The sequence below is a fragment of the Kineococcus xinjiangensis genome, from assembly GCF_002934625.1.
Classification (GTDB): Bacteria; Actinomycetota; Actinomycetes; order Actinomycetales; family Kineococcaceae; genus Kineococcus_A; species Kineococcus_A xinjiangensis.
Map to the genome: position 1 here is coordinate 57,672 of NZ_PTJD01000014.1, position 81,979 is coordinate 139,650.

General features: G+C 73.1%; 74 protein-coding genes (1 of these 74 running past the window's edge). 38 read left to right on the forward strand and 36 right to left on the reverse strand.

The annotated features are described in order from the left end of the window. From CLV92_RS16950 to CLV92_RS16980, 7 genes are all read right to left on the reverse strand, one after another. Window positions 1–2,147, reverse strand: the 5' portion of a protein-coding gene (locus CLV92_RS16950) for a glycoside hydrolase family 2 protein (RefSeq protein WP_104434679.1). The gene continues 475 nt to the left of window position 1, outside the view; the window shows 2,147 of its 2,622 coding nt (coding positions 1–2,147); the start codon lies at window positions 2,145–2,147; the stop codon falls past the left edge of the window. Between the two features lie 27 nt (window positions 2,148–2,174). Then, the gene (locus tag CLV92_RS16955; protein WP_211291218.1) at window positions 2,175–3,104 is read right to left on the reverse strand and encodes a carbohydrate ABC transporter permease; all 930 of its coding nucleotides are present in this window, start codon (window positions 3,102–3,104) and stop codon (window positions 2,175–2,177) included. Next, complete coding sequence (locus tag CLV92_RS16960; RefSeq protein WP_104434681.1) at window positions 3,101–4,042, reverse strand: carbohydrate ABC transporter permease; 942 nt, start codon at window positions 4,040–4,042, stop codon at window positions 3,101–3,103. The genes CLV92_RS16955 and CLV92_RS16960 overlap by 4 nt, the downstream gene beginning before the upstream one ends. Before the next feature lie 67 nt (window positions 4,043–4,109). Further along, the gene (locus CLV92_RS16965) at window positions 4,110–5,417 is read right to left on the reverse strand and encodes an ABC transporter substrate-binding protein (protein ID WP_104434804.1); all 1,308 of its coding nucleotides are present in this window, start codon (window positions 5,415–5,417) and stop codon (window positions 4,110–4,112) included. Window positions 5,418–5,659: 242 nt separating this feature from the next. Further along, window positions 5,660–6,883 (reverse strand): AGE family epimerase/isomerase, encoded by a 1,224-nt coding sequence (locus CLV92_RS16970; protein ID WP_104434683.1) that lies wholly within the window; start codon window positions 6,881–6,883, stop codon window positions 5,660–5,662. A gap of 154 nt (window positions 6,884–7,037) precedes the next feature. Next, window positions 7,038–7,220 (reverse strand): hypothetical protein, encoded by a 183-nt coding sequence (locus CLV92_RS16975; RefSeq protein WP_104434685.1) that lies wholly within the window; start codon window positions 7,218–7,220, stop codon window positions 7,038–7,040. A gap of 506 nt (window positions 7,221–7,726) precedes the next feature. Next, window positions 7,727–9,292 (reverse strand): pectate lyase family protein, encoded by a 1,566-nt coding sequence (locus tag CLV92_RS16980; protein WP_104434687.1) that lies wholly within the window; start codon window positions 9,290–9,292, stop codon window positions 7,727–7,729. A gap of 695 nt (window positions 9,293–9,987) precedes the next feature. Here CLV92_RS16980 and CLV92_RS21590 point away from each other — a divergent pair. Further along, complete coding sequence (locus CLV92_RS21590; RefSeq protein WP_158257297.1) at window positions 9,988–10,134, forward strand: hypothetical protein; 147 nt, start codon at window positions 9,988–9,990, stop codon at window positions 10,132–10,134. Window positions 10,135–10,345: 211 nt separating this feature from the next. On the opposite strand, the gene CLV92_RS16990 is transcribed toward CLV92_RS21590, so the two are convergent. Continuing rightward, a complete protein-coding gene (locus tag CLV92_RS16990; protein ID WP_146099612.1) occupies window positions 10,346–10,954 on the reverse strand; it encodes a hypothetical protein in 609 nt (202 codons plus the stop codon). A 420-nt stretch (window positions 10,955–11,374) separates the two neighbouring features. Next, window positions 11,375–12,535, reverse strand: a complete 1,161-nt coding sequence (locus tag CLV92_RS16995; RefSeq protein ID WP_104434693.1) for an MFS transporter — start codon at window positions 12,533–12,535, stop codon at window positions 11,375–11,377. Window positions 12,536–12,602: 67 nt separating this feature from the next. Between CLV92_RS16995 and CLV92_RS17000 the strand changes: the two genes are divergently transcribed. Continuing rightward, window positions 12,603–13,691 carry a LacI family DNA-binding transcriptional regulator gene (locus CLV92_RS17000; protein ID WP_211291220.1) on the forward strand — a complete coding sequence of 363 codons (1,089 nt, stop codon included), beginning with the start codon at window positions 12,603–12,605 and terminating at the stop codon, window positions 13,689–13,691. 132 nt (window positions 13,692–13,823) lie between these two features. Here the strand turns inward: CLV92_RS17000 and CLV92_RS17005 are convergent, their stop codons facing one another. Beyond that, the gene (locus tag CLV92_RS17005) at window positions 13,824–14,660 is read right to left on the reverse strand and encodes an aminoglycoside phosphotransferase/kinase family protein (protein ID WP_104434695.1); all 837 of its coding nucleotides are present in this window, start codon (window positions 14,658–14,660) and stop codon (window positions 13,824–13,826) included. A gap of 126 nt (window positions 14,661–14,786) precedes the next feature. Continuing rightward, window positions 14,787–16,157 (reverse strand): cytochrome P450, encoded by a 1,371-nt coding sequence (locus CLV92_RS17010; protein ID WP_170112777.1) that lies wholly within the window; start codon window positions 16,155–16,157, stop codon window positions 14,787–14,789. Between the two features lie 206 nt (window positions 16,158–16,363). On the opposite strand from CLV92_RS17010, the gene CLV92_RS17015 reads away from it, so the two are divergent. After that, a complete protein-coding gene (locus tag CLV92_RS17015; RefSeq protein WP_104434697.1) occupies window positions 16,364–16,585 on the forward strand; it encodes a hypothetical protein in 222 nt (73 codons plus the stop codon). 48 nt (window positions 16,586–16,633) lie between these two features. On the opposite strand, the gene CLV92_RS17020 is transcribed toward CLV92_RS17015, so the two are convergent. Together CLV92_RS17020 and CLV92_RS17025 are read right to left on the reverse strand one after the other, a co-directional pair. Then, complete coding sequence (locus CLV92_RS17020) at window positions 16,634–17,701, reverse strand: sigma-70 family RNA polymerase sigma factor (RefSeq protein ID WP_281256955.1); 1,068 nt, start codon at window positions 17,699–17,701, stop codon at window positions 16,634–16,636. A gap of 116 nt (window positions 17,702–17,817) precedes the next feature. After that, a complete protein-coding gene (locus tag CLV92_RS17025; protein WP_245886923.1) occupies window positions 17,818–18,228 on the reverse strand; it encodes a VOC family protein in 411 nt (136 codons plus the stop codon). Window positions 18,229–18,545: 317 nt separating this feature from the next. On the opposite strand from CLV92_RS17025, the gene CLV92_RS17030 reads away from it, so the two are divergent. Beyond that, complete coding sequence (locus tag CLV92_RS17030; protein ID WP_104434701.1) at window positions 18,546–18,773, forward strand: hypothetical protein; 228 nt, start codon at window positions 18,546–18,548, stop codon at window positions 18,771–18,773. A 38-nt stretch (window positions 18,774–18,811) separates the two neighbouring features. Here CLV92_RS17030 and CLV92_RS17035 read toward each other — a convergent pair whose 3' ends face one another. From CLV92_RS17035 to CLV92_RS17045, 3 genes are read right to left on the reverse strand one after another with little or no spacing between them, the layout of a single operon-like run. Then, window positions 18,812–20,146: an MFS transporter gene (locus CLV92_RS17035; RefSeq protein WP_104434702.1), complete on the reverse strand. Its 1,335-nt coding sequence runs from the start codon at window positions 20,144–20,146 to the stop codon at window positions 18,812–18,814. Between the two features lie 44 nt (window positions 20,147–20,190). After that, on the reverse strand, window positions 20,191–21,336 hold the full coding sequence (locus CLV92_RS17040) for a serine hydrolase domain-containing protein (RefSeq protein ID WP_211291223.1): 1,146 nt from the start codon (window positions 21,334–21,336) through the stop codon (window positions 20,191–20,193). Next, window positions 21,333–21,773, reverse strand: a complete 441-nt coding sequence (locus CLV92_RS17045) for a DoxX family protein (protein ID WP_104434704.1) — start codon at window positions 21,771–21,773, stop codon at window positions 21,333–21,335. Before CLV92_RS17045 ends, CLV92_RS17040 begins: the two co-directional genes overlap by 4 nt. A gap of 196 nt (window positions 21,774–21,969) precedes the next feature. Here CLV92_RS17045 and CLV92_RS21595 point away from each other — a divergent pair, with 196 nt between their 5' ends. Further along, a complete protein-coding gene (locus CLV92_RS21595; RefSeq protein WP_158257298.1) occupies window positions 21,970–22,149 on the forward strand; it encodes a hypothetical protein in 180 nt (59 codons plus the stop codon). Between the two features lie 65 nt (window positions 22,150–22,214). On the opposite strand, the gene CLV92_RS17050 is transcribed toward CLV92_RS21595, so the two are convergent. The 7 genes from CLV92_RS17050 to CLV92_RS17080 form a co-directional block, all read right to left on the reverse strand. Further along, entirely contained in the window at window positions 22,215–25,181 is a 2,967-nt protein-coding gene (locus tag CLV92_RS17050) for an Ig-like domain-containing protein (RefSeq protein ID WP_104434706.1), read from the reverse strand. 93 nt (window positions 25,182–25,274) lie between these two features. After that, complete coding sequence (locus tag CLV92_RS17055; protein WP_104434708.1) at window positions 25,275–25,982, reverse strand: DUF624 domain-containing protein; 708 nt, start codon at window positions 25,980–25,982, stop codon at window positions 25,275–25,277. A 5-nt stretch (window positions 25,983–25,987) separates the two neighbouring features. Then, entirely contained in the window at window positions 25,988–26,905 is a 918-nt protein-coding gene (locus tag CLV92_RS17060) for a carbohydrate ABC transporter permease (protein ID WP_104434710.1), read from the reverse strand. Next, window positions 26,905–27,825, reverse strand: coding sequence for a carbohydrate ABC transporter permease (locus CLV92_RS17065; RefSeq protein WP_104434712.1), 921 nt, complete (start codon window positions 27,823–27,825; stop codon window positions 26,905–26,907). The genes CLV92_RS17060 and CLV92_RS17065 overlap by 1 nt, the downstream gene beginning before the upstream one ends. A gap of 72 nt (window positions 27,826–27,897) precedes the next feature. After that, window positions 27,898–29,166: an ABC transporter substrate-binding protein gene (locus CLV92_RS17070; protein ID WP_104434714.1), complete on the reverse strand. Its 1,269-nt coding sequence runs from the start codon at window positions 29,164–29,166 to the stop codon at window positions 27,898–27,900. Next, window positions 29,163–31,226 (reverse strand): DUF2264 domain-containing protein, encoded by a 2,064-nt coding sequence (locus tag CLV92_RS17075; protein ID WP_104434716.1) that lies wholly within the window; start codon window positions 31,224–31,226, stop codon window positions 29,163–29,165. Before CLV92_RS17075 ends, CLV92_RS17070 begins: the two co-directional genes overlap by 4 nt. After that, window positions 31,223–32,242 (reverse strand): hydroxyacid dehydrogenase, encoded by a 1,020-nt coding sequence (locus tag CLV92_RS17080; RefSeq protein WP_211291224.1) that lies wholly within the window; start codon window positions 32,240–32,242, stop codon window positions 31,223–31,225. Before CLV92_RS17080 ends, CLV92_RS17075 begins: the two co-directional genes overlap by 4 nt. Before the next feature lie 159 nt (window positions 32,243–32,401). Between CLV92_RS17080 and CLV92_RS17085 the strand changes: the two genes are divergently transcribed. Beyond that, window positions 32,402–33,598 carry a substrate-binding domain-containing protein gene (locus tag CLV92_RS17085; RefSeq protein WP_211291225.1) on the forward strand — a complete coding sequence of 399 codons (1,197 nt, stop codon included), beginning with the start codon at window positions 32,402–32,404 and terminating at the stop codon, window positions 33,596–33,598. After that, window positions 33,595–34,278, forward strand: a complete 684-nt coding sequence (locus CLV92_RS17090; RefSeq protein WP_104434718.1) for a ThuA domain-containing protein — start codon at window positions 33,595–33,597, stop codon at window positions 34,276–34,278. The genes CLV92_RS17085 and CLV92_RS17090 overlap by 4 nt, the downstream gene beginning before the upstream one ends. Before the next feature lie 4 nt (window positions 34,279–34,282). On the opposite strand, the gene CLV92_RS17095 is transcribed toward CLV92_RS17090, so the two are convergent. Beyond that, window positions 34,283–34,780 (reverse strand): DnaJ family domain-containing protein, encoded by a 498-nt coding sequence (locus tag CLV92_RS17095; RefSeq protein ID WP_104434720.1) that lies wholly within the window; start codon window positions 34,778–34,780, stop codon window positions 34,283–34,285. A 169-nt stretch (window positions 34,781–34,949) separates the two neighbouring features. Between CLV92_RS17095 and CLV92_RS17100 the strand changes: the two genes are divergently transcribed. Next, the gene (locus CLV92_RS17100; RefSeq protein ID WP_211291226.1) at window positions 34,950–35,888 is read left to right on the forward strand and encodes an endo alpha-1,4 polygalactosaminidase; all 939 of its coding nucleotides are present in this window, start codon (window positions 34,950–34,952) and stop codon (window positions 35,886–35,888) included. Window positions 35,889–35,961: 73 nt separating this feature from the next. Here the strand turns inward: CLV92_RS17100 and CLV92_RS22955 are convergent, their stop codons facing one another. Beyond that, entirely contained in the window at window positions 35,962–38,685 is a 2,724-nt protein-coding gene (locus tag CLV92_RS22955; RefSeq protein WP_104434722.1) for a fibronectin type III domain-containing protein, read from the reverse strand. Between the two features lie 362 nt (window positions 38,686–39,047). On the opposite strand from CLV92_RS22955, the gene CLV92_RS17110 reads away from it, so the two are divergent. The 7 genes from CLV92_RS17110 to CLV92_RS17140 all read left to right on the forward strand — a co-directional run bounded on the left by CLV92_RS17110 (window position 39,048) and on the right by CLV92_RS17140 (window position 49,528). Continuing rightward, window positions 39,048–39,479: a hypothetical protein gene (locus tag CLV92_RS17110; RefSeq protein ID WP_104434724.1), complete on the forward strand. Its 432-nt coding sequence runs from the start codon at window positions 39,048–39,050 to the stop codon at window positions 39,477–39,479. Next, window positions 39,476–41,248: a hypothetical protein gene (locus tag CLV92_RS17115; RefSeq protein ID WP_104434726.1), complete on the forward strand. Its 1,773-nt coding sequence runs from the start codon at window positions 39,476–39,478 to the stop codon at window positions 41,246–41,248. Before CLV92_RS17110 ends, CLV92_RS17115 begins: the two co-directional genes overlap by 4 nt. Next, window positions 41,245–42,858, forward strand: a complete 1,614-nt coding sequence (gene pelF / locus CLV92_RS17120) for a GT4 family glycosyltransferase PelF (protein ID WP_104434728.1) — start codon at window positions 41,245–41,247, stop codon at window positions 42,856–42,858. The genes CLV92_RS17115 and pelF overlap by 4 nt, the downstream gene beginning before the upstream one ends. Continuing rightward, on the forward strand, window positions 42,855–44,159 hold the full coding sequence (locus CLV92_RS22960; protein ID WP_104434730.1) for a hypothetical protein: 1,305 nt from the start codon (window positions 42,855–42,857) through the stop codon (window positions 44,157–44,159). The genes pelF and CLV92_RS22960 overlap by 4 nt, the downstream gene beginning before the upstream one ends. Before the next feature lie 40 nt (window positions 44,160–44,199). Next, on the forward strand, window positions 44,200–45,528 hold the full coding sequence (locus CLV92_RS17130) for a family 4 glycosyl hydrolase (RefSeq protein WP_104434732.1): 1,329 nt from the start codon (window positions 44,200–44,202) through the stop codon (window positions 45,526–45,528). A 75-nt stretch (window positions 45,529–45,603) separates the two neighbouring features. After that, the gene (locus CLV92_RS17135; RefSeq protein WP_104434734.1) at window positions 45,604–46,884 is read left to right on the forward strand and encodes a methyl-accepting chemotaxis protein; all 1,281 of its coding nucleotides are present in this window, start codon (window positions 45,604–45,606) and stop codon (window positions 46,882–46,884) included. Between the two features lie 106 nt (window positions 46,885–46,990). After that, on the forward strand, window positions 46,991–49,528 hold the full coding sequence (locus tag CLV92_RS17140) for a putative bifunctional diguanylate cyclase/phosphodiesterase (RefSeq protein ID WP_104434736.1): 2,538 nt from the start codon (window positions 46,991–46,993) through the stop codon (window positions 49,526–49,528). A 21-nt stretch (window positions 49,529–49,549) separates the two neighbouring features. On the opposite strand, the gene CLV92_RS17145 is transcribed toward CLV92_RS17140, so the two are convergent. After that, window positions 49,550–49,972, reverse strand: coding sequence for a MarR family winged helix-turn-helix transcriptional regulator (locus CLV92_RS17145; protein WP_211291227.1), 423 nt, complete (start codon window positions 49,970–49,972; stop codon window positions 49,550–49,552). A 120-nt stretch (window positions 49,973–50,092) separates the two neighbouring features. On the opposite strand from CLV92_RS17145, the gene CLV92_RS17150 reads away from it, so the two are divergent. After that, complete coding sequence (locus tag CLV92_RS17150) at window positions 50,093–51,163, forward strand: ABC transporter substrate-binding protein (RefSeq protein ID WP_104434740.1); 1,071 nt, start codon at window positions 50,093–50,095, stop codon at window positions 51,161–51,163. 43 nt (window positions 51,164–51,206) lie between these two features. On the opposite strand, the gene CLV92_RS17155 is transcribed toward CLV92_RS17150, so the two are convergent. Next, window positions 51,207–52,793 carry a hypothetical protein gene (locus tag CLV92_RS17155; RefSeq protein WP_104434742.1) on the reverse strand — a complete coding sequence of 529 codons (1,587 nt, stop codon included), beginning with the start codon at window positions 52,791–52,793 and terminating at the stop codon, window positions 51,207–51,209. A 131-nt stretch (window positions 52,794–52,924) separates the two neighbouring features. Here CLV92_RS17155 and CLV92_RS17160 point away from each other — a divergent pair, with 131 nt between their 5' ends. Then, the gene (locus CLV92_RS17160; RefSeq protein ID WP_104434744.1) at window positions 52,925–53,965 is read left to right on the forward strand and encodes an LLM class flavin-dependent oxidoreductase; all 1,041 of its coding nucleotides are present in this window, start codon (window positions 52,925–52,927) and stop codon (window positions 53,963–53,965) included. 22 nt (window positions 53,966–53,987) lie between these two features. Here the strand turns inward: CLV92_RS17160 and CLV92_RS17165 are convergent, their stop codons facing one another. Continuing rightward, entirely contained in the window at window positions 53,988–54,323 is a 336-nt protein-coding gene (locus tag CLV92_RS17165; RefSeq protein ID WP_104434746.1) for a hypothetical protein, read from the reverse strand. Between the two features lie 295 nt (window positions 54,324–54,618). On the opposite strand from CLV92_RS17165, the gene CLV92_RS17175 reads away from it, so the two are divergent. The 4 genes from CLV92_RS17175 (at window position 54,619) to CLV92_RS17190 (ending at window position 58,581) form a co-directional block, all read left to right on the forward strand. After that, the gene (locus tag CLV92_RS17175) at window positions 54,619–55,623 is read left to right on the forward strand and encodes an NAD-dependent epimerase/dehydratase family protein (RefSeq protein WP_104434749.1); all 1,005 of its coding nucleotides are present in this window, start codon (window positions 54,619–54,621) and stop codon (window positions 55,621–55,623) included. 188 nt (window positions 55,624–55,811) lie between these two features. Then, complete coding sequence (locus CLV92_RS17180) at window positions 55,812–56,744, forward strand: alpha/beta hydrolase (protein WP_104434820.1); 933 nt, start codon at window positions 55,812–55,814, stop codon at window positions 56,742–56,744. Window positions 56,745–56,908: 164 nt separating this feature from the next. Further along, a complete protein-coding gene (locus tag CLV92_RS17185; RefSeq protein ID WP_104434750.1) occupies window positions 56,909–57,259 on the forward strand; it encodes a YciI family protein in 351 nt (116 codons plus the stop codon). A 5-nt stretch (window positions 57,260–57,264) separates the two neighbouring features. Beyond that, window positions 57,265–58,581, forward strand: a complete 1,317-nt coding sequence (locus CLV92_RS17190; protein ID WP_104434751.1) for an RNA polymerase sigma factor — start codon at window positions 57,265–57,267, stop codon at window positions 58,579–58,581. A gap of 107 nt (window positions 58,582–58,688) precedes the next feature. Here CLV92_RS17190 and CLV92_RS17195 read toward each other — a convergent pair whose 3' ends face one another. Next, window positions 58,689–59,609: a DMT family transporter gene (locus CLV92_RS17195; protein WP_104434752.1), complete on the reverse strand. Its 921-nt coding sequence runs from the start codon at window positions 59,607–59,609 to the stop codon at window positions 58,689–58,691. A gap of 61 nt (window positions 59,610–59,670) precedes the next feature. Here CLV92_RS17195 and CLV92_RS17200 point away from each other — a divergent pair, with 61 nt between their 5' ends. Then, a complete protein-coding gene (locus tag CLV92_RS17200) occupies window positions 59,671–60,642 on the forward strand; it encodes a LysR family transcriptional regulator (protein ID WP_104434753.1) in 972 nt (323 codons plus the stop codon). A gap of 253 nt (window positions 60,643–60,895) precedes the next feature. Then, window positions 60,896–61,776, forward strand: a protein-coding gene (locus tag CLV92_RS17205) for an IS5 family transposase (RefSeq protein ID WP_425433585.1) whose coding sequence is annotated in 2 segments (ribosomal slippage) — window positions 60,896–61,285 and window positions 61,288–61,776 — 879 coding nt in all. Because the reading frame shifts where the segments join, the coding sequence is not laid out codon by codon here. Here CLV92_RS17205 and CLV92_RS17210 read toward each other — a convergent pair. Then, window positions 61,757–62,674, reverse strand: coding sequence for a LysR family transcriptional regulator (locus CLV92_RS17210; protein WP_104434754.1), 918 nt, complete (start codon window positions 62,672–62,674; stop codon window positions 61,757–61,759). The genes CLV92_RS17205 and CLV92_RS17210 overlap by 20 nt on opposite strands. A 73-nt stretch (window positions 62,675–62,747) precedes the next feature. Here CLV92_RS17210 and dapA point away from each other — a divergent pair, with 73 nt between their 5' ends. Further along, window positions 62,748–63,656, forward strand: a complete 909-nt coding sequence (gene dapA, locus CLV92_RS17215) for a 4-hydroxy-tetrahydrodipicolinate synthase (RefSeq protein ID WP_104434822.1) — start codon at window positions 62,748–62,750, stop codon at window positions 63,654–63,656. Window positions 63,657–63,678: 22 nt separating this feature from the next. Here the strand turns inward: dapA and CLV92_RS17220 are convergent, their stop codons facing one another. Further along, the gene (locus CLV92_RS17220) at window positions 63,679–64,023 is read right to left on the reverse strand and encodes a VOC family protein (RefSeq protein WP_104434755.1); all 345 of its coding nucleotides are present in this window, start codon (window positions 64,021–64,023) and stop codon (window positions 63,679–63,681) included. A 329-nt stretch (window positions 64,024–64,352) separates the two neighbouring features. On the opposite strand from CLV92_RS17220, the gene CLV92_RS17225 reads away from it, so the two are divergent. Then, complete coding sequence (locus tag CLV92_RS17225; RefSeq protein ID WP_104434756.1) at window positions 64,353–64,946, forward strand: RICIN domain-containing protein; 594 nt, start codon at window positions 64,353–64,355, stop codon at window positions 64,944–64,946. A gap of 493 nt (window positions 64,947–65,439) precedes the next feature. Here the strand turns inward: CLV92_RS17225 and CLV92_RS17230 are convergent, their stop codons facing one another. After that, complete coding sequence (locus CLV92_RS17230; RefSeq protein ID WP_104434757.1) at window positions 65,440–68,208, reverse strand: beta-L-arabinofuranosidase domain-containing protein; 2,769 nt, start codon at window positions 68,206–68,208, stop codon at window positions 65,440–65,442. Between the two features lie 731 nt (window positions 68,209–68,939). Between CLV92_RS17230 and CLV92_RS17235 the strand changes: the two genes are divergently transcribed. The 3 genes from CLV92_RS17235 to CLV92_RS22055 all read left to right on the forward strand — a co-directional run bounded on the left by CLV92_RS17235 (window position 68,940) and on the right by CLV92_RS22055 (window position 70,509). After that, window positions 68,940–69,638: an SDR family oxidoreductase gene (locus tag CLV92_RS17235; RefSeq protein ID WP_211291229.1), complete on the forward strand. Its 699-nt coding sequence runs from the start codon at window positions 68,940–68,942 to the stop codon at window positions 69,636–69,638. 171 nt (window positions 69,639–69,809) lie between these two features. Next, on the forward strand, window positions 69,810–70,130 hold the full coding sequence (locus tag CLV92_RS17240) for a replication initiator (RefSeq protein ID WP_104434759.1): 321 nt from the start codon (window positions 69,810–69,812) through the stop codon (window positions 70,128–70,130). Window positions 70,131–70,179: 49 nt separating this feature from the next. Continuing rightward, on the forward strand, window positions 70,180–70,509 hold the full coding sequence (locus CLV92_RS22055; RefSeq protein ID WP_342762358.1) for a replication initiator: 330 nt from the start codon (window positions 70,180–70,182) through the stop codon (window positions 70,507–70,509). 104 nt (window positions 70,510–70,613) lie between these two features. Here CLV92_RS22055 and CLV92_RS17250 read toward each other — a convergent pair whose 3' ends face one another. Both CLV92_RS17250 and CLV92_RS17255 read right to left on the reverse strand, forming a co-directional pair. Then, a complete protein-coding gene (locus CLV92_RS17250; protein ID WP_104434760.1) occupies window positions 70,614–70,856 on the reverse strand; it encodes a hypothetical protein in 243 nt (80 codons plus the stop codon). A gap of 82 nt (window positions 70,857–70,938) precedes the next feature. Further along, the gene (locus CLV92_RS17255; protein ID WP_104434761.1) at window positions 70,939–71,121 is read right to left on the reverse strand and encodes a hypothetical protein; all 183 of its coding nucleotides are present in this window, start codon (window positions 71,119–71,121) and stop codon (window positions 70,939–70,941) included. Window positions 71,122–71,454: 333 nt separating this feature from the next. Here CLV92_RS17255 and CLV92_RS17265 point away from each other — a divergent pair, with 333 nt between their 5' ends. The 4 genes from CLV92_RS17265 to CLV92_RS17275 all read left to right on the forward strand — a co-directional run bounded on the left by CLV92_RS17265 (window position 71,455) and on the right by CLV92_RS17275 (window position 75,695). After that, complete coding sequence (locus tag CLV92_RS17265) at window positions 71,455–71,718, forward strand: site-specific integrase (RefSeq protein ID WP_158257299.1); 264 nt, start codon at window positions 71,455–71,457, stop codon at window positions 71,716–71,718. Window positions 71,719–72,576: 858 nt separating this feature from the next. Next, window positions 72,577–73,398 carry a CBS domain-containing protein gene (locus CLV92_RS17270; protein WP_104434763.1) on the forward strand — a complete coding sequence of 274 codons (822 nt, stop codon included), beginning with the start codon at window positions 72,577–72,579 and terminating at the stop codon, window positions 73,396–73,398. Then, window positions 73,395–74,615, forward strand: coding sequence for a DEAD/DEAH box helicase family protein (locus CLV92_RS21110; protein ID WP_146099614.1), 1,221 nt, complete (start codon window positions 73,395–73,397; stop codon window positions 74,613–74,615). The genes CLV92_RS17270 and CLV92_RS21110 overlap by 4 nt, the downstream gene beginning before the upstream one ends. Before the next feature lie 225 nt (window positions 74,616–74,840). After that, window positions 74,841–75,695: an HD domain-containing protein gene (locus CLV92_RS17275; protein ID WP_158257300.1), complete on the forward strand. Its 855-nt coding sequence runs from the start codon at window positions 74,841–74,843 to the stop codon at window positions 75,693–75,695. Here CLV92_RS17275 and CLV92_RS17280 read toward each other — a convergent pair. Both CLV92_RS17280 and CLV92_RS17285 read right to left on the reverse strand, forming a co-directional pair. After that, window positions 75,683–76,153 carry an NUDIX hydrolase gene (locus tag CLV92_RS17280; RefSeq protein WP_104434765.1) on the reverse strand — a complete coding sequence of 157 codons (471 nt, stop codon included), beginning with the start codon at window positions 76,151–76,153 and terminating at the stop codon, window positions 75,683–75,685. The genes CLV92_RS17275 and CLV92_RS17280 overlap by 13 nt on opposite strands. 8 nt (window positions 76,154–76,161) lie before the next feature. Next, window positions 76,162–76,911 carry a DUF5919 domain-containing protein gene (locus tag CLV92_RS17285; protein ID WP_104434766.1) on the reverse strand — a complete coding sequence of 250 codons (750 nt, stop codon included), beginning with the start codon at window positions 76,909–76,911 and terminating at the stop codon, window positions 76,162–76,164. A 179-nt stretch (window positions 76,912–77,090) separates the two neighbouring features. On the opposite strand from CLV92_RS17285, the gene CLV92_RS17290 reads away from it, so the two are divergent. The 6 genes from CLV92_RS17290 to CLV92_RS17315 all read left to right on the forward strand — a co-directional run bounded on the left by CLV92_RS17290 (window position 77,091) and on the right by CLV92_RS17315 (window position 81,944). Next, window positions 77,091–77,522 (forward strand): plasmid replication, integration and excision activator, encoded by a 432-nt coding sequence (locus CLV92_RS17290; protein ID WP_104434767.1) that lies wholly within the window; start codon window positions 77,091–77,093, stop codon window positions 77,520–77,522. Next, the gene (locus CLV92_RS21600; protein WP_104434768.1) at window positions 77,519–77,776 is read left to right on the forward strand and encodes a hypothetical protein; all 258 of its coding nucleotides are present in this window, start codon (window positions 77,519–77,521) and stop codon (window positions 77,774–77,776) included. The genes CLV92_RS17290 and CLV92_RS21600 overlap by 4 nt, the downstream gene beginning before the upstream one ends. Before the next feature lie 56 nt (window positions 77,777–77,832). Continuing rightward, window positions 77,833–79,266 carry an FtsK/SpoIIIE domain-containing protein gene (locus CLV92_RS21605; protein ID WP_158257301.1) on the forward strand — a complete coding sequence of 478 codons (1,434 nt, stop codon included), beginning with the start codon at window positions 77,833–77,835 and terminating at the stop codon, window positions 79,264–79,266. Then, window positions 79,263–80,732 (forward strand): replication initiator, encoded by a 1,470-nt coding sequence (locus tag CLV92_RS17305; RefSeq protein ID WP_211291230.1) that lies wholly within the window; start codon window positions 79,263–79,265, stop codon window positions 80,730–80,732. Before CLV92_RS21605 ends, CLV92_RS17305 begins: the two co-directional genes overlap by 4 nt. Before the next feature lie 226 nt (window positions 80,733–80,958). After that, window positions 80,959–81,141 (forward strand): helix-turn-helix domain-containing protein, encoded by a 183-nt coding sequence (locus CLV92_RS17310; protein WP_104434770.1) that lies wholly within the window; start codon window positions 80,959–80,961, stop codon window positions 81,139–81,141. Next, entirely contained in the window at window positions 81,138–81,944 is an 807-nt protein-coding gene (locus CLV92_RS17315) for a site-specific integrase (RefSeq protein WP_104434772.1), read from the forward strand. The genes CLV92_RS17310 and CLV92_RS17315 overlap by 4 nt, the downstream gene beginning before the upstream one ends. Window positions 81,945–81,979: the final 35 nt, after the last annotated feature.

Below are 81,979 nucleotides of genomic sequence, written 5' to 3' on the forward strand. Positions count from 1 at the left end.
GGGACGTCCGCCGTTCCCACCGCGCGCGGCGGGACGCTCACCGTCAGCGTCCGCCGCGCGAGGACCCCGCCGTCCGTGCGGTGCCGGGCGAGGTCCACGCGCGCCTCCCAGACCGCGTCGGTGTCGTTGACCACCGCCACGACGAGGCCGTCCCCGCGCGGCTGCAGCGTCAGCGTCCGGTCGGCGTACAGCTCCCGCAGGGCGTGGTAGAGCGGCTTGAACCGGCCGTCCCCGTCGATGGCCGACCACGAGGTGACGGGCCAGAGGTCGTTGAGCTGCCACAGCACGGTGCCCGCCGTGTGCGGCCAGGAGGCGCGCCAGTGCCCGACGCCGGTGGCGACGGCCCGCACCTGGTTGAGCTGGGTGAGGTAGTGCCACGCCTCCGTCGTCGCCGGCGGGGGGAAGTGCGGCGCGAGGCCGCGCTCCAGCTTGCCGTTGCCGTCCTCCGCCTTCTGGTGGTGCAGGACGCCCGGCGACGTCGGCAGCATCGGCTCGTCGGTGACCGCGCGGCGCAGGGTCGTCCAGGCCGGTGGCGCCTGCCAGCCGAACTCGGAGACGAACCGGGGGGTGCTGTCGCGGTAGTGCCCGTAGTCCTGCCGGTTCCAGACGTCCCACGAGTGGAAGGTCTGGTGGTCGGGATGGTTCGGCCCGTGCTCCCAGGAACCGGACCAGGGGCTGCCCGCGGTGTAGGGGCGGGACGGGTCCAGCTCCGCCACGATCCGCGGCAGCACGTCCAGGTAGTAGCGCTCCCCCCAGCTGGCATCGCCGCCGGGCATGGCGGTCCAGCCGCTGGGCTCGCGCAGCCACAGGTTCTCGTTGTTGCCGTTCCACAGCACGAGGCTGGGGTGGGAGGCGAGGCGGGTCACGTTGTCCACGGCCTCGGCCACCACCTCCGAGGCGATCGGCTCCTCCTCGGGGTAGCAGGCGCAGGCGAAGAGGAAGTCCTGCCAGACCATCAGGCCCAGCTCGTCGCAGACCTCGTAGAAGTCGCGGCTCTCGTAGAGGCCCCCGCCCCACACCCGGACCAGGTTGACGTTCGCGTCCACCGCCTGCCCGAGCAGGCGGGCGCAGTCCTCGCGCGTGGTCCGGGCCGGGAAGACGTCCTCGGGGATCCAGTTCACGCCCTTGGCGAAGACCTCCCGGCCGTTGACGGAGAGCACGAAGCGCGACCCCGCCGCGTCGGCGGAGGTGTCGAGGACCACCGTGCGGAAGCCCGTGCGCCGCCGCCAGGTGTCGAGCACCCGGCCCGCCCCGTCCAGCAGTTCCACCTCCAGGTCGTAGAGGGGCTGCTTGCCGTAGCCGCGCGGGTACCAGGCCGCGACGGAGTCCACCCGCAGCTCCGCCTGCACGGTGCCGGTGCCGGCCGCGAGGTCCAGCACGCCGACCACGCGCCCGTCGACGCCCACCCGGGCGCGCAGGTCGCGGTCCCGGCCGCTCGCGGCGCGCTCCACGTCGACACCGATGCGCAGGCGCCCCGCCCCGTCGGCGTGCCCGTCGCCCGCGGCGTGCTCGGCCAGGGGCCGCACCGACGCGATCCGGGCAGTGCTCCACCCCTCCAGTCGCACGGGGCGCCAGATGCCGGCGGTCACCAGCGTGGGACCCCAGTCCCAGCCGAAGCTGCACGCCATCTTCCGGACGAAGTTGAACGGCTCGGAGTAGGCGCCCGGGCGCGGCCCCAGGACCGCCCGCCAGTGCTCCGCCTCCGTGTAGGCGGAGGTCAGGTGCACGGCCAGCTCCGCCGCGTCCCCGCCGACCAGCAGTTCCGTGACGTCGAAGCGGTGCGTCCGGTGCATGTTGCGCGTACGCCCCACCACGTTCCCGGCCACCTCGACGCGCGCCACGGTGTCGAGGCCCTCGAACACCAGGTCGAGGCGCTCGTGGCGGGGCCCGTTCCAGCGCACACCTCGGCGGTAGCACCAGTCGGTGCGGCCCACCCAGGCGACGTCGAGCTCGTTGCGGTCGAGGAAGGGGTCGGGCAGCCGGCCGTCGCGCAGCAGGTCGGTGTGCACGGACCCGGGCACGGTCGCCGGGACCGTGGTGCCGGCCAGCGCGCGGGCGGCGGGAGGCAGGCCGGCACCCGCGCCGGTGTCTCCTCCCGGGTCCACGGAGAGGGTCCACGAACCCCCGAGGTCCTCAGCGATCAGCACGTCTGGTCCTTCCGGTCGGGTGGGGCGTCACTTCGTGGCGCCGGAGGTGAGCCCGCTGTAGATGTGCCGCTGCAGCAGGAGGAACGCGACGAGGGTGGGCACGATGACGAGGATGGTCCCGGCCGCGATGACCTCCCAGCGCGCCCCGAACGGCCCGGTGAACCGGAACAGGGACGTCGAGATGACCCCCAGCTCCCGGGCGGGCATGTAGAGGTACGGCAGGTAGAACTCGTTGTAGATGGCGATGCCCTTGATGATCACCACCGTGGCCACCGCGGGCCGCAGCAGGGGGAAGACGATCCGGACGAAGATCGACAGCCGGTCGGCCCCGTCGATCATCGCCGCCTCGTCGAGGGAGCGCGGGATGGACCTCATGAACTGCAGGAAGATGTAGATGGAGACGATGTCGGTCCCCATGAACAGCACGATCGCCGACCAGCGGGTGTTGAACAACCCGAGCCCGGTGACCACCTGGAACGTCGCCACCTGCGTCGTCACCCCGGGCACGAGGGTCGCCACGAGGAACGCGCCCAGGACCAGCGACCGCCCGCGGAAGTCGAAGCGGTCGACGGCGTAGGCGGTCATCGACCCGATGACGATGGTCCCCGCCAGGGCCACGAGCAGGATGACGCCCGTGTTGACGAAGCCCCGGAGCATGCCGCCCTGCTGGAAGGCCGTGACGAAGTTGTCGAGGTGGAGCCAGTCCGCCGGCGGCTGGAGCGGACCGGTGCGGCGGTACTCCGCGTTCGTCTTGAACGCCGCGAAGAGGATCGTCACCAGGGGGGTCAGCGCGCACAGGCAGGCGACGACGAGGGAGGCGTACTTGGCCACGGCGGCGAGCACCGCCCTGGCGCGCAGCCGCCCGTGACCGGGCGCGGCGGGCCGCGGAGCGGCGAGGCCGCCGCGCGGCGCCGTGGACGGCGGCGCCTCGGAGGTCGGGTGCGTCCGGGTGCTCACGACAGGTCGCTCCCCTCGCCGGAGAAGAGGCGGCGCTGCACCCACGTGATCACCATGACGACGACCAGCAGGACCACCGCCATGGCCGAGGCGAGCCCCACCTGGCCGAACGTGAACGCCGCGTCCACGGTCTCGATCACGAACGTCGACGACCCGTTCGCCCCGCCCGTCATGATGTAGGGGATCTCGAAGACCGACAGCGCACCGGAGATCGAGAGGATGAAGGTCAGTCCGATGATCGGGCGGATCCCGGGCGCGATGATGTAGCGGAACTTCTGCCAGGCGCCGGCGCCGTCGAGGCCCGCGGCCTCGTAGAGCTCTTCGGGGATCGACTGGATGGCCCCGAGGAACAGGACGAAGTTCAGGCCCAGGTAGCGCCACACCGACGTCGCGGCCAGGGAGTGGTTGACGAGGCCGGGATCGCCCAGCCAGTGCGGGGGGTCGCCGACGCCGGCCAGCGCCAGCAGGGCGTCCAGGGTCCCCCCGGGGCGGAAGAAGTAGAGGAACACCAGCCCGATGGCCACCCCGTTGACCAGGTACGGGAAGAAGACGATCCCCTTGAAGAGGTTGCGGAACCGGGTGCGGAAGCTCAGGACGGTCGCCAGGTACAGCGCCAGCGCCATCTGCACGAGGGCACCGGCCAGGTAGTGGAGGCTGACGAGGAAGACCCCGAACACCTCGCGGTCGGTGAGGACGGTGGCGTAGTTGTCCAGCCCGACGGGTTCCTTGGTGGCGTCGAGCCCGTCCCAGGAGGTGAAGCTGTACCAGACCATGGTGGTGACCGGGACGTAGGTGAAGGTCACCAGCAGGGCGAGGGGGGCCGCGAGGAAGAGCCACGGCGTTCCCCACCACCCGCGCAGTCCACCGCCCCGAGGGCGGGGCCCCGCCGGGGCGTGCGGCGTCGTCGCGGCTGCGGCGGTGCTCCCGAGAGCGGTCATCGGCGTTGCCTCTCTGCCGGGGTTGCGGGCCGCCCAGGGGGCGTCGGGGGGCCCGCAACCGCTGTTCTCAGCTCGCGGACACCTGCGCGCGGGCGGCGGCCCAGCGGGAGTTCAGGTCCCCGAAGACGAAGGCCTCGTCGCCCTCGGCGGCGCCCCGGGCGACGTCGAGGAACTCCTGGCGGTACTTCTCCCCCGCCAGGTCGATCTCCGCGGTGTTGTAGATGTCGGAGAGGACGCTCTCCTCGCCGGCCGGTGCGGGCGAGAGCTCCACCTGCTCCACGCCGTGGGCCTCGAAGTCCTCCAGGGCCGGGGGCGCCTCCCCGTCGAGGCGGGGGGACAGCCCGCCCTGCTCCGCCGCGAACCCGGAGGAGTCCAGGAACCAGTCGACCCACGCCCGGGCAGCGTCCGCGTTGTCGGAGTGCCTGCTGATGCCGATCTTGTAGTCGCCGCTCACGGTGGAGTGGAAGTCGCCGTCCACCTTCCACGGCATGGGCCAGAAGCCGATGTCGTCGGCCGACCCGCCGGCCGCCTCCGCCGCCTCCTGCATCTGGGGCACGGCCCACGAGCCGAGCACCATCGTCGCGACCTCACCGGAACCGATGAGGTTCTTCGACTCCTCCCAGTTCGTCGTCGTCGGGTCCGGCTCGGACAGCCCGCGCTCGACGATCCGGTAGAGCAGGGAGTCGATGGCGTGCTGCTCCTTCCCCTCGGTCCAGGGCGCGTCGTCGCGGGTGCGCTCCAGGAGCGCGTCGGGCCCTGCGATGGAGCCCTGGTTGGACTGCCACTGCGCCAGCGGCCATCCGTCGGCGTAGTTGGTGTAGTACGGGATCGCGTCGGTCTTCTCGTCGATCGCGGCCAGCGCCTGCAGGAACTCCTCGGGCGTCTCCGGCGGGGCCGTGATCCCGGCCTCCGCCCACACGTCGGTGTTGAGGACGTAGCCCATGGCGGTGCCGAAGGTCGCCAGCCCGTACACCTCCCCCTCGTAGGCCGCCTCGTCGACGAACCGGTAGGTGCGGCCGAGCTCCTCGGTGCTGCCGAGCGGCGCGAAGAACTGCGGGAGCTGGTCCTTGGTGACCTGGTTGGGGATGAGGAGGACGTCGCCGTAGTCGCGGGAGTTCAGGCGGACGGAGACGTCGCCCTCGTAGTCGGTGACGGCCTCGAACTGCACGTCGACGCCGGGGTGGAGGGCCTCGAACTCCTTCGCGTAGCCCGCCAGCGTGGTGTCCACGATGTCCGTGCGGTTCGTCAGGACGGTCACCGTGCCGGTGATCTCGCCGTCCGCGCCGTCGGTGCCGGAGGCACCTCCGGCACCGCAGCCTGCGAGCAGTGCCGCCGCGGCGGCCGTCGTGACCAGAGGGGTGGTCTTCCGGGACATGTCGTGGTCCTCGCTCTCGTCGTCGTCGACAGGGGTGGAGCGGTGCGCGGATGCCGGGCGGCGGTGCATCGCCGGCCCGCGGCGGCCTCGAGACAGGAGTGAAGCGGTTAAGTAAAGCCAAGTCAACCGGTTCAGCAATCTGGGCTTGACCGGTTAAGCCCTGCACGGACGGGGCTCCGGGCTCCCCGACGGCCCGGCCCTCGTCGCGCCCGTCCCGGACGGTCCCCGGCCGCCGAGGACCCCTACCCCACCAGTCCCGCCGCCGCCGCCGCGGCCAGACCCGGGGCCAGCGGCGCCCGCGGCAGCAGCGTGGCCTGCACCGCGTGGTACAGGTCCGGCTTGCCCGGCCACACCGTCGCCGCCGACCGGTTGCCGCTGTCCAGCTCGTGCCGCCACGAACCCCGCTCCACGTCGACGAAGTGCAGGCGCACGTGGTCCCACCACTGCGCGTACAGCTCGGCGTAGGAGTCCGCCCCCGTCCGGGCGTGCAGGGTCGCGGCCGCCCCCACGGCCTCCGCGGCGACCCAGTGCAGGCGCTGCCGCACCACCGGCCGCCCGTCCCAGTCCGTCGTGTAGACGAAACCCGCAGCGCCGTCGGCGTTCCAGCCGTCGCGGACCGCTCGCGAGAACAGGGCCTCGGCGCTCTCCAGCAACCACCCCGGAGCCGTCGCCCCCAGCGCGGCCTCCAGGTGCAGGAGGAGGCGCGACCACTCCAGCGCATGCCCGACCGTCGCACCGAAGGGCTTGAACTGGTCCCCCGGGCACTCGCGGTTGTACTCCGGCTGCGGCCGCCACTCCTCGTCGAAGTGCTCCGGCAGCCGCCACTCGCGCTCCCGCGCCCACCCCACCGCGCGCTCCGCGATGCGCAGCGCGCGGTCGAGGAGCGCCCGCTCCCCGCGGGCGTCGAAGGCGGCCAGCAGCGCCTCGACCCCGTGCATGTTCGCGTTGAGGCCCCGGTAGCCGTCCAGCCGGCCCCACGCGGTGTCCCACAGGTCGGCGAAGAGGCCGTGCTCCTCCTCCCAGAAGCGGGTGAGGAGGACGTCGAGGGCCTCGTCCAGCAGCTCCCGCGCCCCAGGGCGCCGCGCCGTGGTCGCCGAGGCCGCGGCGAGCACCACGAACGCGTGGTCGTAGCAGGCCTTGCCGGGTGCGGCCTCACCGTCGGCCGACACCTGCGGGTGCCACCCGCCGCGCCGGCCGTCCCGCAGCACCCCCGTGAGCCCGGTGAGGGCGGCGTCGGCCAGGGGACCGGCGCCCGGCAGGCCCAGCAGAGCGCCCAGGGAGTACACGTGCGCCATCCGGGCGGTGATCCACGTGTGCACGGGGGCGTCGAGGTCGGGGGTTCCGTCCTCGCCCAGCCAGGCCGCGCCGCCGAGCGGGTGCGGGAAGCGGACGCCGAAGTCCAGCAGGCGCTGGGTCTCCCCGCCCAGCCATCGGAGGTGGGCGGGCTGCCGGAGCCAGGGCTTCACGGGTGCTCCTTCGGAGTGGGGTGCGCGTGCGGCGCTCCGCCGCGTCAGCGACCGGGCGGCACCTGCCGCTCCCGGTGGCCCGCGAACGTAGGAACTGGACGGCACTGATGTCAACGTTGACGCAGCCGGCCCGGCCGCGGGCTCCGCGCAGCGCTCAGGCGCTGCGCACCTCCCAGGTGAAGTCCACGCCCAGCGACCTGTCCTGGGCGGCGTTGTCGTCGCGGACCACGCAGGTGACGCGGCAGTGCCGCACCTGGCGCTCCGCGGAGGTCCCGCCCTCGAACAGGGCCGCACCCGCGCGCCGCCGCCCGGCGCACGGCGCACGGCGTGCCGGCACCCTCGCCGGTCTCCTCGACGACGACGTCGACGTAGGACGCGAGGGAGTCGTCCGGGCCGGCGGCGGTGCTGCGGAAGGCGGCGTGCAGCCGGACCTGCGCGGGGAGGTCGCCGTCGTAGGCGACGTCGATGCAGGAGCTGCGCGGCTGCCCGGGCACCAGGCCGTCGAACGTGAGGAGCGCGGACGTGGTGCCGGGCGTGCTGAGCGCAACCCCGCCCGCGGCGAAGGTGTTGCCCTCGTTGCGCGTCTCGTGGCCGCCCGTGGCGGTGGCCGTCTGCCACATCCACTTCGAACAGTCCTGCATAGCCGGCCCTGAGTTCTGCAGGATTCAGACGCACCGGTGCAGGACCAGCGGTGCGACATCCAGAGCGCTCACGTACCTCGACTGCTGGTTGATCTGGGCCATCCCTTCTGCCGCCACGAACCGCGCCTGGGGAGGGTGGGGCGCCGGGCGCGGCTGTGGGTGGGTCCCCGGGAGGAACCCACCCACAGCCGTTCATGCTGGACTACTTCGCGTATGTCTCGAACTCCGCGATGCGCGGGGTGCCTGAGGCGGAGGTGATCTGGAACGTGATCTTGCTGAGCGACGTCGAGGAGAACGAGACGGTGCCGGGAGCACCGGTGCCCGAGGCCAGAACCGCGCCGCTGCCAGCGTTCAGGACGCGCCACCCGGTGATGGTGCCGCCGCCCGAGGCGGTGCGGATGTTGATCTTCGAGACCGTCTTGGCGGTGCCCCACTTGACCGAGATCGAGCCGGTCGTGCCGCTCGGGGACCAGTAGGTGCTCAGGCTGCCGTCGATCGCGTTGCCGTAGCTCGTGCCGCTGGCCTTGCTCGAGCCGTCGGCGCCCGCGCCGATGCTCAGGTTCGTGCCGGTCGGCGTGGTCGGGGTCGCGCTCGAGGTCGGCGTCGGCGTGCTCGTGGCCGTCGGCGTCGGGGTGGCCGTCGCGGTCGCCGTGGGGCTCGGCGCCGGGGTCTGCGGGGTGCAGGAGCCGTCCGAGACCTTCAGGCCCTTGTTGGCGCCGGCCGTGGCGGCGACGATCGCCGGGACGCAGCTCGCGCCGTCGAGCTTGTACGAGTAGGGGACGCTCGCGGTGCCCGTGGACGCCATGCTCGGACCGGCCGGGTTGTACTCGCTGCCCTTGGGCGACCACGTGACGTTGTCGAGGATGTTGCCCGCGGTCTGCCAGGTGCCGGCCGCGCTCGTGTAGAACGTGCCGAGCACGTCCTTGGAGTCCTCGAAGTAGTTGTTCTCGACCTTGGCCCTCGCGCCGGCGCGCGAGTTGATTCCCGACTCGTTGAGGTTCACGTAGTGGTTGTTGTAGATGTGCGCCAGGCCGCCACGCAGCAGCGGGGTGCGCGAGTCGATGTTCTGGTACAGGTTGTGATGGAACGTGATGTTCGTGTTTCCCGTGTCGGTCTCGCTCGAGCCGATGAGGCCGCCACGGCCCGAGTTGCGCAGGATCGCGTACGAGAGGGTCACGTTCTCGACGTCACCCTTCATGTCGAACAGGCCGTCGTAGCCCTCCGACTCGCCACCCGATGCCTCGAGAGTCACGTGGTCGACCCACACCTTGCGGACGGTCGACTCCATGCCGATCGCGTCGCCGCCGTTGGACGTGGGCGAGCCCGACTTCTTGACGTTCTTCACCGTGACGTTCTGGATGATGATGTTGCTCGAGTCACGGATGTGGATGCCGATCTGGTCGAACGTGGCACCGCTGCCGACACCGACGATCGAGATGTTGCTGATGCCCTTGAGCTCGATCACGCCGGCCGCAGTGGAGCAGCTGCCGGACACCGCGGCGGTGTTCCCGACGGTGATCGTGCCCTGCACCTCGATGGTGAGGGGGGTGCTGGTGCTCGCGCGGCCGCAGATCGCGGCATGGATCTGGGTGCCGGTCGAGGCGGTGACCGTCTGCCCGCCGGCACCGCCGGTGGCGCCAGTCGCGAAGCCGTTCGCGCTGCCTGTCACGCCAGCCTGCGCGCCCATGGCCATGGCCGTCAGGCCCATCGTGGCCGCCAGGGCCACGGCGGCACCGGTCGCGAGGGGACGTCGTGCGACTGCTGTCATCAAAGCTCTCCTTCATCGCGGAACTCAGAGCGTCCCGTACCTGCACCTAGTACACGTCCGCGCCGGCTCATCCCAGCTCTCACCGCGAGCTTCTTGGAGCGCCGCCGCCCACCGCCCAGGGGGCCGTCTTCAGTGGGTTTCGACCCGCGGACGCTCACCGGCACGTCAAATTGCAGAGGAGAACACACCCTTGATCTCGCAAGGGGATTCACGTCGCCCAGACAGCTGCCGCGGGTGGTCGACGCACACTATCGCCGCACCGGAAGCCACGGCAAGCGGTTTCTGAAGATCATTGCGCTCTGCCCGTGGTGGCGTGAGCCGTCGCCACAGACGCGGTGTCGAAGGTGTTGAGTTCCCCCACCCTTCGGGCGGGAGGTGCCCCCAGTAGGGCCTGGCCGGTCACGATGCTGGCGACCCAGCTCAACCGCCGCACCCGTCAGGACCTTGCGTGCTCTTCCATCGCGCCAGCCTCGACGTCTCCCGCGACCTCGCCCAAGCCATCGCACGCTTGCTGTCCGCTCGCCGCATCCACCTCGGCACCCGCCGGGGCCGGCGAACTCTCGGATGCTTTGCCCAGGCGGTCTTGGTGCTGCGGTTCATGCGCCAGCGCGTCGCAGTCGCCGACCTCGCACGCGACAACCAAGTCCCGCTGAAGACCGCCTACGGGGGGCACCTCCCACGAAGTGGGGGACTACGTGAACTCCGCTCGCGCCTTCGTCGGGCACGGCATCGCCCACCTCAAGACCCGCTGGCGAGCTCTCGCCCGCGTCACCCTCTGCCTTTGGCGGATCTCCGCGATCGCCGCCACTGCCCTTGTCCTCAGCAACCTGGAGAACCGCTAGCGACAAAGCCTCACTGACTTCGATCCGCCCTCACCGCGCACTCCCGACGAATCCACGAGATGCAGCGGAAGCCTGATGCGCAGCGAAGTGCAGCCGCCTCGCCGCAAGGCCGTTCCGGCTCGGTCAGCTCGGTGCGCACGTGATCATCGGCGGATCCAGGCTCAGTGTCCAGAGGGGGTGGCCGTCAGCGCCGCGCAGGTCCGATAGGTCTTCAGGAGTTCGCGACCGTGAGGTGCACCGGGGTCAGCCGGGTTCCGGGCCCGGTGATCCTGCGACCCAGGTCGGTGTACTCGGCGCTGTCGGCGTAGGGAATCCGGAGATCGATGCAGATCTTGCCGTGGGTGTAGCGGGCGAAGGCCTGGTCGGCGTACTTCAACTCGAGTCTCGGGTAGCCCTTGAAACCGATCGTCGTCCCGACTTCCAGCTCGTCGATCGGGGTCCAGGACGCTGGCACGCCGATCTTCTCGTGAACGCGACGCAGCTCCTCGTGGCCCGCGATGGCGAAGTGAGCGCTGACGGCACCGGTGACCAGGGTGATCACGTCGATGGTGGCCGGGACGGCCCAGCGGTGACGGGTGGGGATGAGCTTGCTGATCGCCATGACGCTCACGAGGACGCCGGGAAGGTAGAGCAGCGCCGCCCAGAGCCACCCCAGGGGGCCACTGGCGAAGCCACCGAAATGTACGACCAGGGCGACGATCGCGCACCACGCCAGTCCGAAGAGGACCGCTAGGGCCATGATGAGGGGACGGGCTGCGCCGTGGCGAGGGCGCCCGTCATCGCCGGCCATGGAGTGGTCCTGGCCTGCTGAGTCGCTCATGGCAGAAGTCTGGTCTCCCTTCATCGAGCCTGGATCCGCCGATGATGTTGGCGATCCGACGTGATCGAAGTCTGTCGTCGCCTGCGAGGCAGCGTTGATCACACCGAGTCGGCCCTCATCCGGGCTGCACCCACGGGGTGCGGCCCGGATGTGACGTGCCAACGGGGCAGTTCTTGTGGGTCACAGGTAGATCCGGAGGTGATCGGCTTGCCGCGCTCATGATCATCAGTGGATCCAGGCCGACGCCTCGTCGGTAGCGGTCCTCCATGGCACTGAGGACCAGGGCGGCGGCCGTGACGGCGGTGCCCGGTGTCGGAGCCGGCGATGCCGTCGCATCCCTTCGGCGTCGTTCGAACTCGGTGTCCGGCACTGCGCTGGAGGACTGGTGGCGGCGCTCCATCGCTGCTGGGTCTCGCCTGTTCAGCGGGGTGCGCGGATCCTGGCGATGGTGGGCCGCGCGAGGACGGTGAAGAGGGCCGCGATGGCGGCGACCCCGAGCATGGCGCCGCGCAAGCCATGACTGTCGGCGAGCCGGCCGACGATGACCGGGCCGCAGAGGAAGCCGAGGTAGGCGGTGGTGGAGATCAGGGAGGTCACGCGACCCCGGACGGCTTCAACGACGCCGGCGGTGCTGGCGCTGAGGAGGGTGGGGAAGAGCACGGCGGTGCCGGCGGCTGCGCACGCCAGACCGAGCAGCGCCAGGGGGACACTGCGTGAGCCGGCCAGGAGGACCGTGCCCGCTGTGGCCACGGCGCCACCGGTGAGGAGCAGGACGACAGGGCGCAGGTGGCTGAGCGATCCCGCGGCGAGGCGCGTGATCGCGGCGACGGTGGCGAACAGTGCCGGGGCGACGGCCGCCAGGGCGGGTGAGACCGTCAGCACGTCGACGAGGTAGATGGCACCCCAGCTCTGGTGCGCGTTCTCCACCGCGAAGGCCAGAGCGGCCACCACCCCCACCGCTACCAGCAAGGGCGACCGCAGCCAGGGCGGCGGGCTCGCGATCGCATCGCGTCCGGGACCCGTCGCCCCGGCGGGGGTCCGAGGGTTTCCGTGCTCCGCCGGGGTGCCGCGCAGGAGGAACCGCGCCGCGATGCCGGCGATCAGGACGACACCGCTGAACGCCACCCACAGCGGCGCACCGAGGCGCTGCAGCAGACCGGTCAGGAGGCTGGCCGCAACGACGGCTGCGGAGAACGTGGCGTGCGAGAAGGTGATCACCGGACGCCGGCACGTCCGTTCGGCGGCTCCGGCGACTGCGTTGATGGCGACGTCCGCAGATCCTGACGCGGCCCCCAGCAGCAGCAGCGCGACGCTCAAGCTGAACGCCCCCCTGGCGAGGACGGCGACGAGCACCCCCGCCACGCCGAGAGCGACGAGGGCTGCGGCCGGCACCCGAGGTCCCCACCGGTCGCTGGCCCGGCCGGTCAGGAGCATCGCCGGCAGCGCTCCGGCCGCGACGAACAGCAGAGCGGTGCCCAGTTGCCCGTCGTCGACCTCTGCGTGCGCCTTGATCTGGGGCAGGGCAGCGCCCCACACCCCCCACAGGGCACCGAAGGCCGCGAAGGCCCAGTAGGCCGCCACCGACCGGGACCTCGTCCGGGGATGTGTGATCGTCACCGTCTTAACGTTACACAGCTAGGGTGGCGGCATGCCAGGACAGCGTCGGGTGACCATGCCGGACGTCGCCCGGGAGGCAGGGGTCTCGGCCATGACCGTCTCCTACGCCTTCAACCACCCGCAGCGGGTCGCCGAGGCGACGCGCCGACGAGTCCTGGACGCCGCTGAACGCCTCGGCTACAGCGGCCCCCACCCCGGCGCCCGCTCCCTGCGGCGCGGGCGCACCGGCACTCTCGGCGTGGTGCTCGGCGAGCACCTGACGTACGCCTTCGACGACCCCCAGGCAACGCAGTTCCTCGGCGGCGTCTCCAGCGTCTGCGTCGAGCACGAACTCGGCCTCACCCTCCTCCCGGTCACCGGAGGCCCCTCAGACGCCGCGCGGATCCGTGAAGCGGCGGTGGACGCCCTGATCCTGTGGACCAGCGCCGATGACGACCCGGTCCTGGACGCGGTCCTGCAGCGGGGCTTGCCTGCCGTCGTGCACGGCGGGCCGGCCAGGGAGGGGCTCGGCCTCATCGGCATCGACGACCGCGCCGCCGCGCGCGCGGTGGGCGCCGCAGCCTTCACCGGCGCCAGGGCACCCGCCGTGCTGTCCTTCCCGACGGGCCGGGACAGACAGCCCAGGCTCCTGCGCGGTCCCGCCCCGGACGCGGCCCGCTTCAGCGTCACCCGCCACCGACTGCAGGGCTACGCCGACGCAGCCTCAGCCGCCGGCCTGGACTGGGCACGGATCCCCGTGCTCGTCCTCGCCCGCAACGACCGCGCAGAGGCCGAAGCCGCCACCCAACGCCTCCTGCAGGACAGCGAGACCCCCGTCGACGCGATCGCCGCGATGAGCGACGAACTCGCTCTCGGCGCCCTGGCCGCCGCCCACCGGCTCGACCGCAGCATCCCCGCGCAGCTGGCCGTCACCGGCTGGGACGACACCCCGGCCGCCGCGGCCGCCGGCCTGACCACCATCGCCCAGTCGCTGCGCCACCAAGGCGAACTCTGCGCCCGATCCGTCATCGAACCCGGCGCCGCCCCGGCGCAGGCGCAGAACGCGCCGGTCTGGCAGCTCGTCCACCGGGCCAGCACTCACGGATCCCCACCCGCCGACGACGTCTCGAGGGCCCACTGACAGGGGCTCGACGTCCATGCCGACCACGTCACCGCGCCCCTGCTCCTGCAGCTCTTCGACCGGCTGCTTCCGTCGTGCCGGCGCGGGCGGCATCCGGTGGCGCCCGACGACGAGCCGGTGCAGGAGCCGTCGTCAGGGGCGGGTGAAGGTGGCCCGGTCGTCGTGGAGTTCGGTCAGCGCCTGCTCGAGGCGGTCGATGACGCCGGCGTCGACGAGCCTGGCGAACAGGGGATCACCGCAGGCGGCCAGGGCGCGCAGGGTGCGGGCGTGGTCGGAAACCCGCTCCTGCACCGCGTCCAGGACCTCGGCGACGCCGCCGGTCCATCCGTAGGCGTCGAGGAAGAGCCGCAGCCTGCGGGGACGGTCGGCGAAGTCGGTGAAACCCTCGGCGGTCACGACGGCCCGGGCGTGCAGGGGCACCCAGGAGAACGCCACGAAGGCGAGGTCCCACGCCCTGGAGCAGGGCCCGGCGAAGTCCCAGTCCACGAAACCCGCGAACACCCCCACCGGGGCCTGTGGGCCGGCCTCCGAGGACTGGGTCTGCGGGGTGGGCTGCCAGACGGCGTTGTAGGGACCCGCGTCGTTGTGGCCGATGACCTCACCCGGCCGCCAGGGCCGCAGCGACGTGCGCCAGCACGCCCCCTCGGGCGGGACGAAGTCGGCCACGGCCTCGTGGTAGCGGCGCAACCAGCCGCCGACCTGGACGAGGGTCTCATCGGCGTGCGCCCACGCGGGCCAGGGCCGCTGGGTCCCGATGGTGTCTCCGGGCAGGAAGGTCAGCACCTCCCGGCCCTGCTCGTCGATGCCGAGCACCCGAGGCACCCCGTCCAGCCGCTTGGCCTCCAGGTGCCGCAGCAGCGCATGCACGGCCGGTGTCCACGCTCCGGTGTGGCGACGCACGGTGGCCCCGACCGCGACGGCACCCTCGTCGTTGCCGCCGACGAGCCTCTGCTCCTGCACGCCGCCCATGCTCGCAGCGACCACCCCCGGGCCGGCGCAGGGACCTCGGTGCAGCCCCCACCGACGAAGGCTCACCGACCATCCCGCGGAAGCGCCGCCGAGCTCAGCGACCGGTCGGCACCCCGGGTCCGCTGCTCACCGCAGGCGCACGGGCAGGTGCTCCCAGCCGCGCAGCACCCGGGTCGAGGTGCGCCGCGCGCCCGGCTCGGCGCGCATGCCGGGGAAGCGCTCGAACAGCGAGCGCAACCCCACCTCCCCCTCCAGTCGCGCCAGTGCCACCCCGAGGCAGAAGTGGCGCCCCGCGGAGAACGCGAGGTGCTCACGGACGTTCTCCCGGCGCACGTCGAAGCGCGCCGGGTCCTCGAACACGGCCGGGTCGCGGTTCGCCGCGCCGAGGAGCAGGACCACGCGGCTGCCGGCGCGCACCTCCTGCCCGGCGACCGCCGTGTCGCGCAGCGCCTGCCGGCCCACGATCTGCACCGGGGACTCCAGGCGCAGCACCTCCTCGACCGCCTGCGGCCACAGGTCCGGTTCGGCGCGCAGCACCTGGAGCTGGTCCGGGTTCGCCAGGAGCAGGTGCACGGCGGAGCCGAGCAGGTTGACCGTCGTCTCGAAGCCCGCCGCCACGAGGAGTCCGGCGGTGGCGCGCAGCTCCCGCTCGGTGAGGCGCTGCCCCTCCTCGGTCGCGGTGACGAGGCGGCTGAGCAGGTCCTCCCCCGGCGCGCGGCGCAGGTGCTCCAGGTGCCGGCCGACCCAGTCGTCGAAGCCGCGCAGCGCCCCCTCGACGGTGCGGAACTGCCGCCAGGGCGCGACGGCCTCCAGGCTCATCGCCAGCCCGGCCTCGAACTCGCGGACCTCGGAGCGGCCCTCGACGGGCACGCCCAGCAGGTCGCAGATCACCGTCACCGGCAGCCGCCCGGCGAAGGGCCGCACCACGTCCACCACCGGCTCGGGGGCGCGCGCCAGGTCGTCGAGGAGGCCGTCGGCGGTGGCCTGCACCTGCCCCCGCAGCCCCTCCACGGAGCGCGGCGTGAAGACCCTGGAGACCAGCTTGCGGTACCGGGTGTGGTCGGGACCGTCCACGGCGAGCATCGAGGGCGGCTCGATTGGGTGCACGGGTGCGCCGCGCCCGGCCCAGTCCAGCACCCGCCGCACCCGGGGGCTGCTGACGTCGTCGAAGCCGCCCATGCCGAAGTCGGCGCTGCCCAGGACCTCGCGGGCGACGGCGTGGGAGGCGCTGACCCAGGAGAAGCGGCCCCGCACGAGGGGCCCGGCCGCCCGGACGCGCTCGTGGAGGTCGTACGGCTCCCGCCAGACCGCGGGGTCGCTCAGCAGCAGCGACTGCAGGTCCCCGGCGCGCGCGCTGCGGCGCACCGCCACCCGGGGCAGGCCGTGGGCGACGCCCCAGCGCACGGCGCTGCGCAGCGCGGCCGCCCGCACCGGCACGACCCCCGGGCGGTCCGGGGCCTCGACCGGGCTCTGCGTCCGCGTTCCGGGCTGGGTCATCGTCGGGCACCGCTCCTCCGGCCGGGGCGGCGCCGGGGCGCCGCGCGTGCGGCCAGTCTCCTGCACGCCGCGGGGCTCCGACAGCCCCGCACCGGGGGTTGCGGACCGCGGGACCGCGACGGACGAGCCCGCTCGGGTGGCCGCCCGAGGGGGCCGTCCGGGGCGCACTGTCGCCACGGGCACCCCTCAGGGCGCACACTGGACCCATGACGTCCCGTCCGGGCACGACCCGGCGCCGCCTGCCCACCAGTCCCTTCGCCGTGGAGGAGGCCGCGCCCGCTGTCGAGTACGACGTCGACGACCGGGTCACCCACGACCGCTTCGGGATGGGCAGGGTGCAGTCCACCGAGTTCCCCACCTGGGTCACCGCCCGCTTCTCCTGCGGGCTGGTGCGCGTCCTCAACAACTCCAAGCTCAGCAAGATCTGACCTGAGCCGGGCGCCCGGGCCCCGAGGGGCCCGGTGCTGCCCGCAGGCTCAGTCCGCGAGGGCCTCCGGCAGGCCGAAGCGGTCGAAGAGGCCGGGGTCGAAGAAGGCCACCACGTGGCCCACCCGCACCCCGTCCGCCGTTGCGGCCAGGTCGAGCACCTGGAGCTGGAACGCCCGGTGGACGCCGTCGGCGCCGCGCATGTACAGCCCGAAGGCCGGCTGCCCGTTCGCCGAGGTGGGGACCATCCGCATGTCCCCGGCCGCCTGCGCCGGGCAGTTGCCGGCGATGAGGGTGGTGATCGCCTCGCCCCCGCGGTACCAGCCCGTGAAGGGCGGCATCTCCCACACCGCGTCGGCGGTGAAGAGCTCCACCATGCCGCCGACGTCGTAGCGCTCGAACGCGGAGACGTAGCGGTCCAGCAGCGCCCGCAGCTCCGCGGACTCGGGTTCGCGGGTCTCCTCCGGGGTCGCCGCGAGCTGCTCGATCTGCCCGCGGGCCCGCTGCAGGGCGCTGTTGACGGCCGCGACGCTCGTGCCCAGCAGGTCGGCGACCTCCGCGGCCCGCCACGCCAGGACGTCGCGCAGCAGCAGCACCGCCCGCTGGCGCGGGGGCAGGTGCTGCAGCGCGGCCACGAAGGCCAGGCGGACGCTCTCCCGGGCGGCCACCACCCCGGCGGGGTCGCCCGCGCCGGGACCGGCGCCGACCCGGGCGTCGGGCACGGGCTCCAGCCAGGGCACCTCCCCGTCCGTCGTGAGCTCCCCGCGGGGGTCGGCGGGTTCCGCGCCCAGGCCGGACGGCAGCGGCCGCCGCTGCCGGCTCGCCAGCGCCGTGAGGCAGACGTTGGTGGCGATGCGGTGCAGCCAGGTGCGCAGCGAGGAGCGGGCCTCGTAGGTGTGGAACGAGCGCCAGGCCCGCAGGTACGTCTCCTGGACGAGGTCCTCCGCGTCGTGCACGGAGCCCGTCATCCGGTAGCAGTGGGCGAACAGCTCCGCCCGGTAGCGGTCGAGCGCCTCCTCGGGGAACCCGCCCGCGGGCGGGGCGTCACCCCCCGGCGCGACCTGCGCGTCCCCGGCCACGTCCCCGATGGCCTCGCTGCTCACCCGTGTCGTCGGCACGGCGGCGAGCGTACGCACGGGCACCGACACGGCGACAGGTCCTGCGGCAGGTCCGGTGACGGCCACGGTCTCCTCCTCGGGCGGTTCTCGGACGGCTCCCGGCGGTTTCCCGCGGATCAGGCGGGGCACTGCTCCCCGGCGACCACCGCGGGGTCCATCCACATGACCTCCCAGACGTGGCCGTCGAGGTCGGTGAACGCCCGCCCGTACATGAACCCCTGGTCCATCGGCTCGCGGGGTTCCTCCCCGCCCGAGGCGAGCGCCTCGCGCACCAGGGCGTCGACGTCCTCGCGGCTGTCGGCGGACAGGCACACGAGCACCTCGGTCGTGGCGCTCGCGTCGGCGACCGGCCGGGGGGTGAAGGTCGCGAAGAAGTCGCGTGCGATGAGCATCGCGAAGGCCTGATCGTTGACCTTCATGCAGACGGCGTTCTCGTCGCAGAACTGCTCGTCGAAGCCGAAGCCGAGGCCGGTGAAGAAGTCACGGCTCTTCTGCACGTCGGCCACCGGCAGGTTGACGAAGATCATGCGGTTCACGGCGGGCTCCTCGGGTCGCGGGTCTCTCTTCCACCCCTACCGACTCCCCTCCCCGCCGGAACTCATCGCGGGCACCGCTGCTGCGGGAGCTGGGGCTGGGCACCCACCGCGGGATCCTCCTCGCCGTCCTGACCGTCGCCTCGACGAACGACCCGGAGGCGCTGAAGCCCTCGGCGCCGACCGGCAACCACCTCTGAGGGCCCGCGGGCGACCGGGTCCACCTGCGGTTCCGGGAGGCCGGGGCGGGAGTTCGCGGCTACGTTCTCGGATCGACCTGAACACACCCGAGGACCGAGGAGGAACCGATCGTGCAGATCCCCAAGGACCAGATCCTGCAGCTCCTGCAGAGCCGCGGTGAGACCGGCAAGGCGCAGCAGGCCGAGGGCCAGCTCCCCGACCAGGTGGACCCCGAGCAGCACTCCGGGCTGCTGTCCTCCCTGGGCATCGACCCGCAGGAGCTGATCTCGATGGTCAGCGGCCTCGGCGGCAAGGGCGGAGGCGGGCTCGGCGGCATCGCCGGCAAGCTCGGCCTCTGAGCGCACGCCGCCCGGGGAGCAGGCGCTCCCCGGGCGGCTCACGCACCGGCCGCCTCCGGCAGCGGCTCCGGAGCGCACCCGGCGGGCGATGCGGACCCGTCGAGCGGGTGCGCGATCTCGTCGGCCGGGAGGCGCCCCGCCACCACCGCCACCACGGCGAGGGCGAGCGGCACCAGGCCCGCCACGAGGAAGACCGCCGTCATCCCGAACAGGGCCGCCGCCGGCCCCGCGAGCGCCATGGACGCCGGCATGAGCGCGAGGGAGACGAAGAAGTCCAGGCTCGCCACCCGCCCGAGCAGGGCCGGCGGGACCCGCCGCTGCAGCAGCGTCCCCCAGATGACCATCGGCGCGTTGAACAGCGCCCCGGCGACGGCACCGGCCACGACCATGGGCCACAGCGCGGTGGAGAGCCCGAACACGACCATCGGCACGCACCCCACCCCCCACATCAGCGTCATGACGGTGAGGTAGCGGCGCGGCATCCGCAGCGAGGCGACGACCGCGGAGCCCAGGGCCCCGCCGAGGCCGAACGCCGCGAGCACGAGGGCGTGCTCGCGCGGGCCACCGCCGGCGCGGTCGCGGACGGCGAAGGGCGTGAGGACCTCCAGCGGCCCCATCATCGCCAGCACCATGCCCGAGGCGAAGAGCAGCGTCACCAGCAGCCAGCGGGTGCGGACCATGAAGCGGAACCCCTCGGCGAGGTCGCCGAGCACCGCGCGCACGGGCGACGTGGCGGTGCCGGCGCCCGCGGCGAGGTCGCGGCGCAGGGGCGTGACGGGCAGCGCCAGCAGGCACGCGGCCGAGGCGGCGGCGGCCAGCGCGGTCGCGCCCAGCGCCGCCCCGGGGGAGGCCGCGGCCACGAGCACACCGGCGAGCGCGGGCCCGCCCGCCTGCACGAAGATCGGGCGCAGGGCGCCCTCCAGGCCGTTCGCCGCGAGCAGCTCCTCCTCCGGCAGCAGCGCCGGCAGCAGCGCGGAGTAGGCCGGGTAGTAGACGCCCGCGGCGAGCCCGGAGAGCAGGCCCGCGGCGGCGAGGTGCCACAGGGCGAGGACCTGCGCCAGCGACAGGGCGGCGACGACGCCCGTGGAGCCCGCCTGCACCACCGCGACGGCGAGCAGGATGTGCCGCTGCGGCACGCGGTCGGCGAGCACCCCGCCGAGCAGGGTCGTCAGGAGCATGCCGAAGGCGCCGAGGGAGACGACGAGGGAGAGGTCCTGCGGCCCGCCGCCGAGGGCGACGACCTGCCAGACCAGGGCGACGGTCCACAGCCCCGCGCTGAGCAGCGACAGGGCCATCGATGCCGCGAGGAGGCGGTAGTGAGGGTGGCGCAGGGGCCGCAGGGCCCGCGGTGCCACCCGGGACGTCTCAGCCATGGCCCGTTCCTACAGCGGGGCGCCGACGTGGTGGAGGGTTCAACTCACCCTTCCGCCAGGCAGGAGTGCAGGCAGGCCCAGAAGGCGTCGAACCCGCCCTCGGGGCCGCCCATCATCCGCTGGGTGAACAGCACGGCGGCCACCTGCCGCGCAGGGTCGGCGTAGCCGGTGGTGCCGAGGCCGCCGCACCAGCCGAAGCGCCCGGGGGTGCTCCACGGACGGCCCGGCTCGACGGCCACCTCCACGCCGAGGCCCCAGGAGCAGCCGGGTTCCAGCATCGCGGCGGCGCTCGCGCGCTGCCCCGGGCCGAGCCGGTCCGACGTCATCAGCGCCACGGACTCGCGGCTCAGGACACCGCGCCCGCCGTCGAGGAGGGCCGTCAGGAACGTCAGGTGGTCGGCCGCGGTGGAGAGCAGCCCGCAGGAGAGCGACTCGAACGCGGGAGGAGCGGCGAAGACCCCGCCGGGGGCGTCGAACGGCTCCAGTCCGCCCTCGGTCGCGGGCGCGTAGGAGGTCGTGAGCCGCTGCGGCTCGCGGGTCCAGAACCCGGTGGAGGTCATCCCCAGCGGGTGCAGGACCCGCTCGGCGAGCACCTCGCCCAGCGGCCGGCCCGTCGCACGGGCCAGCAGGACGGCCAGCACGTCGTAGCCGGTGTGGTAGAGCCAGCGCTCCCCCGGCTGGTGCGCCAGCGGCAGCGCCCCGAGGCGGGCGAGGAACTCGTCGTGCCCCACCGCGGGCGGCAGCGGGCCGGGCGCGAGGCCCGCCTCCTCCATCGCCCGCCGCAGCGGCGCCGGGTCCTCGAGGTGCCCCAGCCCGAACGTCATCGTCAGCAGGTCGCGGACCACGACGGGGCGCCGGGCCGCGACCGTGGCGTGCAGCGCGCCCGCCGGCTCGGCGAGCACCCGAGGGGCGGCGAGCTCCGGCAGCCAGCGGCCCACCTCGTCGTCCAGGGCGAGGACGCCGTCCTCGACGAGCGCGAGGGTGAGCACCGCGGCGACCGGCTTGGTGAGGGAGGCGATCCGGAACAGCGCGCCCGGCTGCAGCGGCTCGGCGTCACCGAGCGCCGCGCTCCCCCCGGCGCGGACGTGCGCCTCGCCGCGGTGCCGCACCGCCGCCACGTAGCCGGGCATCCGGCCGGCGGCGACCTGCCCGTCCAGCAGGTCCCAGAGCGGCCGCAGACCGGCGCTCACGCCGCCGCCCGCGTGCGGGCGAGGGGCAGCTGGGTGCGGACGGCGGGCTCCCGCAGCCACAGGCCCACCCACATCAGCGTGCCCATGTAGATCGGGAAGAGGGTCGCGGAGAGCAGGGGGTCCTCGACGCGCAGGTGGGCCGTGACGGCGCCGCCGAGGTAGCCGGTGAGCAGGACGGCGCCCAGCACCGTCGTCGGCCGCAGCAGGTGCAGGGCCAGGCAGAGCAGCTGCACGACTCCCATCACGATCGCCGACTCCGGCGGGAAGCCGAGCCGCTCCGTGGCCTCGACGACGGGAGCGGGACGGACGAGGTGCGCGACGCCGTCGACGGCGAGGAAGGCGCTGAACAGGGCGGTGAGCACCCAGCCGGTGCGGACGGCGGCACGGCGGGGACGCCGGGCGGTCGTGGCGGGCGCGAGGACGGTGGTGTCGGGCATCGGGGTCTCCTCGGAGCGGACGGGTGCTCAGCGCGGACGGCGGGTGCCCCCCACGCCCTGTCCGACTCCCCGGGACCCCGGAACTCATCGCCCGCGCGCCGGGCGGATCGTCACACGATCGCAATGTTCGCGCCCGAAGAACCGCAAAGTGCGTTGTCCACTCTGAGCGGACCCACCCGACCCGTGAGGAGCTGTCATGGTCACTTGCCCCTCCTTCCTCGCCGAACTCAAGGCGCAGATGGACCTCGCCCTGCAGCAGGAGCGCGTCGCCGGCGACCTCGGCGACACCTCCGCCGCCGAGGTCGCCAGCGGCCGGCTGGCCGACCTGCGGGAGCTGCTGGAGCGCAACTCCGAGCCGCTCGCCGAGCCCGCCTGAGCACTCCCCCGAGCCACCGCCCCGGCGGGACCCGGCCCAGGCCCCCCGCCGGGACCGCCTCCCCGTCAGGGGGCGGGGGCCAGGGCGATGACCTCGATCTCGCTCATCGTCATGTACGTGCCGGGCCGGGCGGTCATCACGACGCGGACGGCGTCGACCCGACGCGGCGGGAAGGCGACCTCCACGACCGGGGCCGTCGCGCCCCCGGAGGGCACCGCGACCTCCGGCGCGGCGTCCACCCACTCGCCGTCCCCGGTGCGGGTCTGCACGAGCAGCCGCGCGGGGTAGCTCTCCGTCCCGTCGCGGTAGGAGTGGGCGCGCACCTTCGCGACGTGGCGCGGTGCGGGCAGGGCCGTGGTGACGGTGTCGGAGGGGTTCTTCGTCCCCGGCTTCCAGTTGGACCAGGCCTTGTCGGTGGTCCTGCCGTCGTGCAGGGCGGCCGGTGAGTACCCGCGCTCGGTGAAGGTGGCGGTGGCCACGACTCCCGGGGCCAGCGCCGCGTTCTCCTCGACCGGCTCGGTGACCGTGACCCTCGCCGTGGCGTCGAGCCGGCGGCCGTCGCCCGCGTCGGCGGTGCCGGTGACCGTCACGACCCCGACCCGGGAGTAGGCCCCCTCCGGCGGTGCGTGCCACGTGACGGGCCGCTGCACCTCGCGTCCCAGCGATCCGACCGCGGCGACCGTCGCGGGCAGTTCGGGCTCCCCGCCGGCGAACGTCCGCGCCGCGGCGGGCAGCGTGGAGGTGAGGGTGTCCACGACGACCTCGGCGCGGGCCCGGTGGCGCCGCCCGGCCGCGTCGGTCGCGGTGCCCCGCACCTCGACGATCCCCGGCTTCCTCCACAGCGGCTCCGGCGGAGGGTTCCACGTCACCGGCAGGGAGGCCCCGGCACCGTCGGGATGCACGGGCACGACGAGGCCGGGCAGCACCGGGGCGACCCCCGGCACGGTGAACGCCTCGACGGGCCGGATCCCGGTGACCGTCTCGTCGACGAGGGTCCACAGCTGGTTGGCACCCGACGTGGGCCGGTACGTCGTGACGGGCGAGCCGTCCGCCGTGGCCCGGCCGCCGACTTCCAGCAGGCGCCCGGTCGCGACGTTGACGAGCGTGACCGTGCCGTCGCCGGTGGTCGACGCGATCCACTGCGCCGCGGCGTCCGGCTCCCCCTCCGCGGGCACGAGGACCGGCGCGCCGGCGGCGACGGAGAGGCGGCGCCCGTCCGCGACGCTGGTCACGGCGTAGCGCGCCCGGTTCGTGCCCTTCGCCGCCACGGCGTCCAGCCGCCACAGCTGGGCGGCGTCGTCCGCGTCGTCGGTGCGCACGGCGGTCCGCCCGTCGGCGCCGGCCGTCAGCGACCTCCCGCTCTGCACGCCGCGGAGGCGGTAGGTGTGCCGGTCCTGGACGAGGGCCTGCTCGGCCGCCGCGCCGGAGACCCCCTCGACGAGGAAGGTGGTCACCGACTGGGCCGGCACCTCCACGGTGGCGCGTCCGTCGACGACCCGGACGGGAGCGCCCTGCACCAGCGGCCTCCCGGCGGTCGTGACGACGGGGGTCACCTGTGCGTCGCCGGCCACCTTGCGGAACCCGGTCAGGTCGAGGGTCACCGTCCGGGGCGCCGTGCCGTCGTTGACGTGGACGACCGTGGCACCGCGCTTCGTCACCGCCGCGGCGGAGGAGGTGTCGTCCACGGCGACGAGGCGGTCCCCGGGGCGGATGTAGTGGGTGAAGTTCCGCGCGGTGTCGTACTTGGTGTTCGTCACCACCGGGCAGCGGGCGAGGGTGTCGGCCGGGGAGCAGCTGAACGGCACGTGGATGCTGCCCCAGTTGCTGCCGGCCTGCGTCGGCGTGGACCTGGTGAGGTCGTGGTTCTCCACCGGCTGCCAGAACACCCACGCCTCCGGTTCCAGCTCCCGCAGGTCGTCGGCCATCCGCTCGGCGATGCCCAGGCCCGGCACCATGCTCGTGGGGTTCCAGCCGGAGAGGAAGGAGCCCTCGACCTCGCTCATCCACAGCGGCTTGTCCTCGCCCTTGGCGATGTCGCGGACGGCGGTGCGCATCCGCGTCCCGTAGGTGTGGACGTTGAGCTGGGCGACCGCGGCGCGCACGTCGTCGGGGTAGGTGGCCCACTCGGCCGCGAACAGCTGCGGGTCGGTCTCGTCCATCGCGGAGACGACCGCGCCGCTCGGGGAGGCCTGCAGCCGCTCCGCCAGCGCCCGCACGACCTCGTGCTGCACGTCGGTGCTGATGTGGGCACCCTCCTGCTTGGTGGGCAGCGGCCTGCCGTCGGCACCGAGCTTCGTGCTCCAGTAGGTCGTGCCCGGCTCGTTGAACGGGTCGACGGTGGCGACCTCGATGCCGTGGGCCTGCTCCAGGTGCTCGGTGGCGCGCACGAGGTAGGCGGCGAACTCCTCGACGCTCTCCGGCCGCAGCTGGTTCGCGGCCGGGTCGAGGCCGCCGGAGACGTAGCCGCTGACGGTCTGGAAGTACGGGGGTGAGTTGCTGAACGTCTCCCACTTCGTGATGTCGCCCTTGATGCGGTCCACCCACCAGCGCTGGCGGGGGTCGGCGTCGAGGTCCCAGTGGGCCGGGTCGTCGGGGTTCCACCAGTCCTTGTCGGCCAGGCCCACCCCCGCGGGCGCCCGCCACCAGCCGGGCACGGCCGACCCGGGGCGCAGGTAGTCCGGCACGTCGGGGGCGTGACCACCGCCGATGTTGTACCGGGCGATGTTGAGGTTCAGGCCCTCCTCGCTGAAGAGCAGGCGGTACAGCTCCTCGCGGACCTCGTCGGAGTAGCCGCCGGTGGCGTTCGCGAACCAGACGAGGCTGGTTCCCCAGCCCTGGAACTCCGGCCCCTGGTAGGAGGGGTCGGGACGGACGGTGACGGCGTTCGCGGCCTGGGCGGAGGACGCGGCGGTGGCTGCGGCGGTGGGGGCGGCCGCGGTGGGGGCGGCGGCGGTGGGGGCGGCCGCGGTCGTGGCCACCACCGCGACGGCGCCGAGCCCGGCGAGCAGCCGGGCGCTGGTTCGGGAGCTCACGGGAGATCCTCCTGGGTGGGGACGACGGACCCGAGCGACGGGCGCGAGCGGGCGCGAGCGGGGGCGAGCGACGAGCGGCGAGCAGGGGCGGGATCAGGGGCGGCCGTGCTGCGGCAGCACCGCCGCCAGGGAGGCGCAGGCACCGCTCCACACCACGAAGAGCACGGGCGCCGGCAGCAGGGGCAGCACCAGCAGGGGGCTGTGCGCGAGCGCCACGACCAGCACGCCCAGCAGGGCGAGCGCCACGGCACTGGCGGCCCACCGGCGGACCGTGGCGTACACCGCGGCACGCACCAGCGCCCCGGTGCGCACCCCCGGGAACCGCACGAGCGCCGCCAGGGCCGTCAGCGCGCTCAGCAGGACGCCGGCGGCGAGGACGACCAGCAGGGGCACGAGGTGGCCGGCCGCGCCGGTGCCGGCCACCACGGCGACGTCCACGGCGAGGACGCCCAGCACGGCCAGCGCCGCGCCCCAGACCGCCAGCGCCCGGGCCGCCGTGCGCCGGTAGCAGGCGAGGAAGTCCCGCACCGGACGCAGCCCCTCCTCCGAGCGCAGCCGGTCCCAGCACCCGAAGGCCGCGGCGACGGCCGGGCCCACGCACAGGGCCAGCACGAGGAAGAACGGCCACGACCGCAGCGGGTCCACCACGACGGCCAGCCCCAGCAGCAGCGGGGACGTCGCCACCGCGAGCAGCAGGTTCACCACCAGGGCGGCGTGGACGTGCGCGAAGAGCGCCTCGTACGTCGCGCCGGACACGGCCGGCAGGCGCCGGGCCGGGGCGGTCGCCGCAGCGGGGGCCACCGCGCTCAGCCCTTCATCCCGGCGGTCGCGATGCCCTGGATGAAGTACCGCTGCCCCAGGAGGAAGACGAGGAGGATGGGCAGCACCGAGATGACCGAGCCGGTCATGATCATCGCGTACTCGGCGTCGTAGAGGCCCACGAAGGACCGCAGTCCGAGCTGCACCGTCCACAGCTCGTTGCTCGTCAGGTAGATGAACGGCCCCATGTAGTCGTTCCAGGTGTGCACGAACGTCAGCAGCGCCAGGCTCGCCAGCGCCGGCCTGGACAGGGGCAGGACGATGCGGGCCCAGATGCCGTACTCGCTGAGGCCGTCGATCCGCGCCGCCTCGCACAGCTCGTCGGGGATGGTCATGTAGTACTGCCGCATCAGGAACACGCCGAAGGCACCGAACGCCTGCAGCAGGATCAGCGACGTGAACGTGTTCGTCAGCCCCGCCTTCTGCATGAGGATGTACTGCGGGACCATGTACGCCTGCCAGGGCACCGCGATCGTGGCGATGTAGGCGAGGAAGAGGACGTCGCGCCCGGGGAAGCGCACCTTCGCGAAGCCGTACGCCGCGAAGCTGCCGGTGAGGACCTGCAGGAAGGTGATGGTCACGGCGAGGAAGAGGGAGTTGCGCAGGTACGTCAGCATCGGGATGCGCGTCCAGATGTCGGCGTAGTTGCTCCAGACGAACTCCGTCGGCACCCACTGCACGGGCACGCTGAAGACCTGGTTGTCGTGCTTGAGCGACGAGGACACCATCCACACGAACGGCACCAGCACCGCCAGCGTCAGGCCGGCGAGGAGCGCGTGGACGAGTGCGCTGCGGACCCGAGACCGCAGCGCGCGGGAGCGGGCGCTCGCCGGCGGAGGGGTGACGGGCAGCGGGGCGGGAAGTTCGCCGGCCTCGCGCAGCCTCCCGGGCAGGGTCGTGCTCATCACCGCTCCCGTCGTTCCTGGACCTTGAACTGCAGCACCGTGACCGTCAGCACGATGAGGAAGAGCACCAGCGAGATCGCCGACGCGTACCCGAAGCGGCCCTCGCGGATGCCCTCGCGGTAGATCAGCTGCGAGAGGACCGTCGTGGCGCGGCCGGGACCACCGTCGGTCATGACGACGATGAGGTCGAACACCTTGAAGCTGCCGACGGTGACCATGACGAGGACCAGGAACGTCGTGGGCCGCAGGCACGGCAGCGTGACGTTGCGGAACCGCTGCCAGGCGTTGGCGCCGTCGACCTGGGCCGCCTCGTAGTACTCCGGCGGGATCGCCTGCAACCCCGCGAGGTAGATCACCATGTAGTAGCCCATGTCGCGCCAGACGCTGGTGATGATGACGGCGGGCATCGCCCAGTCGCTGCTCGTCGTCCAGCCCGGCGGGTCGGCGACGCCGAGCGCCTCCAGGAGCAGGTTCACCGGGCCGGCGGTGGGGTTGAACAGCATGTTCCACACCACCGCGACCGCGACCAGGGAGGTGATGTAGGGGAAGAAGAGCGCGGTCCGGAAGAACCCCACGCCGCGCAGCTTCTCGTTGAGCAGGATGGCCAGGCCGAGGGCTGCGGCCATGGTGAGGGGGATGTGGCCCGCCGCGTAGTAGGTGGTGTTCTTCAGCGCCACCCAGAACGTCTCGTTGCCGAGCATCCGCTCGAAGTTGGCCAGGCCCACCCACTCGGGGTCGGAGTAGGAGTTCCACTTCATGAACGACAGCCCGAGGGCTGCCACGACGGGCAGCAGCGTCAGCGCGGCGAACCCCAGGAAGTTCGGCAGGATGAAGCTCCAGCCGATGAGCGTGTTGCGCCGGACCTGCCGCGGGTCGCCGTGACGGCGCAGCGCTGGCCTGGATGCGTCAGTGAGGGCCACGGGCGGCCACCTCCGTCCTCGTGCGGTGCCGCGCGGCCGGCCGGTCGCCGGCCGCGCGGCGGGTGGGCCTCATCAGCCCAGCACCTCGTCCCGGACCCGCTCCTCCATGGCCGCGATGCCCTCGGTCACGGACTTCTCCCCCACCATGACGAGCTGGTGCTCCTCGTTGAGGATGGTGTCGACGTCGCCGGAGAACTCGCTCACGGGCATCTCGAGCACGACCTCGCCGGGCTCGAAGGCCTCCTTGGAGCCCTCGTCCGCGGGAAGCCCCGGCACCTGGAAGAAGGCCTCGGTGATCTCCGGGTCGGTGTAGGCGGGCACCACCCCGACGGCGGCGATGGCCTTGGCACCCTCCTCACCGGCCGCGAACTCCAGGAAGCGCTTGGCGGCCTCGGTGTTCTTCGCGTTCTTGTTGACGGCGAAGGCCGTCGGCGAGCCGAACGTGGTGACGTCGTCGCCACCGTCGCGCTGCGGCAGGGGCGCCATGCCCCACTCCACGTCGGACTTCCCGGCGTCCTTCGCCTGCTTGATGCCCGCGATGTACCAGGTGCCCATCGGCAGCATCGCCGCCCTGCCGGTCTCGAACATCGTCCGGTAGCTGGTCTTCTGGGCGGCGGCGGTGGCGTAGTCGAGCGCCGCGCCGCTCTCCTGCAGCTCCAGGTCGACGTCGTACTGCGGCGCGAAGAAGTCGTAGTCCCCGCTGAGCTGGTCACCGCTGCTCTGCGCGTCGGCGACGGACTGCACCACGGAGCGCCAGGTGTGGTGGTAGGTGCCGAAGACCTTCTGCTCCCCCTCCCCCGCCGTCAGCCGCTGCGCCAGGTCGCGGTACTCCGACCACGTCATGCGCTCGGGATGGGGCAGCCCGGCGGCGTCGAAGAGGGCCTTGTTGTAGTAGAGCAGCCAGAAGTCCTGCCGGTAGGGCACGGCGAAGGTGCTGCCGTCGAGGTCGAAGTCGTCCAGGCCGGCGAGCTTGTCCCCACCCGCGGCCTCCGCCACGTCGCCGACCTCCTGCAGCTGGCCGCGGCCGGCGTAGCGGGCGTACTCGACGACGTTCTTCATGGTGATGACGTCGGTGGTGTCCCCACCGGCGAGCATGGTGGTGACCTTCTCCGGGTAGTCGTCGGCGAGGATGTCGACTGGTTGCACGTCGATGTCCTCGTTGGCCGCCTCGAAGGCGTCGAAGAGGGCCTTGAACTCCGGGGTCTGCTCGTAGTTCCACACCGAGACCGTCAGCGTGGTGGGTCCGCCTGCGGCGGCGGGTCCCTCGCCTCCGCCGCAGGCGCTGAGCGCCAGGGTGACACCGACGGCCGTGGCCGCCGCCTTGAGGACCGTCAGCTTCATCGCTGGAACTCCTTCGTCGGGTGGTGCGGGGACGGGACCGGGCAGTCGCCGGAGCCGGGGACGTCGTGGGGCAGGGAGAAGCGGGAGTGCGTGCCGTCGGGCCAGCCGACCGTCGCGGCCGGTCCCGCGGCCGCTGCGGTGTGGAGGGTGAGGACGGGGGGTCCACCGGGCCGGGCGCGGCGGCCGGCGAGGAGGACGGCGGCGGCGTACCAGCGCCCGGGTTCGGCCGCGGCCGCGGTCCGCCGTTCCGGGACCGCGGTCAGCACCGACAGCGGGGTGGCGTCGAGGACCGCGTGGACGGTGGCCAGCGGCAGGCCCGCCAGGTCGTGGACGGCGGAGACGAGCCGGCCGGAGCAGGCCGTGGAGGAGTCGAACCGCGTGCCGTGCTCCTCGCCGACGCCCACGGCCCAGCCGCCGAGCCGCAGCACCCCGTTCACCACGTCGGAGCGGGGCGCGAGGTCGACGCGGGCCAGCCGGACCTCCCAGTGGTGGCGCACCACGGAGACCGCGGTGACCCACGGGCCGCGGCGGGTCGTCCCCGCGTGGCCGGATCCGTGCCCGGGCGCGGTGGGGTCGGGCTCGACCCAGTGCGCCCGCCAGCGGGAGGCGCCCAGCAGGGCGGCCGGCGTCCCGTCGCCCTCCCCCAGCGCCCGCACGGTGAGGGTGGTGAAACCGGCGCGGTGGCTGGGCAGCCCGTCCTCGTCGAGGACGACGACGGAGGAGTCCAGCGGGTCGGCGGCGTGGTTCCCCGCCATCAGCGGCGCGGTGGCGGTGGAGTACCCGAGGCGGGCGTAGAGCGGGCTGTCGCTGACCTCGCTGCCGGGCAGGGCGTGGTCGCAGCCGTGGTTGACGACCCGGACGAGACCGTCGTCGCGGGTGCCGCTGACCAGCCAGCCGGGGGCCGCCGCGGTGCGCATGTCGTCGCCGAGTTCGAGCGGCAGGGGTTCCTCCACGGCCGTCCACACGGGGTGGTCGGCGGGCAGCGCGAGGCCCAGCAGTCCCTTCGACGCCCAGTACGGCGATCCGGGCCCGGAATAGGACTGCGCCATCGGGCGCCAGGCGTCGTGCCAGCCGAGGGTGAGCAGCCCGTCGGGGCCGGGCACGCCGGCGTCGGTGAAGTGGCGGACGATGCCGCTGGCGGCGCGGCGGAGGCGGCCAGGGCCCAGCGCCGTGGAGCCCGCGAGCGCCCCCGCCCAGAACGGGGCCGCAGCGGCGTAGCGGTAGACGAGGCTGCGGCCCTGCAGGAGCGGGGAGCCGTCGGCGCCCACGAGCCGGACGGCGTCGTGGAGGAACCGGTCGAGGTGGGCCAGGTAGCGCCCGCGCCGGGCGGTGGCCAGGGGGTCGTCCCCGGCCATCTGCAACCAGAGCACCGGGTAGAGGTGCAGCGCCCAGCCCGCGTAGTGGTCGTAGGCGCGTTCCGCCCCGTCGGAGTACCAGCCGCCCTCGCGGGTGAACGTGTCGTGCAGGGCGAGGTCGTGCTCGAGGTCGTCCCGGGACCAGGGGCCGCCGACCGAGCGGAGGAACTGCTCGACGACGATGCGGAACCACACCCAGTTGATGGGCGGGTAGTCCGCGCCGACGACCGTGGCGAGGTAGTCGACGGTGCGCTCCTGCACGCCGGGGTCGAGGCGGTCCCAGATCCACGGCCGGGTCAGGTGCAGGGCGAGCGCGAGGGCGGCCGCCTCGACCTTCGCCTGGCCGTGCTCGTCGGGGCGGGTCCAGCGCTCCGGGGAGGTGGGGTCGGTGCCCGCGGCGAGGCCCTGCGCGTACCAGCCGGCCAGGTCGAGGGGGTCGGCGCCGCCCTCCCCCGCGAGGCGGAAGCCGGCGGCCATGAACGTGCGGGCGAAGCCCTCCAGACCGTCGACGGCGCGGCCGTAGCCGCCCGGGGCGCCGGGCGGGGTGACGAGGGCGTGGGTGGGTGAGGCGTGGGGGCGCACGGCCAGCAGCAGGTCGTCGGCGGTGGCCTCCCAGTGCCGGCGCGTCCAGCCGGTGCACGGCGACAGCGCCCGGTCCTCGGGCACGGCGGCGGCCGCGGGCCGCAGCACGGTGGGGGCGCTCATGCGATCAGCTCCAGGTCGCGGCTGAGGACCTGGTGGCGCAGGGGCTGCCCGACGAGGTAGCGGCCGAGCTCGTCGAGCGCCACGTCGGTCATCCGGAACGTCTCGCTGCCCAGGGAGCCGGCCACGTGCGGGGTGATGACGACGTTGCGCAGCTCGTACAGGGGCGAGGCGGCCGGCAGGGGTTCGGGGGAGGTCACGTCGAGGACGGCGTAGAGCCGGCCGGTGGCGCACTCCCGCTCGAGGGCGGCGGTGTCGAGCAGGGCCCCGCGGGCGGTGTTGACGACCGTTGCGCCGTCGGGCAGCAGCGCCAACTCCCGGGCGCCGATCATCCCGCGGGTGGTGGGCAGGTCCGGGGCGTGCAGGGACAGCACGGAGACGCGGGGCAGCATCTCCGGCAGGGCGACGAGGTGGCCGCCGGCCTCCGCGACCTCGAGGGGGTCGGCGTGGGGGTCGGCGACGAGGCAGGTGACGCCGTCGAGCTGCTGGAGCAGGCGCACCACGCGGCGGCCGATCCGGGAGAACCCGACGACGCCGATGGTGCGGCGGTAGTTGCTGAGCTCCCCGTGGGCGTGCAGGTAGGACCAGTCGTCGCGGTGCTCGCGGGCGTCGAGGGCGAGGAACTGGGCCTTCTTCCCGGCCAGGACGATGGAGGCGAACGTGAACTCCGCGACGGGGACGGCGTTGGCGTCCGCGCAGCTGCTCACGACGATGCCGCGGCGCCAGAACTCCTCGCTGACGACGGGGCGCACGGAACCGGCGCAGTGCAGGACGGCGCGCAGCCGGCGCATCGCCGCGAGGCGGCGGGCGTCGAGGCGGGGGGCGCCCCAGCTGGTGAGCAGGATCTCGACCTCCGCGAGCGCCGGGGCCAGGGCGGGGTCGTCCAGGTCGTCGGTCCAGAGGACGGCGGGGAAGGAGAGGTGGTCGCGCAGCCGGTCGAGTCGCTCGGCGTCGAACTGGGTCTGGAAGGTGTCGCGGCTCATCACCAGGAGCGCCGGTGGTCGTCGTGCGGAGCCCATGCGCTCCCGCCTCTCCGTCGAGGTGGTCACCCGGCGGGTGACCGGCGGCTCCTTGCCGCTGACCGGATCCGAGGAAATACTCGGGGCAGCACAAGGTCAATCAGTTCGATCAGATTCGATCAGGACTGTTCATTGTCGATCGACGGAGGAGGGGCGCACGTGGCCGACGACCTGCAGCGGCCGTCGATGTTCTCCCTGCAGCGGCGGGAGCGGCTGATGGACGAGCTGCGCCGCAACGGCTCGGTCCACATCCGCGACATCGCCCCCGTCCTCGGCGTCAGCGAGCTCACGGTGCGCCGCGACATCAACGCGATGGCGGAGCAGGGCCTGCTCACCCGTGTGCACGGCGGCGCCACCCTCAGCGGGCCCCTCGACGCCGCCCCGGCGCCCGCCCGCACCCGCTTCCCGAGCCGCTACACCCTCGGGATGGTCGTCCCCTCGCTGGACTACTACTGGCCGCACGTGGTGAGCGGGGCCCGGGCGGCGGCCACCCTCGCGCAGGCCCGCCTCGTCCTGCGCGGCTCCTCCTACGACGCGGACGACGACCGGCGCCAGATCGAGCGGCTGCTGGGCTCCACGGAGGTCCACGGCCTGGTCGCGGCGCCGGAGACCGGCGACGAGCGCGGCCGGGCGCTGCTGCGGTGGCTGGACACCCTGCCCATCCCCGTCGTCCTCGCCGAGCGGCGCGCGCCCCGGGACCTGCCCGCCCAGAACCTGGAGTGGGTCAGCACCGACCACCCGTTCGGTGCCGGGCTCGCCGTGCGCCACCTGCACGCCGGCGGCCACCGGCGCATCGGGTTGCTGCTGGCCCGGCACAGCCCGACCTCCGCGCACGTCCTCACCGGCTGGCAGCGCACCGTGCGCGAGCTGGGGCTGCCCGCGGACGATCCGCACGTCATCGAGCTCGACGCGGTGGGCGCCCACCGCGAGGAGGTGCTCACCCGTGTGCTGGAGCACTGCCGCCGCTCGGGCACGACGGCGCTGCTCGTGCACGCCGACCCGGAGGCGCTCGCCCTCGCCCAGACGTGCCTGGACCAGGGCGTGCGGGTGCCGGAGGACCTCGCGGTCGTTGCCTACGACGACGAGGTGGCGCACCTGTCGCAGCCGGCGCTGTCCGCGGTGCGGCCGCCGAAGGAGCACGTGGGCCGCACCGCGGTGGAACTGCTCCTGGCGCGGCTGCAGGAGGGGGACCGGCGCCCGGTGCACCGGGTGCGGGTGAACCCCGCCCTCGTGGTGCGGGAGTCCAGCAGCCCGCCGGGGCGGGAGCCCGACCCGCCCCCGCCGCCGCGGACGAACCCCCGCACGAACCCCCGCACGACCCCGGGGACCGCCCCGGACAGGAGGAGGACGCGATGACCGACCCCGTGACCACGGACGGCCCCCGGGCGCTGCTGCTGTCCGGCGGTGGCCGCTACGCCGACCCCTGGCACCCGTTCGCCGCCACGACCGTCCGGCTGGCCGCGCTGCTCACCGGCTGCGGCCTGCGCGTCGACGTCCGCGACGACGTCGACGACGCCCTCGCCGGCCTGGCCGTGGCGCCACCGGACCTGCTGGTGGTGAACGTGGGCCAGCCCCGCGACGGCGGCCCCGCGCCCCTGCCCGGCGCGGCGGCGGACGGGTTCGCCGCCTACCTCGCCGGGTCCCGCCCCCTCCTCGGCGTCCACTCCAGCGCCACGAGCTTCGAGGGCTTCGACGCCTGGGAGGAGCGCCTGGGCGGCCGGTGGGTCCGCGACGTGTCCATGCACCCCGAGCACGGACCGGCCGCCGTGCAGGTCCTCGGCCCCCACCCCGTCACGGCGGGCCTCGCCGACTTCGTGCTCCTCGACGAGCGCTACACCCACCTGCGGGTGCAGCCGGACGTCACGGCCGTCGCCGGGCACGAGCACGAGGGGCGCCGCCACCCGCTGGTGTGGGTGCGCGACGCCGACGGCACCCGCACCGCCTACGACGCGCTGGGCCACGACGAGCGCTCCTACGACTCCGCGGAGCACCTGCGCCTGCTGCGCGGAGTCGTCGGCTGGCTGCTGGGGGGCTGACGGCTCAGCGGCCGCGGCGCAGCGCGCGCTCGCGCAGCCGCTGCCACCAGCGGCTGCGCGGCGGGGCGGGTTCCGGCGCCGGCGGTGGCGGTGGCGGTGGGTTCGCCTCGCTCCAGGCGGCGAGGGCCTCGTCGACGTCGAGCAGCGCGACCGCCAGCGGCGTCCCGAGCTGCGGCCGTCGGTACTCCCGGAGCAGGCGGGCGTTGAAGTCCTCGACGGCCTCCCGCACGTCCGCCGCGGAGGGGTAGCCGGGCACGGCGGCGCGCAGCGCGGCCCGCTCCCGCCGGAACGCCAGGTGCGGCGGCAGCATCGCCGCCAGGTCCAGGCCCTCCCGGCGCGCCAGGCCGGCCGCCCAGTCCTCGGGGGTGAAGGGCTGGTCGAGGCCGGGGATCGGCTTGCCCGCGCCGGGCAGGGCGTCGAACTCGCCGCGCTCCTGCGCCTCCCGGATCAGCCGCTCGGTCCAGCTCTCGAACGACCTGCCGGCCGGCTTGCGCTGCGACATCCGCCCGTTCCCTCCCACCCGTCCCGCTCCCGCGTCCCATGGTGCGGTCCTCCCCCGGCGGCGGCCAGACGGGCGGGCGCCGCCGTCGTGGCCCAGCCTCCGCCGGGTGCAGGGCTTACCGTGGCTGGGGGTCCGCCGACGCGGCGGGACCCGGGCAGGAGGAGGCGCTGTGGCAGTCGTTCCCGGCGGGCGCCGGTTCCGGATGGCGGCGCTGCTGGCCCTGGCGCTGGCGTGCGCGTCGTGCACCGGCGCCGGCGGCGAGGGCGTGCCGCAGGAGTCGGTGACGGAGGGGCCGGTGCCGGAGGAGTCCGTGCCGGAGGCGTCAGCGACGGAGCAGTCGGGAGGGACCGTGACGGAGGGGATCGAGACGGCCCTGCCCCGGGGGACGCGGGTGGGGCGGGCACGGTGGAAGCCGCGGCCCGGTGTCGCCTGGCAGTGGCAGCTCTCCGGCGACCTCGACCTGACCGTCGACGTGCCCGTCTACGACGTCGACTGGCAGGTTCCCCGCGACGTCGTGGACCGCCTGCACCGCGACGGGCGGCGGGTCATCTGCTACGTCAGCGTCGGCACGGTCGAGGAGTACCGCGACGACGCCGGGGACTTCCCCGCCGAGGTGCAGGGCCGGCCGCTGGCCGACTGGCCCGACGAGCGCTGGCTGGACGTCCGGCGCCTGGACCTCATCGGCCCGCCCCTGCTGCGCCGCCTCGACGTGTGCCGGGAGAAGGGCTTCGACGCGGTCGAGCCGGACAACGTCGACGCCTACAGCAACGCCAGCGGTTTCCCGCTGACCGCCGAGGACCAGCTGAGGTTCAACCGCTGGATCGCGCGGGCCGCGCACGAGCGGGGGATGTCCGTGGGGCTGAAGAACGACGTCGACCAGATCGCGGAGCTGGAGCCGGACTTCGACTTCGCCGTCAACGAGCAGTGCCTGCAGTACGAGGAGTGCGGCGCCTACGAGCCCTTCGTTCGGGCGGGGAAGGCCGTCCTGCACGTGGAGTACGAGATGAGCCCCGAGGAGTTCTGCGCGGCGGTGCCCGTGCCCGGTTTCTCCTCGATGCTGAAGCGCTACGACCTGGACGCCTACCGCCACGTCTGCCCGGGGAGCTGATCCGGCGCAGGGGACACCGGGGAGCGCGGAGGGGGCGGGCCCGGTCGGGCCCGCCCCCTCCGCCGTCAGCCGGTCACCAGCCGGTGACGGCGTTCGACCAGCCCGAGTAGGGGCTGGTGCCCACGGCGTTCACGGCCTGCACGCGGAACCGGTAGGTGCCCACCTGCGGCAGGGGCATCGTCAGGCTGGTGCTCGACGCCGGCACGAGGTTCGGGTGCACGACCGTCTGCAGCACCTCGCCGTACCAGCCGATCCGGTAGGCAGTGACCCGGTAGCCGGTCACGGGGGACCCGCCGTTCGTCGCCGGCGCGCTCCAGGTCGCGGTGGCGACGATGCTGCCGCCCCACACGCCGGAGTGGGCGGTGCCGATGACGGGCGCCCCCGGGGTGGTGGCCGGGGTGACGGCGTTGGAACGGACCGAGGCCTCCCCGGCGCCCACCGCGTTCACCGCGACCACGTCGAAGGTGTACGCGCGGCCGTTCGTCAGCCCCGTGGCGGTGAAGCTCACCGCCGTCGCCGGGACCGTCGCCGTCGCCTGCACCGTGGCCGACGTGCCGTCGTAGCGGCGGATGCGGTACTCCCTGATCGGGGAACCGCCCGTGCTCACCGGCGCCGTCCACGTCAGCGTCGCGGAGGCGTTGCCCGCCCTGGCCGCGACGGAGGTCGCCGCACCGGGGACGGTGACGGTGGAGTCCGCGCTGACGTAGCCGCCGCGGAAGGCGGTGGGCGTCGCCACGACGGTGTCGGCCGTGGGGACCCGGAACCAGCCGGACAGCTTCCCGCCGTACCCGCGCAGGTTCACACCGTGCACCGGCGTCCCACCGGGGACGGTGAGCGGCGCGTAGACGTCGGCGGGGCCGCTGATGTGCACGCCGGTGTCGTCGAGGTAGGCGGAGACCCGCGGGGCGTTCTTGCGCCACTCGGAGTGCTTGAGGATCAGGTCGCTCTGGATCCGCAGCGGGATCTGGACCAGGGGCGCGTCGCCGGTGTGCGTGGTGCGGTAGGCGCCGAGGACTCCCTCGACCACCGGGTAGAGCAGGCCGTCCTCGGCGAGGTTGGACTGGTGGGCGTAGAAGGAGCGGGGGTCGTTGGCCAGGACCTTCTGCAGCGCGTTGCGGACCTCCACCGGCTTCAGGTAGCCCTCGAAGCTGGCCTGCGCCTGCGCGTCGGTGGCCGCGGGCAGCGGCGAGATGCAGGTGCTGCGCACGTCGACCTCGCAGATCCCGCTGCCCCCGTTCGCGCGGGAGGTGTAGTACCAGTTGTACTCGTCGATCTGCTCGAGGTACGTCGCCGTGTTGTAGTACACGTTCATCGGGTAGCGCGGCACCGTCCGCGCCGCGCCGACCGCGCGGCGAACGTCCTCGCGCGAGGCGTCGGAGGCGATGTGCCTGATCCCGGTCGCGTCCAGCGCGGGGGCGAGGAAGGGGTTGTCGACCGGCTGCTGCGGGTCCGTCCGAAGCCCGGAGTGCTCACCCGTGACCAGTTCGGTGGCGTCGAAGTTGGGCAGCGCGTTCGCCCGGGCCCAGTCGATGTTGGCCTGCACCTGCTGCTGCAGGAACTCCTGCGAGGCCCAGTAGGTGCCGCCACTCTCCTGCGAGGGGATGCCCGGGTCCTGGCGCGGGCCTTCTTCCGGGCCGGTGGCGCAGCGCCAGGACTGCCCCACGACCGTCGGGGCGATCTGGATGCAGCCCATGAAGGGGTGGGAGTACGTGTGGTTGACCCACGGGAACTCCGCCTTCGCCGCCAGGAGCGCGTCGGTCAGCGGGTCGGTCCCACCGCCGGCCTCCTTCGCCGCGACGCTGCCGCCGGCGTTGAACACCATGTCCAGCTTGAAGCCGTTGGCGCGCTGCCAGCCCACGAGGCGCTGCACGTCGGCGGCGTTCATGCGGATGTCGGGGGTGGACACCGCCGGGTCGACGCAGTCGTCGCCAGGGGTGCAGTTGCCGTCCACGCTCCAGCGGGAGTCGGGCAGGAACACGTCGTCGACCTGCACGTCGAAGTAGGAGCGGTGGTGGCCGAGGTGGATGCCCCGCGTCATCCACGACACCACGCCGTGCGCGATCGTGTTGTACCACTGCATCGACGGGTTGTACGCCGCGGAGATCATCAGTTCCTCGCGGCCGTCGTGCGCGTAGGACCAGGCGATCGCCCCGGACCCCTCCGTCGCAGTGGCCGTGATGAGCGGGGTCACCACCTCACCGGCGGGCAGGTCGGCCGCCGGCTGCGCCAGGTAGCCGTAGACCTCGCTGACCGCCGGGTCGAAGTCGTCGATGGGCAGCGGACCGCTCAGCGCGGAGAACCCCGACGCCCGCGCCGCGGCCGTCACCGTCCCCGCCGCGCCGTCCAGCGAACCCGCGTACGTCGCCGTCGCACCCGTCCCCGTCCCCGGGTACACGTAGGCGTTCACCTGCCGGATCCCGAACCGGCGCTCGAACGCGGCCAGTTCCGTCAGCTCCGCCGGGCTCATCCCCCACGGGTTGGCGTTGGGGAGGACCACCGCCTGGAACCGCGCCGCGCCGGAGGCGGCGTCCACCAGGAACTCCCGGTCGATGACCGCGCGGCCGGCGGCCGCCAGGTCCACGACGGTGTGGGGCACGCCCTCGCGCGCCAGTTCCGTCGCGATCGCCTGCGACGACGGGTCTCCCGCCGTCACCACCAGCACTCGCAGCTCCACCCGGAGACCTGCGGCCTGCGCCGGCTCGACCAGGCCCACCAGGGGCACCGCGGCCACTGCCGTTCCCGCGATGAGCCGCCGCAGCCGGGAACCGAACCCGTGGCACTCCTGGGCCTTCGCCATCCTCGCTGCTCCCACCCTCGTCCGATCGTTCCCCCGAGAGGTTAGAAAACTCTCCGCAACCGGAGGACCGTTCGGCCGATAGTCCACACGGACGGTCTACCCCTCCACCGGTGACGGCGAGTGACCGCGGCGGTGGCCGTCCGGGCGCCCACCGAGCCCGCCCACCCCGAACGGCCGCACCCGCTCCGCCGATCCGGTGAGCCACCCGGTGTGACCATCACCCCCCTGGCGGCGGGCACCCGTCGGGGCTGCTGCAACGGGGCGAGATCTGCCCGGGAGCCTCGTTCGGTTGAGAGGTCACCCACTACGGTGGGCGACGAGAGCGTTGCGACGTGCGAGGAACCGAGTCCGGGGAGGAAACCATGGGGACGAGGCGGTGGTGGGGCCGGCCCACCGGGGGCTCCAGCGCGGAAGCGGACCTCCGCCACGAGATCGAGCGGCTGACGCAGGAGAACATGCGGCTGCGGCTGGAACGGCAGCGCCCGCACAGCCTCAGCTCGATCACCGAGCAGTTGCGCGCCGCCGTGGAGGAGCCCGCCGGGGCCACCGACGCCCTCGAGGCCCGGGACGAGGCGCACCACGTCCTGGCGCAGGCCGAGGTGACCCGCAGGGCCGTCCTCGACGTCCTCGACAGCCTCGTCGTCGCGGCGAGCCAGATGCAGCGCCAGCTCGCCCAGGACGTCCCCCTGGCGGAGATCGACCGCCGCGTCACCGAGCGCCGCACCGGCCGTGGCGCGGGGCAGGAACGGGAACGGCTCGGCAGCTCCGTGGCGGCGGAGGCCTCGCGGTCATGACGACGTGGCCGACGGGAGCCGGCCACCCCGCGCACTCGCCGCACCTGCGGGTCGACCTGCGGGTCCTGCTCCTCGCGGGGCCCGAGGGCGACTCCACCACCACGGGGTGGGAGGAGGCGTTGCGCCGCACCGGCACCCCCTACGACCTCCGCCGCCCCACGCCGGAGACGCCCCTCACCGACGCCGACCTGGTGCACGCCGCGGACGTCCGGCACGGCCGCTACCAGGCGGTGGTCGCGGGCACGGACACCTCCACGTTCTGGGACAGCCTCCCGGCCCTGGCCGCCTACCGCCGCCGGTTCGGGGTGCGGCTGCTCGCGGCCTACGAGTTCCCCCGCGCCGTCGCGGGCCTCGCCGAACCGGTGGGGACGGACACGGAGGGCCTGACCGCGCGCGTCACCGCAGCCGGGCGGGCCGCCTTCGGGTACCTGCGCGGGGAGTTCACCATCGGCGCGGGCGGTTTCGGCTACCTCACCCGGGTCGAGGACCCCGCCCTGTTCACCACCTACGTGGAGACGGCCGAGGGGAACCCGCTCCTCGGCGTCGTCGAGCGGGACGGCCTGGAGGACCTCCTCGTCCTCCTCGACCACGACCAGTGGATGCTGCACGGGCTGCTGCTGGCCCCCGGCCTCCTCGCCTGGGTGACGCGCGGCTGCCACCTGGGCCTGACGCGCTACTCCTTCGCCTGCCACATCGACGACGTGTTCCTCGCCAACACCCTCGCCCGCGACGGGGAGTTCCCCGAGGACGGCAGCGCGCCCACGGTGCGGATGAGCCCCGCGGACGTCGAGGCGGTGCTGGCCTGGCAGGAGCGGCACGGGTTCGTGCTCGACCTCGCCTACAACGGCACGGGCGCCGGCGACGGCGACCCGCTCACGGAGGTCCTCCTGCACCACCGCGGCGCCTTCCGCTGGATCAACCACACCTGGAGCCACCGGCACCTCGGCCTCGTCGCCGACCCCGGCGCGACCGGCGGGCTGCGCTGGGTCGACGCCGCGCTGCTCACCGAGGAGATCGTCCGCAACCGCGAGTGGGCCCGCGCCGCAGGGATCGACGTCAGCCCGCACGTCCTCGTGACGGGCGCCCACTCCGGCCTGGACAACCCGAACCTGCCCACCGCCCTGCGCGCGGCCGGGATCTCCGTCATCGCCGCGGACGCCTCGCACCCCTCGCCGGGGCCCGCGCTCGGACCCGCGACGACCGTGCCGCGCCACCCCACGAACGTCTACACCCACGTCAGCTCCTGGCCGGAGCAGCTCGCCGACTACAACCGGCAGTACGCGGGTGAGGGCGTCACCGCGGGCACCCCGGAGGAGTTCCTCGCCGCGGAGACCGCGATCGTGCTGCGCCACGTGCTGGGCAACGACCCCTCCCCCACGTTCGCCCACCAGTCCAACCTCACCGGCGACCGCCTCGCCCTCGCCCTCGTGGAGCGGGTGCTCCAGGGGTGCGCGCGCCTGCTCGGCGACTCCACGCCGCTGCGCAGCCCGTCGATGGACGCGGTGGCGGAGGAACTGCGCCGGCGCCGGCGGTGGAACGCGGCGCTGGCGGACGGCGTCGTCGAGGCGGTCCTGCACGGCGGCGTGCTGCACCTGCGCACCGGCGTCCACCTGGAGGTCCCCCTGACTGCACCGGCCGGCAGCGAGGTGCTCGGCCCCGGCGGCGGCCACCGCTTCGGCGAGGACTACGCGGGAGCGGTGTCGGGGTGGCAGCCCGTCCCCGCCGGGGAACTGCTGCGCATCGGCCTGCCCGTGGGGGCCGCGGCGTGAGCGTCCCCGCGCCGTCGCGCCGCACCGCCGGGCCCCGCCCTCGCGTCGTCCTGCTGACCGAGGGCACCTACCCGTTCGTCATGGGCGGGGTGAGCACCTGGTGCGACCTGCTGCTGGGCGGCCTGCCCGACATCGACTGGCAGGTGTTCGCCCTCACCGCCGGCGTCGTCGACGAGCCGCAGTTCGACCTGCCCCCGAACGCCCGGCTGGCGGGGCACCTGCACCTGTGGGGCTCCGGCCACCCGCCCCGCCGCCCCGGGCGCGGGCGGCGCTCGGTGCGGCGCACCACCCTGGCCGCGGAACTGGTCACGGGCCTGTTCGGCTGGGACTGCGACCCCCTCGACCTCGTCCCCGCCCTGGTGTGGTGCCGGGAGAACCCGGACCGGGTCCTCCCGATGTTCCGGCGCGAGGAGACCTGGGACCACTACCTCGCCGCGCTCACGTCGGTGCTGGCGGAGGACCACGAGGAGGCGGGGACCCCGCCGCAGCTGGACCTCAACCGGGCGATCGAGCTGTTCCAGACGCTGGCGTGGGTTGCGCGCACGGCGGCGGAGCCCACGCCCTCCGGGGACGTCTCCCTCGTCACCGCCGCGGCCTGGTCGGGGATTCCCGCGGCGGTCGACAAGGCGCTGCTGGGACGCCCGGTCGTGCTGTCGGAGCACGGGATCTACGTGCGCGAGAGCTACCTGGCCGCGGTCCGCTCCACCGGTGCACCGGCCGCCGCGCGCTGGGTGAACACCCGCCTGGCGCGCGGGCTGACCCGGCTGACGTACGCCGTGGCCGACGTGGTCTGCCCGGTGGCGGACGCGAACGCGCCGTGGGAGGAGGCCCTCGGGGTGTCTCCCGACCGCATCGTCACCATCCCCAACGGGGTGCCCTCCCCGGGCCTGCCGCAGCCGGCGCGGCGCAGCCGCACCGTGGTGAGCGTCGGCCGCCTCGACCCCCTGAAGGACGTGCACACGATGCTGCGGGTCGCCCACGCCGTGCGCCGGCGGGTGCCGGACGTGACGTTCCTGCACTACGGGCCGGTGCCGCGCGGGCAGGAGGACTACGCGAGGACCTGTCACGCTCTGCACGCGGAGCTCGGGCTGGGGGACTCGTTCCGGTTCATGGGCCCCACCAAGGACCCGACCGGGGTGATGCGCGACGCGGACGTGGTCCTGATGACGAGCATCTCCGAGGGTTTCCCCATGTCGGTGCTGGAGGCCCTGTCCCAGGCGCGGCCGGTGGTGACGACCCTGGTCGGCGGCGTCCTCGACGGGATGCGCGGCGCGGGGATGACGGCGCCGCCGGGCGACGTGCACGGCCTGGCCGACGCGGTCACGGCGCTGCTCGTGGCGCCGGACTTCGCCGAGTCCCTCGGCCGCCGCGGTCACGAGCGGGTGGTCCGCCTCTTCGGCCAGGAGCGCTGCCTCGACGGCTACCGGGTCGTCCTGCACGCCCTGGCCCGGCCGCAGCCGCAGGAGGCGGCACCGTGGGGACGGGCGGAGGGGGCGGTCGGAGCGGCGATCCCCGCCACGGCACGGGAGCAGGCCCGGGGGCGGGCGGCGGAACGCGCCTCGCTCACCCGGGCGCGGCTCGCGTCCGCGACGAGGAGAGGTGCACGGTGAGGATCACCCCCGGGCAGGCCGCGGCGCGCGTCCGTGCGGGACTCGGGCGCAAGCCCCAGGACGCCCTCGAGGCCACCGTGGTGCTGGAGGCGTGGGGCGGGCTCGTCTCGCGGACCGCGCTGCCGCTGGCGCACCAGGCCTCCACGCGGTGGCGGCCCACCCCGCCGGGCCGGTTCCCCACCGCTACCGAGCAGCCGTCGAGGGTTCCGGTGCTGGAGGTGCTGGGGCTCGTCGCGACCCTGCTGGCCACCACGGCCTGGGTGGCGCCGCTCGCCGCCGCCCTCGGCACCGACGCCACCGAGCGGGCCTGGAAGATCGCGCTCCCGCTGAGCCTGGGGCTGCAGTGGCTGATCCGCCGCCGCTACCTGACGGACCCGGAGGGCATGGGGCGGCTGCGGGCCGACGTGCGCGTCACCCGCCCCGTGGGCGTCGTCTGCCTCCTCGCCACCGCGGGCCTCGTCGTCGCCCCGCAGCTGCTGCTGCCCGTGGCCCTCGTCATCACCTGGGTCGGGGGGCTGCTCGTCGTGGTGCGCGGCTGGGGCCTGCCGTACGCGCTGATGCTGGTCGCGGCGACCGCCGCGCCCGCCTTCGGGGTGCCGGTGGTGGTCGACGTCCTGCTCGTGGTCGCCCTCACCCAGGCCGCGGTGGCCGCGGCGCTGCTCACCTCGCCGCTCTCGCACGGCACCCCCACCCCGTGGCGGCGCTCGCTGGCGGCGGGCGCCATCGGCGGGGCGAGCGCCGTCCTGATCGTGGCGGACCCCTCGATCGTCTGGTCCGGCGAGGCCGCCTTCCCGGTGCTCGCGCTCGTGCCGGCGATGCTGGGCAACCTGTGGGCCGGTCAGCACATGAACCGGATCTGGACGGTGCTCGTCGAGGCGCTGGCCTCCACGCGCCTGGAGGAGCGGACCAGCCGGCGCAACCGGCGGGTGTTCGGGGGGATCGTGCTGGGGGCCTTCGCCCGCCTGCTGCTCCTCACCGCGCTGCTCTCCGTCGCGGCCTACCCGCTGCTGCGGGAGAGCGCCGCCACCGGCGGCAGCCTCGCGCTGCTGCTGCTGGGCCTCGGCTGCTTCGGCGTCGTGGGGTTCCTCACCGCCCTGCTGGAGGGCTTCTCCCGGGTCGGCGCGGCGGCCGCGGTGACGCTGGCCGCGCTGGCCGGGGCCGCCGCGGTCCTCCTGGGCGCGACGGGGAGCCTGCCCCTGCCCTCCCTCGCCGCCGCGGCGTGCGCGGCCACCGCCGCAGCCGCGTGGCCGGTGGCCCGGCTGGTGCGCCAGCCCGACCGCACCCTGGCGACGCTGCATTGAGACGTCCCGCACCGAGACGTCCCGCACCGGGCGGCGCGCGGTGAGCGGTCCTGCCACGGCGGTGGCGGTCCTGGGCGCGGGCAGCGTCGTCTTCACCCACCAGGTCGTCGCGGACCTCGTGCGGCTGCCCCGCCTCGACCGGCTGGACCTGCGGCTGCACGACGTCGACCCGCTCCGCCTCGCCACGGCCGTGGCCCTGACCCGCCGGGTCGCCGCGGAGCACGGCGCCGCGGGCCGGGTGCGCGTCAGCGGCCACGCCGAGCGCAGGGCGGCCCTCGCGGGGGCGCAGTTCGTGGTCAACACGGTGCAGGTCGGTGGCCTGGCCGCCACCCGCACCGACCTCGAGGTGCCTGCCCGCCACGGGCTGCGCCAGACGATCGGCGACACCCTCGGGGTGGGCGGGATCTTCCGGGCCCTGCGGACCGCGCCCTTCCTGGCGGGGGTGGCCGCGGACCTGGCCGAGGTCGCCGACGACCCGCTGCTGCTGAACTACACCAACCCGATGGCGATGAACGTCGGCTACCTCGCCGCCGTCGCCCCCCGCCTGCGGGTGCTCGGGCTGTGCCACTCGGTGCACTGGACCGTCGCGGGGCTGTGCTCGCTCGTGGGGGTGGACGTGGCGGAGGTGACGTACTCCTCGGCGGGCGTCAACCACCAGGCGTGGCTGCTGCGCTGGGAGCGCGACGGGCAGGACCTCTTCCCGGAGCTGGACCGCCGGATCGAGGCGGACCCGGAGCAGCTGCGCCGCGTCCGCGTCGACATGTACCGGCGGCTGGGCCACTTCCCCACGGAGACCAGCGAGCACTCCGCGGAGTACGTCGGCTGGTACCTGCACTCCGACGCCGAGGTGGAGCGGCTGCGCCTGCGGCCCGGCGCCCACCTGCGGACCAGCGAGGACAACCAGCGCCGCCACGAGGCCCTCAGCAGCGCCGTGGCGTGCGGGGGCGAGCTGGGGTGGGTGAACCCGCCGGGCACCGAGTACGCCCCGCTGGTGGTCCAGGCGGTCGTCTCCGGGGTGCCGGAGGAGATCGTCGGCAACGTCGTCAACGACGGCCTCGTGCCCGGCCTGCCCGCCGGCGCCGTGGTGGAGGTGCCCTGCACGGTGGACGCCGCCGGGGTGCACCCGCACCGGGTCGGCCGCCTGCCCGAGCAGTGCGCCGCCCTCAACCGCGCCTACCTGGAGGTGGTGGCCCACACTGTGCGCGCCGCCGTCACCGGCGACCCGTGGGCCGTCCGGCACGCCGCCGCGGTGGATCCCAACACCGCCGCCAGCCTCGACGCGGAGGCCGTCGGGGCGCTGTGCGACGAGCTCGTGCGCCGCCACGGCGACCTGCTGCCGGAGCCGCTGCGGGTGCCGCCGCGCGCCTGAGGGCGGCACCTCCTCCGGCAACGGCCGTTCCGGGGCGGCGCTACAGATTCCGCCGCAGACGCCGACACCACCCCTGTGGCCCTTCCTGCTCAGCCCGCACCCGGCGCGCCCTCGCACGGCGTCCCCGCCCGCCTTCCCGGCGCGGCGCACGACGCGCTGCTGGTCCTGACCGCCGCGGGCGCCGCCGCCACCACCGCGACGGGTGCCGACGTGCTGCTGCTCGTCGCGGCGTGGGCCGCGCTCGCGGCGGCGCTGACGGTGTCCGTGCGCGGGCGGCGCTCGGTGGGCGCCCGCCTGGCGGGGGCGTTGTCCGCGGCCGCCGAGGCGGGCGAGCGGGCCCTCGCGCACGGGCAGGACCTGGAGTCCGCGCGGGCGGCCCGGGAGGCTCTCGCCCAGGACATGTTCCGGGTGCAGCGCGACGCCGCGCAGGCCATGCGCGAGCGCGCGGAGCTCGTCGTCACGGAGATCTCCGGGATGGCCGTGCACGAGCTCAGCGAGGTCGTCACCGGCGTGGAGGCCGTGCGCGAGGCCGCGGCCACGATCGACGAGCGCGTCACCGCCGCGGAGACCATCACCGCCAGCGTCTCCGAGGAGGCCCGCGGCACCGACCGCGTCGTCGCCGCCCTGGAGGAGAGCCTCCGCAACGTCGGCGGCATGGCCCACATGATCTCCCGCGTCGCGGACCAGACGAAGCTGCTGGCGCTCAACGCGACCATCGAGGCCGCCCGCGCCGGGGAGGCGGGCAAGGGCTTCGGCGTCGTCGCCGACGAGGTGAAGGCGCTGGCCGAGGAGACCGCCCGCTCCACCGACCAGATCACCCAGACCGTCGGCTCGCTCGGCCACGACGCGCAGGCGCTGGCCGCCGCGCTGGTCCGGATGAGCGAGGGCGTCGCCCACGTCGAGGGCGCCACCGGCTCCCTGCGCGCCATCGCCGCCGAGCAGCACGCCCTCGTCGCCCGGCTCGACAACGCCCTCGGCGAGAGCATCGGCAGCCTGCAGGCCATGGACAGCCTCAGCAGCCGGCTGGAGCGCCGCGGCGCGCAGCGGGTGGCCGTGTCCGGGCCCGCCACCGTGGTCGTCGGCGGCGCCCCGCACACCGTGGACCTCCTCGACATCAGCGCCACCGGCGCCCGCTGCACCGCCCCGGCCGGCGTCGGCGAGGGCACCGCCCTCCAGCTGCAGGTGCACGTGCAGGGCGCCCCCGAGGTGTCGATCCCCTCGTCGGTGGTCCGCGTCCTCAACCGCGACGGCGGCAAGCAGCTCGCCCTCGACTTCACCGAGTCCGCGCGCTCCGACCGCACCGTCAGCGACGTCCTGGGCGCCCTCACCAGCGGCGCGCAGCTCGTCGGCGTCTGACCGGCGCGGAAGGGGTGCCGGCGGAGCGGGGATCGGCAGTGGCAGTGGCAGTGGCAGTGGCAGTGGCAGTGGCAGTGGCAGTGGTGACGGGAGCGGGGGGACGAGGGTGCTGAGCGGTCTGCGAGCGCGACTGCTGAGCCCACTCGCCCTGACGACGGCGCTGACGGCCGCCACGGCGGTGTCGGGCGGCGCCCTGCTCACCCTGCTGCCGCAGCAGCCGCTGCTGGGCACACCCGCGGGGGTGCCCGCCGTCGCGGTGCTGGTCGTGCTCGGTGTCACGTTCGTGCTCGCCGAGCTGGGCCAGGTGCTGGTCGAGATCCGCCGGCAGGCGTACTCGATCTGCCTCACCGGCGTCCCGCTGCTGCTGGGGCTGCTGTACTGCCCGCCGCAGCACCTCCTCGCGGTGCGCCTCCTGGCCGCCGTGGCGACGTTCGCGCTGCAGCGCTCCCCGCTGCTGAAGTCGGCCTTCAACACCTCGGTCTACCTGCTGGACACCGTCCTCGTCGTCCTCCTCTGCCACCTGCTCGTGGGCGCCGCTCCCGGCCTGTCGCTGCGCACGGCGGCGGGGGCGTTCGCGGCGCTGACGGTGGTGGAGCTCCTCATGAGCGCCCTCGTGCTGCTGGTCATCCGCATCCACCACGGCCCGCTCGGCCGGAGCACGGTGCTGGACGTCCTGGTCCCCGTCGCGGCCGTGGGACTGGTCAGCACGACCGCGGGGTTCATCGCCGCCGGTCTCCTCGGCCTCGGCTCGCTGGGGGTGGCGCTCCTCGCGGTCTTCGCCCTGCTCGTCGCCGCCACCTACCGCGGCTACCTGCTGCTGCGCGCACGCCACCACTCCCTGGAACTGGTGCAGGAGTTCGTGGAACTGACGTCGGGCGGTGCGGGCGACGGGGAGGAGTTCAGCGGGCGGCTGCTGGACCACCTCCGCACGGTCCTGCGCGCCTCGAGGGTGGAGTTCACCTCCGCCCTCCCCGACGGGTGCGCCGGCGCCGTCCGGGTGGCCGTGGACGAGCACGGCGCGGTCAGCGTCGTCCGCGGCGACGAGGACGCGTTCCTGCTGGGCTGCGCGGAGCGCGGCGCGGCCGTGGTGCTGAACTCCTCCTCCCCCGACCAGGCGGCGCGGCGGTGGCTGAGCGCCAACGGCATCGGCGACGCCCTCGTGGTGCCCCTGCCCCTGGACGGCGCGCGGGGCGTGGTCGTCGCCCTCGACCGGCTCGGCGACTCCACGGCGTTCACCGCGCACGACCTGGCGATGCTGCAGACCCTCACCGGCCACCTGGCGGTGGCGGTGCGCAACGCCCAGCTGGTGGGCCGCCTCCGCCACGAGGCCACCCACGACCGGCTGACGGGCCTGGCGAACCGGCTCCTGCTGGGCGAGCGCATGCAGGCCGCCCTCGACGGGGACCCCCACGGCCGGATCGCGGTCCTCCTCCTCGACCTCGACCGGTTCGAGGAGGTCAACGAGGCGCTCGGCCACCTCGTGGGCGACGAACTGCTGCAGGTGGTGGCCGGGCGGCTGGAGGGGCTGGACCTGCGGGGCGGGACGGTCGCCCGCCTCAGCGGGGACGAGTTCGCAGTCCTGCTGCCCGCCTCGCCGTGCGCGGAGGCGGACTCGCTGGCGGTCGTGGCGGAGCTGGAGCACGCCCTCGCGGCACCGGTGGAGCTGTCCGGGGTCGTCCTCAGCACGAGCGCCAGCATCGGCGTGGCGCTGTCCTCGGCGGGGCACACCGCCGACGACCTGCTGCGGCAGGCGGACACGGCCATGCACGCCGCGAAGCGGGACGGGACGGGGGTGCGCGCCTACAGCGCGGACCTCGACGAGGGCCAGGTCGAGCGGCTGGTGCTGCTGCCGGACCTCCGGCGCGCGCTGGAGCGCGACGAGCTGGACGTCTTCTACCAGCCGAAGCTGGACCTGGCGCAGGGCGCGGTGACGAGCGCGGAGGCGCTGGTGCGCTGGAACCACCCGACGCTGGGGCGGCTCGCCCCGGACGTCTTCATCGGCCTGGCGGAGTCCACCGGTCTGATCGAGCGCCTCACCCACAACGTCCTCGCCAAGGCGCTGCGGCAGTGCCGCGAGTGGCAGGACGCCGGGCTGGAGCTGTCGGTGGCGGTGAACCTGTCCGCCCGCAACGTCGGCAACCCCGCCCTGCCGGCCCGGGTGGCGGCCGCGCTCGCCGAGGCGGGTGTGCCCGCGCACCGGCTCACCCTCGAGATCACCGAGAGCAGCGTGATGCGGGACCCGGAGCGGGCGCTGCCCGTCCTGCGGGAGCTGGAGGCGCTGGGCGTGGCGCTGTCCCTGGACGACTTCGGCACGGGCTACTCCAGCCTGTCCTACCTGCAGCGCCTGCCCGTCTGCGAGGTGAAGGTCGACCGCTCCTTCGTCATGGGCCTGGAGGTCGCCGACGAGGCCCGCACGAGCGCGGCGCTGATCCGCAGCATCACCGGGCTGGGGGCCAGCCTGGGGCTGCGCATCGTGGCCGAGGGCGTGGAGAGCGCCGAGGTGCTGGAGGAGCTGCGGGAGCTCGGCTGCGACGTCATCCAGGGCTACCACGTCGGCCGTCCCCTGCCGTCGGCGGAGTTCGACGCCGCGGTGCGGGTGCTGAACGGGGTGGCTCAGGAGGCGGGCGCGGCGGCGCCGGTCTAGCGGGCGCCCCGCCCGGCGGGTTCAGCGGTCGCGGGCGCAGGCGGCGACCGCGGGGCCGAGGGCGGTGTGCAGCTGCGCCAGCTCCGGACGCGGCCCGGCGGTCAGGGCGGCCTCGTGGGCGGCGGCGATGGCCTCCAGCCGTTCCAGCAGCGCGGCCCCGCGGTCGGACAGGTGCGCGACGATGCGGCGACGGTCGGTGGTGGAGGGGCGGCGGTAGACGAGCGCGTCGTCGACGAGGCCGTCGACGAGACGGGTCAGCGACGCCGGGGGCACCTGCAACTGCTCGGCGAGGTGGCCCATCGTCGTGCCGTCGGTGCCGGCGAGCGCCCGCAGCACCCGCCACTGCTCCACCCCGGTGCCCTCCTCGGCGAAGCGCTCGGCGAGTTCCCGCCACGCCAGCCGCTGGGCTCGGGTGAGCAGGTCGAGCAGTCGCACAGCGGGCACCTGCGGCCTCCTCCCACGGATCCGGGCAGGCTACTGCGCCCTGGCGTCCTCGCCGCCCGGGCGGGGTCGCCGGTGCCGGTTCCTGGCCGGACGGCGGCGGTGGCGGCACACTTCCACCCGATGAGCCGTTCCTCGGCGCAGCGGGACGACGCCCCCGGCGCCTCCCCCGGCGTCCTGCTCGACCCGCTGGCGGTTGCCGTGCAGGGTCCGGACGCGCACGCCCTGCGGATCGCGCTGGCGCTGCCGACGTCGGGGGCACTCGGCATGACGGCGCCCGCGGCGCTGGCGTGCGCGGTGCTGGCCGCGGAGGAGGTCAACGCCGCCGGCGGGGTCCTGGGGCGGCCGCTGCGGCTGGTGCCGGTCGACGCGGGCCGGCCGGCGGCGGAGGTGGCCGCGGAGGTGGGGCGGCTGGCGCTGGCGGGGGTGGTGGACGCCGTCTGCGGGCACCACACCAGCGACGTGCACCGGCGCCTGGGGCGGGTGACGGCCGGGCGGCTGCCCTACGTCTTCACGCCGCCGCACGAGGGCGGGCCGCGGGAGGCGGGGGTCGTCCTGCTGGGCGAGGGCCCGGCGGAGCAGTTGCTCCCGGTCGCCGCGCACCTGGCGTCGCGGCGGACGCTGCGGCGGTGGGCGCTGCTGGGCAACGACTACGTGTGGCCGCGGACGGTGCACGCCGCGGCGGTGCCCCTGCTGCGGGCGGCCGGTGCGGAGGTGGTGCGGCGGGAACTGGTTCCGGTGGGCGGCGTGGACGCGGAGCGGCTGGTGGAGGGGCTGCGGCGCAGCCGGGTGCAGGCGGTGCTGCTGAGCCTGATCGGCCGGGACCTGGCGAGTTTCAACCGGGCGTTCACCGCCGCGGGGCTGGGGCCGCGCATCGTGCGGGTCTCCCCCGCGCTGGAGGAGAACGGGTTGCTGGAGGCCGGTGGTGACGACTCCGGAGAGCTGTTCGCGGTGATGCGCTGGTTCGCCTCGGGCAGCGGGGAACTGCCGGCGCGCTACGCGGACCGCTGGGGTGCCGCCGCACCGCCGCTGGGCAGCTACGCGCAGGGCTGCTACGAGGGGGTGCACCTGCTGGCGGGGATGGCCCGGCAGGAGCCGCTGCCCGTGCTGGCCCGGCGCAGCCACCACCCCGTCCCCCACGGCCCGGTGCGGCTGGCGCGGGCGGACGGGGTGGACCTCACCGTCGTGACGTGACGCCCGCAGCACCGGGAACCCCGGCCGGGGCGTCCGAGGGGGTTCAGGGCGCCGTCCACAGCTCGACGCGGAACCGGCCGAAGCTCTCCCCGTACGCGAGCGCCCGGCCCGCCCGGGCGTCCCGCACGGGGCCGGCGAACATCTCCTCCCACGGGACGAAGTGCTCCGTGCCCACCACCCACACCCGCTCCCGCCCGGCGAGGGCCGCCGCCCGCTGCGGGCCGGTCAGGTCGTCGCCGCCGATGGAGACGCTGACCGACGGGTCCCGCACGAGCAGCACGTCGTCCAGCCCCACCCCGGCGGGCAGGTGGTGGCGCAGCATCGGGCGGTCGGTGTTGCCGAGGAACACCACCGCGTCCCCGGGCCGGGCGCGGGCCGCGAGCGCCGCGGCGGCCGAGCGGGGGTCGTCCACGACGAACGGCTGCTGCCGGTGCGCCACGAGCCGGGGGGCCTGACCGGCGGCGACCAGCCCCACCAGCGCCAGCGCCGCGACGGCGGTCGGCGCCGTCCGCCGTCGCGCCACCGCGATCCCCGCCGCCCCGACACCGGCCAGCACGGCCAGCGCCGGGGCGGCGGCGACGGTGTAGCGGGCCTCGAACAACTGCCCGGCCGCCGCCGACGCCACCACCGCCGCGACCGGCGCGAGCGTCCCCGCGGCGAGCAGGGCCAGCACGGGCGGGCACCGGCGCAGGGCCAGCGCCCCCGCCCCCCACAGCAGCAGCAACCCGCCCAGGGCGGCGGGCGCCGCGGCGTAGGAGTGCCACAGGCCCAGGCTGCGCCGCAGGAGCGGGAAGTCCTCGCCGATCCGGTTCGGGGCCTGCGACATGCCCACCGCCACCATCGCGGCTGCCACGGCGAGGGGCGGGAGCCCGCCTGCCAGGAACCGGCGGCGGCGGGCGCGGCCCGGGGCGAGGAACGCCACCCCCACCATCGCCAGCACCGCCGGGGCGCCGGTGAGGACGTGCAGGGCCGCGGCGAGCGTCGCGGCCGCCGCCCACAGGAGCAGCCACCGGGCGCGCGGGGCCCCTCGGTCGCGCAGCAACCCGTAGGCGGTGGCCACCGCGCAGGCGGCGAGCACCGGGTACGGGCGGGCCTCCTGGCTGTGGCGCACCACGATCGGGGTCAGCGTGAACAGCACCCCCGCCACCGCGCCGGCCAGCGGGGCGGCGGCTCGGAGGACGGAGTCCTCGACGACGTGGCGCTTGACGACGTGGTTCTTCACGACGTGGTTCTTCACGACGTGGTTCTTCACGACGTGGTGGGCGAGGAGGCCGGCGAGCGCCGCGGCCAGCACCCCCGCCACCGCGCTCGGCAACCGCAGCCACGCCTCCGACTGCGACAGCAGCACCCACGGGCGCATCAGCACGTACCAGGGGCCCATGCCCGCATCCGTCACCCGCAGGCCGCGCAGCATCACCCCGTACTCCCGCACCGCGGTGCCCAGGGTGTAGAACTCGTCGCGCCACAGGGGTTTGGCGTCGTAGCGCCACGCGGTGGTGAGCGCCGCGACGAGGGCGGGCACCAGCCAGGCGCAGAGCAGCCCCCGATCCGGGCGGCGGCGCACCGCCGGTGCCGCTCCGCCGCCGCCGTCCGCCGCCCCCGCCCCCGCCCCCGTCGACCCCAGCGACACCCGCCGGCCCCCTCCCCGATCCCCCGGACCGCCCCCGCGGCCCTGGGTAGTCAAGCGCACCCGGGGACCGCGCCGCCCCGGCAGGCACCGGGCGGTGGAATGCCGCCCGCCTCCCGGGCGCTGCACCGGCCGTGAAGCGCATCGGGTTCCTCAGCTTCGGCCACTGGCAGGCGGTGCCCGGCTCGCAGGCGCGCACCGCCCGCGACGCCCTCGTGCAGACGGTGGAGCTCGCGGAGGCCGCGGAGGAGCTGGGCCTCGACGGGGCGTTCGTGCGGGTGCACCACTTCGCCCGCCAGCAGGCCGCGCCCTTCCCCGTCCTCGCCGCCGTCGCCGCCCGCACCCGCCGCATCGAGATCGGCACCGGCGTCATCGACATGCGCTACGAGAACCCCCTCTACATGGCGGAGGAAGCCGCGCAGACGGACCTCCTCAGCGACGGGCGCCTGCAGCTCGGCATCAGCCGCGGCTCCCCCGAGACCGCGCTGCGCGGCTCCGAGGCGTTCGGCTACGTCCCCGCGAAGGGCAGCACCGACGCCGACCTCGCACGCGCGAAGACCGAGCTGTTCCGGGCCGCGATCGCCGGCGCGAAGATCGCCCCCGCCAACCCGCAGATGACCGGCACCACTGCCCCGCTGGCCGTGCAGCCGCAGTCGCCCGGCCTGCCCGAGCGCATCTGGTGGGGCTCGGGAACGCGGGCCACCGCCCGCTGGACCGCGCTGCAGGGCATGAACCTCATGAGTTCCACGCTGCTCACCGAGGACACCGGCGTGCCCTTCGACGAGCTGCAGGCCGAGCAGATCGCCGTCTTCCGCGCCGCCTGGACCGAGGCGGGCTGGGAGCGCGAACCCCGCGTCTCCGTCAGCCGCAGCGTGCTGCCCGTCACCACGGACCTCGACCGGCGCTACTTCGGTGGACGCGGCGGCAGCGACTCCACCGACCAGGTCGGCCACCTCGACGGCTCCCTCGCCCGCTTCGGCCGCAGCTACATCGGCGAACCCGACGTCATCGCCGGGGAGCTCGCCCGCGACGCCGCCGTCCAGGCCGCCGACACCCTGCTGCTCACCGTGCCCAACCAGCTCGGCGTGGAGTACAACACCCACCTGCTGGAGAACGTCGCCCGCCACGTCGCCCCCGCCCTCGGCTGGCAGCCGGGAACCGCGCCGGCGACCTGACGCAGCGCCCCGACGGCACCGGTCATCGCCGGACGCCTGCCCTGCGCCGCAGCAGCTCCGCCGCCAGGACCAGCGCCACCCCGGCCACCACCACCGGGCCTGCCTCCACCAGCGGGCCGCGGGTGCGGAACCCCAGCACCGCCCCCGCGGACTGCGCCGACAGCAACGACCAGCACGACTGCACCGACAGGACGGACCCCGCGGACTCGGCCGAGCCGATGGACAGCACCGACGCGAACGAGCCGACGCTGCCGAGCGACAGGCACGAGCCGACGCTGCCGACGGAGAGCACCGACCCGCTCGAGGCGATGCTGAGCACGGAGCCCTTCGACCAGAGGGACAGGCGGTTCGCCGGCATGGAGGCATGCTCCCGCCCGGAACGGACGCGATCAAGAGCGGGCGCGCGGTGTCCACTACGTCACCGCCGACGCGGAGGAAGCGCACCGGGCGCTGACCACCGCGGGTGCGGTGCCCCCACCAGGAGATCCCGCACACCGACTTCGCACCGCCGATGTTCACCGTCGCCGATCCCGCGGGCAACATCGTGGTCCTCGTCCGGGACGACGCCGGCGCGGGCGGCTGGGCGGTCCCGCCGGTGCGCCCACGGCCGCGTCCGTGGGCGCCGGAGCGCCGGGGGTGGTAGCTGTGGGGCCATGGCGACGACGTTGAAGGCGCTGTTCATCGGTGGGACCGGGATCATCAGCTCGGCGTGCTCGCAGCGCGCCGTGGAGGCGGGGCTGGACGTCACCCTGCTCAACCGCGGCGGAACCACCACGCGGCCCGTTCCGGAGGGGGCGCGGGTCCTGCACGCCGACGTGCGCGACCCGGGCTCGGTGCGCGCGGCACTGGGTGACGAGGAGTTCGACGTCGTCGCCGACTTCGTCGCGTTCACGCCCGAGCACGTCGCCTCCGACGTCGAGCTGTTCCGCGGCCGCACCGGGCAGTACGTGTTCATCAGCTCGGCCTCGGCGTACCAGACCCCGCCCGCGCGGCTGCCCGTCGTGGAGTCCACCCCGCTGCGCAACCCCTTCTGGCAGTACTCCCGCGACAAGATCGCCTGCGAGGGCCTGCTCGTGCGGGCCTACCGCGAGGACGGGTTCCCCGCGACGATCGTGCGTCCCTCGCACACCTACGACCGCACCCTCGTGCCGCTGGACGGCGGCTGGACGGTCGTGGACCGCATGCGCCGCGGCGTGCCCGTCGTGATCCACGGGGACGGCACCTCGCTGTGGACGCTGACGCACCACACCGACTTCGCGAAGGCCTTCACCGGGCTGCTCGGCCACCCCGCGGCGGTGGGCGACGCGTTCCACATCACCTCCGACGAGGCTCTCACCTGGAACCGCATCGCGGCCGACCTCGCCGCAGCCGCCGGCGTGGCCGAACCGCGCATCGTGCACGTGCCGTCGGAGGCGATCGCCGCGGCGGATCCGGAGGCGGGGCCAGGGCTGCTGGGTGACAAGTCCCACTCCATGGTGTTCGACAACTCCAAGGTCAAGGCCCTCGTGCCCGACTACGTGGCCACGGTCCCCTTCTCCGCCGGCGCCCGGGAGATCGTCGACTGGTACGACGGGGACCCCGCCCGCCGCGTCGTCGACGACCGGCTGAACGGCATCCTCGACGGCCTCGTGGAGCGCTACGCGGTGGGGCGTGCGTAGCGCTGCGGCGCCGGCGGGCGCGGCACGTGGGGCGCTCGGCGGCTGCTCCCCCTAACCTCGAAGACCCCGCACCGTCCACCACCACGCACCGCAGGAGGCGAGCCCCCCTGGACCCCGACCACCCGACGCTGAGCGGACCCACCGCAGGGGGTGCGCCGGTGTCCGACGACGACTTCCACGCCGCCCCGGTGCCCGACGACGGCTTCCACCCGGACCTGCGCCTGACACGGCTCCTGCCGCGCGGCGTGGTCAGTGCCCGCAGCCTGTGGCGCATCCGGAAGCTGGGCGCTCTCAGCACCCGCCTGCACCGCTCGCGCGCCGTCGAGGAGCCCGTCCAGCCCGGGGTGTCGGTCTTCGTCCACGGCCGCACCGCCTCGGCCGAGCGCAAGCCCGCGCTGCTGTGGATCCACGGCGGAGGGCTCGTCATCGGCAACGCCCGCCTGGACGAGGGGTTCTGCTCCCGGGTCGCTGAGGAACTGGGCGCCGTCGTGGCGTCGGTGGAGTACCGCCTCGCCCCCGACCACCCCTTCCCCGTGCCGCTGGAGGACTGCTACGCGGCGCTGCGGTGGCTGGCGCAGCAACCCCACGTCGACGCGGAGCGCATCGCCATCGGCGGAGCCAGCGCCGGCGGGGGCCTCGCCGCGGCGCTCGCCCTGCTGGCCCGGGAGCGCGGCGAGGTCCACCCGGCGTTCCAGCTCCTCGTGTACCCGATGCTCGACGACCGCACCACGCTGCGCACCGACGTCGACGAGAACCGCCTGCGCATGTGGAACCAGGACAGCAACCGCCTCGGGTGGCAGAGCTACCTCGGCCCCTACCGGCGCCCCGGCCAGCCCGACGGTGTGCCGGAGCTGGCCGCGCCGGCACGAGCGGAGGATCTCTCCGGCCTGCCCCCGGCGTGGATCGGCGTCGGCACCCACGACCTGTTCCACGACGAGGACGTCGACTACGCGCAGCGGCTCCGGGACGCCGGGGTCGAGTGCGAAGTGCACGTCGTTCCCGGCGCGTACCACGGGTTCGACGCCATCGAGCAGCGGGCGGCGGTGTCGCAGGAGTTCACGCGACGGCAGGTGGAGGCGCTGGCGCGGGCGCTGGGGAAGGCCGGGGCGGCGGGGAGCTGACCCGCCCGTTCCGTGCTCCGGGGAGGTCGACCGGGGGTGCCGGCTCTGGTCAGCGTCGGCGGCCGGCGGGAAACTCCTCCGGCGGGGCTGTCGATCCGGGGCTGCGGCGTTCGTCGTCATCCCGTACGGCACCCGCCGCACGACGACCCGACAGGAGCCGAACCGTGAAGTACATGCTGCTGATGTACAGCCCCCCGATGAACGACGCCGGTGAGGTGCCCGAGCCCTGCGAGCTGGAGGAGTGGTTCCAGTACGACAAGGAGGTGCAGGAGGCGGGCATCCAGGTGGCCAGCCACGCGTTGCAGGACCTGACCACCTCCACGACCGTCCGGGTCGGGGAGGGCGGTGAGCGGGTCGTCACGGACGGCCCGTTCGCCGAGACGCGGGAGGTCCTCGGCGGCTACTACGTGATCGACGTGCCCGACCTCGACGTCGCACTCGACTGGGCCGCGCGCTGCCCCGGTGCTCGCGGCGGCGGCTCGGTCGAGGTGCGGCCCGTGTCCGAGGAGTACTGACGCCCGTGCAGGAGCGGGCGGACGGTCCCACCGCCTCCCCCGGCGGCTCCGTGGAGTCGTCGGTGGAGGCGGTGTTCCGGGAGGAGCACGGCCGCCTGCTCGCCTCCCTCGTGCGCCGCTACGGTGACCTCGACCTGGCCGAGGAGGTCGCGTCCGAGGCGATCGAGGCGGCGCTGGTGCACTGGCCCGTCACCGGTGTCCCCACCCGGCCCGGCGCCTGGCTGCTGACCACGGCCCGGCGCCGGGCCGTGGACCGGCTGCGGCGGGACAGGGCCTACACAGCCCGGCTGGCGGTGCTGCAGGCGGAGGCGGAGCGCGGGGACCCGGCCGCCGCGCCCGACGCGGACGTGGACGACCTCCCGGACGACCGGCTGCAGCTGTTCTTCACCTGCGCCCACCCCGCCCTGCCCGCGGAGGACCGCACGGCGCTGACGCTGCGCTGCCTCGGCGGGCTGACCACGCCCGAGGTGGCGCGGGCCTTCCTCGTCCCGTCCGCGACGATGGCGCAGCGGATCGTGAGGGCGAAGAAGAAGATCCGGGCCGCGCGCATCCCCTTCCGGGTGCCCGGCGCCGACGAGCTCCCGCAGCGCCTGCCCGGGGTGCTGCAGGTGCTCTACTCGATCTTCACGGAGGGCTACGCCGCCAGTTCGGGCCCCGACCTGCAGCGCGTCGAACTCGCGGAGGAGGCGATCCGCCTGGCGCGGATCCTGCACCGGCTGCTGCCGCGTGAGCGGGAGGTCGCCGGCCTGCTCGCGCTGATGCTGCTGACCCACGCCCGCCGCGCCGCCCGCACCGGCCCCGACGGGGAGCTCGTGCTGCTGGAGGAGCAGGACCGCGGGCGCTGGGACCGCGCGATGGTCGAGGAGGGCTGCGGCCTCGTGCGCACCGCCCTGACCGGAGGGGTCGCGGGGCCGTACGGGCTGCAGGCGGCGATCGCCGCGCTGTACGACGAGGCCGTGGACTTCGCCGGGACGGACTGGCCCCAGGTGGTGGCGCTGTACGACGTCCTCCTCGCGGTGGCGCCGTCGCCGGTGGTCGCGCTCAACCGGGCGGTGGCGGTGGCGATGCGCGACGGGCCCGCCGCCGGTCTCGCGCTGCTCGACGAGCTGGCCGACGAGCCGCGGCTGCGCGGCCACCTCCCCTACCCCGCGGCCCGCGCGGAGCTGCTGCGCCGCCTCGGCCGTCACGCCGAGGCGGCCACCGCCTACCGCGAAGCGCTGGATCTCGTCGGGGCGGACCCGGCGCGGGCCCACCTGCGGCGCCGCCTCGCGTCGGTCGAGCCCCCGGGGCCGGGAGGGGACGGCTCCACCGCGCCCGGGTGAGGCAGACGCTCACTCCGGGGTGCTCACTCCGGGGTGCTCACTCCGGGGTGCTCACTCCGGGGTGCTCACTCCGGGGTGCTCACTCCGGGGTGCTCACTCCGGGGTGCTCACGCCCGGGCGACGAGCGCCTCCGGCTCGCGGGCGGGCGAGGCCGCCGCGGGTGCCCGGCGGGTCACGAGGACCGACCCGATCAGGACGCCCGCGAACCCCACGAGCGTCCACACCGAGATCCGCTCGGAGAGGACGAGCGCGCCGGCGACGACCGCGACGACGGGGTTGACGTAGACGATCGCGGTGGCGCGCACCGGGCCGAGCTCCCCGATGAGCGCGAACAGCAGGACGAACGCCGCCGCGGTGCAGACGACGGCGAGGACCACCACGCTGGCGACGACGGCCCCCGAGGGCAGCGAGGCGGGCAGTCCGGGCCCGAGCAGGACCACGGGCACGTAGATGAGGGTGGAGAGCACGAGGCTGGCGGTCACGACGGCCAGCCCGGGCAGGTCGCCGAGCTTGCGGGCGAGGATGGCGGGCCCGATGGCGTAGCCGACGACGACGACGGCGACCTCGGCCGCCGCCGTGAGCTGGGAACCGGTCAGGTCGAAGCCGACGAGCGTCGCGACGCCCGCGGTGCCGAGGACCAGCCCGAGCCAGCCACGGCCGCCGAGGCGCTCGGACCGCCCGCTGAGGAACGCGACGGCGACACCGGCGACGGGCACGACGGAGATCAGCACGGCCGTGGTGGAGCTGGAGAGGTCCTGCTCCGCACGGGCGAGGAACAACCAGGGCACGGAGATCTCGATGACGGTGAAGGCGAGCAACGCGCGCCAGTGCCGGGCCAGCGCCGGCAGGGCGGCGCGGACGGCGGGACGGGTCAGGGCGAACGGCAGCAGCACCAGCGAGGCCAGCGCCGTGCGCGCGAGGACGAGCACCGACGGGCTGAGCTCTTCACCGGCGATCTTGATGAGCAGGTAGGGGATGCCCCAGGCGATTCCGAGGGCGGTGAAGAGCAGGAAGGCGCGGCGGGTCATCGGTGCATCACCCCTCGATCGTGCGCCACCCACGACAGTTCAGTCCAGCTAGACTTTCCTCATGAGTATCGATAGTGAAAACTTCACGATCGATCTGCGCCGGCTCCGCCTGCTCCGCGAGGTGGAACGCCGCGGGACGGTCGCGGCGACAGCGGCCGCCCTGCACCTCACCCCCTCCGCGGTCTCGCAGCAGCTCGCCGGCCTCGCCCGCGACCTCGACGTCCCCCTGCTGGAGCGACACGGTCGCGGAGTGCGGCTCACCGGCCAGGCGCGAGTGCTGCTCGGGCACGCCGACACCGTCGCGGCGCAGCTGGAGAGGGCGCGCGCCGACCTGGCCGCCTTCGGCGAGGGGCTCGTGGGCGAGGTCCGCGTCGGGTCGCTGGCCAGCGCCATCGCCGCCGTGGTGGGCCCGGCCCTGCGGAACCTGCGATCCGAGCGCCCCGGCCTGCGCATCCTCGTGCGCGAGCGCGAACCCGTCTCGGCGATCGACGGCCTGGACACCGGCGACCTCGACGTGGCGGTCTCCGTCGACCACCGCGGCGCACCCGCCCGCGACGACGCCCGCTACGACCGTGTCGACCTCCTCACCGACGTCCTCGACGCGCTGCTCCCCGCCGACCACCCCCTCGCGGCGCAGCCCGAGCTCGACCTCGCCGACCTCGCCCGGGAGGAGTGGGTGGCCGCCGCCTCCGACGACGCGTGCGCGCAGATCATCATCGGTGCGTGCGCGACGGCCGGCTTCTCCCCCGACGTCCGCCACCACACCCAGGAGTACGACTCCCTCGCAGCGCTCGTCGCCGCAGGTGCGGGCGTCGCCCTGGTCCCGCGCCTCGCGCACCCCCTGCGCCCGCCGGGTCTCGTCGTCGTCCCGCTGACGGGGACACCGCCCGCCCGCTCCATCTACGCAGCGACCCGCGCCGGGCGGCGGACCGACGCGCCGACCGCGGCGGTGGTGGAGGAACTGCGCCGGGTGGCGTGCGCCCGGCCGGACGCCTCCTGCACGCCTCCGACCGGGATGGCGACCTCGCGCTGACGCGCGGGCACCGCGCCGCACTGGACGTGGCCGCCCCGATACCCGCGGATCGTCACGAAGGTCCCCGGACACCCGCAGACCGGCGCGACCTGAGCACGCAGCCGAACGTGATGCCGTCGCATGCCGGCGAGGCGGCAACCTCGATGCAGTCCGCGACTTCCGCTGAGCGGGTCGGGCAGGCCAGGAGCGCCGGCACCGGATGCGGGGCCTAGGCCGTGTCCTGCGGATCTTGTAGCTGCGTCACCATGGCCGGGTGGGTGGGGTTGGTCGTGGCGAGGTCACCGACAAGGCATGGGCGCAGATCGAGCCGCTGCTGCCACCGACGGGGCAGCGCGGTGGTCGCTGGCGTGAGCACCGCCAGGTCGTGAACGCGATCTTGTGGAAGCTCCGCACCGGAGCACCGTGGCGAGACCTCCCTGAACGGTACGGGCCGTGGAAGACAGCGCATGAGCGGCTGCGGAAGTGGACCGCAGACGGCACCTGGGAGCGAATCCTGGCCGAGATCGTCGTCAAGGACGACTCCATCAGCTCTCTGAATGAGGCCACCACGGTGGTGGTCAGCATCGACTCCACCCACGTCCGGGCCCACCAGCACTCCGCCGGTGCCCGGAAAAAGGGGGCTGTGCCGCCTGGATCGAAGACCTCGCCGTCGAAGGGGAGTGCCTCGGACGCTCCCGGGGAGGTCTGACATCGAAGCTGCACCTGGCCGTCGACGCCTTCGGCCGGCCGCTGGCGGTCATCCTCACCCCTGGCCAAGCGGGCGACAACCCCCAGCTGCTGCCCTTGCTGGATGCCCTGTCCGAGCTGTCGGTGCAGGGCCGCCGGCTGCGCGTCGAGCGGGTCATCGCCGACAAGGCCTACGCCCACCACCCAACCCGTGAAGTACTGCGTCGCAGGCGGATCAAGGCGACCATCCCAGAACGGCTCGATCAGATCGCCCGCCGCAAGGCCAAGGGCTCAGCCGGCGGACGGCCACCGGCGTTCGATCCGGACATCTACCGCCAGCGCAACGTCGTGGAGCGCTGCATCAACCGCCTGAAGCAGTTCCGTGCCTTCGCCACCCGATACGCCAAGAGAGCCGCCTACTTCCGCAGCGAGGTGATCATCGCCTGCATCATGCTCCACCTGCGGTGAGCCCGGGGACGCGGTCCAGTTCTGTGAGGACGGCTCGCAGTGCGGGGCTGGCATCGGCGCTGCGCCGCCATGCAGCGTGCACCTCGCGCTTCGGTGGCCGCCGCAGCGGTCGGGCGACAAGTCCGTCATGCAGGGGTGGGCGAGCAAGGCGGGGAATGAGAGCGATGACGCCGCTGACGGCGACGAGCGAGAGCTGGGTGGAGAAGTCGTCGATGAGATGACGCACGTCCGGTTCGCCGGAGACGTCGGCCACGAGGCGGCGGAACCACTGGTGGCACACCGTGCCGGGCGGGCTGGTCACCCAGGCATGGCCGGCGAGGTCGTTCCCGGTGAGCGCTTCCTCCCGTTGCGCCAGGGGATGCTCACGTCTCATGACGACATCGCCGGCATCGGTGTGCACGTGTCGCTGGGTCAAGGAGCCCGGCAGTACGGCCGGCAGCCCGTCGGCGTCGTGGACCAGGGCGAGATCGGCCGCGCCGGTGGCGACGCTGCGCAGAGCATGGTCGGGGTCCTGCTCGACGATGTCCACGCGCAGGTCCGGGCAGCGCGTCGACAGATGCCCGACGGTGGGCGCGAGCAGCCCACGGATGGCGGTGGAGAAGGCCGCGACGACCAGCGTGCCGCGCGGTGCGCCCCGCGAGGCCGAGCGGGCCGCCTCGGCGCAGCGCTCCAGGGCCTGGAACACCTCCGGCGCCGACTCCACGATCGCTCGCCCGGCAGGAGTGAGCACGACCCCGCGTCCTGCCGGGGCCAGCACGGGCACCCCGACCTCGCGCTCCAGCCTCTTGATCTGCTGCGAGATCGCCGACGCCGTGAACCCCAGCTCCTCAGCCGCTCGCGCCAGCGTCCCCAGGGCCGCCACTGACCGCAGCGCCCGCAGCGCACCCACATCGACCATGAAGCCACGCTACGCAATACAGGCAAGAAGGCATCGCTGGACCCCGGCGATGGTGCGGCGGCAGGGTCGAACCATGACGGACCCGCAGCGTTCCGCCGAGCAGGTCTTCGGCTCCAATCTCGTCGCCATGGTCACGCCCATGAACCCTGACGCCACGGTCAGCGAGCCGGGGCTCACGGGCTTGGTCGAGCACCTGGTGGGCACGGACTGCGATGGCATCGTCGTTGGTGGCACCACCGGTGAGGCGCCCACCCTGACCGCCCATGAGGCGGCACGGCTCGTCCGCGCCGTAGCGGCCCAAGCGCGAGGCCACGCCCGGGTGATCGCTGGTGTCGGCACCTACGACACCGCCGACAGCGTGCGACGAGCACAGGAGGCCGAGGCTGCCGGGGCGGACGCGCTGCTGCTCGTCTGCCCCTACTACTCCAGGCCCACCCAGGCGGGGGTCGTCGCCCACTGCGTGGCGGTGGCCGACGCCACCGAGCTGCCCGTGATGCTCTACGACGTCCCCGCCCGCGCAGGCATCGCGATGGAGGCGGCCACGCTGGTCGAGCTGGCCGGCCATCCCCGCATCCGGGCGGTCAAGGACGCCAAGGGCGACCTGTTCGAGGCGATGTCCGTCATGGCCGACACGTCCCTGGCCTACTACTGCGGCATCGACGAGCTCAACCTGCCCTACCTCGCGTGCGGGGCCACCGGGGTGGTCAGCGTCGTGGGCAACATCGCCGCCGACCGCACCGCCCACCTCATCCGCGCAGTCCGCGACGGCGACCTCGACACCGCCAGAGCGATGCAGACAGAGCTACTTCCCTTGACCGAGGCCATCATGCGCACCTCACAAGGCGCGATCATGGCCAAGGCCGCTCTCACCGAACTGGGGATCATCTCGCACGCGACGGTGCGCCCGCCTCTGCTGGAGTCGCCGCCGGCCGACCTGAAGCGGCTGACCAGAGCCCTGGCCGCGATCGCCGTCCCCGCCTGACCTGGTGTTGCTGCGTGGCCGATCAGTCGCACACGAAGCAGAACTCGTTGTCCTCGGGATCCCGGATCACCTGGTAGGCGCCCAACGGGCCGCGCACGACCACGCCGACGCGGGTGGCGCCGAGGATAAGAGCTCGGGCCACAGCGGCGTCGATGTCGTCGACCTCCAGATCCAGGTGGAGGCGGTTCTTGCCCTGACGCGCTTCGGGCACCGGCTGGAACGAGATGCGGGGCATGCCCGGCGCCTCGATGTGCGACCAGCCCAGGTCACGATCAACCGCCTCGGCACCCAGAAGGGCCGCCCAGAAACGCGCCAGTCGCGCAGGGTCACAACTGTCGATGACCACCTGATCCAGACGGACGCGCACACGCACATCCTACGAAGCTGTTGACCACCCGGTCAGGACGGCGACACTCAACACCACCAAATGCGAGCCGTGGTCCGGGCCATCATGATCCGCAGGACACGGCCTAGGCCACATGGGGGGCCCTGCCGCGGCAGCGCTCCGGGAGCGGCCGTTCCGGACGAGACTGTCTCGCGCACCCCCGGAACACCGGGACGCGCTCCCGCGACAGCGGACCGGCGAGCGATCATGCCCAGCGAAGCGCCCCGAAAGTTTTCGGTTTCCTATAGAATATCCAAGCCTCGAGCGATTCACGCTCCTGGTCACCGCCCTCGTCCTGCACAAGGAGCTCCATGCACTTCGTGATGCCCGCTTCCGCCCGTCCGCGTCTCTTCGGCGCCCTGGCGGCCGTGGTGCTCGGCGCCACCGCGCTCGTGGTCTCCCCCGCCACCCAGGCTGCGGCAGCGGACTCCCCGGTCTGCTACCGCGGCCCGAGCGAGAGCGTCTACTACAAGCTCACGAACGTCGCGACCGGCAAGGTCCTCGACGTGAAGAGCAAGTCCACCGCCGCGGGCGCGCGCCTCGTGCAGTACAGCTACAACGGCGGCACCAACCAGCAGTGGCGCTTCGTGTGCGTGAACGGTGGTGCGTACAAGATCGTCGCGCGTCACAGCGGTCAGGTCATCGACGTCCCGAACGCCACCACCGCCGAGGGCGCCTTCCTGCAGCAGTGGCCGGCCAACGGCAGCACCGCTCAGGCGTGGTACGTCGGGCGCGTCAGCAGCCTCGACAGCGGCCACATGACCTTCGAGCTGCAGAACCTCGGCAACAAGAAGGTCATCGACGTCGCCGCTGACGGTGTGAGCATCGTGCAGTCGACGAGCACCACCGCTTCCGGCAACAAGCGCCAGCAGTGGATCTTCGACCAGGTCGCGACCGTCTCCTGACCTGAGGAGCGGCTGACCGCCCTGATCGAGCTGTTCCGTCAGCAACCGGTCGGCAGGAGCAGCACGGAGGCGCAGAAGCAGGGCCGCGTCGACGGCTTCGTTCCGAACGACAGACAGCAGTGAACCTCGGGACCGGTGCGACAGCGCCGGTCCCGAGGTTCACTGCTGTCTGGCCCGCAGAGCGGGCCCTCAGCGGAGGACGGGGACTCCCGTCGGATCCAGCCCCTCCACGAGGCGGTGAGCGGTCGACCGCTGCGCGAACCACCAGACCTCCGTCGGCGGCGGTCGTCGAGGTGCTTGAGGACGAGGGCTGCGGCGCTGACGCGCTGCGGCAGGGGCCGACGTCACGCCGGACCCGCCGGCGGTTCCCGATGCGTCCGATGTCGCCACCGGCCGCTCCCCCGAACCTCGAGGAGCGGCCGCGACGGCCGTCAGGGTCGTCTCGGCGTCTCCCGCGGAGGCGCGAACGCCGAGCCGCCGAACGGCTCGACGTTCACCGCAAGCGCCAGAGGTGGTCGCGGGTGCCGCTGTCGAGCCACTGCAGACAGGCGGCACCCGCCGCCGTCGATGCGTCCTGCACACCGAGGACCAGGTCGCTGTTGGCGTTGCGCAAGCGGATCTCGTCACCGTTGCCGGTGACCGCGATGCGCCACAGGTGGTCGCGCGTGCCGGTGTCGCTCCACTGGAGGACGGCCGCCCCGTTCGCAGTCGAGGCGGCCGCGACCCCCAGGACCTTGCCGCTGTTCTGGTTGCGGATGCGGAAGGTGCCGTCCCCGTCGGGGACGAAGGCCCAGCCGTGGTCAGCGGTGCCGGAGTCATACCACTGCACCGCCCGAGCGCCGTCCTCGACAGCGGCGTTCTGCACCCCGAGGAGCAGACCGCTGTTGACGTTCTGCAGCCTCACCCAGCCGTCCGGGAGGATCTGCCACTGGTGGTCGACCGCGCCGGTGTCGGACCACTGCAGCAGGGTGGCGCCTTCGCTGGTGGACCCCCCGGACACGCCGAGCACCTTGCCGCTGTTGCGGTTCACCAGCTTGACGTGGCCGCCGCCGATGTCGACCAGCTTCCAGTCGTGGTCCGGCGTTCCCGAGTCGGCCCACTGCACCACCGCGGCGCCGTCGGTCACGGCCATGCCGCTGACGCCGAGGACCTTGCCGCTGTGGCGGTTGCGGATGCGGACGTACCCGCCGGCCGGGACGAGTTCCCACTGGTGGTCCGGGGTTCCGGTGTCACCCCACTGCAGCGCGGCAGCGCCGTCGGCGGTGCCCATGCCTGCGACCCCGACGACGAGACCGCTGCGGCGGTTGCGCAGCCGCACGTAGGCGGACTTGGTGGGGTTGGTCCAGTAGACGGTGGCGTGCTGGTTGTGGGTGTCGAAGTACGGCTTGAGCACGACCGTCGCCCCGTCGGCCCGGGCCGTGAACGTGAGCGGGGTCGCCGTCGGCGCGATCGAGCCGGGGTCGAGCACGGGTAGCTGCGTCAGCGTCACCGGGCTGGGGGCTGGGGGCGTCGCGGGCTTCACCGGCTGGGTGAAGGGGCCGTACTGCCCGGCCAGCAGGACCGGTCCGTAGCTGATCGACTGCACCGCGGGGTCGTCCGGCGTGGAGGTGAGCGCCAGCCGCATGGGCAGCGTGACGACGAGGGTGTCGCCGTCGGCCCACGTGCGGGTGATCGGGGCGTAGGCGCCGGCCCTGACGGACTGGCGCGCGCCGTTGACCGCGACGGTCGCGCCGGTGGCCCACGCGGGGATGCGCACGGCCAGGGTGGCACTGCCGGAGCCGCGCACGGTGAGCGTGCTCGTCCGACCCGCCGGGTAGTCCGTCGTCTGGGTCACGGTGAACCCGGTGGTCGACCAGGTCAGCACGGAGGGGATGAACAGGTTGACGTAGAGCGTGCGGCCGCTGGAGAAGTAGATGGAGTCGTTGAGCTTGGCGAACGTCTCCAGGCTGCTGGCGGTGTCGCACCAGAAGGTGTCGTAGTCGTCGTCGTACACCTTGGCCCCGCCGGGGCGCAGGTCGAGGTAGTAGGTGACGCGACCGTGCCGGCTGGTGGCGTCCTGCTGCGGCAGGATCTCGTTGTAGAGGGCCCACTCGTAGTAGTCCATGAGATCGGCACGGGTGGGATCGAGGAAGAACAGCTCGCGTGCGATCTTGAGCATGTTGTAGACGTTGCACACCTCGCACGAGGCGTAGGAGAGCCGGTTGGAGATCTGACCGGGACCCCGGAAGAGTTCCCCGTCGCTGTTGCCGCCGGTGCAGTAGGTGTGGTGGTTCAGCACCATGTTCCAGAAGTTGCGGGCGATGTCGAGGTAGCGGCTGCTGCCCGTCGCCTGGTACTCCTTCACCGCACCCACGACCTTGGCGATCTGGGTGTTGGCGTGCATGCCCTCAAGCTGGTTCCGGTTGGCGGCCAGCGGGTCGAACAGCCGCTTGTGGTCGAAGCGCTGCGCGACGGTCAGCCACCGGCTGTTCCCGGTGAGTTGGTAGAGGTTGGCCAGCACCTCGTTCATGCCGCCGAACTCGATGTCGAGGTCGCGCTGGAGCGCTTCCGCGCCGCGCTGGGCGGTGTGCCGGTCCACCCAGTCCGCCAGCTTCAGCAGCACGTCCAGCGCCTGATCATTGCCGAGCAGGCGGTGAGCGTCGAGCAGACCCGCCATGATCTTGTGCGTGGTGTACCAGACGACGATGTACTCGCCGTTCTGCATGCGGGTGAAGTGGCTCACCGGGAACGCGTTGAGGTAGCCCGCGGGCAGGCCGGCCGCGACGGCGTTGGCCTGGCACTTGCCCAACTCGGACACGAGGTAGGTGACCTTGCTCCGCAGCGTCGCGTCGCCGGTGGCGGCGACAGCCAGGGAAGCCCCGGACAGGTAGTGGCCCGTGGTGTGCCCGCGCCAGATCCACGTGGGGCTCTCCCAGCCCCCGCAGGGGGCGGCACCCTGCGTCGACAGCTTCGCGGTGGCCCGGAAGCTGTAGAGCAGGCGGTTCATGTCCAGGAACCGCATGTAGGCGAGCCGGCGGTTCTGGGCGTCGAGGAAGCGCCCGGCGGTGAGCCGCACGACGCCCGCGGCGAAGGGGCGGGCGCGCACACCGAAATCGGGGCGGGCGTTGGGCACCGGCGCGACGGCTGCGCGGGCGCTGGGCGCGGCGAAGGCCTGCGCCCCGAGCGCAACTCCCGTCGCGCCCCCGGCGAGGAGAACGCTGCGGCGACTCGCGCCGGCGGGTGGCGCCGAGGTGGGGTCGGAATCGGTCGGGGGGCGCGTCATCGGGCACTCCGGCACTGGGAGAGAGGGAGGAACTACAGGATGTGAGCGCTAACATCGCGGCGCCGCTCGAGTGTCGAGGGCCTCGGATCCCTTGTCAATGCTCAGCTGAGGGGGCCGTGGTGCCGGAGCCGGCAGCGGACTTGTCTCTCCCGATCACCGAACACGTGCGCGGCCGCGGCGACCGCCAGGCTGCTCCGGAGCGGCACACCGGGACGGGCGGCGTCGACCGCCGTCCGATGCACGAGCACGTGCCCCACCAGTCGCCGGACCGCAACGGACCCGGCGGTGGGGCTCGGTCGTCACCCCGTGACGACGTCGCCGCTCAGGGGTCTCGGCGGCTCGGGCGGCACAGCTGGGGCCGTGAGCCGACGTCGAGATGCGGCCACCTCCGGGAGTGATGAGGAGGCGGACGCCGGCGCCGCCGCCAGGCCGCCCCTCCTCTTGGCCTGCTCCGGTGAGCGAGTCGGGCCGGGTCACGAGTGCTGCCACAGGGAGCCGGGCCTGGATGGGACGGAGGCCTCCCCCCGCGGCAGCACGACGAGGCGGGGGCCGTCAACGGGTACCGGCAGCGCCCGCCCGCTACCGACGACGGCTCGCCGAGCACCTCAGCGCTGGCAGGCCCGCCCCATGGGGACGAGGATGCGCACGTCCCCTTCCGTGCTGCACCGAGCTCCCTGAAGGACGTCATGGCCTACGTCGCACCCACCCGACCGATCGAGGGCACCGTCTCAGTGATCACTGGCGCGAGCGCCGGGATCGGGGCCGCCGCAGCCCGCGCCCTGGTCGCCGCCGGCGGTCGTGTGGCGCTGGCCGCCCGTCGGCAGGAGAGGCTCCAGGGCCTGGTCGAGGAGCTCGGCGCCGACAACGCCGTAGCTGTCGCCGGTGACGTGCGGGACCCGGCGCACAACGACGCGCTCGTCGCCGCCGCGGTCGAGAAGTGGGGTCGGCTGGACATCGTCGTCGCCAACGCCGGGATCGGCGCCTACGGCGGCATCCTCGACCTGGACGACGACCTGCTCCGGGAGATGGTGGAGACCAACTACCTCGGCACCGTGTGGACGGTGAAGTCGGGCGTGCGTCAGTTCCGGGCGCAGGGCGGCGGGGGCGACGTCGTGATCGTCAGCTCGGTCGCCGGCTACCGCGGCGGCGCCGACGAAGCCGTCTACGCCGGCACCAAGCACGCCCAGGTCGGCCTCGGAGGCTCGCTGGACAGGGAGCTGCGGGCAGAAGGCATCCGGGTCTCCCTGATCTGCCCCGCCGCCACCTCGACCGAGTTCGCGATCGGAGCAGGACGCACCGAGGGCTCCCCGCAGCTCGACGAGTACCTGTCCCCCGACGACGTGGCGCACACCATCCGCATCTGCTTGGAGCAGCCGCGCTCCGTGCGCACCACCAGCTGGCAGCTGTGGAGCACGCAGCAGCAGAGCTAGCACCGGTCTGGCAGGCGATCGGCGCAATACTCGGAGCCCCCTGTCAGCGGAGCCGGCCGCTACTCACGACGATTCAGAGACAGCAGGAGTCCCCGGCGCTGGGCACCTCTGCTGCGCCCGGAGTGCTCCTGCTACGGCGGGCACGTGGCGATTGACTAGCACGCGCCGGAGTTGTGGCGGCGCTTCACCATCGGTCTGCGCCGGCGCCTGGCGGACCGGCTCGGCGTTCCGCGCTCGGAACTCCACGACGCCGTCGTGCCGTCGTTCGCGAAGGTCGCTGAGATCCAGCGCCGCGGTGTCGTTCACTTCCACGCGCTGATGCGGTTGGACGGGCCGGGCGGGGGCCATGCCGCTCTCCTGCTGCCGGTCTCGGCGGAGGAGTTCGGCGACGCAGTGACCGTGGCGGCCTACATCGCGAAGTACGTCACGAAGGCTGGGGAGGACTACGGCATTCCCCGCAAGCAGGAGGTGCCCCCACGGCTCGGCCGATGACGCGGGGGACGTCGAGAGGCTGCGCGTCGGCGAGCACGCCAAGAACATCCTGCGGACTGCGGCGTCCATCGCGGCGCAGGCCGCGGCACCGACCAAGATGCTCGGGGAGGACGCCGACGCCCTGGGCGACGACGGTCCGGACAACGCGACGGTCGTCGAGGACGCGGAGTCGTGGCTGCTGCTCGTGAAGTGGCTACACATGCTCGGGTTCCGCGGGCACTTCTCGACGAGGTCCCGCCGCTACTCCGTGACGCTCGGCAGCCTGCACGAGGAGCGGCGGACCTGGTGGCGTCGGCAGCGGGGGCGACGCCCTCCCGCCTGCTCGGCACCGCCCTCGTCATGCTCAAGCAGTGGTCGTTCGACGGCGTCGGCTGGCTGACCAACGGCGACGCGGCCCTGGCCGCCTCCGCTGCGGCCCGTGCGCGGGAGCACCGCGAGGCCGCCCGCCTCGACGACCCGCACCTGGACGTGGACCGAGGTCGCTCAGCGGAAGCGGGACTTCCGGGCTCGTTTCTTCCGGGCCCGCTCCTCAGCTTTGCGGGTGGGGGCCCTGTGGAACATCCGGAGCCCGGAGCCGTCCGGGTCGAGCTCCGGTTCGAAACCGTGCCTCATCTTCTCGATCAGGCGCTTGCAGTCCCGCTCCCAGCGCGTCATCTGGATGAGGTAGTACACGAGCCATACGAGCCACAGGCCGGTGAAGACGTACAGCACGTACACCCACGACATCCCGTCACGATAGCGGCGCGGCGCACCTCGTCGAGGACACCGCGGCCACGACCACCCCGAGTGCGAGGCGGATCAGGGACGTTCAGCGGAGCAACGTCTTGCCGCCTCGCAGAACGTCGGGGGCGTCCGGGCCGGTCAGGGCGTCGGCGATCCGCTCCAACGCCACCGTCCGACGCTTGTACTGCCCGTACACGTCCGCCAGGAAGGCGATGAAGAGCACGAAGCACAGAACGCCGATGACGAACAGGGTGTCGGACTGGAACATCCCGCCACCGTAGCGGCGCGGTGGACCCCACAGGAGCGCTTCGATAGCTTCCCTCCGCGCCCCGGCAGGAGAACCGCGTGACCCACCACGCCCGGCACCTGACCGGATCTGCACGGTTCAGCAGGTCGCCGACTTCCTGGCTGCTCCTCTCCCCGCGCTCCACCAGTGGCGCCGCCTGCGCACCAGCCTCGCCGCGTACCGCGTCGGCCGGCACCTGGCCGACCCGGAGCACCTCCCGCTCGCGGGAGATACGCCGCCCAGACGGCGGTGGGCCCGTCGGCGGCGAGTGTCCGGCACATCCACACCACGCTGCGCCGCTCGCTCAACGTGGCGATGAAGTGGGGCCCGGTCAGCCGCAATGTCGCCCTCCTCGTCGACCCGCCCTCCCGGCAGGAGTACCGGGTGGAGCCGCTGACGGTGGAGAAGGCACGGCAGGTCCTCGCGGCCGCCCGCGGTGAGCGGCTGGAGGCGCGCTGGGTCGCGGCGCTCACCCTCGGCCTGCGCCAGGGCGAGGCGCTCGGGCTGTGCTGGGAGGACGCGGCAGACCGCGGCCTCGCTGCTGCTGGCGCAGAGCATGCACCCGCGGGTCGTCATTGAGGTTCTCGGGCACGGTGTCGGCCTGACCATGAACAGGTACTCGCACGTGTTGCCGTCGATGCTGGGCGAGGCGGCGACGTCGATGCAGTCCGCACTGTGGGGCGGCATGCCGTGACGATCATGCCGATCAAGGCCTCGGCTGCACCCCGACACTCGGCCAAGGCCGAGCGAGGCGCTTCCGCAGGTCAGCGGGGAGCCGGCACGGGGACTCGAACCCCGAACCGCCCGATTACAAGAGCGGCGAGAGGCGTCCACGGAGGTCCGAGGAGGGCGGCTGATCTGCGGCGGTGGTGCGCCGGCGTGCGAGGGAAGCGAGGCGGCTGCCGTCGGGTTGCCGTCCCGGCTGCCGTCACGGTGCGAGTGAGCCGGCGCTAACCGCATCGACAGCGGCAGCCGTGTTGACAGGCCGCTCATGTGGAGTGCGCTTCCACTCACGAGATTGCCCCTATTCGGCGCCGTGGTCGCTCAACACGCCACGAAGTGGTGGCATCGTCGCTGATGTCATTGGCGGGCCGCCAGCAGCATCGGCAACCAGCTTCTAACTCCGCCCCGATCGATTTAACCACTTCTGTATGAAACTCAGACATGGATTAAATCTTCGAGAAATGTCGGGCGATCAGCCATCAAGTTGATTCGGGTCGAGACCAGTGAAACAATCACGCTTCGACCTCGAAGTGCATGGTCTCATGGAAGCAACGGCTAGGATGAGCCAGGCACCGACGTTCGACAATGTAGGGGACAGGATATGCCACGCTCTTCGCTCTGCGTCCTTTGTATTGATGACGAGCTCGAGGGCTTGCGGGTGACGCCTTACTTGCTTTGGTCGGATCAATCTCCGATGCGTAAGGACTAGTCAACATGGATGAGTCCATCATTGAGCTGTCGACCAGTCAGGCAAGTGGTTTGCCGAGTGACTTCTTCCAAGTGGCGCAAATGCTACCCGGGGACCAAGAAGTGGTCTCGGTTGGCCTCAGGGCCTCAGTTGCAGAGGCCCTGTCGCTGATGCGCGAGAATGACTATTCGCAGCTTCCCGTAGTTTTGGGCAATCGGGTCTTTGGGGTCTTCTCGTATCGGTCGCTGGCTGCGGGATTGGCCTCGGGGGCGATCGATGGTAACCCTCTGGAATCACCCGTCTCAGACCTCCTCGCCGATTTGGCCTTCGTGCGCTTACGTGACGATTTGCATGACCTGCTCCCATTCCTGCAACGTGATGATGCCGTATTGGTCGGTGATGAAGACCGACTAATGGGCGTAATAATGACCGCCGACGTCACAACCTTCCTATGGGAGGTGACCGAGCCATTCGTATTGGTGCGCGATATCGAGCTGGCCGTAAGAAAGTTGATGACCTCGGCTTGCGCCTCCCGCGAGCACCTCGAAGGCTGCATACGCAACTCCGCCCGGCCCCGAAAGGGAGGGGTGTTCCCCACGCTTCTTGAAGAACTCAGCTTGGGCGAACTAGTTAAGGTTCTCGTGCATGAGCAGAATTACGCACGGCACTTCAGGTCGGCCTTTGGTGGCAATTCTCGGTACGTTGAAGGGCAGTTGGAGCCTATTGTTCGAATCAGAAATGAGATATTTCACTTTGTTGACCGGCTAGGGTCCAGTGATCGTCAAACGCTGCTCTCGGCGCGGCGATGGATTCAGCGAAAGGCCGATGTTATGGAGGCGGCAGCATGACTTCCCTGCCTGCTTATCAGAAGGGCTTAGTGCGGCGACTCCATGAGGCCTCGGGCCATGTGGCGGTCGTCGCACCGGTAGGTGCCGGTGTCCGCGCGGCTGTTATCGACTTTCTAGAGTCGGCGGGCCACGAAGGTGCCATTCTTATCGTCACGGACAGAGTCGACATCGCAAGTCAGTGGATGCATCGACTTCAGGACAGATCGCTTTCAGTGCGCATGCTTAGTAGTCGAGCCGATGCCATTGAGTGGGCCGGTGCCGATTCAGACTCGGAAGGCACAACTCCCGAGATCGCAATCACAACAGTGCAGCGGCTCAACAGTGACCCAATAAGGAAGGGTCTTGTGCGCCGTCAGCTCGAAATTCTTGTCGTTGATGTGTCGACTCTGCTTGAGGGGGGCGTTCTGTATCGAGTGATCAATGCCCTGAAGGAAACATCGCGTCGGTCAATCTTCCTAGGCTCGACGGCAAATTTTACTAGTGCCATCAATTTCGACGCAGTCCTGGAGATTCCCCTTGCGGACGTAATGCGGGCCCATGGGGCAACCTTAACCTTCGAGCGCATACTCTATGTTCAGTCACCGCGAGACGCTGAACTTTTATCGCGGGCCACCGCGCTACTTGAGCGCTTGGGGCAATCCGACACGGCCCTTTCGTTGCAGGGCGCTCATACTACCCTCATTGATGCCGTCGCCAACAAGGAGGCCGAAGGTTCCGGTGAGGAGGGGCTGATCAGGGATGCATGGGAGCTCATTGATGAGCTAGAGGGAACAAGCGGTGACTCGCGGCTGGCTGCGTTGCTCACATCAATAGGATCATCTAAGGAAGCGGATGGTTGGACAATTGTCCTGAGCCATAGATTGGCGGAACAAGAGTATGTAGCGTCAGCCCTGTCAAGGGCCGGAATGGTGGTCGTCGCTCCGGAAATCGACAGTGCAGGCTCAAGTGATTTTTTTGGCGAGACGCTCCAGCCTAGAGTTTTGGTCGCCTCACCTCGACGATTGGCGCAGTTGAGCGGCATTCCCGTCAGCACTGTTGTTATTTGGGGAGCGCCGCCCGACCAAGAGCAACTACAAGAGATCCTGCTGTGGGCTGCCCTGAGGAGAAGCAAGCTAACTCTACTTCATGTCTCGGAGCCGAATGCGAGCGAGGCGAGGACGATGGCTGCCATTGAACGCGCGTGCATGGAATTTGAGCGGCAGTTGTCTATGCCCTAGCAGAACGCGGGGATCTCGACGCGCACTACGGCTGTGTAGGTCGGCGGGGTGGCTAGCGAGGACGGCGCGCAGCGCCGCCCGCAGCGTAGCCGCCCCGCCTTGACGGAGTAGAGAAAGTCCTCACAGCATGCGTGCGGCCAGCCTGTCCTGTGACAGGACATCTGCGACATGGGCCTGCCAGGACATGTGCGACACGCGGTCGGTGCGGCCTGGCAGCATCGTGCCGTGGACGTCGCCGCCGCTCGGGCCCTCGCGGAAGAGCACCTTGCCGAGGCCCTGCCGCGTCGCTGGCAGCATTCGCAAGCGGTCGCAGCGACGGCTGCCGACTACGCCGCTCGGCTGGGCTTAGACCCGGACGTCGTCGTGGTGGCCGCGTGGCTGCACGACGTCGGCTACGCCCCTCCACTCGCTGACACGGGCTTCCACCCGCTCGACGGAGCGGCACTCCTCGCCCGGTCGGGCTGGCCTGACGAGGTGGTCAACCTCGTAGCGCACCACAGCTGCGCTGACGTCGAAGCCGAGCGACGCGGGCTGGGCGACGTCATGCGCCGCTACCCCGACATGCCGGGCGCGGAACGGGATGTCCTATGGGCCAGTGATGCGACGACCGGCCCGGACGGGCAGCGGCTCTCGGTGGCGGAGCGCGTCCTGGAGGTGGTCCAGCGGTACGAACCGGCAGACCTGGTATCGGAGTGCATGGTGCACATCGCGCCGCAGTTGGCCATGGCTATGCAGCGAACGTCCCAGCGCATCGCGGGCGGCCCCGTCTCGCCTGCGGTGTCCTACGACGAGTGGGCGAATGTGCAGCTGCTGCCGCATATCCTGCCGGTGCTTGAGGCGTGGAACCCAGAGGGCATCGCCGAGTACGCCGAGGACGAGTATGAGCCGGAAGCGCAGGCCTTCAGCAGCCTCCTGCGCGTCGGCTACACGATCGACGTCTCGATGGTCGTCGCGGTGTGGGAGCACTGGTTCGGCCCGCAGAGCTGCCTCACCCGTGAGCACGACCTGCGCAAGCTCGAAAAGCTGGCTGAGGCACTGCAGGGTCCTGTGCGGGTCGCGGGCGCTGCTCAGCCGATGTAGGGCTCGGCGCGATCCTCGAAGCCGTGGTCGACGCGCAACCTGATCGAGGGGTGCATCGGGAGCTCGTCCAGCTCGTTGTCGGCCACCCAGCGGACTTCAGGTGACTCCTCGCTGTGCTCGAGCTCACCACCGAGGAGCTCGGCGCGGAAGGAGAGAGCGAACTGCTGGCGGACCTCGCCGTCGTCGTAGGCGATGACGTGGCCGGGGTCGGAGTAGACGCCGATCAGGCCCGTCACCCGCACCTCGTAGCCCGTCTCCTCGCGCGTTTCCCGCTCGGCGGTGGTGGCGATGCGCTCCCCGACGTCCTGCGTGCCGCCGGGCAGCGCCCACAGGCCGTTGTCCGACCGCTGGATCATCAGCACCCGCTCGTGCTCGTCGAGGACAAAGGTGGTGGCAGCGGTGACGATGCGATTGGGTCGCGGGCCGGCGGGGTCGTGGAAATACTCGGTGCGGCCCACGGGTCCTCCTAGCTCCAGGCTGGCGTCGCTTCGTCCCACACCTTGTCGTACATGACGCTGTAGGTGTCGAACAGGCCACCGGCCGACAGCTTGCGCAGGTGCAGAGCCGGGGCCTGAGCGGCGGGCAGGCCGTAGACGTGGGGGTTGGCGAGCATCTCGTCGTCGACGCGGTAGATCGACGTGTAGAGCGTCGTGCCGTGCAGCCGGACGTGGACGCCGGGGACGCCCTTGAGGCGTGGCCGCAGCAGCTGGAGGGCGTTGCGGACCTTCACGGCGACGGCGGTGCGGCCGATGCCCTCCTCCTCGCCCCGGATGGCGACCGCCTCGCACTTCGGGTCGCCCAGCAGGAGCCGGACGCGGACTCCCTGCTGTGCCTTCTCGGCCAGGGTGTCGAGCACGGCGGGCATCTGCTCGGGCAGGAAGAGGCCGGCGTAGACGAGGACGTCGATCTGCGTGGTGGCCTTGACGAAGAGCTGCGGCCAGGCGTCCCACGGCACGGCGGCTCGACGCGGGAAGACCTCGATGATTTCCGAGGCGGAGGCGGCGTCTCGTCGCTCCTGGCTGACGGCGTCGGGCCACAGGTCGTACCCCCTGACCCCGAGAACGTCGGCAGCGTGGGCGCGGAGCCGCGGGTACGGCACCCGTCCTTGGCTGACCCAGCGCTGCACCGTCTTGGCGTCGACGCCCAGGCGCTCGGCGAGGTCGGCGGCGCTCATGTGCCCATTGGCGAGGGCATGGCGCAGGCGCTCGTTGGACATCTCGCTCCCTCGCGACCGGGGCACTTCAGGACGGAGAGGGACGACTTCCGATGAGGAGGACGTCCCTCGACGTCCCACTGTGGGGTGATGACGTCCCTACGTCAACAGCCAGCGTGGTCTACACGGCGCAGGCAAACCACTACGGACGGTTCGCCCGCCGCTAGGGACGGAGACAGACGATGGCAATCCAGGGTGCGATCCCGCTAGGACAGGACCTCGTGTTCCCGCACGGGGCGTTCGTGGTGGGCGAGGTGGAGCGGCTGGAGGACTTCGACCGCAAGCAGGCCGGAGAGGTGGACACCCAGTCGCGGGACAAGGTGACCGGGGAGCGGCTGTGGGCGGTCCGGGTGGTCGACGCGGACCCGGAGTCGCGGCGCGGGCAGGCCGAGGTCGTCGTGAAGATCGCAGCAGAGCACCAGCCCGTGCCCCCCGCGGAGATTCCGGGGCTGCCGTTCCGGCCGGTCGTGTTCCAGAACCTGACCGCGACCCCGTGGATCGACACCAACCGGACCCGCCCGCGACTGGCGTGGTCGCTGAAGGCCACCGGCATGACGGCACCGGGTGCGGCGGGCAAGGCGGGCGGCAAGGTGGACGAGGGGCGGGCCGCGTGATGGCGGCGCTGTCGACTTCACAGGAGATCACCGCTCTACTGCGGACGCGCCCCGGCATGGCGGCGCCTGCCGCGGAGTGGGTGGCGTTCTTCCGGCGCAAGGCGGCGCTGTTCGAGCGTCTCGCGGAGCTCTACGCCAGCACGAATCCAGCGCAGGCTGCGGACTGCAGGGACCTTGCGGCCCGTGCGGCGCAGGAAGCGGCAAGGTCTGCCGGTGAGAGGGTCGACGAGGGCTCGGACAGGGGTGCGCGGTGAGGGGCGGGGCGCCTCGCGGGGTGCGGTTCGGGCAGCCGGTGCAGCCTGTCATGCAGGTGGGCAAGTCCGGGGACGGGTTCGCAGACCTGATTCTCGCTGCGCTCACCGCGGCGTGGTGGCTGCTGCGGACGGTGGCGGCAGCGGTGTGGCGTTTCCCCGTCGTCACGGCGGGCGTGGCGGTCGTAGCGGTGGCCTACGTGCAGGGCGAGGTGCTCACGCTTCTGGTCGTCGTCTGCGTCGTCGTGGCGGCGCTGCTGACGTGGTGGCTGCTGCGGCCGGCGTCCTTCGCGCGGTGGGTGGCGGGCCCGGTGCGGCGGCGGATCAAGCGTCGCTCGGTGCACCGGTCCTGGCCGGGCTTGTGCGAGCGGGCCGGGCTTTCGCTGATGGAAGTCGATCACCGTGCCGGTGGCCGCACCTGCTGGACGCCGGGGTTGTCGAGGCTGCGGTGGATCTCGCGGGAGCACGAGGTTCTGCAGGGGCAGGTACGCATCCTGGCCGGGCAGACGGTCGACGACGTTTCGGCAGCGTCGGAGCGGCTGGCTTCGGCGTGCGGGGCGCGGGCCTGCCGGGTGATGCAGACCTCGCCGCGGTCGGCGTCGATCACCTGGCTGTACGGCGATCCCCTCGCCCGGCCGGTGGCCCCGCGACCGGTGCCGGATGTGCCGGACTGCGCAGCCGTCGAGGTCGGACAGCGTGAGGACGGGGCGCCGTGGCAATTGCGGGTCGCGGGCACGCACCTGCTCGTCGTCGGGGTCACCGGCGCAGGGAAGGGCTCGGTGATCTGGTCGCTGCTCGCTGGCCTCGCCGGTGGCATCCGCTCGGGCGTGGTGCAGGTGTGGGCGGTCGACGGCAAGGCGGGCATGGAGCTGACGGCCGGGCGGGCGTTGTTCTCCCGTTTCGCCACGACCGTAGAGGACGGGGTGCAGCTGCTGGAGGACGCCGCGGCCGTCATGACGGAACGTGCAGCCCGGATGGCCGGCAACTCCCGCACCCACCAGCCCACGGTGGAGGAGCCGCTGCTGCTGGTCCTGGTCGACGAGGTCGCACTACTCACGGCGTACACCCCGGATCGGAAGCTGCGGGAGCGGGCGGAGAAGGCCCTGGCTGCGCTGGCGACGCAGGGCAGGGCACCGGGGGTGGTGCTGGTGGCGGCGCTGCAGGATCCGCGCAAGGAGGTCCTCGGGCCGCGGAACCTGTTCCCGACGAAGGTCGCGATGCGGCTGGATGAGAAGGCGCAGGTCGACATGGTCCTCGGCGAGGGCGCACGGGAGGCCGGGGCGCACTGCCATCGGATCCCGGAGTCGATGCCGGGGGTGGCGTTCGTCAAGGTCGACGGGGTCCGCGAGCCGGTGCGGGTCCGGGCGTCGTACTACTCCGACGAAGACATCGCTGAGCTGGCTGCCACGTACGCACCGTCGACGGTTCGTCCCGGTGTTCTCCAGGTCGTCGGCGACATGCCCGTGACTGTTGCCGGTGGTGAGGCGGCATGAGCGGCACGGCGCTGGCTGCGGAAATCGTCGAGGCGCAGGCCGCAACACGGCTGGTGTCGCCCGGGTTCGAGCGGTGGGCGGAGCAGGCTGCCAGCTGCGGGCACTGCGCGAACCCGATCCGGCTGCGAGGCAGCGCGACGACGCTGGACCGGGCGACGGGAGAAGTGCTGTCGTCCTACGACTCGGGCACCGAACCGGATGGGGTCCTGTACGTGCGGTGCGGGAACCGCCGGGCGAGTGTGTGCCCGTCGTGCAGCCACGAGTACAAGGGCGACATGTGGCACCTGCTCGCGGCCGGCGCCGCCGGGGGGATGAAGGGCGTCCCGTCGTCGGTGGCATCGCACCCGCTGGTGTTCGCGACGCTGACGGCTCCGTCGTTCGGTCCGGTCCACACGATTCGCCGTGCCGGCCGGTGCCGTCCGCGGTCGCGCAAGGTGCTGTGTGAGCACGGGCGCCCGGTGGGCTGCGAGGCGGTGCACGACGACGGCGACGACCGGCTCGGGCAGCCGATCTGCCCGGAGTGCTACGACTACACCGGGCACGTGGTGTGGCAGTGGTGGGCACCGGAGCTGTGGCGGCGCTTCACCATCACCCTGCGCCGGCTGCTGGCCGCCTCTCTTGGCGTGACCCAGGCGCAGGCGCGGGATCTGGTGCGGGTGTCGTTCGCGAAGGTGGCGGAGTTCCAGCGCCGCGGCGTCATCCACTTCCACGCACTCATCCGCCTCGACGGCCCGCCGGCTGACGACGGTTTCCCCGCTCCGCTTGCCGACGTCCCGACCGTCCAACTGGCGGCGCTGGTCCGAACGGCTGCCGCGGCGGTGTGGTTCGACGCACCACCCACCACCACAGGCGACACGGTGCGTCGGCTGCGCTTCGGCGTGCAAGTTGATGCCCGGGTGGTGTCCACCACCGCAGAACGGGAGCTCGGCCGTGCCGACGAGGGTGGGTTGCATCCGGAGACGGTGGCCGCCTACATCGCCAAGTACGCCACCAAGGCGTGCGAGGACTTCGGCCTGCCACCGCGGCTCCGTGCACCGGAGGCCGCTCGTGCGATGGGCATCGCCGAGCACGTGTGCCGGCTGCTGGAGGAGGTGCACCGCATCGCCGCCGCGGGCAGCGACGTCTACCTGCCGCTGGTGAAGTGGGTGCCGATGCTCGGCTTCCGCGGGCACTTCGCCACGAAGTCCCGCCGCTACTCCACCACCCTCGGGAAGCTGCGGACCGCCCGGAAGCGGTGGAGCCTGCACCGGCTGCGCGACCCCCTCGGTCAGGACGGCGGCACGGAGCCGGACGTACTCAATGAGCAGGTGGACGACTCCACCCTCGTGGTCGGCTCCTGGTCCCTCGACGGCTTCGGCTGGCTCACTGCCGGCGACGCCGCCCTGGCCGCCACCGCCGCCGCCCAGGCACGGAAATGGACCGACGACCGGGCACGCCAACGCCGCGCCAGCCACGACCAGCGGTAACCACGACGGGGCGTCCTTCCGATCCCAAGCGCTCTCCAGGCCGACTGGTGCCCGTCAAGGGTCGAGCGCAGCGAGATCACGTAGTGACGCCAAGGGCGCCCTTGACGGGTGCCAGACGGGCTGGACCCTCCGCGGATCGGGAGGCCGCCCCAGGTGACAGGCAGTACCACGGCGACCACGACGGACGTAGCCGTGCACGGATGAGACGGATGAAGGGGTGTTGGTCATGGAGAAGCTGCTGCTGTCCCCGGAAGAGGCCGCCGAGGTGCTCGGGGTGGGGCGGTCCACGGTGTACGACCTGATGCGGATGCGACTACTGCCCAGCGTCAAGATCGGCCGCTCCCGCCGGGTGCCGGTCGACGCCCTGCGCCGCTACGTCGGACAGCTCACACAGAAGGACGTCGCATGAGCAAGCGGGCCAACGGCGAGGGCACCGTCTACCAGCGCAAGGACGGTCGTTGGGAAGCGGCCATCTACGTGCCGGTCGAGGGTGGTGGACGACGGCGGCGGAGCCTCTACGGCAAGACGCGGCGTGAGGTCATGGAGAAGCTGCGGGAGGCCGCCAGCCGCATGGACCGAGGACTGCCCGCGGTGGACTCCTCCACACGGATGGACGCCTACTTGTCCCACTGGCTGCAGGACGTGGCCCGCCCTAACTTGCGGGCGAAGACAGTGGAGGGCTACGAAGCCGCGATTCGCCGACACCTCACACCGGCCATCGGCAGTCGCCAGCTCAAGGCGCTGGCGCCCGCTGACGTGCGGTCCTTGCTGGCGGGGATGTCCGCACGTGGCCTGTCCCCTCGGACGGTGCAGTTCGCGCACTCGGTCTTGCGTTCTGCGCTTAGCCAGGCGGTGCGCGACGAGCTGGTGCACCGCAACGTCGCGTCTTTAGTCCGGCCACCTCGCCAGCAGCGACGTGACGCCACTTACCTGACCGTGGACGACGCACGCAAGCTGCTACAAGCGGCCAGAGGCGACCGCCTCGAGGCTCTATACATCGCGGCCGTCATGCTCGGGCTTCGACGTGGCGAGCTGCTCGGGCTGCCGTGGAGGCACGTCAACCTGGAGGCGGCGTCACTCCGCGTCGGTCAAACAGTGCAGCGCATCGCGGGGCAGCTAGTGATCGAGGAGCCGAAGAGCCGCAGCTCTGCTAGTGGCGTCCATGAGAGTGGTGTACGACCGGCCCGGCTGACGGGCGTGGCTGACGCATGAGAAGGCGGCCACCGCGTGATGCTTCGAAGGACCTC

Bases quoted from the DNA above. Each gene is read 5' to 3' on its own strand.
- CLV92_RS16960 (WP_104434681.1), bottom strand. From the start codon at position 4,042: ATGACCGCTCTCGGGAGCACCGCCGCAGCCGCGACGACGCCGCACGCC.
- CLV92_RS16965 (WP_104434804.1), bottom strand. From the start codon at position 5,417: ATGTCCCGGAAGACCACCCCTCTGGTCACGACGGCCGCCGCGGCGGCA.
- CLV92_RS16980 (WP_104434687.1), bottom strand. From the start codon at position 9,292: ATGACAGCAGTCGCACGACGTCCCCTCGCGACCGGTGCCGCCGTGGCC.
- CLV92_RS16990 (WP_146099612.1), bottom strand. From the start codon at position 10,954: ATGAGCGACTCAGCAGGCCAGGACCACTCCATGGCCGGCGATGACGGG.
- CLV92_RS17000 (WP_211291220.1), top strand. From the start codon at position 12,603: ATGCCAGGACAGCGTCGGGTGACCATGCCGGACGTCGCCCGGGAGGCA.
- CLV92_RS17005 (WP_104434695.1), bottom strand. From the start codon at position 14,660: ATGGGCGGCGTGCAGGAGCAGAGGCTCGTCGGCGGCAACGACGAGGGT.
- CLV92_RS17010 (WP_170112777.1), bottom strand. From the start codon at position 16,157: ATGACCCAGCCCGGAACGCGGACGCAGAGCCCGGTCGAGGCCCCGGAC.
- CLV92_RS17015 (WP_104434697.1), top strand. From the start codon at position 16,364: ATGACGTCCCGTCCGGGCACGACCCGGCGCCGCCTGCCCACCAGTCCC.
- CLV92_RS17025 (WP_245886923.1), bottom strand. From the start codon at position 18,228: ATGATCTTCGTCAACCTGCCGGTGGCCGACGTGCAGAAGAGCCGTGAC.
- CLV92_RS17035 (WP_104434702.1), bottom strand. From the start codon at position 20,146: ATGGCTGAGACGTCCCGGGTGGCACCGCGGGCCCTGCGGCCCCTGCGC.
- CLV92_RS17045 (WP_104434704.1), bottom strand. From the start codon at position 21,773: ATGCCCGACACCACCGTCCTCGCGCCCGCCACGACCGCCCGGCGTCCC.
- CLV92_RS21595 (WP_158257298.1), top strand. From the start codon at position 21,970: ATGGTCACTTGCCCCTCCTTCCTCGCCGAACTCAAGGCGCAGATGGAC.
- CLV92_RS17060 (WP_104434710.1), bottom strand. From the start codon at position 26,905: ATGAGCACGACCCTGCCCGGGAGGCTGCGCGAGGCCGGCGAACTTCCC.
- CLV92_RS17070 (WP_104434714.1), bottom strand. From the start codon at position 29,166: ATGAAGCTGACGGTCCTCAAGGCGGCGGCCACGGCCGTCGGTGTCACC.
- CLV92_RS17075 (WP_104434716.1), bottom strand. From the start codon at position 31,226: ATGAGCGCCCCCACCGTGCTGCGGCCCGCGGCCGCCGCCGTGCCCGAG.
- CLV92_RS17080 (WP_211291224.1), bottom strand. From the start codon at position 32,242: ATGGGCTCCGCACGACGACCACCGGCGCTCCTGGTGATGAGCCGCGAC.
- CLV92_RS17090 (WP_104434718.1), top strand. From the start codon at position 33,595: ATGACCGACCCCGTGACCACGGACGGCCCCCGGGCGCTGCTGCTGTCC.
- CLV92_RS17095 (WP_104434720.1), bottom strand. From the start codon at position 34,780: ATGTCGCAGCGCAAGCCGGCCGGCAGGTCGTTCGAGAGCTGGACCGAG.
- CLV92_RS22955 (WP_104434722.1), bottom strand. From the start codon at position 38,685: ATGGCGAAGGCCCAGGAGTGCCACGGGTTCGGTTCCCGGCTGCGGCGG.
- CLV92_RS17110 (WP_104434724.1), top strand. From the start codon at position 39,048: ATGGGGACGAGGCGGTGGTGGGGCCGGCCCACCGGGGGCTCCAGCGCG.
- CLV92_RS17115 (WP_104434726.1), top strand. From the start codon at position 39,476: ATGACGACGTGGCCGACGGGAGCCGGCCACCCCGCGCACTCGCCGCAC.
- CLV92_RS17150 (WP_104434740.1), top strand. From the start codon at position 50,093: ATGAGCCGTTCCTCGGCGCAGCGGGACGACGCCCCCGGCGCCTCCCCC.
- CLV92_RS17165 (WP_104434746.1), bottom strand. From the start codon at position 54,323: ATGCCGGCGAACCGCCTGTCCCTCTGGTCGAAGGGCTCCGTGCTCAGC.
- CLV92_RS17175 (WP_104434749.1), top strand. From the start codon at position 54,619: ATGGCGACGACGTTGAAGGCGCTGTTCATCGGTGGGACCGGGATCATC.
- CLV92_RS17195 (WP_104434752.1), bottom strand. From the start codon at position 59,609: ATGACCCGCCGCGCCTTCCTGCTCTTCACCGCCCTCGGAATCGCCTGG.
- CLV92_RS17200 (WP_104434753.1), top strand. From the start codon at position 59,671: ATGAGTATCGATAGTGAAAACTTCACGATCGATCTGCGCCGGCTCCGC.
- CLV92_RS17210 (WP_104434754.1), bottom strand. From the start codon at position 62,674: ATGGTCGATGTGGGTGCGCTGCGGGCGCTGCGGTCAGTGGCGGCCCTG.
- dapA (WP_104434822.1), top strand. From the start codon at position 62,748: ATGACGGACCCGCAGCGTTCCGCCGAGCAGGTCTTCGGCTCCAATCTC.
- CLV92_RS17225 (WP_104434756.1), top strand. From the start codon at position 64,353: ATGCACTTCGTGATGCCCGCTTCCGCCCGTCCGCGTCTCTTCGGCGCC.
- CLV92_RS17230 (WP_104434757.1), bottom strand. From the start codon at position 68,208: ATGACGCGCCCCCCGACCGATTCCGACCCCACCTCGGCGCCACCCGCC.
- CLV92_RS17250 (WP_104434760.1), bottom strand. From the start codon at position 70,856: ATGTCGTGGGTGTACGTGCTGTACGTCTTCACCGGCCTGTGGCTCGTA.
- CLV92_RS17255 (WP_104434761.1), bottom strand. From the start codon at position 71,121: ATGTTCCAGTCCGACACCCTGTTCGTCATCGGCGTTCTGTGCTTCGTG.
- CLV92_RS17265 (WP_158257299.1), top strand. From the start codon at position 71,455: ATGAAGTGGGGCCCGGTCAGCCGCAATGTCGCCCTCCTCGTCGACCCG.
- CLV92_RS17270 (WP_104434763.1), top strand. From the start codon at position 72,577: ATGGATGAGTCCATCATTGAGCTGTCGACCAGTCAGGCAAGTGGTTTG.
- CLV92_RS21110 (WP_146099614.1), top strand. From the start codon at position 73,395: ATGACTTCCCTGCCTGCTTATCAGAAGGGCTTAGTGCGGCGACTCCAT.
- CLV92_RS17285 (WP_104434766.1), bottom strand. From the start codon at position 76,911: ATGTCCAACGAGCGCCTGCGCCATGCCCTCGCCAATGGGCACATGAGC.
- CLV92_RS17290 (WP_104434767.1), top strand. From the start codon at position 77,091: ATGGCAATCCAGGGTGCGATCCCGCTAGGACAGGACCTCGTGTTCCCG.
- CLV92_RS17305 (WP_211291230.1), top strand. From the start codon at position 79,263: ATGAGCGGCACGGCGCTGGCTGCGGAAATCGTCGAGGCGCAGGCCGCA.
- CLV92_RS17310 (WP_104434770.1), top strand. From the start codon at position 80,959: ATGGAGAAGCTGCTGCTGTCCCCGGAAGAGGCCGCCGAGGTGCTCGGG.
- CLV92_RS17315 (WP_104434772.1), top strand. From the start codon at position 81,138: ATGAGCAAGCGGGCCAACGGCGAGGGCACCGTCTACCAGCGCAAGGAC.